Raw genomic sequence first — 105270 nt, forward strand, 5'->3', positions numbered from 1 at the left:
GGTGCAGTCCCCGACGGCGATCGTGCTCTACGTCATCGCCGCGATCGCCGTCCTGCTGCCGCTCTACCTGCGGCTGCGCGGCAAGGACAAGGTCCTGAGCGCGCTGGCCGCCGACGAGGACTGACGGGCCGGCAGGCGCCGGCCGCCGAACCGAAGGCCCGTCCCGAAAGGGGCGGGCCTTTCGCGCTTCACCCGCCCGGCGCGAGGTGGCGGTCGAGGGCGGCGGGGTCGGCGAGCAGCGCGGCGGAGGGGCCGGCATGGGCGATGCGGCCGCGCTGCATCAGGATGGCGTCGTCGGTCAGGCCCAGCGCCACGGCGGCGTGCTGCTCGACGAGGACCACCGCCATCTCGTCCTCGCCGATCATCCGCCGGAGCGCCGCCCCGACCTCCGCCGCGACGATCGGCGCGAGGCCCTCCAGCGGCTCGTCGAGGAGGAGCACCGTCGGGTTCGTCGCGAGCGTCCGGGCGATCGCCAGCATCTGCTGCTCGCCCCCCGACAGCTGGTCGCCCATGTTCCGCCGCCGCTCGCGCAGCCGCGGGAACAGCCCGTAGAGCGCCGCGAGATCCCAGCGCCCCGGCCGGGCCAGCACGGTCAGGTTCTCCTCCACGCTCAGCGAGCGGAAGATCTCGCGCTCCTGCGGCGCCCAGCCGAGCCCGAGCCGGGCCCGCGCCTGCGGCGGCAGCCGCGAGACGTCGCGGCCGGCGAGGCGGATCGCCCCCCGGGCGAGCGGCACGAAGCCCATGATGGCGAGGAGCAGCGTGGTCTTGCCGACGCCGTTGCGCCCGAGCACGGCGAGGCTCCCCCGCCGCGGCAGCGCCAGCGACACCCCGTCGAGCACCACCGCCTCGCCATACCCGGCGCGCACGTCGGCGAGCTCGAGGACCGGCCCCTCAGCCACGGCCGGCCTCGCGCGCGGGGCAGCCCACCGGAACGGAGGCGCGGCGGGAGGCGCCGCCAACGCCGCCGGCAGCGCCCGGGGGCCCCTCAGCCATGGCCGGCCTCGCCGAGATAGACCTCGCGCACCCGGGGGTCGTCGCGCACGGCCGCCGGGTCGGCCTCGAGCAGCACCGCCCCGGCGACGAGGACGGTGATCCGGGTCGCGAAGCGGAAGACGATGTCCATGTCGTGCTCGATCAGCAGCACCGCGATCTCGGCGGGCAGCGCGCCGAGGACGGCGAAGAGCGCCGCGCTCTCGTCCCGCGGCACCCCGGCGGCGGGCTCGTCGAGCAGCAGCACGCGCGGCCGCGTGGCGAGCGCCAGCGCGATCTCGAGGAGCCGCTGCTCGCCATAGGCGAGGCTGCGGGTCGGCCGCTCGGCCGCGTCGCCGAGACCGAGCCGGCCGAGGAGCCCGAAGGCCTCGTCGATCGCCGCCGCATGGGCGGAGAGCGGCCGCCAGAACTGCCCCGCCGTCCCCTCGCGCTCGCAGATCGCGAGGGTCACCGCCTCGACCGGCGCGAGGTCGGGAAAGAGCGTGTTGATCTGGAAGGTCCGCGTCAGGCCCCGGCGCACCCGCGCCGCCGCCGGCGCGCGCGTCACCTCGGCGCCCTCGACGAGGATGCGCCCGGAATCCGGGCGCAGCTGCCCGGTGATCAGGTCGATCAGCGTGGTCTTGCCCGCGCCGTTCGGCCCGATCAGCGCGTGCCGGGCCCCCCGCGGCAGCTCCAGCGTCACGTCGCGCGTCACCTCCAGCGCCCCGAAGCGCTTCCGCAGCCCCTCGGTCCGCAGCGCGGACGCCCTCATCCGCGCCGCCCGACCAGCCGCGCGAGCCCGCCGAGGATGCCTCGCGGCATGGCGAGGACGACCACCATCAGCAGGAGCCCGATCCAGAAGTACCAGTATTGCGGGTTCATCCCCGCCAGCCGGTCGCGGGCGAGCAGGAAGATCAGCGCGCCGAGGATGCCGCCATAGAGCCGCCCCGCCCCGCCGAGGATCAGCATCACCACGACGTCCGCCGAGCGCTGGAAGCTCAGCGTCTCCAGCGAGACGGTGTCGGTGGTCTGGGTGAGCAGCGCCCCCGCGGCCCCCGCCATGGCGGCGGAGATCGCATAGATGCGCCGCAGATGCCCGCGGTCGTCGGCCCCGATCGCCGGCATCCGCCGCGGGTTCTCGCGGATGCCGCGCAGCGCCAGCCCGAAGGACGACCCCACGATGCGCCGGCTCGCGAGGAACCCCGCGACCAGCGCCGCCAGCGCATAGCCGTAGGCGGTGTAGCCCCAGAGATCGAACCGGAAGACGCCGAGGAGCGGCCAGGTGTCGACGCCCCGCAGCCCGTCGGTCCCCCCGGTGAGCCAGCTCATCGCATTGGCGAGCTCGAAGGTCAGGAGCCCGAGCCCGAGCGTGACCATGATCAGCGCCAGACGCCGGACCCGCGCCACGAGGAAGCTCGCGATCCACCCGACCAGCCCGGCGAGCGCCGCGGCGAGGACGAGCCCGCTCAGCGGCTCCCCCCAGCCCGCCCGCGACAGGAGCCCGGCGGCATAGGCGCCGATGCCGAAGAACATCGCATGGCCGAGCGTGACGATCCCGGCATAGCCGAGCACCAGGTCGAGCGAGAGCGCGAAGAGCGCGGCGATGGCGATCTGGCTCGCGAGCGTCAGGTAGGTCGGGAACAGCAGGAACGGCAGCAGCGTCGCCGCCCAGAACGCCGCCTCCCACGGCGACCAGCGGTCGCGGCGGCGGATCCACGCCTCGCCGCGCCCGGTCATCTCAGCTGCCTCCCGGGACGGAAGGCGCGCCATCCGGACCGCCCTCCCGCGGGTCGCGACCGCCGCTCATCGCTTGCCCAGCAGGCCCTGCGGCCGGACGAGGAGGATGCCGACGAGCAGCAGGTAGATCAGGAAAGCGCCCAGCTCGGGAGCGAAGTACTTGCCGGCGACGTCGCCGATGCCGAGGACGGCGGCCGCGGCGAAGGAGCCGGTGATCGAGCCGAGGCCGCCGACCGCCACCACGATCAGCACGTAGACGAGGTAATGAAACCCGAACGACGGATCGAGCCCGACGATCTCGATGGCGAGCGCACCCCCGAGCCCGGCCAGCCCGCTGCCGATGGCGAAGGTCAGCGCGAACACCCGCTCGACGTCGAGCCCGAGGCCGCGGGCCACCCGCTGGTTGTCGACGGCGGCGCGGACGCGGGCGCCGAAACGGGTGCGCTCCAGCCCGAAATAGAGGAGCGCGGTGACGGCGAGCGCCACGCCGATCAGGAACAGCCGGTAGGCCCCGAGCCGCAGCCCGCCCACCTCGACGCCGCCGCGCAGGAACCCCGGCAGCGCCACCGGCTGCTGGCCGGTGCCGAAGAGGAAGGCCGCCACCGCGGAGACGACGAAGACGAGGCCGATGGTGAAGAGCACCTGGTTGAGCTCGCCCGCCCCGTAGAGGCGGCGGAAGAACAGCCGCTCGCAGACGACGGACAGCGCCGCCGCGGCGAGGAACGCCGCGGGCAGCGCCAGCAGGAAGGGCAGGCCGGCGCTGCGGATCGCCACCACCGCGACATAGCCGCCGGTCATCGCGAAGGCGCCGTGCGCCAGGTTGACGAAGTTCATCAGCCCGAGCGTGACCGTCAGCCCGACCGCGAGCAGGAACAGCAGCATCCCGAAGGCGAAGCCGTCGAAGAGCACGATGGCCAGCGAGCTCAGCATGGCCCGGACGCTGCCACCTCGGCACGCCCCGGGCAAGCCCGCCAAGGCGCCGCGGCGCGCCGGCCGGCGGCACGGACGGGACCGGTTGGCGAGGCCTCCCGGATCATGCGCGGGGCGCCGGCCGCGGCGGCGAGGCGAGGCGAGGCGAGGCGAGGCCGCCGGGCCTCAGCTCCCGCCGTGCAGCGGGTCCTTCGCCTCCGGGATCTCGTGGATGACGACGTTCTGCAGCTTGCCGTCCACCTCCTGCACCTCGCGGATATAGACGGTCTGCACCACGTCGCGGGTCTGCGGGTCGATCGACATCGGGCCGCGCGGGCTCTGCCAGGCCATGCCCTTCGCCGCGGCGAGGAGCGCCTCGGCCGAGGCGTCGCCGCCGGTCTTCTCCAGCGCGGCGTAGATCAGCTGCATCCCGTCATAGCCGCCGATCGAGAACAGGTCGGGACTGCGGCCGCCGTTCGCCTCGCGGTAGGCCGCGACGAAGGCGTTGTTGATCGGGTCGTCGCGCTCCAGCACGTAGTGATAGGTGGTGATGATGCCGCGCGCCGTCTCGCCCATGCTCTCCAGCGCCTCGGGATGGGTGAGCTCGCCCTGCGCGAGGACCTTGACCGCGGGCGGCGTCAGGCCGCGCTCGGCCAGCGCCTTGCCGATCGCCGCCGGCTGGCCGCCGCCGGGCACGAAGATGTAGACCGCCTCGGGGTTCGCGTCCTTCACCCGCTGCACGAACGCCGCGAAGTCCGGGTTCTGCACCGGGGTGCGGTCGGCCCCGACGATCTTGCCGCCCGCCTCGGTGAAGCCCTTGGCGAAGGCCGCCTCGGCGTCGTGGCCAGGCCCGTAGTCGGCGACGAGCGTGTAGGCCTGCCTCACGCCGCCCTCGTCGAAGGCCCACTTGCCGAACGGATAGTTCAGCTGCGGGATGGTGACCGAGGTGCGCACGATCCAGGGCGACTGGTCGACGACGATCGAGGTGGCGGCGTTCATCACCACCATGAACTTGCCCGCCTCCTTCGAGACGTCCGCCGCGCCCAGCGCCTCCGGCGTCAGCGCGAAGCCGGCGAGGATGTCGACCCCGTCGCGCACCACGAGCTCCTGCGCCAGCCGCTTGGCCACGTCCGGGTTCGGGCCGCCGGTGTCCTTGCGGATGATCTCGATCGTCTTGCCCGCGACCTCGTCGCCGTGCTCCGCGACCCAGAGCTTCACCCCGGCGTCGAGCTGGTTGGCGGCGTCGGCGAAGGGCCCCGAATAGGGCAGGATCAGCCCGATCTTCACCACCCCCTCGGCGGCGGCGGCCCCGCCCCAGGCGAGCCCGGCCGCGAGGACGGCGGCGGCGGTGATTCGTGCGGTCATGCGTACATTCCTCCCATCTCGCGCCCGCCGTTCCCGCGCCGGGCGGCGCTTTTCTGCCGCGAGCGTACACAAGAGCGGCCTCTCCCGCCAAGGGAATCGGCGCGCCCGCGGTCCAAGGGACGGGGCACAAGGCCCCACGCCCCCGCGAGTTGAACTGCGCGACCAAGCCCTTGTCGGTCGCGTTCGTGGCGCACAAGGCCCCACGCCCCCGCGAGTTGAACTCCCCGGCCGTTCGGGGCTAGTATGGGCCGAGCCACGCAGATGACTGCGGTAGCCAACGTCCGGGCCCGGATGAAAGCGTGGAGGCGACCCTGAAACCGCAGGATGAACCGGCGCGGCTGCTCGCGCCCCTTGGCGCTGTCGCGCACACGGCCGCGCGCAAGATCGACGCCCACCCGCTGGCGGCGCGCTGGCTGCTCGCGGGCCCCGTCGCCATCCTCGCCGCCTTCGCCACCATGGCGGCCATGCCGGTCTGGCTGCCCGCCGGCGCGGCGGGCGTCGACCACCTCGCCTTCCCGATCGTGCTGGCGCCGCTGATCTGGGCGGTCCCGTTCTTCTACGCCTGCCTCGAGGAGAACCTGCCGCGCTGCGCCGCCGTCCTCGCCGGCGCCACCCTCGTCCAGGCCGCCGCGGCCTTCCTCTCGGCAGGAGGCTGAGGCCCATGCTCGACCTGTCCCAGGCCCGGCTCAAGCGCCTCACCGCCATCCACGGCTGGTCGGCCGTCGTCCTCGGGCTGCTGCTCTACGCGGTGATCGCCACCGGGGCCGTCGCGGTCTTCGGCGGCGAGATCGGCCGCTGGTCCGCCGGCGGCGTCCGCGTCGCCGAGCCGCTCGAGGGGCCGGTCGACGCCCGCGTCCGCAAGCTCGCCCGCGAGGTCGATCCCGAATACCTCCACGACATCTCGTTCTGGGGCGGCGAGGGCGACGACCTCCACGTCTTCTACCACACCCACGCCATCAACCCCGACACCGGCGAGGAGGACGACCTCGGCACGATGTTCCGCGTCACCGCCGACGGGACGGTGCTCGAGCGCCACGACGGCTTCATCTGGTGGCAGCCCGAATCCTGGGAGGCGAGCGCGCTGCGCAACTTCCTGATCGACCTGCACGTCCAGCTCTACCTGCCCGATCCCTGGGGCCTGATCCTCACCGGCATCCTCGGGCTGATGATGATGGCGGCCGTCGTCTCCGGCGTGCTGATGCACCGCCACCTGATCCGCGACCTCTTCGTCGCCGAGCGCCCCGGCGGGCGGCTCTCCTCGGTGCGCGACCGCCACGTGCTCTCCGGGAGCTGGAGCATCCCCTTCGGCTTCCTCCTCGCCTTCACCGGCTCGTTCTTCAGCTTCGCCGGCACGGTCTCCTTCCCCCTCGTCGCCGCCGTCGCCTTCCACGGCGACGAGAAGGCGATGTCCGAGACGCTGTTCGAGCGCCCGGCCCCCGAGGATCCCACGCCCGCGCCGCTGGCGAGCCTCGACTACATCATCGCCGATTCCATCGCGCGGGCCGGCTCCCCGGCCACCTCGGTCGGCATCGAGAACTACGGCCGCGCCGACGCCCGGGTGAACGTCTGGCACAACCCCCGCGACGGGGGCATGCTCTACGTCAACAACGTCTACGACGGCCCGACCCGCCGCCACCTCGGCGAGAACGCCCCGATCGGGACCGAGCGCTCGGCCGGCGGCGTGCTCTACGGGCTGATGGCGCCGCTGCATTTCGGCCATTTCGCCGGGATGCTCTCCAAGGCGGTCTGGGGCGCGCTCGGCGTCGCCATGTGCTTCGTCATCCTCTCGGGCTTCCGCCTCTGGGTGCGCCGCCGCGCCGACCAGCCGCAATGGCGGCGGTTCGGCCATGTCGTGCAGGTCTTCGGCTACGGCCTGCCGATCGGCATGCTCGCCTCCGGGGTCGCCTTCTTCGTCGCGCGCCCGCTGGCGGATCCGTTCCTGTGGACGCCCCTCGGCTTCCTCGCCGGCGCGGTCCTCGCGGTCGCCATCGGCTGGCGCGAGCCGGACGAGGACCGGCTCGGGCGCAGCTACCAGCGGCTGATCGGGGCGATCTGCCTGCTGCTGCCGGTGCTGCGCATCGCCATGGGCGGCATGGACTGGGCCGAGGCGATGCTCCACGGCCAGCGCGACGTGCTGACGGTCGACATGCTGCTGCTGATCGCCGGGGCGTATCTCTTGCTCCACGCCCGCGGCCGCGCGCCGGCCCGGGCGCGGCGGCTGCGGCCGGAGCCCGCGGAATGAGCGCGCTCGCCACGATGATCGCCACGGGGGTGAGCCTCGTCGCCATCGGCCGCCTCGCCGCCGCCGACCCCAAGCGCCGCCGCGCCTTCCGCCTGCCGCCGGCCGGGCGCCGCCGGCCCGGCCTCGCCTGGACCGCGGCGCTCCTCCCCGGCGTGCTGCTGCCGTTCTGGAGCGGCGCCGGCGGGTTCTTCGTCTGGCTCGGCGCGGTGACCGTCGCCGGCTGGGTGGTGGCCGCGGTCTCGCCGGACCGCCGCCTCGCGCTGCGGGCGCAGGCCGGCGCGCTCCTCGACCGCCTCGCCGCCGCCCTCGCCCCGGCGCGCGCCGCCCTGCGCCGCGCCGCCGGCCGGCTCCGCCGCGCGACCTCCGGCGCGGCCGCCGGCTTCGCCCGGCCGTCGACCCCCGGCTACGCCGAGCTGGAGCGCCGCCTGCGCGAGCTCGAGGCCGAGGTCGCCGCCCTCCGCGCCGCCGCCGGCGCCGGCGCCCCGCCCCCCGGGGCCACGGTGATCGAGCTCGCCGGCCGCCGGTAGGGGGGTGCCCGGCCGAAATCCAGCTTTCCCGGCGGCGCCGTTCCTCCCGCGACAGCGCCCGCCGGGTGACATGCGCATGTCATCCGGCTCGATGCGGAGCGGTTCGGGCGGAGACGGCGGAACCTCGAAGTGAGTCACACGGCGCCGCGAAATGCGGCGCTGATGACGATGCAATGATTTTCACCGTTCATATTCAAAATATTTCGAAATGTACTTGCGCACAAACAAGAATTACTACCGCACCCGGCCCGCGATCCCCTCGGAGCGAATCCACGCCCTCACCCAAGCAGCGGATGCCGCGACAGCAACCGGAACCGCCCGTCCGCCCCCTCGCCGAACAGGCACAGATCCTCCACCGGCAACGGCGCCTCCAGCAGCGGCCCCACGACCGCCGCCAGCGCCCGCGTCGTCGCCTCCCGCTCCGCCTCCGGCAGCGCCCCGGTCAGCGTCAGGTGAAAGCGGAAATCCTCCAGCACGAACGGATAGCCCCACGCCGCCAGCCGTCGCCGCTGCCGCGGCGTCAGCCGCCCCGGCGCGCGCCGCGCGATCTCCTCCGCCGTCAGCGCCGCGCGAAACCCGTCGAGCCGCCGCACGCAGAGGCTCGCCGCCCGGTCGAGCGCCGGGCTCCGCCGCAGCGGCACGATCGCCGCCGCCCCGCCGAGCCCGCCCAGCCGCACCGGGACCGCAAACGCGGCGATCCCGCCCGCAAGCGCCGCCAGCGCGGCGTCGAGCCCCGCCGCCGTCGCCCGCTCCCCCAGCCGGAACGGCGCCTTCAGCGTGGCGTGGAAGCCGTAGCGCGCCGGCGCGGCGACCAGCGCCTCCCGCGGCGCCGGCAGGCCGGGAACCGCGAGCCCCGCCGTCGCCTCGCCCCGCTCCGCATCCCAGCCGAGCCATGCGGCCCCGAAACGGGCTATCGCGCTTTCCGCCCGGGGCGCGTAGTAGACCGCGAACCGCCGCCATCCTTCCATGCAGGCCCTCCCGACCGCAGCGCCCATGCCACGCCCCGACCCCCACGCGCAACCCGGCGAGACCGTGCTCGCCAACGCCCGGCTCGTCCTGCCCGACGCCGTGGTCGCCGGCCGCCTCGTCCTCCGCGACGGCCTGATCGCCGCCGTCGAGCCCGGCGCGGCCGCCGCCCGCCTGGGCGAGATCGACCTCGACGGCGACCTCCTCGCCCCCGGCCTCGTCGAGCTGCACACCGACAACCTCGAGCGCCACCTCCAGCCGCGCCCCGGCGTGCCCTGGCCGATGCGCCCCGCCATCCTCGCCCACGACGCCGAGCTCGCCGGCTGCGGGATCACCACCGTCTTCGACGCGCTCCGCGTCGGCTCGCTCGAGGCGGGCGGCAAGGCCGGCTATGCCCGCTACGCCCGCCCGGTGGCGCTCGCCATCCTAGAGCTGGCCCGCGAAGGCGCGCTCCGGCTCCGCCACCGCCTGCACCTGCGCGCCGAGATCTGCTCCGAGACGCTGGTCGACGAGCTGGCGGAGTTCGGCCCCGACGACGCCGTGGGCGTCCTCAGCCTGATGGACCACACCCCGGGCCAGCGCCAGTTCACCGACCTCGGGGCGCTCCGCGCCTACAACACCGGCCGCCTCGGCATGGACGAGGCCGAGTTCCAGGCCCACCTCGCCCGGATGCGCGACCTCCAGGACCGGAACGGCGTCCGCCACGAGGCCGCCGCCGTCGCCGCCTCCCGCCGCCTCGGCGCGACGCTCGCCAGCCACGACGACACCACCGAGGCGCAGGTGGCGACCTCGGCCCGCCACGGCGCCCGCATCGCCGAGTTCCCCACCACCGCCGCGGCCGCCCGCGCCTCCCGCGCCGCCGGGATCGCGGTGATGGCCGGCGCGCCCAACCTGCTCCGCGGCGGCTCGCATTCCGGCAACGTCGCCGCCGCCGACCTCGCCGCCGGCGGCGACCTCGACATCCTCTCCTCCGACTACGCCCCCGCGAGCCTCCTCCTCGGCGCCGTCGCCCTCGGCCGCGCCACGGGCGACCTCGCCCGCGGCCTCGCCACGGTCACCGCCGCCCCCGCCGCCGCCGCCGGCCTCGCCGACCGCGGCCGCCTCGCCCCCGGCCTCAAGGCCGACCTCATCCGCATCCGCCTCGCGCCCTCCCCCGACGCCCTCCCCCTCCTCCGCGGCGTCTGGGTCGGCGGCGCCCGCGTGGCGTGACACGAGCTTCGGCTGCCGGGTCCCGACCTGCCCTCCCGGCGTCGCCGTCCCTCCCGAGCGGCGAGGTCCGTCCCGCGACGCCGCCCGCCGGGTGACATGCGCATGTCACCCGGCTCGACGCGGAGCGGTCAGGGGCGGGGACGGCGGAACTGCAAAGTGAGTCGAACGGCGCCGCGAAGTGCGGCGCTGATAACGATGCGATGAATTTCACCGTTCATATTCAAAATATTTCGAAATATATTCGCGCACAATTTCCAGACACAGGAAGCCAAGCCCGCAATTTTCTTTACTCCGTCATTCTCCACCCGATCGACGTCGACACGCCCGGACCTGTCGATCCCGCCGGCCAAGCGGATGGTACGGGAATCGCCTGATACGTTCCCGCGCTTGTCAGCCGGATGGACGCGGCACGCTGGCAGATGTCTCCGCGCGATTTGGCGAGTGACAAATCGCGCCGCGCCTGCCCGCCCGGGGCAGGCGCGATTCCGCGCCAGCCGGGCAGGCGCGCCGCGATTGCGCGCGACGGGGAAATCGGCGCCCCTCTCGGGCCTCGCTTCGGCGAGGCCCGACGGACCGCGCGGGTCTCCACTGGAGACCCGGCAAGATGCGGTCCGGGGAGATATCGTCGAGCTTCCTGGAAGGGATCAACCGAAGGGCGTCTGAAAAGTCGCTTGGCCCCCGCGCAACCGCCAACGCGGGAGCTCGGGGCAGGACGGCCATCCGAAGCGACGGCCCGCCCCCCATGCGTCGCCCCGGGCCCCATCCCCAGTGCGGCCTCAGCCGAGCAACAGAATTACCAACTTCTTGTTCCTGAACAAAACCAACAGCTTGACCCCCGTCCCACTATGGGACATATCCCGGCCCCCTCAATGCCGCAGGATCATCCGGTCCCCCTCGATCTCGATCCGCGCGAACCGGTCGAGGAACGTCATCCCCAGCAGCGACGTCTCCAGCGCCCCCGAGGTGACGCTCGCCGGCACGTTCGTCACCGCGAAATCCCCCAGCGTCACCCGCCGCACCCGCGCCGGCGCCGTCGCCACCGTGCCGTTCGCGGTGATCGCCCGCCCGGTATAGGCGAGCGCCGCCACGTCGATCCCCGCCTTCTCCGCGTCGGCCCGCGACAGCACCATGTCCGAGGCCCCGGTGTCGACGATGAACCGCACCGGCGCGCCGTTCAGCTCCAGCGTCGCGTGGAAATGCCCGTCCGCCCCCCGGCGCAGCTCCACCGCCCCGTCGGCCCGCATCACCGCGCTCGACGGAAACAGCCCCTGCCGCAGCGTGTCGCGGAACCCGTAGGCGATCACCGCCATGGCGAAGATCAGCGCCCAGACCAGCAGCTGCTGCAACGTCCGCCCCAGCCGCTGCCGGCTGCCGACCGAGAAGAACGCCAGCAGCCCGACCAGCAGCAACGCCAGGTAGAAGAGCCGCGCCAAATCGTCGGGATTGTCCGGCATCACCCCGCCCCGAAGCCGAACGCCCGCAGCCCCTCGACCACGAACTGCACCGACAGCGCCGCGAGCAGCATCCCGAGCAGCCGCGTCACCACGTTGATCCCGGTCGGCCCGAGCACCCGCTCGATCAGCGAGCCGGCGAGGAACAGCCCGTAGCAGATGGCGAGCACCGCGGTCATCGCCGCGTAAACCACCGCCTGCGCCGCATAATCCCCCGGATGCTGGCCGATCAGCAGCACCATGGTCGCGAGCGCCCCCGGCCCGGCGATCAGCGGCGTCGCCAGCGGAAACACCGTCGGATCGGGCGCCGCGTCCGCCTGGTGCGCGGTGTTCTCCCGCCGCGGCTGCCGGCGCTCGAACAGCATGTCGACCGCCGTCAGGAACAGGAGCAGCCCCCCGGCGATGCGGAACGCCGCCATGTCGATCCCCACCGCGTCGAGCAGCCGCTCCCCGGCGAGCCCGAACAGCGCCAGCAGGCAGAACGCGATGGCGAGCGCCCGCCCCCCGATCGCCCGCCGCTGCCGGCTCGCCGCCCCCCGGGTCAGCGCGAGGAACAGCGGCGCGAGGCCGATCGGGTCGATGATGACGAACAGGGTGACGAAGGCCGTCACGCCGAGATCGAAGCTCATGCCGCCCTCCGCACGCCACAGGCCGCGAGCCCCTCGCAGAGCAACCGCGCCGCCCCAACGATCGGCCCGAGCCCCCGGCTCATGCCGCCCTCCGCTCCGGCGCGCCACAGGCCGCCAGCCCCTCGCAGGGGAACCGCCCCGGCCACGACGATCAACCCCGGCCCGCGGCTCATGCCCTCCGCTCCAGCACGCCATAAGCCGCCAGCCCCTCATACAGGAACCGCCCCGCCCCAACGATCGGCGCGAACCCGAGCCCCCGGCTCATGCCGCCCCCCGCCCCGGCGCGCCACAGGCCGCCAGTCCCTCGCAGGGGAACCACCCCGGCCACGACAAACCCCGGCCCGCCGCTCATGCCCTCCGCTCCAGCACGCCATACGCCGCCAGCCCCTCGTACAGGAACCGCCCCGCCACGACGATCAGCACCAGCCCGAGCCCGCGCACCACCAGCCGCATCCCCCGCGGCCCCAGCCGCCGCCCGATCGCGTCCGCCGCCCGGAAGCTCGCCCAGGTGAGCAGGCCCACCGCCGCGAGGATCGCATAGAGCTCCGCCGTCGCCCCCGCCTGCCCGGCATGGCGCGAGACCAGCATCACCATCGCGCCCACCGCCCCCGGTCCGGCGACCAGCGGCACGGCGAGCGGCGCCCAGGTCGGGTCCCGCCGCGGCGCCGCCTCCGCCCCGACGCCGACCCCCACGCCGAACAGCATCGCCGTCCCCATCGCCACCAGCGCGCCCCCGACCACGAGATGGATCATCGGCGCATCCGCCCCGAGCCCGCGCAGCGCGGCGTGGCCGAGACGGCCCCCCAGCCCGATCAGCGCGAACCCGATGAGCGTGGCCCGGAGCGCGATCCGCCGCGTCTCCGCCGGCGGCCGCCCGGCGGTCAGCGCCGCGAAGGCCGGCGCCAGCGCGACCGGATTGACGATCGCCGCGAGCGACAGGAAGGCGAGCAGCGCCTCGCGCAGGCTCATGCCCCCGGCCCCCCGCGCGCGCTCATGACCCCGGCCGACGCTCGGCGACCAGCGCCCCGCCCGCCGGCGGCCGGCCTCCCGCGCAGGCTCATCCCGCCGGCCTCCGCCCCGATGTCATGACCCCGGCCCCTCGGCCGCCTCCAGCCGCTCCAGCGCCGCGACCCACAGCGCCTCGGCCCGGGCGAGCCCGTCCTCGACCTCGGCCCGCTTGCGGTTGAGCTGCTCCAGCTCGTCCGTGTCGCCCCGCTTGTAGAGGAGCGGATTGGCCAGCCGCCCGTCGATCGCCGACCGCATCTCCTCGAGCTTCGCCACCCGCGCCTCGCAGCGCGACACCTCCGCCCGGAGCGGCCCCAGCGCGTCGCGCGCCGTCGGCCGCTGCCGCGCCGGCGCCCGCTCCTCGCGCGGCCTCGCCGGCGCCCCGCCCCGCTCCGAGAGCAGCAGCCGGCGATAGGCCTCCATGTCGTCCTCGAAGGGCCGCACCGTGCCGCCCTTCACCAGCCAGAGCCGGTCGGCGACCAGCTCGACCAGATGCGCGTCGTGGCTGACGAGGATCACCGCCCCCTCGTAGGCGGTCAGCGCCTCGACCAGCGCCTCGCGGCTCTCGATGTCGAGATGGTTGGTCGGCTCGTCGAGGATGACCAGATGCGGCGCGTCGATGGTGGCGATCAGCAGCGACAGCCGCGCCTTCTGCCCGCCGGAGAGCCGCCCGACCTCGTTCCCCGCGATGTCCGCCCCGATCCCCCCGGCCGCCAGCCGCGCCCGGATCTTCGCCGGCGCCTCCTCGGGGCGCAGCCGCTGCACGTGCTGGATCGGCGTCTCGTCGAGGTCGAGCTCGTCCACCTGATGCTGGGCGAAATACCCCACCCGCAGCTTCGACGAGGCGATCTTGCGCCCGGCGATCGGCTTCAGCCGGTCGGCGAGAAGCTTCGACAGCGTCGACTTGCCCTGGCCGTTCTGGCCGAGGAGCGCGATGCGGTCGTCCTGATCGATCCGCAGGTCGAGCCCGCGCAGCACCGGGCGGCCGTCATAGCCGACGGTCACGTCCTCCAGCCGGATGATCGGCGGCGACAGCTCCTCCGGCGAGGGGAAGTCGAAGGCGGCGACGCTGTCCTCGACCACCGCCGCGATCGGTTTCATCCGCTCCAGCGCCTTCAGGCGGCTCTGCGCCTGCCGGGCCTTCGAGGCCTTCGCCCGGAAGCGGTCGACGAAGGACTGCATGTGCGCCCGCGCCGCGTCCTGCTTCTTCTTCTCCGCCGCCTGCTGCTCCAGCCGGGCGCGGCGGGTCTCGTCGAAGGTGTCGTAGCCGCCGGTGTAGAGGGTGAGCTTGCGCCGGTCGAGGTGGAGGATCGCCCCCACCGAGCGGTTCAGCAGGTCGCGGTCGTGGCTGATCACCAGCACGGTGTGCGGATAGCGCGCGAGGAAGGTCTCGAGCCAGATCGCCCCCTCGAGGTCGAGATAGTTGGTCGGCTCGTCGAGCAGCAGCACGTCCGGCCGCGAGAACAGCACCGCGGCCAGCGCCACCCGCATCCGCCAGCCGCCGGAGAAATCCGCGCAGGCCCGCGCCTGCGCCGCCGCGTCGAAGCCGAGCCCGTCGAGGATCGACGCGGCCCGGGCCTCGGCCGAATGCGCGTCGATGTCGATCAGCCGGGTCTGGATCTCGGCGATGCGGCCGCCATCCGTCGCGACCTCCGCCTCGGCGAGCAGCGCGGCCCGCTCCAGGTCGGCGGCGAGCACCGTGTCGATCAGGCTGTCGCGGGTGGCCGGGGCCTCCTGCGCCACCCCGCCGATGCGGGCGCGGCGCGGAACCTCGATCTCGCCGCCGTCGAGCGGCAGCTCGCCGCGGATCAGCTTGAAGAGCGTGGTCTTGCCCGCGCCGTTGCGGCCGACGAAGCCGACCTTGTGGCCGGTCGGGATCAGCGCCGAGGCGTCGTCGAGGAGCTTCCGGCCCTCGATGGAGAAAGTGAGGTTCTTGAGCGCGAGCATCCGCGGCACATGGCAAGCCGGCCAGACGCTGTCAACGAGGTCGCTGTCAACACGGCGGGTGATCGTGCAATTTCGTGCAGAATCGTGCAGGTTCATGCAGGCTGCGACGACAAATCAATGGGTTACACCCTGTTCACGCGTGGACGCTCGGGAGCCTTCAGTGCGGCGCGGCGCTGGAGAGCAGGTTGATGACCACGACGCCCGCGACGATCAGGCCGACGCCCGCCATCGCCCAGAAATCCAGCCGCTGCCCGAAGGCGACCGCGTTCAGCGTGACGATCAGCGCCACGCCGAGGCCGCTCCAGATCGCATAGACGATGCCGACCGGGATCGACCGCACCACCTGCGCGAGGAAGAAGAAGGCGACGCCGTAGCAGGCGAGCGCCGCCAGCGTCGGCCAGAGCCGGGTGAAGCCGCGGGTGAACGGCAGCATCGAGGTGCCGACCACCTCGAAGACGATCGCGGCGGCGAGCGCGCCGTAGGCGACGGCAGGGCTCATGACGGGCTCATGACGGCGGGGCCTTCCCTTCCGGCGACGGCGCGCTTGCGGCCCGGGCGGGGTTCCGCGACGATGCTCTGGCACGGGATGGCCCGGCGGCCGGGCCGCTGTCAATCGAGGGGGCGCGCGATGCGGACCGGGATGCGGCTCGGACTGATCCTCGGGCTCCTGCTCGCCGCCGCCCCCGCCGGCGCGCAGGGCTGGACCGAGCCGCCGCGCGGCTCCCCCGAGCGCCGGGCGCTCATGGACGCGCTCCGCCCCTTCGCCGTCTCGCTCTTCGGGGCGCCGGTCGAGTTCGTGGTCCGCAGCCTCCGCGTCTCCGGCGACGTCGCCTTCGCCTCGGTGGTCGCCCAGCGCCCCGGCGGCGGCCCGATCGCGGTGCAGGCGACCCCGGGCTGGGCGGCCGGCTACTTCCTCCCCGACGCCGACTGGACCTCCGGGCAGGCGCTCTACCGGCGCGCCGGCGGCGGCTGGGTCGCGGTCGAGGCCCTGTTCGGCGCCACGGACGTCTGGTGGTCGGATTCGGCGCATTGCGCCGCCTTCCGCCCGGTGATCGCCGACGTCTGCCCCTGACGGGCTTTCCTGCCCGCGGCCCCCGTGCTAACGGGCTCGGCGGCGAGGGCGGGCATGGGCCGCGCCCGAAAGGGAGTAGATTGCATGGCCGTCCAGCGCACGTTCTCGATCATCAAGCCCGACGCGACGCGGCGGAACCTGACCGGCGCGATCAACGCCAAGCTCGAGGCGGCGGGCCTGCGGATCGTGGCGCAGAAGCGCATCCGGCTGTCCCTCGCCCAGGCCCAGGCCTTCTACGCCGTCCACAAGGAGCGGCCGTTCTTCGGCGAGCTGACCGAGTTCATGTCCTCCGCCCCCATCGTCGCGCAGGTGCTCGAGGGCGAGGACGCCATCGCCAAGAACCGCGAGGTCATGGGCGCGACCAACCCCGCCGAGGCGGCCGCCGGCACCATCCGCAAGGAATTCGCCCTCTCGATCGGCGAGAACTCCATCCACGGCTCGGACGGCGCCGAGACCGCGGCCCAGGAGATCGCCTACTTCTTCTCGGGCCTCGAGATCGTCGGCTGACCGACCCCCAGCCGGTCGAGCTCCGCCTCCAGCCGCGCCCGGGTCCCGGCCTCGGGCGCGACGATCCGGGCCTTGACCGCATCGAAGCGGGCGCGCAGCAGCGCCTTCTCCTCCGCGCCGAGCGTGGCCCAGGGCCGATCCTGGATCGCGAAGGCGATCGCCCAGAAGAACGCGAAATGCGGCCGCGCCCCCGTCGCGGCCAGGATGCGGGCATAGGCCTCGTCCGCCCCCAGCGCGACCAGCTCCTCCGCGGTCCGGATCCCCGCCTTGGCGAACGCCGCGTCGGAGGCCGGCCCGAGGTTGCGCAGCGCCGACGGCGGCCGGCTCATTCCGGCGCCGCCGGCGCGTGGCAGACGAAGCAGAGCTTGTTGCCGTCGGGATCGCGGACGTAAGCCCCGTAATAATCCGCGTGGTAGCGCGGCCGCAGCCCCGGCGCGCCTTCGTCCGTCCCGCCAAGGGCGAGCGCGACGGCATGGGCCCGGTCCACCTCCGCCCGGCTCCGCGCCTCCAGCGCGACCATCTGCCCGTTGCCGGGCCGCGCCGTCGCGCCGTCGAAGGGCCGCCCGACCAGCAGGAACGGCCGCCCGCCATCCCGCGCCGACCATCCGGCCCATCCGGCGGCCGCGTCGTGGAACCGCGGCGGGAACCCGAGCGCCGCCATCACCGGGTCATAGAACGCGCAGGCGCGGTCGAGGTCGGCCGTGCCGAGATGGACATGGGAGATCACGGGAAGAGCGCGACCGGCGTGCGGTCGCCCGCGGCGAAGCGGCGCAGCACCGCGGGATAGAGCCGATGCTCCATCGGCAGCACCCGCGCGGCCAGCGTCTCCGGCGTGTCCTCCGGCAGGACCGGCACGACCGCCTGCCCGAGGATCGGCCCGGCGTCGACCTCCGGCACGACCTCGTGGACCGTGCAGCCATGCACCGCCATCCCGGCGGCGAGCGCCCGGGCATGGGTGTCGAGCCCGGGAAACAGCGGCAGGATCGAGGGATGGATGTTGAGCATCCGCCCCCGCCACCGCGCGACGAAGCCCGCCGTCAGCACCCGCATGAAGCCCGCGAGGACCACGACCTCCACCCCGGCCGCGCGCAGCCGCGCGTCGAGCGCCGCCTCGAAGCCGGCCCGGTCGGGAAAGGCCCGGTGGTCGAGCGCCTCGGCGGCGAGCCCCAGCGCGGCGGCGCGCGCCAGCCCCGCCGCCCCCGGCCGGTTGGACAGCACGAGCCGCGCCTCCGCCGGATGGTCCGGCGCCGCCATGTCGCGGGCGAGGGCGAGCATGTTCGACCCGCCGCCGGAGATCAGGATGGCGACGGGAACCCGGCTCACCAGCGGCCGACGTAGGCGACGCCCTCGCCGGGCACGACATTGCCGATCCGGAGCGCCGGGACCCCGTCCTCGCCGAGGAACTCCGCCAGCTCGTCGGCCCGGCTCGGCGCGACGACGGCGATCAGGCCGATCCCGCAGTTGAACGCGCGCAGCATCTCGGCGTCCGCGACCCCGCCCTGGCGCTGGAGCCAGCCGAAGACCGCCGGGCGCTCCCAGGCGGAAAGGTCGATCTCCGCCCCCAGCCCCTCGGGCAGCACCCGGGGCAGGTTGCCGGTGATTCCCCCGCCGGTGATGTGGGCGAATGCATGCACGCCGCCCGCGCGCAGCGCCTCGAGCGCGGGCTGGACATAGATGCGCGTCGGCTCCAGCAACCCCGCCCCGAGCGGGCCGTCGCCGAAGGGCGCGGGATCGTCCCAGCCGAGGCCCGCGTCGGCGACGATGCGGCGGACGAGGCTGAAGCCGTTCGAGTGGACGCCCGAGGAGGGCACGCCGAGCAGCACGTCGCCCTCGGCCACGCCCGCGGGCAGGCCGCCGCCGCGCTCCATCGCGCCGACCGCGAAGCCGGCGAGGTCGAAGTCGCCCCGGGCGTAGAGCCCCGGCATCTCCGCCGTCTCGCCGCCCACGAGCGCCGCGCCGGCGAGGACGCAGCCCTCGGCGATCCCGGCGACCACCTCGGCCGCCGCGGCGACGTCGAGCTTGCCGGTGGCGAAATAATCGAGGAAGAACAGCGGCTCCGCCCCTTGGCACACCAGGTCGTTCACGCACATCGCCACGAGGTCGATGCCGACGGTGGCGAAGAGCCCGGTGTCGATGGCGAGCTTGAGCTTGGTGCCGACGCCGTCGGTGGCGGCGACGAGGATCGGGTCGGCGTAGCCCGCGGCGGCTGGATCGAACAGCGCGCCGAACCCGCCGAGGCCGGACACGACCCCCGGCCGCATCGTCCGCGCCGCGGCCGGGCCGATCGCCGCGACGAGCGCGTCGCCCGCCTCGATGTCGACCCCGGCGTCGGCGTAGCTCAGGCCGTTCCGCTGATTCTCCGTCATCCGCCCGCCTCCGCCCGCGCCGGGCCCCTTTAGCGCAAGCGTTTGTGGATGGGAACTCGCGGCGACCGCGCAAAGGCCACACCGACTATCCAATATGGCGAATTTTGTATGTTGGTATACACGTCATGGTTGACTCGCGGACCATGCGCCGGCAGAGAATCCAATCGCGGTCGCCTCAGCGTCCGGACGTAGTGCCTTGAACCCATTCCAACCGGAGGTTGAGTTGACCTGGCTTGTCGATGTTGAGTTCCGTACCAGCCCCATCCACGGCACGGGCATCTTTGCGCGCAAAACGATCAAGGCCGGAAACGTTATCTGGCGCTACGATCCCAGCATGCACGCCTGCGACCGCAAGGAGATGGTGGCGCTCTCCGCCCGCACGCTGTCCTTCGCGCTGCACGGCGGCTACCTGCACAAGCCCTCGGGCAAGTTCCTCTGGTACAAGGACGGCATGCAGTACATGAACCACGGCGAGGGCGACATCGCCAACGTGGGCCTCGCCTACTGGCCGACGCTGCAGGAGGACCACACCGTGGCGCTCCGCGACATCGCGCCCGGCGAGGAGCTGCGCGAGGATTACGGCTTCTGGGCGGACGGCGGGCTCGCCTCGGACCACTGGCTGAACCCGCTCTACCGGCGGCACTGCCCGCACCACCTCAGCTTCCTGCAGAGCCTCGCCGCCCCGGCGACCACCTTCGCAGCAGCCTGACCACCCCATTTCCCGAGCGCAGCTCCGGAGCGGACGGGCAGGCGCCCGCCCCTCCGGGTCGCACGACGGCCTGACGCCAGCCCCGCCCGCGTGCGCCGGGCCGCGTCCGCTCCCGCCGGCCCGGCCGCCCCCCAGGCGATCCGTCACGTCGTCGCTAGCCTTCCGGCAGCGACATCAGCCGGCGGACGGTCCGCATCAGCTCCTCGATCATGATCGGCTTCGAGATGACGTCGGAGAAGCCCGCCGCGAGGCAGGCGTCCCGGACCTTCTCGGCGACGCTCGCCGTCACCGCGACGATCGGCGGCGCGGCAGGATCGCTGGCGAGGATCTCCGACACCGCCGAGAACCCGTCGAGCCGCGGCATCTGCAGGTCCATCAGCACGAGGAGCGGGCGATGGGTCCGCGTCATCTCCACGCCCTCGCGGCCGTCGGTGGCGACGAGGCTCGAATAGCCGTGCTTGCCGAGCATCGAGCGCAGGATGAGCGCGTTGGTCTGGTTGTCCTCGACGATGAGGATCGGGGCGCCGAGGCGTGCGGCGAGGACCGAATCATGCAGCATCGCGGTTCTCTCCTGTCTCGCTGGCGAGGGCGAACTCCGCGGCGAAGACGAAGCTCGACCCGATGCCCTGGGCGCTCGACACGGTGATGTCTCCCTCCATCATCCGGGCGAGCCGGCGGCTGATGGCGAGGCCGAGCCCGGTCCCCTCGGTGGTGCGCGACAGCGAGTTGTCGACACGGTAGAACCGCTCGAAGATCCGCGGCAGCGCCTCGGGCGGTATGCCGGGGCCGGTGTCGGTGACCCGGATCTCCACGCGCATCCGGTCGTTCGCGGCCTCGCGCACCTGCGCCTCGAGGCGCACCCGGCCGCGGCTGGTGAACTTGACCGCGTTGCCGAGGAGGTTGGTCGCGATCTGGCGCATCGCGCGCTCGTCGCCCTCGAGCGTCACGCCGGCGAGCGCGCGCGCGTCCACCTCGAAGCCGATGCCCTTCCGCTCCGCGGCGAGGCGCATCATCTCGGTGACGTCGCGGATCGTCGCGGCCGGACGGAACGACTCGACCACGAGCTGCCGCGCGCCACCCTCGATCTGGCTGAGCTCCAGCAGGTCGGTGATGAGCGACAGCTGCGTCTGCGCCGAGGAGAACAGCACGCCGACGAGCTCGCGCTGCTCGTCGTCGAGGTCGGTCATGCGCAGGAGCTGCGCCGCGCCGAGGATGCCGTTCATCGGCGTGCGGATCTCGTGGCTGACGTTCGAGAGGAACTCGCTCTTGCTGCGGTCGGCCGCGGTGGCGTCCTCGAGCGCCTGCTCGAGGCGGCGCGCCCAGCCGACCGCCAGCCAGGAGCTGACGGCGCTGATCGCCACCACGACGTGGAAGGCGAGCGCGAGCGGCGCGGCGACGCTGCGCAGGATGCTCGCGCCGGGCCGCGGGGCGGCCCAGACGATCTCGCCGAGGAGCGCGCCGCCGCCGTCGTAGAGCGGCACCGAGGCCTGGCCGGGGCCGGGCTCGTCGGCGAGCGCGAGGTCGTCGATCAGCAGGCTGGAGCCGATCTGCGCCAGCCGGTCGCCCGACAGGCGGATGCCGTGGATCTGGATCGGCGCCGCCGCCCTGTCGATCACCTGGTCGACAGGGCTCAGCCGCGACACCGCGAAGATCCAGGGCTCGCCGTTCACGCGCTCGATCAGCGTGCGGGTCGCCGGGGTGGAGACCTCGGGCTGGGCCTCCAGCAGGTCGACGAGCGCGTCGACGATCGCCGGCGACAGCAGGTCGGTCTCCCCCTCGCGCGGCGAGCCGCTGACCCAGCCGTAGGGCGCACGCCCGCCCGCGCCCGCCACCAGCAGCATGTCGATGGTGCCGATCTCGGCGGCGGCGGTGCCGATGTTGCTGTAGAGCCAGTGCCGGTCGCCCTCGATCACCGCGTCATAGGCCTCGTCCCAGATCGAGTAGTCCTTGACGAGGGTGAAGGTCCGGGTGCGCAGCTCCGACACCCCGGTCGAGACCATCCGCACCGACGACGCCTCGGCGAGCTTGTTGTGCTCGGCCGAGATCCAGAGGGTCGTGGAGAGCACCACGCCGATCAGCAGCACCACCCCGCAGGCGTGGAGCGCGACGAGGCGCCGCGAAAGCCGCAGGGCGCCGCGGCCGTCGCGCGGGTCAAGGTCCGGCTGGTCCGTGACAATCCGGGCGGTAATGGCGAGGATCCTCCCTGGTCGCAGTCCAAGGGCAACGCATGGTCCGCCTGAACCTTACGCAGGGTATGCCCTCGCGGCCGGAATGTCGAGAGAAAATCGCCACCGGGGGTTGAGTAGATCGGCGGATAAGCGCCTGAGGCGTGTGCTCCGCCCAACGTCGGCAGGGCTTGGCCGGGCTGCGCTTGACCGCGGGGGCGCCGGGGAATACCTCGGGCGGGCGTGGGCCTGTAGCTCAACGGTTAGAGCAGAGCGCTCATAACGCTTTGGCTGCAGGTTCGAATCCTGCCGGGCCTACCACGTCCTTCCCTGCCTCCGATCCCGGTTCCGGGCGGTCTTCGCCCGGAGAGAGGCGCGCGGATGGCCTGTAAGCCGGATTCTGTGCCCGCCCCTCGCGGGGCGGCGACGACCATTCCTCTAGGCCCGGCCTTGCGGACGGGCTCGAGCAGCCTACCCGGATCGCATGGGCGGGAGAAACCTGGACCCGGAGGTCCGCGCGATCCCTATTCGGCCTTGCTCCTGGCGGGGCTTGCCGTGCCGCCGGCGTCGCCGCCGGCGCGGTGGGCTCTTACCCCACCGTTTCACCCTTGCCGCCCCGGAGGGCGGCGGTCTGATCTCTGTGGCGCTTTCCCTCGGGTCTCCCCGGGCGGGCGTTACCCGCCGCCATCTCTCCCTGGAGTCCGGACTTTCCTCGCGGGCCTTGCGGCCCCCGCGGCCGTCCGGCCATCCGCGCCGGGCTGACTTAGGCCATGCCGGCTTCCAACGCAAGAAACGGCTCGCGGCGGACGGCGGGGCGGGGCATGGTCGCGGCCGGACCGGGGGGAGACCACGCATGCCGCCTGCCGCGATCGGGCCGATGAGCGGGAAGGACTGGGGGGCGCTCGTCGCGCTCTCGGTGCTCTGGGGCGGGTCGTTCTTCTTCAACGCCGTCGCGGTCGGCGCGCTGCCGGTGCTGACGATCGTGGCGGCGCGGGTGAGCATCGCGGCGGCGATCCTGCTCGTCGTGGCGGGGGCGACGGGGGCGGCGCTGCCCCGGGGGCGGACGGCGTGGAGCGCCTGCCTCGTCATGGCGATGCTGAGCAACGTCATCCCCTTCAGCCTGATCGTGTGGAGCCAGCAGTTCCTCGCCTCCGGGGTCGCGGCGGTGCTGAACGCGACCACGCCCCTCTTCACCGTGGTCCTCGCCCACTGGCTGACCCGGGACGAGCGGCTGACCGGGGGGCGGATCGCCGGGGCGCTGGTCGGGCTCGCGGGGGTCGCCGTGCTGATGGGGCCGGCGGCGCTGTCCGGGCTCGGGGGCGCGCTGCCGGCGCAGCTGGCGGGGCTGGCGGCGGCGACGTCCTATGCGCTCGCGGCGATCTACGGGCGGCGGTTCCGCACGCTCGGGGTGACGCCGCTCGCCGCGGCGACGGGGCAGCTGATGATGGCGAGCCTCGTCCTCGTCCCGCTCGCCGCGGCGGTCGATGCGCCGTGGCGGCTCGGCTATCCGGGGCCGGCGGCCCTGGGGGCGATCCTCGGGCTGGCCGCGCTGTCGACGGCGCTCGCCTACCTGATCTATTTCCGGCTGCTCGCCTCGGCCGGGGCGACCAACGCGGCGCTGGTGACCCTGCTGGTGCCCGTCAGCGCCATCCTGCTCGGCGTCGTCGCGCTCGGCGAGCGGCTGACCCTGCAGGAGGTCGGCGGCATGGCGCTGATCGCGCTGGGGCTGTCGGCGATCGACGGGAGGCTGTGGCGAGCCCTGAAACGTCCCACAGTACGACGCAGGTCAACGGACTGATTTCATTTATCTTTCAAGTTATCCATAGGCTTATCCACAAGACCGCGGAGGGTCGAGACGTCCTCTGCCGCGAGGGGCCCGGAGGCCCAGGGCCGGAAGCGCAGGCGGAAGGCGGCGAGGGCGATCTCCCAGTCGCCGCCGGGCGCGTGGTAGCCGGCGGCCGTCGCGGCGGCGCGGAAGGCGGCCGGGTCGGCGGGCGAGGGCGGCGCGGCGGCCGGCCAGACGGCGAGGCCGGCCCGCGCGAGCCGGCGCCAGTCGAACTTCGGCCCGGGGTCGGCCTTGCGGCCCGGGGCCATGTCGGAATGAGCGATCACGCCGGCGGGCGGAATGCGCCAGCGCGCGAGGATGCCGGCGAGGAGCCGCTCCAGCGCCGCCATCTGCGGCTCGGGGAACGGCGGGAAGCCGGCGAGCGGGCCGGGATTGGCGAGCTCGATGCCGATCGAGCGGGAGTTGACGTCGGTCACCGCCCCCCAGGCGCCGGCGCCGGCGTGCCAGGCACGCATCTCCTCGTCGACCAGCCGCCAGGTGCGGCCGTCCTCGGCGACCAGCCAGTGGGCGGAGACCTCCGCCGCCGGGTCGCGCAGGCGGTCGAGCGCGGCCTCGGCGGTGGCCATCGCCGTGTGGTGGAGGACGACGAGGTCGGGGACCGCCCCGCCGCGGCGCGGGCCGAAGTTCGGGCTGGGGGCCTCGATGGGGGTCACGCGCGGCGGTCCCGCCGGAGGGACCGGCCTCGGCGGGACAGGAGGCGCAACCACCGCCGGGGCAAGGGATCTCGCCCGCCCCGCGAGGCCGTCAGAGCTTCAGCTGGCGATAGGGCTCGGGGTCGAACGAGCAGGCGAAGCCGTCGCCGTCGGGGTCGAGGCCGCGCGGGTCGGCGTTCGGGCCGCCGGCGGCGAGGAAGGCGCGCTGCGCCGCATCGGCGCTCGGGTAGCCGCCGCAGCCGCCGCCGATGCCTGGCCGGCGCTGATACATCCGCTGCCCGACCTGGTTGGTCGACTGCTGGGCGTAGAGCGTGACGTTGACGCTGGAATCCGCATGGGGGACCGAGCTCTGCGTCGGCTGGACCACCACCAGCTGCGAGCGCGCCTCGGCCAGCTCGCGCTCGGCGATGCGGGCGTCGATCTTCTGCTGCTCGATCGTGTAGAGCGTCAGGTTCAGGTTGTCGTCGTCGAGGGGCGTGCCGTGCTCGGGCAGCGGCGCCGCGCCCGGCGTCGCCGGATCGGCCAGCGCCGTCTCGATCGTCGAGGTGAAGTCGCCGCCCCCGCCGGAGGAGGAGGCGCTGGTCGTCGGGACCTGGGTGATGACCGGATCGGTCGGCACCGTGATGTCGCCGCTCGTGCAGGCGGCGAGGCCCCCGGCGAGGCCGCCGAACAGCAGGATCGCATTCAGACGCATTGCGCGCACACCTCTCTGGGGTCCGACCGGGTCGTTCCCGCCACTCGTCACCACCATTGTCCGGGTTTCGCCGCGAATCCGCAAGCGCGCTCGATCGCGAAGGCCGCGTCGAGCATCCCCTTCTCGTCCCAGGGCCGGCCGATCAGCTGCAGGCCGAGCGGCAGGCCGGCCGCGTCGAGGCCGGCGGGGACCGCGACGCCGGGTAGGCCGGCGAGGTTCACCGTCACCGTGAACACGTCGTTGAGATACATCTGCACCGGGTCGGCGTCGGCCATGTCGCCGATGCCGAAGGCCGCCGAGGGGGTGGCCGGCGTCAGGATGGCGTCGACGCCGGCGGCGAAGGCGGTCTCGAAGTCGCGGCGGATCAGCGTGCGGACCTTCTGCGCGCGCAGGTAGTAGGCGTCGTAGAAGCCGGCCGAGAGGACGTAGGTCCCGATCATGATCCGGCGCTGCACCTCGCGGCCGAAGCCCTCGGCGCGGGTGCGCTCGTAGAGCTCGGTCACGCCCTCCTGCGCGCCGATGCGGGCGCGGCGGCCGTAGCGTACGCCGTCGTAGCGGGCGAGGTTGGACGAGGCCTCGGCCGGGGCGATCACGTAATAGGCGGGGAGCGCGTATTTCGTGTGGGGGAGCGAGATCTCGACGATCTCGGCCCCGGCGTCGCGGAGCATCTCGGCGCCCTTGCCCCAGAGCGCCTCGATCTCGGCGGGCATCCCCTCGACGCGGTATTCCTTCGGCACGCCGATGCGCCTGCCGCGGAGGTCGCCCTTGAGGCCGGAGGCGAAGTCCTCGTCGGGGCGGTTGGCCGAGGTCGAGTCCTTCGGGTCGTGGCCGGCCATGGCGGAGAGCAGGATGGCGGCGTCGGTGACCGACTTCGCCATCGGCCCGGCCTGGTCGAGCGAGGAGGCGAAGGCGACGATGCCCCAGCGCGAGCAGCGGCCGTAGGTGGGCTTGACCCCGACGATGCCGGCGAAGGCCGCCGGCTGGCGGATCGAGCCGCCGGTGTCGGTGCCGGTCGCGCCGAGGCAGAGGTCGGCGGCGACCGCCGCGGCCGAGCCGCCGGAGGAGCCGCCGGGAGTGAGCGGCGTGTCGTCGCCCCGCCGGCGCCAGGGGCTGATCGCCGGGCCGAAGGCGGAGCTCTCGGTCGACGAGCCCATGGCGAACTCGTCCATGTTGAGCTTGCCGAGGGTGACCGCGCCGCGCGCGCGCAGGCGCGCGGTGACGGTGCTCTCGTAGGGCGGGCGGAAGCCTTCGAGGATGCGCGAGGCGGCCTGCGCCGGCGCGCCCTCGACGCAGAAGAGGTCCTTGATCCCGAGCGGCACGCCGCAGAGGTCCGGCGCGTCGCCCAGCGCGAGGCGGGCGTCGGCGGCGGCGGCCTGCGCGCGGGCGAGGTCGGGGGTGAGCGGCGTGAAGGCGTTGAGCGCGGCGGCGGCCTCGGCGCTGGCGAGGCAGTCCTCGGTCAGCTCGGCGGCGGTGAAGTCGCCGGCGCGCAGGCGGTCGCGCGCCTCGGCCAGGGTCAGACGCGAGAGCTCGCCCACTATTCCACCACCTTCGGCACGGCGAAGAAGCCCCGGCGCGGGTCGGGGGCGTTGGCGAGGATGCGCTCCGGCTCGGAGCCGGCGGTGACGCGGTCCTCGCGGAGCGGCAGCGCCATGGGGGTGACCGAGGTCATCGGCTCGACGCCCTCGACGTCGACCTCGCGGAGCTGCTCCATGAAGCCGAGGATGCCGGAAAGCTCGGCGGCGACGCGGTCGAGGTCGGCGTCGCTGACCTCGATCCGGGCGAGATGGGCCACGCGGCGCGCGGTTTCCTTGTCGATCGACATGGCGGTCCTCGGGACGATGGCGCCGTTTAGCCGCGCGGGGCGGGCTTCGCAAGGTCGCGGTCGTGGCGGACGAGGACGGCGATCATCCAGCCGAGCATCGCGCCGTTGAGGAGGTGCCAGAGGAAATGCGTGCCGATGGGCAGCGCCGGGCAGACGGCGGCGTCGATGGTGCGGAAGGCCAGCGAGGCGGCGAGGAGGCCGGCGCCGATGGCGAGGCCGCGCGCCGTGGCGGGGGCGCGCCCGCGGAGCGCGAGGGCGAAGCCGGCGATCAGGATCGGCACGGGCAGGTAGGAGACCGAGCCGTTGAGCGGGCCGGTCACCGCCGCGATGGCGCGGGCGCCGAGGATGTCGGCCGGGACGAAGGCCGCGACGGCGGCGAGGCCGGCCCACCCCGGCAGGCGGAAGAAGCGGGTGGTGGCGAGGTGGAGATAGACGAGGATGAAGACCTGGATCGGGATGACGTCCGCCGCGAGCGCCCAGCGCTCGGCATGGGTGTGGAACAGGAACGAGCCGACGCCGATGGCGGCGAGGATCGCGACGAGCAGCCGGGCGCCCGGGTCGCGGCGTTCGCCGAGCATCCGCCAGCAGGCGAGGGCGGCGAGGAGGAAGGCGGCGTTCGAGACGGCGTTGAGCGGCTCGGACCAGTAGGACGGGTCGGTGCGCTCGCAGTAGTTGTCGAGGGGGGCAAACCAGTCCATCACTCCTCCCCGGGGCCGTCGGGGGCCGGGATAGCATGATCGGGAGGGGTGCGGAATGAAGCTGACATGGCTCGGGCATTCGGGGTTCCGGATGGAGATCGCGGACCAGGTGCTGCTGCTCGACCCGTGGCTGGAGGGGAACCCGGCCTTCGACAGCGCCCGCAAGGCCGAGGCGATCGCCGGCGCGACGCATATCCTGATCAGCCACGGGCATTTCGACCATGCGAGCGAGGTGCCGCAGATAGCAGTCGAGCTCGGCATCCCGATCGTCGGCATCTTCGACCTGACGAGCCACTGGGAGAAGAAGCACGGGGTGAAGGCCATCGGCTTCAACCGGGGCGGCACGGTGGCGCTGGGGGGCGTGAAGGTGACGATGGTGAACGCCACGCATTCCTCGTCCTGGGGCGGCTCGGAGGGGCCGGTCTATGGCGGGTCGGAGTCGGGGTTCATGATCGCGGGCGAGGGCCGGACGGTCTATTTCTCCGGCGACACCGACGTGATGGCCGACATGGGCGTCTTCGAGGCGCTGCACCACCCGGAGATCGGCATCCTCTGCGCCGGCGGCCACTTCACCATGGACATGGCCCGGGCGGCCTATGCGGCGCGGACGTTCTTCAACTTCCGCACGGTGATCCCCTGCCACTACAAGACCTTTCCGCTGCTGGAGCAGTCGGCGGAGAAGCTGCGCGAGGGCCTGCCGGGGGTCGACGTGATCGAGCCCGAGGTGATGGTCCCGATCGACCTCTGAGCCCGGCCCGCGCACACCACACGACAGTGGAGCCGAAGCCCGGCCGGAACCAGGTCGCGACGGCGCCGCCAGACGGATTTGACCCGTGGCAAATCCGTCCGCGATCGCCCCTCGGGGGGCGAGCGCGATTCCGCGCTCGCCGGGGCGCTCACGGACGGATTGCGCGCTCCCGCAGAAATCTTCACCCCTGACGACCTCCGCGCCAACGCGCTCCGGTCGTCGGCGCGGCGAAAGCCTTGCTTTCGCTTGTCGCGCCGTGGCCTCGCGGGCAAAGCCCGCTTCGGTCGGGCCCGGCCCGGCATAGGGCGGCGACGGGTCCGTGTCGTGCAGGTGTGTGTCGCACAGTGCGATGCAGGTCAAATATCTGATCTCACTCTGATATTTAGTTATCCGTAGGTTTATCCACAGGCCTTCGGGGCTGCCTCTGGCGGGCCGCGCTCGTCCGACCGGACGGGTCGTCGGCGGCGCCCGGGTCCGTCCGGAAAGCGGGGCCCGCCGGGGCGGGACGGGTGAGGACGACGCGCCGGCGCTTGCGCGCTCCGGGGGCGACGGTAGAAGGGAGGCCCCGTCAGAGCCGAGGCCCCCCGTGACCGCCGAGATGCTGCTTCCCGACGCCGAGGCGACCGCGCGGCTGGCGCGCGCCGTGGGCGCGCGGCTGCGGGCCGGGGACGTGGTGGCGCTGTCGGGGGGGCTCGGGGCGGGCAAGAGCCACTTCGCCCGCAGCCTGATCGCCGACCGGCTCGCCGCGCTGGGGCGGCGGGAGGACATCCCCTCGCCGAGCTACACGCTGGCGCAGACCTACGACCTCGGGGGCGAGGAGCTCTGGCACGTCGACCTCTACCGGCTCGGCTCGGCCGACGAGGCGGCGGAGCTCGGGCTCGAGGAGGCCTTCGCGGCGGCGATCTGCCTCGTCGAATGGCCCGACCGCCTCGGCGCCGGCCTGCCGGCCCGGCGGCTCGACGTCGGGCTCGACTTCGGCGCGGCGGCGGACGCGCGGATCGCCCGGATCGCGCCGCGGGGCGGCGGCTGGGACTGGCTGGACGCGGCGCTGGCGGAAGCCCGGGCGGGCGGCGCATGAGCGGGCGGCGCATGAGCGGGCGGGGGGCGGCGACCTTCCTTGCGGCGGCCGGACGGGCGGCGGCGCCGCGCGGCGGGCGCGCCCCGGCGCGGCCCGGCATGGGGCCGCCGCTTCCGCCCGGCTTCGGGCTCGGCCCCGGCGCGGCGGAGGGGCGCGGCCGGGACCGGCCGGACGCCGCGCGGCGGGTCTCATGCAGGCCAGTCGCTGGCGAGCGACGCGGGCCGTCGCGGCGGGCCGCCGGAAGCGGAAGCTTCGCATCCCCCGGCGCGACGCCTGCAGAGGCGGGGGGCGCCCGATGAGCGGGCGCGCGGAGGCGATCGACGGGTTCCTCGCGGCGGCCGGGTGGACCGGGGCGGCGCGGACGCCGCTCGCCGGGGACGCCTCGGCGCGGTCCTATGTGCGGCTGGCGCGGGGGGCGGACCGGGCGATGCTGATGGACGTGCCGCCGGAGAGCGGGCTCGTCGTCGCGCCGTTCCTCGCGGTGACCGACTGGCTGCGCGGGCTCGGGCTGAGCGCCCCGGAGGTGTGGGCGGCCGACCGGGCGGCGGGGCTCGTGCTGCTCGAGGACCTCGGCGACGACCTCTTCCTGCGGCTCGCCGCCCGGCCGGGGCGGGAGGAAGGGCTCTATGCCGCCGCGGTGGACCTGCTCGCCGACCTGCAGGCCGCGCCCCTGCCCGCGGCGACCGCCGACTGGGCCCCGCCGCCCTACGACCGGGCGGTGCTGATGCGCGAGATGCGGCTCGTCCCTGAATGGTATCTGCCGGCCGCGACCGGGCGGGCGGTCCCGCCCGACCTGGCGGCGGAGTACGACGCGGCGGTGGAGACGATCGTGGCGATCGCCCTGGCGGAGCCGCCGACGGCGGTGCTGCGCGACTACCATGCCGAGAACCTGCTCTGGTTGCCGGAGCGCGTCGGGCACGCGCGGGTGGGGCTGCTCGACTATCAGGACCTGCTGGTCGGCGCGCCGGCCTACGACCTCGTGTCGCTGCTCGGCGACGCGCGGCGGGACGTCCCGCCCGGGCTCGCCGCGGCGATGACGGCGCGCTATCTGGCGCGGACGCGGCGGAAGGCGGAGGGCTTCGCGCGGAGCGCCGCGGCGCTCGGGGCGCAGCGGAACCTGAAGATCCTCGGGCTCTTCGTGCGGCTGGCGGAGCGGGACGGCAAGCGGGGGTATCTGCGCCACCTGCCGCGGGTGTGGTTGCATCTGATGCGGGACCTGGGGCACCCGGACCTCGCCGGGGTGGCGGGGTTTGTCGCGGCGCATGTGCCGCCCCCGGCGGGGATTGCGTGATGGCGGGGCCTGCTTCCGCGATGATCCTCGCCGCGGGGCCCGGCGCCCGGGCGGGAGCGCGCGGCCGACGGGTCGTCGGGCTCCCGGTGCGGCGGGCGGAGCGGGACGGCAAGCGGGGGTGTCCGCGGCGCCTGCCGTGGGCGAGGGGGCATCTGATCCGCCCTTCGGTTGATCCCTTCTCCGCAATCTCGACGATATCTCCCCGGACCGCATCTTGCCGGGTCTCCAGTGGAGACCCGCGCGGTCCGTCGGGCCTCGCCGAAGCGAGGCCCGAGAGGGGCGCCGATTTCCCCGTCGCGCGCAATCGCGGCGCGCCTCCCGGCTGGCGCGGAATCGCGCCTGCCCCGGGCGGGCAGGCGCGGCGCGATTTGTCACTCGCCAAATCGCGCGGAGACATCTGCCAGCGTGTCGCGTCGATCCGGCTGAAAAGCGCGGGAACGTATCAGGCGATTCCCGTATGATGCAGGACCTGCGGCTTCCGGACCTCGCCCGGGTGGCGGCCATCGTCGCGGCGACGCCCGCGGGGGGGCGGTGATGGCGGGACCGGCTTCCGCGATGATCTTCGCCGCCGGGCTCGGGACCCGGATGGGGGCGCTGACCCGCGACCGGCCGAAGCCGCTGATCCGGGTCGGCGAGGCGACGCTGCTCGACCATGCGCTCGCGATCCTGCGCGGGGCCGGGATCGGGCGGATCGTGGTCAACGCCCATGCCCATGCCGGGCAGGTGGAGGCGCATCTGGCGGAGGTCGCGCCCGAGGCGGCGGTGTCGTTCGAGTCGGTGCTGCTGGAGACCGGCGGCGGGCTGAAGGCGGCCTTGCCGCTGCTCGCGCCGGGGCCGGTCCTGACGCTCAACGCCGACATGGTCTGGCGGGGGCCGAACCCGGCCGCGGCGCTGGCGGCGGCGTGGGACGGAGCGCGGATGGGGGCGCTGCTGGCGCTCGTGCCGCGCGCGGCGGCCCTGGGGCACGCGGGCGCGGGCGACTTCCGGCTCGGACCGGACGGGCGGCTGGCGCGGCGCGGCGGCGCGGCGACGGCGCCCTTCGTCTATGCGGGGGCGCAGGTGATCGACCCGGCGGCGCTGGAGGATTTCGAGCCGGGGGCGTTCTCGCTCAACCGGGTCTGGGACGCGCTTCTCGCCGAGGGGCGGCTCTACGGGCTGGTCTGGCCCGGCCGCTGGGTGGACGTGGGCCGCCCGGAGGGGATCGCGCTCGCCGAGGCGGAGCTGGCGCGATGAGGGCCGGGGGACCCGGTGATCGCCCTGGACAGGCGCCGCCGGAGGCGCTGGCGCGGGGGGAGATCCGGACGAGCGCCCGGCGGGCGCCGAGGGCCGCCCCTACCGACGGGCCGGCAGGATGATGAGGCTGTTTTCCCCCTCCGACGGGCCGCGGGTGTTCGGCCTGCCCCCCGGGGCGGATGTGTGCCGGGCGCTGGTGGCCGGGATCGACGCGCGGCTCGGCGAGGCGCCGCCGGAGGCGCTGGCGCGGGTGGAGATCTGGACGAACACCCGGCGGGCGCGGCGGGCGCTGATGGCGGCCTATGCCGGGGGGCCGGCGCGGCTGCTGCCGCGGATCCGGGTGGTGGCGGAGCTGGCCAACGACCCCGGCGCGCCGGCGGGCTTGCCGGGGGCGGCGTCGGCGCTGGCGCGGCGGCTCGATCTGGCGCGGCTGGTGCGGGCGCTGCTCGCCGCCGAGCCGGGGCTCGCGCCGGCGAGCGCGGCCTTCGACCTCGCCGACGGGCTCGCCGATCTCGTCGACGAGATGGAGGGCGAGGGCGTGCCGGTCGCGGCGCTGCGCGGCCTCGACGCCGGCGATCATGCGCTGCACTGGCAGCGGAGCCTCGGGTTCCTCGCGATCCTCGACGACTACGTCGCGGCCGACCCGGCGGCGGAGGCGCAGGGGCGGATGCGGGCGGCGGCGGACGCGCTGGCGGCGCGCTGGGCGGAGGACCCGCCGCGGCATCCGGTGATCGTCGCGGGCTCGACCGGGTCGCGGGGACCGACGCGGGCCTTCATGGCGGCGGTGGCGCGGCTGCCGCAGGGGGCGCTGGTGCTGCCGGGCTTCGACGCGACGACGCCGGCCTCGGTCTGGGCGCGGCTCGGGGCCGGCGACGCCGGCGCGGCGGACCACCCGCAGGCGGGGTTCCGCCGGCTCGCGGACGCGCTCGGCTTCGCGCCGGGGGACGTAGCGCCCTGGGACGCCGCGCCGCCGCCCGCGCCGGCGCGGAACCGGCTGGTGGCGCTGGCGCTCCGGCCGGCGCCGGTGACGGGGCAGTGGCGGGAAGAGGGGACGGCGCTGGTCCCGGAGCTCGGCGCGGCGCTGGCCGGGGTGGACTGGATCGAGGCGCCGGACCCGCGGGCCGAGGCGCGGACGCTGGCGCTGCTGCTGCGCGGCGCGGCGGAGCAGGGGGAGCGCGCGGCGCTGGTGACCCCGGACCGGGCGCTGGCGCGGCGGGTCGGGGCGGAGCTGGGGCGCTGGGGCCTCCGGCCCGACGACAGCGCCGGGCGGCCGCTGGCGCTGACCCCGCCCGGGGTGCTGCTGCGCCAGCTCGCGGCGCTGGCGGGGGCGCCGCCGACCCCGGCGGCGCTGCTGGCGCTGCTGACGCATCCGCTGACCGCGAGCGGCGCGGGGGACCGGGCGACCCATCGCCGGCTGACGGCGCGGCTGGAGCTGAAGGCGCTGCGCGGCGGCGCGCCGGTCGTCGACTGGGCCGCCCTCGCCGACTGGGCGGCCGAGGCGGGGCCGGAGGCGGCGGAGTGGATCGGCTGGGTCGAGGCGGCGCTCGCGCCGGTGACGCAGGACGGCGGCGGGACGACGCTGGCGGAGCGGACGGCGCGGCTCCGGGCCGCCGCGGAGGCGCTGGCGGCCGGTCCGGGCGGCCTCGCGGCAGGCCGGGGCGACGGCGGGACGGCGGCTGACGGCGCAACGGGGGCCCGGACGGGCGACGCCCGGGGAGCGGGTCCGGAGGGTGGCTCCCCTGCGCTCCGGGACGGCGCGGCAGGCCCTGACGGCGCCGCAGCGCCCCGACCGGACGGCACGCCGAAGCCGGGAGGCGGCGCGCAGGCGCTGTGGGACAAGGCGGCGGGGATCGAGGCGCGGGCGATGCTCGACGGGCTGGCGGCCGCGGCGGGCGGGTTCGGGCCGATAGGGGCGGAGGACTTCCGCGCGCTGCTCGCCACGCTGGCGAACGGGCGGGACGTGCCGGAGGAGGCCGTCGTCACCCACCCGGGCGTCGCCATCTGGGGCACGCTGGAGGCGCGGGTGCAGAGCGCCGACCTGACGCTGCTTGCCGGCCTCAACGAGGGCGTCTGGCCGCGGCTCCCCGGCGCGGACGCCTGGCTGAGCCGGCCGATGCGCCGGGCGCTGGGGCTGCCGAGCCCCGAGCGGGTGGTCGGCCTCGCGGCACACGACTTCCAGCAGGCCGCCGCCGCCGGGCGGGTGGTGCTGTCGCGGTCGGCGCGCGACGCCGAGGGGCCGACGGTGCCCTCGCGCTGGCTGCTGCGGCTCGAGAACCTGCTCGGCGGGCTCGGGCCGGAGGGCGCCGGGGCGCTCGCCGCGGCGAAGGCGCGGGGGGCGGCCGCCGTGGCCATGGCGGCGCTCCTCGACCGGCCCGAGGCGGCGGTCGCGCCGGCGGGGCGGCCCTGCCCGCGGCCGCCGGCGGCGGCGCGGCCGGCCTCGCTCAGCGTGACCGACCTCGACCAGCTGGTGCGCGACCCCTACGCCGTCTATGCCCGCCGGGTGCTGCGGCTGCGGCCGCTCGACCCGCTCGGGCGCGCCCCGGACGCGCTGGAGCGCGGCTCGGCGATCCACGGCGCGCTGGAGGCCTTCCTCGCCGCGACCGAGGCCGGGCTGCCGGAGGACCCGCGCCCGGCCTGGGACGCCGCCTGCGCCGCGGCGCTCGCCGCGGCCGCCCCGTGGCCGGCGGTGCGGGCGGCCTGGGCGGCGCGGCTCGGCCGGGCGGCGGACTGGTTCCTCGCCGGCGAGGCGGAGCGGCGGGCGCGCGCGGCGCCGCTGGCGCGCGAGATCCGGGGCGCGCGCGCCCTGGAGGGGACGCCGCTCCCCTGTGCGGTGGTGGCCAAGGCGGACCGGATCGACCGCGACGACAGCGGCGGCTACGCGATCTACGACTACAAGTCCGGCGGCCTGCCGGGCGGCGCGGAGGCGGCCTATCACCTCCAGCTCCACATCGAGGCGGCGATCGCCGCGGCGGGCGGCTTTCCCGACCTGCCGCCGGGGCCGGCGGCGCATCTGGAGCTGCTCGGGCTCGGGTCGCGGCGGGCGCGGGAGATCGCCGCCGACCCGGAGGCGTTCTGGCCGCGGCTCGCCGCGCTGGTCGGGCGCCACCAGGACGAGGCCTCGGGCTTCGTCGCGCGGCTGCGGCCGGGGCTGATCGGCTTTCCCGGCGACTACGACCACCTCGCGCGCCGCGGCGAATGGGCCGACGGCGACGACCCCGCCGTCGAGGACGTCGGATGACCGGGGCGGCACGGATCGCGGCGGCGTGGTCGGGTCGGATCGGCTTTCCGGGCGACTGCGACCTCGCGCGGCGCGTCGCGCGGGCGCGCGGCGCCGGCCCGGCGGTCGAGGACGCCCGATGACCGAGGCGGCGCGGGCGCAGATCGCGGCGGCGCGGCCGGGGGCGTCGAGCTGGGTCTCGGCCAACGCCGGCTCCGGCAAGACCCGGGTGCTGACCGACCGGGTGGCCCGGCTCCTGCTCGCCGGCGCCGAGCCCGGGCGCATCCTCTGCCTCACCTACACCAAGGCCGCCGCGGCGGAGATGCAGACGCGACTCTTCCGCACGCTCGGCGCCTGGGCGATGCTGCCCGACGCGGAGCTGCGCGACGCGCTCACGCTGGTCGGCGAGCCGGGCGACAGCCTCCCCGCCGACAGGCTGGAGCACGCCCGCACCCTCTTCGCGCGGGCGCTGGAGACCCCGGGCGGGCTCAAAATCCAGACGATCCACGCCTTCTGCGACGGCCTCCTGCGGCGCTTTCCGCTCGAGGCCGGCGTGCCGCCGCGCTTCGTGGTGCTGGAGGAACGGCAGGCGAAGGCGCTCCGCGCCGAGACGCTCGACGCGCTGGCCGCCGCCGGCGCGCCCGAGTTCGCCGCGCTCGCGCCCTGGCTCAGCCGCGACGACCTCGACCCGCTCCTCGCCGAGATCGGCCAGCGCCGCGCCGCCTTCGCCGCCCCCTTCGACCCTGCGGCCCTCGCCCGCGCCTTCGGCGTCGACCCCGACCGCCCCGTCCCGCCGCTGGCGCTCGACGAGGCCGAAATCTCCGCCCTGCGCGCCGTCGCCGCCGCGGCGGCGGGAAGCGGACCGGCCGACCGCAAGGTCGCCGAGGCGCTGGCCGAGGCGCTGCACGCCGCCGACCCGGCGACGCGGCAGGAGCTGCTTGAGGTCGCCCTCCTCAACCAGACCGGAGCCGAGGCCTTCCAGCCGCGGGGGAAGTTCCCGACGAAGGGCCTGCGCGCCGCGCATCCCGCGCTCTTCGCCGACGCCGACGCCATCGCCCGGCGGGTCGCGGACGAGCGCGTCGGCCGGCTCGCCTGGGCGGGGTTCGAGAAATCCGTGGCGCTCAACCGCTTCGCCCGCGTCTGGCTCGCCGCGCTCGGCGCGCGCAAGGCGGCGCGCGGGCTCCTCGACTTCGACGACCTCGTGGACCGCGCCGGCGCGCTCCTCGGCCGGGCGGACGTGGCCGCCTGGGTGCTGTGGCGGCTCGACGGCGGGCTCGACCACATCCTCGTCGACGAGGCGCAGGACACCAGCCCGGCGCAGTGGCGGGTGATCGAGGCGATCTCCGGCGAGTTCTTCGCGGGCCTCGGCGCGCGCGGCGACGCGCGCCGGACCCTCTTCGTCGTCGGCGACGAGAAGCAGTCGATCTACAGCTTCCAGGGCGCCGACCCGGCCGCCTTCGGCACGATGCGCGAGCGCTTCGCCCGGATGCTCGACGACATGGGCGAGGCGCTGGCGCAGTGCGACCTGCTCTGGTCGTTCCGCTCGGCCCCGCCGATCCTCGCGGTCGTCGACGCGACCTTCGCCGGGCCGGCCGGCGCCGGCCTCGCCCGGGCGCGCCACGAGCCGATCGCCGCGGACGCGCCCGGCCGGGTCGAGCTCTGGCCCTTCGCCCCCAAGCCCGACCGCGTCGACGAGGGACCCTGGGACGACCCCGCCCTCCCCGCCGCGGCAGACGATCCCGTCGAGGCGCTGGCCCGGCGCATCGCCACGACCATCCGCGGCTGGCTCGACGCCCGCCGCGCGCTGCCGGGGACCGGGCGCGCCATCGCGGCCGGCGACGTCGCCATCCTGGTGCAGCGGCGCGGGCCGATCTTCGACGCGACGATCCGGGCGCTGAAGCGCGCCGGCGTGCCGGTCGCCGGGGCGGACCTGCTGCGCGTCGGCGCCGAGCTCGCCGTGCGCGACCTCCTCGCCGCGCTGCGGGTGGTCGCGACCGAGGCCGACGACCTGTCGCTCGCCGCCCTGCTGCGGAGCCCGCTCGGCGGGGTGACGGAGGCGGGGCTCTACCGGCTGGCGCAGCCGCGGGAAGGCTCGCTCTGGCGGGCGCTCATGGCCGCGCCGGACGCCCCGGCGATCCGCGCGACGCTCGTCGACCTGCGGGCGCAGGCGGATTTCCTGCGGCCCTTCGAGCTCCTGCAACGGCTCCTCGTGCGCCACGACGGCCGGCGGCTGCTGGTCGCCCGGCTGGGCGCCGAGGCCGAGGACGGCGTCGACGCGCTCCTCGACCAGGCCCTCGCCTACGAGCAGGTCGAGCCGCCGAGCCTCGTCGGCTTCCTCGCCTTCATGGACCGCGAGGCCGTGACGGTGAAGCGGCGGCTCGACGAGGCGGCCGACCAGGTGCGGGTGATGACCGTCCACGGCGCCAAGGGGCTGGAGAGCGAGATCGTCATCCTGCCCGACACCGCCGCCCGCCAGGAGGGCGGGCTCCTGCCGCAGGTGCTGCCGCTCGGCGACGGGCTGGCCGGCTGGCGGGTCAACAAGGACGAGGCCCCCGTGGCGATCGCGGCCGCCGAGGCGCGGCGCAAGGCCGCGGCGGCCGAGGAGAACAACCGCCTCCTCTACGTGGCGCTGACCCGGGCGCGGCGCTGGCTGATCGTCGCCGGGGCGGGCGCCGACGGGCCGGACAGCTGGCACCGGCTGGTCGAGGCCGGGCTGCGCCGCGCCGGCGCCATCGACGAGCCCGGGCCGGCGGGGCCGGTCCTCGCCCTCGCCGCCGGCTGGCGCTCCGGGGCGGCCGACGCCGTCGCGGCCCGCGGCGCGGCGGCGACGCTGCCCGACTGGGCCGGGCGGCGGCCGCCGGCCCCCGCCGCCGGGCCGCCGCCGGTCTCGCCCTCGGGGCTCGGCGGCGCCCACGCGCTGCCCGGCGAAGGTCTCGACGAGGCCGCTGCCCTCGCCCGCGGCGCAGCGCTGCACCGGATGCTGGAGGCGCTGCCCGGGCGGCCGCAGGCGGAGTGGCCGGCGCTCGCCGCGCGGCTCGCGCCGCTCGCCGCGCCGGACGTGCTGGCCGAGGCGGCGGCGCTGCTCCTCGACCCGGCGCTCGCGTTCCTGTGGGAGCCCGGCGTGCTGGCCGAGGTCGACGTCACCGCGCCGCTCGCCGCGCTCGGAGGGGCGCGGATGCTCGGGCGGATCGACCGGCTGGCGGTCGGGCCGGAGCGGGTGCTGGCGGTGGACTTCAAGTCGAACCGCGTGGCGCCCTCGACCGCGGAGGCGACCCCCGAGGCGATCCTGCGGCAGATGGGGGCCTACGCCGCGGCGCTGGCGCTGGTCTGGCCCGGGCGGCGGGTGGAGACGGCGGTGCTCTGGACCCGCCCGCGCCGGCTCATGCCCCTGCCCCCGGGGCTCGTCGCGGCGGCGCTGACGCGCGCGGGGCCCCTCCTTGACCCGGGCGGAGGGGCTCCATAGGTTCCTTGCCAACCTGTCATGAGGAGGCCATTCGAATGGCGACGATCAAGGTCACGGACAAGACCTTCCAGGACGACGTCCTCGGGTCCGACGTGCCGGTTCTGGTGGATTTCTGGGCGGAGTGGTGCGGCCCCTGCAAGATGATCGGCCCCGCCCTCGAGGAGCTGGCCGTGGAATACGACGGCCGCATCAAGATCGCCAAGGTGAACGTGGACGAGAACCCCGCCCTGCCGGCGCAGTTCGGCATCCGCGGCATCCCGGCGCTCTTCATGTTCAAGGGCGGCGAGGTGGTCTCGAACCGCACCGGCGCCGCGCCCAAGGCGAACCTGAAGAGCTGGATCGAGGAGACCGTCTGAAGCGGTCCCCCGGAGGCCGGCCCCGGCCGGCCTCCGGGCGGCGGGCGAGCGGGAGCCCTTGCGGCTCCCCGAGCCCGGCGCTGCCCCCGCCGCTCAGGCCGGAGCGTCGAGGCCGGCGACCAGCGCGCGCAAGGTCGGAAGGCCGAGCCCCGTCTCCGCCGAGGTCACGACGATCTCCGGGAAGGCCGCCGGGTGCTTCGCCAGCGCCGCCGCCACCTCGTCGCAGACCCGGGCGAGGTCGCGGCCGGCCGGCTTGTCCGCCTTGGTCAGCACCACCTGGAAGCTGACCGCCGAACGGTCGAGCAGGCCGAGGATCTCCGAATCCACCGCCTTGATCCCGTGCCGCGCATCGACCAGCACGAACGCCCGCCGCAGCGTGACCCGCCCGGCGAGATAGGCGCGCAGCAGCGCCTGCCAGCGGTCGACCACCGCCTTCGGGGCCTCGGCGAAGCCGTATCCCGGCAGGTCGACGAGATAGCGCTCCGCGCCCAGCGCGAAATAGTTGATCTCCTGCGTCCGCCCCGGCGTGTTCGAGGCGCGCGCCAGCGCCTTCCGCCCCGTCAGCGCGTTGATCAGCGACGACTTCCCCACATTGGACCGCCCGGCGAAGCACACCTCCACCCGGTCGGCCGGCGGCAGGCCGTCCATCGCCACCACGCCCTTCAGGAACTCGACCGGCCCGGCGAAGAGCTTGCGGCCGCGCTCTGCCGCCTCCGGATCCGGCTCGGGCGCGAGGGTGAAGACCTGCCTCACAGGAAAGCCGGGTCGCCCACCGCGACGCGGCCGCCCTCGACCACCTCGGCGTAGACCCCGAAATCCTTGTGCCCCCAGCCGGCCTGCAATTCCGCCAGCGTGTCGGCGTCGCTGATCCCGGTGGCCGGATCGATCGTCGTCGCCACGCAGCGGGTGATCCGCTCGCGCACCGCCAGCACGGCCCCGCCGACCCGGATCTCGCGCCCGACCAGGTCGAACTCCCCGAAGGCCTCAAGCCCGTCCAGCCAGACGTTGCCGCGGAACCGCTCGCGCTCCAGCCGCCGCCCGAACCGCGCGCCGAGCGCCGCGAGGCTCGCCTCGTTGAGGAGCGCCACCGAGGGAAAGTCGCTGTCGGTCATCCCCCGCCCCGCCCGCACCACGAAGGCGGGCTGCACCCGCCGCGGGTCGTGCAGCGGCGCGAGCCAGGCGACCAGCGCCGCGGCGTCGTCGGGATCGTCGGGGTCGACGACGATCCCCGGCCGGTCGGGGTGCGACAGCGCGACCCGCCCCGCCGCCTCGTCGGTCTCGGCGCGGATCGCCATCAGGCTCGCCGTCCGCGCCCCCCGGCTGAAGTTCACGCAGGCCGCCCAGTCCGCGCTCCCCGGCGCGACCTTCGCCGCGTCGTGCGCCACCGCCCAGACCCGGTCCCAGGGCATGGTCTCGCCGGCGACGAGCCCGGTCGCGGCGACCGCCTCGTAGCCGCAGCCCTTGATCGGGTGGCGATAGAGCGCCGTGACGGCGGCCACGGCCGGCTACTCCGTCTTCCGCTTGCGCCGCAGCCCGGAGAGCACGTTCTCGAACACCTTCGGCTTCACGCCCTGGCTGCGCATGATCAGGTACTGCTGGGTGAAGGTGATCGAGTTGTTGGCCACCCAGTAGATCACCAGCCCGCTCGCGAACGAGCCGAGCATGAACATGAACACCCACGGCATCCACGCGAAGACCATCGCCTGCGTCTTGTCCGCCGGCGCCGGGTTCAGCTTCTGCTGGAGCCACATCGAGACGCCGAGCACGATCGGCCAGACCCCGATCGACAGGATCCCGAGCGCGCTCGCATGGTCGGGCGCCGCCCAGGGCAAGAGCCCGAACAGGTTCATCCAGCTCGTCGGATCCGGCGCCGACAGGTCATGAATCCACCCGAAGAACGGCGCATGGCGCAGCTCCAGCGTGACGAAGATCACCTTGTAGAGCGAGAAGAAGATCGGGATCTGCATCACGATGGGCAAACAGCCCGCGGCGGGATTGACCTTCTCCTTCTTGTAGAGGGCCATCACCTCCTGCTGCATCTTCACCCGGTCGTCGCCGGCCCGCTCCTTGATCGCCTCCATCTCCGGCTGCAAGGCCTTCATCTTCGACATCGAGACGTAGGACTTGTAGGCGAGCGGGAACAGGATCGCCTTGATGATGAAGGTGAGCGCGATGATCGCCACGCCCATGTTGCCGATGAAGCCGTGCAGCCAGTGCAGCGCCATGAAGATCGGCTTGGTCAGGAACCAGAACCAGCCCCAGTCGATCGCGTCGACGAAGCGGTCGATCTTCAGGTCGCGCTGGTAGGCGCGCAGCAGCGACCACTCCTTCGCCCCGGCGAAGAACCAGGTCGAGACCTCGGCCTTGGCGCCGGGCTCCACCGTCATCACCGGCAGGCGCATGTCGGTCTGGAAGGTGTCGTTGGCGGCGGTGTACTTCACCACCGCCGTGAAGGCCTGGCCGGGCTGCGCCACCAGCGAGGACATCCAGTAGTGGTCGGTGAAGCCGATCCAGCCGTCGGCGGCGGCCGGGACGGCGACGGCCTGCGCGCCCTCGGCCGGGTCCTCCGGCAGGTCCTCGAGCTGCTTCCAGGTGAACTGCTGGAGGATGCCGTCCGCGGCGCCGACGACGCCCTCGTGCAGGATCCAGAAGCGCTTGACGTTCATCGGCACGCCGTGGCGGGCGACGATGCCGTAGGGCTGCACGCTCACCGCCGCGCCGGTCGTGTTCTCGACCGACTGGGCGATCGTGAACATGTAGTCGTCGTCGATCGAGATCGTGCGGCGGAACACCAGCCCCGCGCCGTTGTCCCAGCGGATGGTGACCGGCGTCGTCTCGGTCAGCGTCTCGCCGCTCTCGATCTCCCAGGGCGTGTTCGGCCCCGGCACCGCGCCGGCCGCGAGCCCGCCCGCCGGCGCCCAGCCATAGAGCGCGTAATGCGACTCGGGCGCGCCCGCCGGGGTCAGCAGGGTGACGTTGGGCGAGCCCGCCGCGATGGTCTCGTGGTAGTCGAGGAGCTGGAGGTCGTCGATCCGCCCGCCGACCAGCGAGATCGAGCCGGCGACGCGGTCGGTGCGCACGGGGACGCGCGCGGTGCGGCCGAGCACCTCCACCCGGCTCGCCGCCGGCTCCGCGCTCGCCCCGGGCACCGCGCCCGGGGCCGCGGCGGCGGGCGCGGCCTCGCCCTCGGCGACGGTCTGGCCCGCCGGCGCCGTCTCGGGCGCGGTGGGCGGGAACAGCAGGAACCACACCAGGATGACGAGGAAGCTGAGCGCGGTCGCGAGGATCAGATTCCGGTTCTGGTCGTCCATCGCGCGCCTCCGGTCGGCCCTGTCGGAAAGGTGACAGGGTTCAACAGAAGCGCCCTGGAAAGGTCAAGGCTTATTCGGGTCGCCGCCGGCGCGCCGGCCCGGGAGCGTCGGGAAAGGGCGCGTCCGGAGAGGGCGCGTCGGGCGAGGGCGCGTCCGGAGAGGGCGCGTCCGGCGAGGGCCCCCCCTTCGCGCGCGCGCCGTAGGCGTCGAGCCAGGCGAAGGTGTCGGCGAGCCCCATCGGCCGGGCGATGTGGTAGCCCTGCGCCTGGTCGCAGCCGAGCGCGGCCAGCGCCGCGAGCCCCTCGGCGGTCTCCACCCCCTCGGCGAGCGTGGCGATGCCGAGCGCGCGCGCCATGGCGATCATCGAGGCGGTCAGCGTGCGGCTCTCCTCGCTCGCCTCGATGCCGTGGACGAAGCTGCGGTCGATCTTGATGCGGTGGACGTTCAGCCGCCGCAGGTTCTGGATCGAGGCGTGGCCGGTGCCGAAGTCGTCGAGCTCGATCTGGAAGCCGGCCGAGGCGAGGCCGCGGAGGTTCCTCACCATCAGGTCCTCGTCGGACTTGATCAGCACCGTCTCCAGCACCTCGATGGCGATGCGGCCGGGGTCGATGTCGTGGCGCTCGACCTCCCACTTGATCTTCTCGATCAGCCGGGGGTCGCGGAGCTGCGCCATGGCGAAGTTGATGCCGACCCGCGGCACCGCGAGCCCGGCGGCGTCCCAGGCGGTCAGCGCCGACAGCGCCTGCCCCAGCACCGCCTCGCCGATGCGCTCGGTGAGGTCGGCCGCCTCGGCGAAGTCGAGGAAGGCGCCGGGCGCGAGCAGGCCCTGGCGCGGGTGCCGCCAGCGCACCAGCGCCTCGAAGCCGGCGAAGGCCCCGGTCGCGACGTCGACCTGCGGCTGGTAGAACGGCCCGAGCTCGCCCCGCTCCAGCCCGGCGAGCAGCTCGGCGAACAGCGCCTCGCGCCGCTCGGTCTCGATGCGCAGGCTCTCGCGGAAGTAGCGGACCGCGCCCGGGGCCGCGTCCTGCGCCTCGGCCAGCGCGATGTCGGCGTTGGCGAGCACCCGGCCGGCCTCCGGCAGGTCGTCGGCGAGCATGGCGACGCCGATCGAGCAGCCGACCCGCCGCGCGCCGCCCTGCAGCGAGAACGGCCGGGCGAGCGACTGCTGCACCCGGTGGGCGATGGCCGCCGCCGCCGTGGCGTCGTCGAGCTCGCTCGCCACCAGCACGAAGTCGTCCTGCCCGAGATGCGCCGCGAAGTCGCCGGCGCGCAGCGCAAGGCGGATGCGGCGGGCGGCGATGCGCACGATCTCGTCGGCGACCCGCGGCCCCAGCGTCTCGCGGATCGCCTTGAAGCGGTCGAGGTCGAGGCGCAGCACCGCGGTGTGCTTCTCCGAGCGATCCGCCGCCGCCGCGAGCCGGGCGAGATGCGCCTGGAGGTAGGTGGCGTTCGGCAGCTGCGTCAGCGGATCGTGCAGCAGGCGGTGGCGCGCCTCGCGCTCCGCCTCGTTGCGGTCGCGCAGCCAGGCCGTGACGCGCCGCCGCGCCGGCAGGCCGATCGCGGCGGCGAGCCCGAGGAGGCCCAGGACCTGCGCCAGCACCGCGGCGCAGCGGCCGTGGCGGGCCTGATCCTGCGCCCGCGCCGCCTGCGCGGCGTAGCCCTGCGCCAGCGCGCGGGTCTGCGGCGCCAGCCGGTCGGCGACCAGCGCGGCCTGCGCCGCCGCCGCCTCGGGCGCGATCGTGGCCGCCGTGCCGGCGAGCTCGCGGATCGCCCGCGCCGAGGCGGCGAGCGCGCCGTCCTCCGGGCCAGCGAGGCCGGCCAGCCGCGTCTCGGTCGCGGCGAGGCGATCGAGGCTCCAGCCGAGGCCGCGGCGGGCCGTCTCCGCCTCGGGCCCGGGGGAAGCGGCGGCGATGCGGTCGAGGTCGTCCGATATCTCGTGGAGCAGCGCCGCCTCCGCCGCCGTGGTCGCGGCGAGCGTGGCGAGCCGCACCGGGCGCTGGCCCAGGCGGTCGGCGGCGATCCCCGCGGCGACCGACAGCGCCAGCGCGCCGGCGATGATGGCGGCCCCGGCCCGGACGAGCGTCCTTTCCGGCGCGGCGAGGGTGGGATCGGTCTCCGACATGCCCCGAGCCTATCCCGGGCGCCCCCCGGGAAGGGTTAAGACCAGCGCCGGACCAGTGGGGATTCTCCCGCGATATCGAGGTAAACACCGCCTTGCCCGCGGTCGCCGGCGCGGCACACTGCACGACGGTGAAGCCGAAGCCCGGCCGGAAGCAGGCCGCGACGCCGGAGCCAGACGGATTTGACCCGTGGCAAATCCGTCCGCGATCGCCCCTGCGGGGGGCGAGCGCGATTCCGCGCTCGCCGGGGCGATCACGGACGGATGGCGCGCTCCCGGAGAAATCGGCGCCCCTGACGGCTTCCGCGCGCAACCGCGCTCCAGCCGTCGGCGCGGCGAAAGCCGTGCTTTCGCCTGTCGCGCCGGGCCTCGCGGGCAAGCCCGCTTCGGTCGCTCGGGGCCTCCGTGGATCCGGCAATGCAGGCGTCGTGCAGCGTGCCGGCGCGGTTGTCGCAAATGTGCGCTATAATGAAATCAATAGCTTGCCGAATATTCACGCGTGAACAGCGGAAGCTCACAGCCCGCGGAAGTCGAAGAGGGTGGGGTCGAGCAGGTGGCTCGGGTTGGCCTGGGTCAGCGCCCGGAACAGGATGGCGCGGCGCCCCGGGCTGCGCGCCTCCCACTCGTCGACCATCCGCTTGATCTGCGCCCGCTGGAGCCCCTCCTGGCTGCCGCAGAGGTCGCAGGGGATGATCGGATAGCCCATCGCCCGGGCGAAGCGCCCGCAATCCGCCTCGGACACCAGCGCCAGCGGCCGGTGGACGTAGAGGTCGCCCTCGTCGTTCAGGAGCTTCGGCGGCATCGCCGCCAGCTTGCCGCCGTGGAAGAGGTTCAGGAGGAACGTCTCGATGACGTCGTCGCGGTGATGGCCCAGCACCACCGCCCGGCAGCCCTCCTCCCGCGCGATGCGGTAGAGATGCCCCCGCCGCAGCCGCGAGCACAGCGCGCAATAGGTCTTGCCGGACGGCACCTTGTCGACGACGACCGAATAGGTGTCCTGATACTCGATCCGGTGCGGCACGCCCATCCGGGTCAGGAACTCCGGCAGCACGCCGGCCGGAAAGCCGGGCTGGCCCTGGTCGAGGTTGCAGGCGAGGATCTCCACCGGCAAGAGCCCCCGCCATTGCAGCTCGGTCAGCGCGGCCAGCAGCGTGTAGCTGTCCTTGCCGCCGCTGAGGCACACCAGCCAGCGGTCGCCCCGCCGGGCCATGCCGTAGGTCTCGATCGCCTCCCGCGTCAGCCGGACGATCCGCTTGCGGAGCTTGCGGAACTCGGTCGTGTCGGGCGCGCCGTGGAACAGCGGGTGGATGTCGTCCTGGTCGAGCATCCCCGACCCTTACCCGCAGCGCCGCCCCGCGACAACGCCCAGGGCCCGCGCCCCCGGTTGCGCCCGGCGCGGCGGCCGTGCGAAGGGAGCGCCCGTGACCCTGCGCATCGCCACCTGGAACATCAACTCCGTCCGCCTGCGCGCCGAGGCCGTGTCCCGGCTGCTGCGCGAGGAGGCCCCCGACGTCCTCTGCCTGCAGGAGACGAAGTCCCCGGTCGAGAAGCTCCCCCTCGACGCCTTCGCCGCCCTCGGCTGGCGCCACGTCGTCGCCCGCGGCCAGAAGGGCTACAACGGCGTGATGATCCTCTCCCGCGTGCCGATCGAGGACGCCGGCGACCGCGGCTTCTGCGGCCGCGGCGACGCCCGCCACGTCGCGGCCCGCCTCCCCTCCGGCACGATCCTGCACAACTTCTACGTCCCGGCCGGCGGCGACCTGCCCGACCCGGTCGCCAACCCGAAGTTCCGCCACAAGCTCGACTTCCTCGACGAGATGCGCGCCTGGTTCGCCGCCGAGCAGCCCCGCGGCGCCATCCTCGTCGGCGACCTCAACATCGCCCCCCGCGAGGACGACGTCTGGAGCCACAAGCAGCTCCTGCGCGTGGTGTCGCACACGCCCGTCGAGGTGGAGGCGATGGCCGCGATGCAGGCCGCCGGCGGCTGGGTCGACGTCACCCGCGCCCACATCCCCGAGGGCCGGCTCTACTCCTGGTGGTCCTACCGCGCGCCCGACTGGCAGGCCGCCGACAAGGGCCGCCGCCTCGACCACGTCTGGGCCACCCCCGACCTCGCCGAGCGCTCCGGCGGCAGCCGCATCCTGCGCGCCGCCCGCGGCTGGGACGGCCCCTCCGACCACGTCCCCGTGCTGGCGGAGTTCGAGGCCTGAGCGCTCAGGCGAACGCCTTCCCGACCGGATCAGGATGCGCCGCGATCGTCCGGCCGTGGCCAAGTCCGGCGCATCGACCGCGCCCGCTCCCTGTCCCGGAGCGCCCCGCCGACGCCCCCGGAACTTCCGCGCGACCTGCGCCTGCATCAGCGCCAGCGCCATCCGCGTCGTCCGTATCCGCCGCGCCCGCGGGCCAGGCAGATCCGGGCGCCCCCTTGCGCGCCCGCCCCGATCCGGGCCTTGGAAGGCTAGCCCAACCGATAACGAAGGCCCGCCCGCATGATCCTGTCCGAGGTCCACGACCACGTCGCCCGCGTCACCCTCGACCGGCCCGAAGCCCACAACGCCCTGGACCAGGAGGCCATGCGCCGGCTGACCGCGCTCCTCGCCGGCTGGGCGGAGCGCCCCGACATCCGCGCGCTGGTCCTCACCGGAACCGGCCGCAGCTTCTGCGCCGGCGCGGCGCTCGGCGACGTCGCGGGGCGGGACTGGTCCGACAACCCGCTGACCGCCCTCTGCGACGCGCTGGAGGCCTTCCCCGCTCCGACCGTCGCCGCCCTGAACGGCGGGGCCTATGGCGGCGGCGTCGAGATCGCGCTCGCCTGCGACTTCCGCGTCGGCGTGACCGGAATGCGCGCCTTCGCGCCCCCGGCCCGGCTCGGCATCCACTACGACCCCGCCGGCCTCCGCCGCGCCGTCGACCGCCTCGGCTCGCAGACGGCCCGGCGCATGTTCCTCCTCGCCGAGACCTTCGACGCCGAGGCGCTGCTCGCCACGGGCTTCCTCGACTGGCTGGTCCCCCCCGAGGCGCTGGCCGCCAGGGCCGACGAGACCGCCGCCACCCTCGCCGGCCTCGCGCCGCTGGCGCTCCGCGGCATGAAGCGCACCCTCGTCGAGCTCTCCCGCGGCGCCCTCGACCAGGAGGCCGCCCGCGCCCGCATCCGCGCCTGCTTCGCCTCCGCCGACCACGCCGAGGGCCTCGCCGCCCAGCGCGAGAAGCGCGCCCCGCGGTTCGAGGGCCGCTAGCTGGCCCCGCTGCGGCAGGCACGCTGCACGACGGCGGCGGCAAGGGTCGCGGCGACGCCTCGCCTCGCGACGGCGCCCGCAGGATGACATGCGCATGTCAACCTGCTCGACGCGGAGCAGTTGGGGCAGGGAGGACGCAAGCTTCAATGAGTCGAACGGCGCATCGCGGGCGATTGGCCATGAAGATGCGCAGCCTTGGTGTCGGGTAGTGCGGCGCGGCAGGAAGCGCGAAAATCTCGCCCTACGTAAAATCAATGACTTAGCGAATATTCACGCGTGAACACCCCCGCGGATGGCTCACCGCGCCGCCTGCTGCCGCGGCCGGCGTGGGGCCGGCTCGGCGACCGCGGCGGGCAGCGTGACGCGAAAGACCGTCCCCGCCGGCCCCGTCGCCGCCAGCTCCAGGGCGCCGCCATGGCCGCGGACCAGCTCGGCGGCGATGACGAGGCCGAGGCCGGAGCCGCCCTGGCGCGCCCCGCCGCGGAACGGCTGGAACAGGTTCTCCCGCGCCTTCTCCGGCAGGCCGGGCCCGGTGTCGGCGACGGTGATCTCCACCCGGTCCCCCAGCGGCCGCGCCGCGATCCGCACCACCCCGGGCCGGCCGGAGGCCTCGATGGCCTGCACGCCGTTCCGCACCAGGTTGGTCAGCACCCGGAAGAGCTGGTCGGCGTCGGCGCGCAGCCGCAGGCCCCCCGGCGCCTCCGCCTCGACCCGCGCCAGCGACGCCCCGGCCGCCTCGCTCTCCGCCACCTCCTCGACGATCGGCCCGAGCTCGACGTCGGCGAGCGCCGGGGCCGCCTCCTCGGCCTTGCCGTAGGTCAGCGTCCGCTCGCAGAGGGTGATCGCCCGCGAGATCGCCGCGACGAGCTTCGGCGCCGTCCGCCGCACCGCGGGATCGGCGCTCGCCTCGATGCGGTCGGCGAGGAGCTGCGCCGTGGTCAGCAGGTTCCTGAGGTCGTGGCTGATCTTCGCCACCGCGCCGCCCAGCGCCGCCAGCCGCTCCTTCTGCTTCAGGGCCCCGGTCAGCCGCAGCTGCAGGTCGTGCAGCGCCGTCTCCGCCTCCCTCAGCTCGCGCACGTCGCTCGTCGGCGCGATCACCCGCCGCGCGTCCTCGGGATCGTCGCGATAGGCGCTCATGTGGTCGACCACCCGGCGCATCGGCGTCACGATGTAGTAGCGGGTGGCGAGGAACAGCAGCGCCGCAAAGGCGAGCGTCACCGCAAGAGAGACGTAGAGGATGCGCAACCCGTACGCGATCATCGCCGCGCGGAGCGGCCCCTCGCTCATGGTGATCTCGACCTTGGTCCCGCCGCCGGGCTCGGTCTCGCCGAGCACCCGGATCACCCGCGCGCCGCCGGCGAAGTAGACCCGCAGCGCGTCGCGCATCAGCGTCAGGTCGCTCGCGTCCTGCAGGTCGTAGTTGGCGCTGACCATCCCCGGCACCGCGCCCTGCAGCGCCAGCTCGCGCACGCCCTCGCGGCGCAGCGCGACGTTGTAGACGTCCGCGGTGGCGAGCAGCTCCTTCTCGAGGTCGGGCGAGACCTGCTCGTTCGGGCTCGCCAGCACCGCGAGCGCGGCGAGCTGGCCGAGCTCCAGCCGGTTCTGCAGGTTGTCGACGCGGAACCGCGACACCGCGGGCACGAAGATCAGCACCTCCGCAATCATCACGAAGACGATCATCAGGGCGAGGAAGCGGCCCGAGAGGGTGTTGAAACGCATGCCCGATCCTGATGGCGCGGCCTCGCCGAATCTATGCCTTGCGCGCCCCCGCCACAAGCGGCGGCCCCGGACGGGTGCGCCTGCCCTGGCGCCTGCCGCAGGGGAATCGCTTGAAGGTCACCAATCGGGCTGGGTGAGCGCGGCGAAGAGATCGCCGTCGTCCCCTCCGAGGGTCTTTCGCCGGACCTTCAGGCTGGCCTTGTCGGGCATCTCCTTGACGACATTGAGAGCAGCGCGGCGGATGGCCTCGGCGATCCCGGTCTGGCAGCCCATGGCGTCGATGGTGACGCGCGCCCCCTTGAGTTCAAGGCTCATCATGTCCGAGCGGGGGGTGTGCCTGCCCTGTGTCGCTGCCGGCGGGCGGGATGCTGCTCTTGGGAGCGCTCGGCGGCTTCGGGTTGACGCGCCGCTTCCGCGCGAGCGACGCCGCCGCCGCCGGGCGCCGGATCGTCGGCGGCGCGCGGCAGCCCCGCGCGGTCAGCGCAGCTTGAGGGTGGCGAGGCCGATCATGGCGAGGATCAGGGAGACGATCCAGAAGCGGATGACGATCTGTGGCTCGGCCCAGCCCTTCTTCTCGAAATGGTGGTGGATCGGGGCCATCAGGAAGACGCGCTTCTTCGTGCGCTTGTAGTAGGCGACCTGGATGATGACGGAGAGCGCCTCGACGACGAAGAGGCCGCCGACGATCGCGAGCACGATCTCGTGCTTGGTCGCCACCGCGATGGCGCCGAGGGCGCCGCCGAGGGCGAGGCTGCCGGTGTCGCCCATGAACACGGCCGCGGGCGGCGCGTTGTACCAGAGGAAGCCGAGGCCGCCGCCGATCAGGGCGGCCACGAAGACGGTGATCTCGCCGGTGCCGGGGACGAAGTGGACGTCGAGGTATTCGGTGAAGTCGGCGCGGCCGACGACGTAGGCGATCACCCCGAGCGAGGCGGCGGCGATCATCACCGGCATGATGGCGAGCCCGTCGAGCCCGTCGGTCAGGTTCACCGCGTTGGCGGCCCCGACGATGACCAGCATCCCGAAGGGCAGGAACAGCCAGCCGAGGTCGAGGAGCGCGGCCTTGAACACCGGGAAGGCGATGCGGCCGGTGAGCGGGTCGGGGTGGAGCCACATCGCCCAGAGGCTGGCGACGAGCGCGATGCCGAAGCCGGCGAGGAGGCGGACCCGGCCGGAGACGCCGGCATGGGTCTGCTTCGTCACCTTGGCGTAGTCGTCGGCGAAGCCGATCAGGCCGAAGCCGACGGTGACGAAGGTGACCATCCAGACGAAGCCGTTGTCGAGCCGCGCCCAGAGCAGGGTGGAGAAGAGGAGCGCCGAGAGGATGAGGAGGCCGCCCATGGTCGGCGTGCCGGCCTTGGTGAGGAGGTGGCTCTCCGGGCCGTCGGCGCGGATCGGCTGGCCACGGCCCTGGCGGACGCGCAGGAGGTCGATCAGCGGGCGGCCGAAGACGAAGCCGAAGACCAGCGCCGTGAAGAAGGCCCCGCCGGCGCGGAAGGTGATGTAGCGGAAGAGGTTGAAGACCGGCACGTTGTGCGACAGCTCGGCCAGGAAATAGAGCATCGCGCGGTCAGGCCTCCAGAAGCTCGGTGGCGAGATCGGGCGCGCGCGCCTCGCCCATGCGCTTGATCGCGTCGACGACGAGGCCGACGCGGCTGCCGTTCGAGCCCTTGACCAGCGCCACGTCGCCGGCGTCGAGCAGCCGGCCGGCCCGGGCCGCCATGGCGGCGGCGTCGGGGAACCATTCGCCGCGCCGGCCGCGGGGGAGCGCGTCGTGGAGGGCGCGCATCCGCGGGCCGGCGCAGTGGACGACGGCGACGTCCTTGAGCCCGGGGGCTTCGGCGAGGCCGGCGTGCAACGCGAGCTCGGTGGCGCCGAGCTCGAGCATGTCGCCGAGGAAGGCGACGCGGCGGCCGGCGCCGACGCGGCCGACGCCGTCCTCGACGGGCGTGGCCGCCAGCACCTCGAAGGCGGCGGCCATCGCGGCGGGGTTGGCGTTGTAGCTCTCGTCGATCAGGGTGACCTGGCCGTCGAGCCCGCCCGGCCCGAGCAGCACCTGCCAGCGGGCGCCGCGGCCCTCGGGGGCGCGCCAGGTGGCGAGGGCGAGCGCCGCGCGGGCGATGTCGGCGCCGAGGGCGTCGACGCAGGCGAGGACGCCGAGCGCGTTCATGGCGAGGTGCCGGCCGGGCGAGGCGAGCTTGAAGAGGAAGCGCCGGCCGTGAGCCGAGGCGGCGGCGCAGGTGCCCTCGGGCTTCACGGCGGTTTCCAGCAGGCGGAATTCCGGGCGGCCGGTGGCGCCGAAGCGGACGGGGCGGGCGCCGGCGCGTTTCGCGCTCGCGAGGAAGATCGGGTAGGTGGGGAGGTCCCGCAGCATGACGGCGCCGCCGCCCGGGACGAGGCCCGAATAGATCGAGGCCTTCTCGCGGGCGATGCCGCGGAGGTCGCGGAAGGCGGCGAGGTGGACGGGCGCGACGGTGGTGACGATCGCGACGTGCGGGCGGGCCATGGCGGCGAGCGGGGCAATCTCGCCGGGGGCGTTCATGCCGATCTCGATCGCGGCCCAGTCGGCGGCGGGGTCCATGCGCGCGAGCGTCAGCGGCACGCCCCAGTGGTTGTTGAAGCTCTTCTCGGCGGCGTGGACGCGGCCCTGGGCGCCGAGGGCGGCGCGCAGCATCTCCTTGGTCCCGGTCTTGCCGGCCGAGCCGGTGACGGCGACGAGCTTGCCGCGGAAGCGGGCGCGCCCTGCCCGGCCGAGGGCCTCGAGGCCCCGTTGCACGTCCGGGACGACGAGGAGGGGCGCGTCGGCGGGAACGCCGTCGGGGATGCGGGAGACCAGCGCCGCGGCGGCGCCGCGGGCGAGCGCCTCGGCGACGAAGTCGTGGCCGTCGCGGGCGGCGGTCAGCGCGACGAAGAGATCGCCGGGCGCGAGGCTGCGGGTGTCGATGGAGACGCCGGCGGCGGCCCAGTCGCCCTGGGCGCGGCCACCGGTGGCCACGGCGGCCTCGGCTGCGGTCCAGAGCGCCGTCATGCGCCGGGCCTTTCGAGCCGGCCGACGGCCGCGGCGGAGGTCCGGGGCGGGGTCATGCGCCGAGTCCCGTCGAGCGCCGGGCGGCGGTCCGGGCGTCCGGGGTCACGACCGCGGCGGCAGTGCGGAGGGCCGTCATGCGCCGAGCCCGTCGAGGGCGGCGGCGGCGACGCTCGCCTGCTCGGCGTCGTCGAAGGGCAGCACGTCGTCGCCGACGACCTGGCCGGTCTCGTGGCCCTTGCCGGCGATCAGCAGGGCGTCGCCGGGCTGGAGCGCGTCGACGGCGGCGAGGATCGCCTCGGCGCGGTCGCCGATCTCGGTCGCCTCCGGGCAGCCGGCGAGGATCTCGGCACGGATCGCCGCGGGGTCCTCGGAGCGCGGATTGTCGTCGGTGACGAAGACGACGTCGGCGCCCGCGGCGGCGGCCTTGCCCATCAGCGGGCGCTTGCCGCGGTCGCGGTCGCCGCCGGCGCCGAAGGCGATGACGAGGCGTCCGAGGACGTGGGGACGCAGCGCGGCGAGCGCCGTGGCGATGGCGTCGGGGGTGTGGGCGTAGTCGACGAACACGGTCGCGCCGTTGCGCCGGGTGGCCGCGCGCTGCATCCGGCCGCGGACGGTGCGGAGCCGCGTCAGGGCGTCGAAGACGCGCTCCGGGGCGGAGCCGGAGCCGATGGCGAGGCCGGCGGCGACGAGGGCGTTCATCGCCTGGAAGCCGCCGACGAGGTCGAGGCGCGCCGTGAAGGCGCGGCCCCGCCATTCGAAGCGGGCCTCCTGGCCCGTGGCGTCGAAGCGCTGGGCGAGGAGGCGAAGGTCGGCGCCGGCGGCGCGGCCGACGGAGAGGAGGCGCTGGTCGCGGGCGCGGGCGGCGGCGACGAAGCGGGCGCCGACGGGGTCGTCGATGTTGACGACGGCCGTGCCGCCACGGGGCAGGACGCGGGTGAGGAGCGCGAGCTTGGCCTCGACATAGGCCTCGAAGTCCCGGTGGTAGTCGAGATGGTCGCGGGTGGCGTTGGTGAAGCCGGCCGCGGCGAGGCGGACGCCGTCGAGGCGGTGCTGGTCGAGGCCGTGGCTCGACGCCTCCATGGCGGCGTGGGTGACGCCCATGCCGGCGAGGTCGGCGAGGAGCGCGTGGAGCTGGATCGGCTCGGGCGTGGTGTGGGTGAGCGCCGCCGAGACGGCGCCCTCGACGCCGACCGTGCCGAAGTTGACGGCGCGCTCGCCGAGGGCTTCCCAGATCTGGCGGGTGAAGCTCGCAACCGAGGTCTTGCCGTTGGTGCCGGTGACGGCGACGACGACCTCCGGCTGGTCGCCGGACCAGCGGGCGGCGGCGAGCGCCAGCGTGCGGCGGGGGTTCTCGACGAGGAGGACCGGGATGGCGAGGGGGCCGGCGGCCTCGGCGAGGCGCAGGCCCTCGGCGTCGGTGAGGACGGCGACGGCGCCCATGCGCAGCGCGAAGGGGACGAACTCGCCGCCGTGGACGACGCTGCCGGGCAGCGCGGCGAAGAGGTGGCCGGGCTTGGTGCGGCGGCTGTCGACGGAGAGGCCGGTGATCTCGGGGAGCGTTCCGGACCAGTCGCCCGCGCGCTTCGCGCCGGCGAGGAGGCCGAGCGCCTCGAAGCCCATCAGCTTGCCCGCGCGGCTGTCCGAGCCCCTGGCCGTCATCGCCCCTCCGTCCTTTCGCGGCACGGGGCTATTCGTTCACGGCGAGGGTGTAAAGCAGGTCGACGTCGTCCTCGGGCCGGGCGTCGGGGCGGAGGCCCATGATCGGCGCGATCCGGCGCAGCGCGTTGGCGAAGACCGGGGCGGCGGTCCAGCCGGCGGTGCGGAGCGAGGCGCCGTTGATCTTGTTGGACGGCTCGTCCAGGGCGATCACCATCACGTAGCGCGGATCGGAGGCCGGGAAGACGCCGGCGAAGGTGCCGATGGTCTTGTCGCGGGCGTAGCCGCCGTGCGGCATCGGCTTGTCGGCGGTGCCGGTCTTGCCGCCGACCTCGTAGCCGGGGACGTCGGCCTTGCGGGCGGTGCCGCGGGTGACGACGTCGCGCATCATCGAGCGGACCTTCTCGGAGGTATCCTCGGAGACCACCCGGTCCGCCTCGGTGGGCTTCCTGTCGGAGGCGATGATCGTCGGCGTGATCTTGAGGCCGCCGTTCGCCACGGAGGCGTAGGCGGTGGCGAGGTGGAGCGGCGAGACGGCGAGGCCGTGGCCGTAGGCGACGGTCATGGTGGTGAGCTCGGACCAGCGCTTGGGGTAGAGCGGCGGGGCCTTGGCGACCTCGCTGATCTCGAGGGGGAGCGCGTCCATCAGGCCGAGGCGGCGCAGGAACTTCTGCTGGGCCTCGCCGCCCATGGTCAGCGCGATGCGGGCGGCGCCGATGTTGGAGGACTGCACGATGACGTCCTGGACGGTCAGGCGCGGCCCGTAGTCGTGGAAGTCGCGGATGGTGAAGCGGCCCCAGCGCATCGGGCCGGAGGTGTCGATCAGGGTCCTGGGCGTGACCTTGCCCATGTCGAGCGCCTCGGCCACGGCGAAGATCTTGAAGGTCGAGCCGAGCTCGTAGCGGCCCTGCGCGGCGCGGTTGTAGAGCGGGCTGTCGGCGGGGTCGCCCTCGGTGGGGAGCGGCGGGCGGAGGTTGGGGTCGAAGTCCGGCAGGCTCGCCAGCGCGCGGATCTGGCCGGTGTCGGCCTCCATCAGGATGCCGACCGCGCCCTTGGCGCCCATCTCCTTCATGCCGGCGGCGAGCACGTCCTCCATGGCGATCTGCGCGGGCAGGTCGATCGAGAGGCGCAGCGGCTCGGCGACGCGGGCGGGGTCGCGCAGGCGGGCGTCCTCGAACCGCTCGACGCCGGCGACGCCGATCACTTCCGCCGCGTGGACGCCCTCGCGGCCGAAGCTCGCGCCGCCGAGCACGTGGGCGAGGACGGCGCCGTTGGGGTAGAGCCGGGTCTCGCGCGGGCCGAAGAGCAGGCCCGGCTCCCCGAGGTCGTGGACTAGCTGGCGCTGCTCGGGGGAGATGGTGCGCTTGATCCAGACAAACTTGCGGCCGTCGGTGAAGCGGTGGAGCAGCGCCCCGGCGTCGAGGTCGGGGAAAATCTCGGAGAGCGCGGTGGCGGCGCGGGCCGGGTCGATCATCTCGAGCGGCTGGGCGTAGAGCGAGGCGGTGACGATGTTGGTGGCGAGGATGGCGCCGTTGCGGTCGACGATGTCGGCGCGCTGGGCGACGATCGGCTCGCCCCCTGCCCCGGCGCGCGGCTCGACCGGCGTGCCGGCGGACATCAGCGCCATCCGCCCGGCGACGGTGGTGAAGCCGAGGATGAAGACGATGCCGAGGAGGAGGAGGCGGGTCTCGGCCCGCGCCCGCTCGGCGCGGTGCAGCGCGCGCAGGCGGGCGGCGCGCTCCTCGGCCTCGATCAGGTTCGGGTCCTTGCCCTCGGCCCGGGCGGAGAGGACGCGGGCGAGCGGGCGGAGCGGACGGCGGATCATTCGGTCTCTCCAGGCTTCTCGGCAGGGGCGGCGGCCTCGCCCTCGGGCGGGGCGCCTTCGGCCGGGACCGGCTCGGGCGGCAGCGGGAAGGCGACCATCGCCGTCTCGCCGAAGCTCCCGGGGCCGAGGGGCGCGAGGCCGAGCCCGGCGCCCGGGCCGGCGACGAGGGCGGCAAGGCGGTCGGGGCGGTTGAGGTAGGCCCATTCCGCGCTGAGCACGGCGAGGGCCTCGCGCTCGGCGGCGATGTCGGCGCGCAGGTCGGCGACGCGGTTCGCCGCCTCCTGGGTGGCATAGTTCACCCGGTAGGCCCAGGTCGCGCAGACGACGACGAGGATCGCCGCGGAGAGGTAGAGGCCCCACCTCATCGCGCGAGCCCCGCCAGCGCAAGCCGCGGCAGGCCGAGCTCGGCCGGGTCGACGCGGGCGGCCGGCGTGTCGAGCCGGCGGGCCAGCCGGAGCTTCGCCGAGCGGGCGCGCGGGTTGGCCGCGATCTCGGCGGCGTCGGCGGCGACCGCCTTGCCGGCGAGCGCGAAGCCCGGCGGGGGGCCGGCGGTCTCGGGGGCGTGCCGGCTGGCGCGCGGGGCCGCGCCGGAGCGCAGCGCGAGGTATCGCTTCACCACCCGGTCCTCCAGCGAATGGAACGTCACCACGGCGAGCCAGCCCCCGGGCGCGAGCGCCCGCTCGGCGGCGGCGAGGCCGCGGGCAAGCTCGCCGAGCTCGTCGTTCACCGCGATGCGCAGCGCCTGGAAGCTGCGGGTCGCGGCGTGGGGCTGGCCCGGCTTCGGCCGCGGCAGGCAGCGCTCGATGGCCGCCGCGAGCGCCGTCGTGGTATCGAAGGGGCGCGCCGCGACGATGGCTCGGGCGATGCGCCGGGCGGCGCGCTCCTCGCCGTACTGGTGGAGGATGTCGGCGAGGAGCGCCTCGGGCGCGGCGTTGACGAGGTCGGCGGCGCTCGGGCCATCGGCGCCCATGCGCATGTCGAGCGGCCCCTCGCGCAGGAAGGAGAAGCCGCGGTCGGCCTCGTCGAGCTGCATCGAGGAGACGCCGATGTCGAGGGTGACGCCGTCGAGGGGCGCGTCGGCGATCTCGTCGAGCCGGCCGAAGGCGCCGGCGCGGAGGTCGAGGCGGCCGGCGTAGGCGCCGGCCCAGGCGGCGGCGCGGGCGAGCGCGGTCGGGTCGCGGTCGACGCCGATGACCCGCGCCGCGCCGGCGTCGAGGAGCGCGCGGGCGTAGCCGCCGGCGCCGAGGGTGCCGTCGAGCCAGACGCCGCGGACCGGCGCCACGGCGGCGAGGATCGGCCCGAGCAGCACCGGGACGTGGGGCGGGCGATCCATCATCATGCTCCGCCTCCGGCCCGCTCGCGCCGCGCCTTCTCGAGGAGCTGCGCCACGCCCGCGCCGCCGCGGGCGTGGCGTCGCGCGGCCATCTCGGCGGCGTGGGCGGCGTAGGCGCCGCTCTCCCAGATGTCGAAGCGGTCGCCCATGCCGGAGAAGGTCGCCTCGTCGCCGAGGCCGGCGGCGTCGCGCAGCTTCTGGCTCAGCACGATGCGGCCGGTGTCGTCGAGGCTGACATAGGCCGCCTGGCTGTTCAGCACGTAGGCGAGGTCGTCGGTGTCGTCGTCGAAGGCGTTCATCGACGAGACGAGGTCGTCGAGCTGCTCCATGGCGCGGATGGTGAAGCATTCGAGGCGTCTGGCCTCGGTGCGGCCGTGAATGACGACGAGGCTCGGCGCGGCGCCGGCGACCCAGTCGGGATCGCCTTCCTCGAGGACGCGGCGAAACTGGGCGGGGATCGACACGCGACCCTTCGCATCCACCTTGTGGACCGATTCGCCCTTGAACCGCCGCGACACCCGGGCCCGCTCCTGTCCTCTCACCGCCCCGGGAGACAAAAAGACGGGCCGTGCCACCTGCAGCACGACCCGCCCTGGTCCCTCTGGGGCCCTCGGCCCGACTGCGCCTGCCTGCTCGTTCTGTCCGCGCCGGGTCTCTCGTTTCGTCTGGGAAAGCGGCGGGCCTGTATGAAACCTGCCGTGTTTCGCGCCGTGGGTCTTGCCGCCCTCGAACCTGTGACCGCCGCCTTCCCGTGGGTCCAGTATGTATCATGGGAGATCGTGGGAAACAACGGTATTTTCCACCACCAGATGGGATTGCGCCCATTTTCCAGCTGCTTCGGCGCCACAGGTCAAGCCAAATCGGCACCGCCGCGGAACTTGTTGTGTGCCCTGTGGCGGAGGCATACCACATATTGTGCAACCGGGAGTTGTAAGAACAATACATAAAAATCGCCACGGTCATGGGCCGGGGCGGCGGCCGGGCTTTCGCGGGCGCGCTGCGGGATCGAATCGGGGGAAAGCCATGGCGTCCCGGCGAGTTGGCGCCGCTCGTTCACGCGCGCGCTTGAGGGCGGGCGCGGGCGCAAGTAGCATCCGCGCGCCCACAGAGACCCCAGCCAGCGAAAGAGCCCCGTCGTGAGAACCGGTTCCGTCACCCGCCGCGAGGCGCTCGCCGCAGCGCTCGCGTCAGGCGCCTTCTTCCTCTTGCCCGCGCTCGCCCGCGCGGCCGACGACCAGGTCGCGACCGGGCCGGCCGAGCCCTTCTCGTTCGACGGGCTGAAGGCGATGGCGCGGGACCTGGCGCAGCGGCCCTTCGAGCCGGCGCCGGTCCCGAACGCGGCGATCCTCGAGAGCATCGACTACGACCTGCACAACCAGATCACCTACCGGGCCGACCACACGCTCTGGGCCGACGATCCGGAGGCGGCGAAGGTCCGGTTCTTCCACCCCGGCCGCTACTTCAAGGAGCCGGTGCGCATCTTCGACGTCGAGAACGGCATGGCGCGCGAGATCCCCTATGCGGCGGCGCTCTTCGACATGCCGGAGGGCCATCCGGCGCGGGCGCTCGGGCCGGACACCGGGCTCGCCGGGTTCCGGGTGATGGATCCGGAGCAGAAGAACGACTGGATGGCGTTCCTCGGGGCCTCCTACTGGCGGACCGCCGGCTATTCCGGGCAGTTCGGCATGTCGGTGCGGGGCCTCGCCATCGACACCGCCGCCGGGACGCCGGAGGAGTTCCCGCGCTTCACCCGGTTCTGGCTGGAGCGGGCGCCGGGGGGCGGGCTGGTCGTCTACGCGCTGATGGAGAGCCCGCGGACCACCGGGGCCTACCGCATCGCCTCGACGCGGGGGACCGAGGGGATCGTGCAGGACGTCGACGCCGAGATCTTCGTGCGCGGCGACATCGGGCTCCTCGGGCTTGCGCCGCTGACCTCGATGTTCTGGTTCGGCAAGAGCAACCGCTTCGTCTCGCCGGACTGGCGGCCGGAGGTGCATGACAGCGACGGGCTGGAGATCCTGACCGGCGCCGGCGAGCGGATCTGGCGGCCGCTCAACAACCCGCCGCGGGCGATGACCAACGCCTTCGTGGACGAGAACCCGCGCGGGTTCGGGCTGGCGCAGCGGGAGCGGAGCTTTGCGGAGTACCAGGACGACGGGGTGTTCTACGAGCGCCGAGCGACCGTGTGGGTGGAGCCCGTCGGCGACTGGGGGCGGGGCGCGGTGACGCTGGTGGAGCTGTCGACCAACGACGAGATCCACGACAACCTGGTGGCCTTCTGGCGGCCGGAGGCGCCGGCGACGGCGGGGGCGTCGTTCGCGACCGCCTACCGGCTGCACTGGGTGGAGACGAGCCCGGAGGCGGCGGTGGCGCGGTTCACCGCGACGCGGATCGGCGCGGGCGGCGTGCCGGGGCAGCCGCGGCCGGAGAACGTGGTGAAGTTCGTGGTCGACCTCGACGGCCGCGGCTTCGAGGGGCTCGACCGGACGTCCGGCGTCGAGGCGGTGGTGGAGGCGAGCCGGGGCGAGCTGGGGCTGACGGTGGCCTATCCGATCGCCGAGGCGACGGGGTGGCGGGTGATGTTCGACCTCGACATCGGCCCCGCGGACGGGACGGACGAGCCGATCAACCTGCGCATGTACGTCTCCCACGACGGGCAGGCGAAGAGCGAGACCTGGATCGCCCAGGCTTTCCCGTCGCAGCTGCACGCGCTGCTCGACTCGCACGCCTGATCAGGAGGGCGCGGCGAGGCTGCCCGACCGCGGCGAGGCTGCCCGACCGCGGCGCGGGCGCGCGGCTGGGGGCGTCGGGCGGCTGGGCGCGCGGTATCCGGGCGCCCGGCCGGCAGGTTCCGACTCGGTCCGTCCGATCTTGCCGAGGCGAAGGCCGGGGCCATCGCGGCGCCTGCCTTGGTGTTCTGCGCCGGATGATTGGCTTGAGGCTGACCGCGGTAGCGGGCGGGGCGCGCGTGGGGAGAGCGGACGGACGGTTCCGAGGGTCGCGGCGGTGAGCGGCACGGGGGCGTGCGCGGCGGGGGCCGACGGGCGGGGCCCTCGGGCGTTGGGGGCCGGGCGCGGGGGGCTTGCGCGGCGGGGGCAGACCCTGGATTAGTGCGGGAAAACACCGGGGAGGACTACATGAAGACCATCAAGGGCCCCGCCCTGTTCCTGGCGCAGTTCGCCGGGGATGCGGCGCCGTTCAACTCGTGGGACGCCATCACGAAATGGGCGGGCGAGATCGGCTACAAGGGGGTGCAGCTGCCGTCGTGGGACGGGCGGCTCTTCGACGTCGCGAAGGCGGCGGAGTCGAAGGATTACTGCGACGAGGTCAAGGGCGTCGCGGCGGCGAACGGGGTGGAGGTGACGGAGCTCTCCACGCATCTGCAGGGGCAGCTCGTCGCGGTGCATCCGGCCTATGACGCGCCGTTCGACGGGTTCGCGGCGCCGGAGGTGCGCGGGAACCCCAAGGCGCGGCAGGAATGGGCCGTGGACCAGGTGAGGAAGGCGCTGAGCGCGTCGCGGAACCTCGGGCTGACGGCGCAGGCGACGTTCTCGGGCGCGCTGGCCTGGCCCTTCGTCTATCCTTGGCCGCAGCGGCCGGCGGGGCTGATCGAGACGGCGTTCGACGAGCTGGCGCGACGGTGGAAGCCGATCCTCGATCATGCCGAGGAATGCGGGGTGGATGTCTGCTTCGAGATCCACCCGGGCGAGGACCTCTTCGACGGGACCACCTACGAGATGTTCCTCGAGCGGACCGGGAACCATGCGCGGGCCTGCATGCTCTACGACCCGTCGCACTACGTGCTGCAATGCCTCGACTATCTCGACAACATCGACGTCTACCGCGAGCGGATCCGCATGTTCCACGTCAAGGACGCCGAGTTCAACCCGACCGGGCGGCAGGGGGTCTATTCCGGCTTCGCGCCCTGGGTGGACCGGGCGGGCCGGTTCCGGTCGCTCGGCGACGGGCAGGTGGATTTCGGGGCGGTGTTCTCGAAGATGGCGGCGAACGGCTTCGACGGCTGGGCCGTGGTGGAGTGGGAATGCTGCCTGAAGCATCCCGAGGACGGGGCCCGCGAGGGGGCGGAGTTCGTCAAGGCGCACATCATCCGGGTGACGGAGAAGGCCTTCGACGATTTCGCGGCCGGCGGGACCGACGAGGCGGCGAACCGGCGGCTGCTGGGGATCGGGTGATGCGGATCGGCTTCAACCTGCTGCTCTGGACCGGATTCGTCACCGAGGAGCACGGGCACGCGCTCGAGACGATCAAGGCGGCCGGCTATGACGGGGTGGAGATCCCGCTCTTCGACGGCGATCCGGCGCAGTACGAGGTGCTGGGCCGGCGGATCGCCGATCTGGGGCTGGGGGTGACGGCGGTCGGGCTGGTGCCCGACGCGGAGCGGAGCCCGATCTCGGCGGACGCGCGGGCGCGGGAGGGGGCTGCTGCGCATCTGCGCTGGCTCGTCGACTGCACCAAGGCGCTGCGGGCGGACGTGCTGTGCGGGCCGTTCCACCAGCCGCTGGGCGTGTTCTCCGGGGCGGGGCCCACGGAGGAGGAGCTGGCGAGGCTCGTGGAGGCGCATCGGGCGATGGCGGACTATGCCGGCGACCTGACGCTCGCCATCGAGCCGCTGAACCGGTTCGAGTGCTACGTGCTCAACACCGCGGCGCAGGCGGCGGCGCATGTGCGGGCGGTGCGGCGGCCGAACTTCGGGTATCTCTACGACACGTTCCACGCCAACATCGAGGAGAAGGACCCGGTCGGGGTCATCGCCGAGACGGCGACGCAGATCACCCACGTCCATATCTCGGAGAACGACCGCGGCACGCCCGGCAAGGGGCATGTGCCGCTCGCGGAGACGCTCGCGGCGCTGAAGGCGGTCGGCTACGACGGCTGGCTGACCATCGAGGCCTTCGGGCTGGCGCTGCCGGCGCTGGCCGCCGCGACGCGGGTGTGGCGGAAGTTCTACGTCGACGAGACCGAGGTGGTGCGGGACGGGATCAAGGCCATCCGCGCCGGGCTGGCGGCCTGAGCCTCGGGGCTCCCCGGCACGCGCTAACACGCGTGATAGGGGGGTTATGTAGTTGATTTTATTAGAATAAGACAAAGTGCGCCCTTGCGGCGCCGGGGAGGGAGGACAGGATGGCGATCGAGGGAACCGCGGCCGGGGGCGCGCCGCGCAGGATCCGGCTCGGGATGGTCGGGGGCGGCAAGGACGCCTTCATCGGGGGCGTGCATCGCATCGCGGCGCGCATCGACGGCGAGTTCGAGCTGGTGGCGGGGGCGCTGAGCTCGACGCCGGAGAGGTCGCGGGCAAGCGGCGCGGCGCTCGGCCTCGCGCCGGACCGGGTCTATGACGACTTCGAGGCGATGGCGAAGCGCGAGGCGCGGCTGAAGGACGGGATCGAGGCGGTGGCGATCGTCACGCCGAACCACATGCACGCCCCGGCGGCGCGGGCGTTCCTGAAGCGCGGCATCCACGTGATCTGCGACAAGCCGATGACCGCGACGCTCGCCGAGGCGCGGCGGCTGGCGAAGGCCGCGGGGGAGTCGGATGCGCTCTTCGTGCTGACGCACAACTACACCGGCTATCCGATGATCCGGCAGGCGCGGGCGATGGTGGCCGAGGGGCTGCTCGGCAAGATCCGGGTGGTGCAGGCGGAGTATGCGCAGGACTGGCTGGCGACGCCGATCGAGCAGAGCGGGCAGAAGCAGGCGGACTGGCGCACGGATCCGGCGCGGACCGGGGCGGGCGGGTCGACGGGCGACATTGGAACCCATGCCTATAATCTCGCCTGCTTCGTGACGGGGTTGAGGCTGGAGAGCTTGGCGGCCGACCTGCAGGCTTTCGTGCCGGGGCGGCGGGTGGACGACAACGGGCATGTGCTGCTGCGCTTCGAGGGGGGCGCGCGCGGGATGCTGTGGTGCAGCCAGGTGGCGCCCGGCTGCGAGAACGCGCTGCGGCTGCGCGTCTTCGGCGAGAAGGGCGGGCTGGAATGGGCGCAGGAGGACCCGAACTACCTGTGGTTCACGCCGCTGGGCGAGCCGCGGCGGCTGATCACCCGGGGCGGGGCGGGCTCGGGGCCGGAGGCGGCGCGGGTGACGCGCACGCCGCCGGGGCATCCGGAGGGCTATCTGGAGGGCTTCGCCAACATCTACGCCGAGGCGGCGCGGGCGATCCGGGCGCGGCAGGAGGGGAAGGCGGTCCCGGCGGACGTGGTGTTCCCCTCGCTGGAGGAGGGCGTGGCGGGCGTCGCCTTCGTCGACGCCTGCGTGCGGTCGTCCGCCCGCAACGGGGCCTGGGTCACGCCGTGAGCAGCGCCCGGGCCGTCTCGCTGCCGCGGAGCACGAGGCGGCCGGGGGTGGGGCCGACCGGCGGGGCGCGGCGCGGCCCGAAGCCGGGCAGGATGGCGAGCAGGTGGCGGCCGAGCGCGCAGCCGACGGCGTCGAGGTCGGTCTCGAAGCTCGACAGCGTGGGCGCGACGGCGCCGGGGGCGAGCGCGGGCAGCGCGCAGATCATCGAGGAGCTGCGGCCGACGGGGCGGCCGAGGGCGGCGAGCTCGCGGTAGAGCCCGGCGGCGATGGTCTCGTTGCCGGCGAGGAAGGCGGTCGGCGCGCGGCCCGGGTCGGCGAGGGCGGCGCGGGAGTCGTCGGTGAGGCGGTAGGCGCGGGTGGCTAGGATCTGCGCCTCGACGCCGAGGCGCTCGGCCTCGGCGCGGAAGACCCGGCGCAGGATGTCGTTGTAGTTGAGGTCGAACTCGTTGGTGACGAGGGCGAGGCGGCGCTGGCCGGCGGCGGCGAAGGCGCGCGCGGCCTCGGCGGCGGCGGTCTCGAAGTCGAAGTCGACCCAAGGGTGGCTGCCCGGATCGGCGCTGCGGCCGAAGCAGACGAACCGGGTCCCCGTGGCCTCGAGGCAGGCGATTCGCGGGTCGTGGCGGCGGGTCTGGGTGAGGATGATCGCGTCGGCGATGCGGCGGGAGACGACGCGCTGGAGGTTGGCGAGGGGGTCCTCCTCGGGGCCGCGGAACAGCACCATGAGGTCGACGTCCTCGCGGTGCAGGGTGCGGCGGACGCCCTCGAAGACCCGGCCGAAGATCGAATCGACCTGCGGGCCGATCACCGAGGTGGGGACGAGGGCGGCGACCATGCCGGTGCAGCCCTTGCGCAGGCTGCGGCCGGACTGGTTGGGCTCGTAGCCCGCGGCCGCGGCGGCGGCCTTGACCCGGGCCCGCGTCGACTCGTTGACGTCGGGGCGGCCGTTGAGCGCCCTCGAAACCGTGCCGATGGAGAGATCCAGTTCGCGCGCCAACGTGCGGATGCCCATACTCGCCTCCCGCATGCAATGATGGTCTTTGCACCGACATTTGCGCCGCGGCCTCGGAAAGGCAAGGCTGTTCCGCCGGGGGTTGCACGCGTCCTTGCCGGCGTATCCCATCGCATGACGATTGTTCCGGATAGGACCAGTTTCGGTCCAGCGGGGGCAGTTCGCGCGGCGCGTGGGTAGGCGATCCTTCCACGATGGTTGCGCGAAGCCCGCCGGACTGGTAACTTGTCGCAATTGAACCGGCAGGCGCAGCCAACTTCAGAACTAGAATGTGTCACGGCGCAGGATAACAACCTGTGGTTTAGCGGCGCTCACCTAGAACGGGTCGCTTGAGAACGCGTGCGCGGCGGATTTGTTCTGCCGCGGCGCGAGTATCCGGCGAGCCGTGGACAGTCCAACGAGAGGGGAAGACATCATGGCGGTGATCAATGGCGGGCCTGGCCCGGATCCGCTGAACGGAACGGCGGCCGCCGACACGCTGAACGGGCTCGGCGGCAACGACACGCTCGACGGCGGCGCGGGCATCGACACGCTGAACGGCGGCGACGACGACGACCTGCTCCGGATGCGCCTCGGCGACATCGGCAACGGCGGGGCCGGCGACGACATCCTGTCGATCGTCGAGAGCCTGCCGGCGCAGCTGAACGGCAACGCCGGCTACGACATCATCCGCTTCGAGAACGGCTTCGACATCTCCGGCGCGACGGTCACCGGGGTCGAGCAGGTCAATCTCTACGGCAACGTGCAGATGACGGCGGCGCAGCTCGGCCTGTTCCAGCTCGTCTCCGGCTACGCGGCCGGCTACACCAGCGGCCAGATCACCCTGACGGCGGGCGGGACGGCAAACGTCTTCCTCGATTCGACGCTGACCTCGGGCTTCACGCTCTACGGCTCGGCACAGAACGACAACATCACCTTCGACCCGCTGCGCACGGTCAACGTGACGTTCTGGGGCGGCGTCGGCAACGACACGGTGAACGCCGGCGCCGGCAACGACAACCTGAACGGCCAGGACGGCAACGACACGCTGAACGGCGGCGGCGGCGCCGACACGCTCGACGGCGGGACCGGCGTCGACACGCTGAACGGCGGCGGCGGCGACGACCTGCTGCGCGTGCGCGCCGGCACCACCGCGAACGGCGCGGCCGGCAACGACATCCTGTCGGTGAACGCCTCGCTGCCGGCGGTGCTGAACGGCGGCGCCGACTACGACATCCTGCGCTTCGAGAGCAGCTACGACATCACCGGCGCGACGCTGGTCGGGATCGAGCAGCTGAACGTCTACGGCGACGTGCGGATGACGGCGGCGCAGTTCAACCAGTTCTCCGAGGTCGCGGGCTACGCCAGCAACTACACGACCGGGCAGGTGACGCTGACGGCGGGCGGCACGGCGAGCGTGGCGCTGAACCCGACGATGAGCGCCTATTTCTACCTGTACGGCTCGGCGCAGAACGATATCATCACCTTCGATCCGACCCGCGCGACGACGATCAACGCCTTCATGCGCGACGGCAACGACACGGTGAACGGCGGCGCCGGCAACGACAACCTCAACGGCGAGAACGGCGACGACACGCTGAACGGCCTCGGCGGCAACGACCTGCTCGACGGCGGCGCGGGCGTCAACGCGATGAACGGCGGCGCCGGCGACGACACGATCCGCGTCCGGGCCGGCGACACCGCGATCGGCGGGGCGGGGCTCGACCTCTTCTCGATCAACGGCTCGCTGCCCGCGGTGATCAACGGCGGCGGGGACCGCGACACCATCCGCTTCGAGAGCAGCTACGACATCAGCAGCGCCACGGTGACGGGCGTCGAGCAGGTCAACGTCTACGGCAACGCGCAGATGACCGCGGCGCAGCTCAACTCGTTCCAGCTCGTCTCCGGCTATGCGTCGAACTACACGACCGGGCAGATCGAGCTGACCGCCGGCGGCGTGGTGAGCAACCTGCGGCTCGACACCACGCTGACGGCGTACTTCTACCTCTACGGCTCGGCGCAGAACGACAACATCACCTTCGATCCGGCGCGGACCACCCCGATCTTCGCCATCATGCGCGACGGCAACGACCGGGTGAACGGCGGCGCCGGCAACGACAGCCTCGACGGCGGCAACGGCGCCGACACCCTGAACGGCGGCGGCGGCGACGACCTGATCGACGGCGGCGCGGACATCGACACGCTGAACGGCGGCGGCGGCAACGACGTCGTCCGGGTTCGCGCCGGCGACACCGGCGCGGGCGGCTCTGGCGCGGACATCATGGACGTGTGGGAGAGCGGCCCGGCGACGATCGACGGCGGGTCGGACCGCGACATCCTGCGGTTCAACTCGAGCTACGACGTCTCGGGCTCGACGATCATCGGGATCGAGCAGCTCAACGCCTACGGCAACGTGCAGATGACCGCGGCGCAGCTCGACCAGTTCCAGCTCGTCTCGGGCTATGCGTCGAACTACACGAGCGCACAGGTGTCGCTGACGGCGGCCGGAACGGCGGACATCTTCCTCGATTCGACGCTGACAGCCGGGTTCCGGCTCTACGGCTCGGCCGGGAACGACATCATCACCTACGACCCGACCCGGACGATCAACACCACGACCACCGCCGGCGAGGGCAACGACACCATCAACGGCGGCGGCGGCATCGACTACATCGCCGGCGAGGGCGGCAACGACCGGCTGTTCGGCTTCGGCGGCAATGACAACCTGCAGGGCGGTCTCGGCACGGACACGCTGCGCGGCGGCGGCGGCGACGACCTCATCGTCGGCTACTCGGGCAGCGCGTTCGGCGATTCGAACGACTCGGCGTCGGACCAGCTCTTCGGCGAGGACGGCAACGACACGCTGGCGATGAGCGCGCTCGACGTCGGCGACGGCGGGGCGGGCGACGACCGGCTGATCGCCTCCGGGGCGGCGACGATGTCGGGCGGCGACGGCAACGACTACGTGATCGGCTCGTTCGGCAACGACATCATGAGCGGCAACGCCGGCACGGACACGGTGAGCTACGAGCAGACCGGCAGCCCGGTCACCGTCGACCTCCAGATCACGGCGGCGCAGAACACCGGCGCCGGCAGCGGGTTCGACACGCTGACGAGCTTCGAGAACCTGACGGGGGGCTTCGGCTCCGACACGCTGCTCGGCACCGCGGGGGCCAACGTGCTCCGCGGCCTCGGCGGCAACGACACCCTCAACGGCCGCGGCGGCGCCGACACGGCGAGCTATGTCGGGACCGCGGCGGTGACGGTGGACCTGCGCATCGCCGGGCAGCAGAACACGCTGGGCGCCGGGCTCGACACCCTGATCGCGATCGAGAACCTCATCGGGTCGTCGGGCGACGACACGCTGATCGGCAGCACCGGGGCCAACGTGCTCGAGGGCGGCGACGGCAACGACACGATCAGCGGCCTCGGCGGCGTCGACACGGCGAGCTACGCCTCGGCGACGATCGGGGTGAGCGTGAACCTGTCGCTGACCGCCGCGCAGAACACCATCGGCGCCGGCATCGACACGATCACCGGCGTGGAGAACCTGCTCGGCTCGTCGCTCAACGACACGCTGACCGGCAACGCGGGCGCGAACCTGCTGCAGGGCGGCGTCGGCAACGACACGCTGCGCGGCCTCGACGGGGTGGACGACCTGCGCGGCAACGACGGCAACGACACGCTGGACGGAGGCGCCGGCGCCGACGTGATGGCGGGCGGGACCGGCAACGACACCTATGTGGTGAGCGAGGCGGGCGACACGCTCTCAGAGGACGTCGCGGCCAGCGGCGGCAACGACCTGGTGCAGTCGGCGGTCGACTGGACGCTGGCCGACGGGTTCGAGCGGCTGACGCTGACGGGGACGGTGGCGCTGGTCGGTAACGGCAACGCGGCGAACAACACCATCGGCGGCAACTCGCTGGCGAACACGCTGCGCGGTCTCGCGGGCAACGACACGCTGAACGGCGGCGGCGGCGACGACGTGCTGATTGGCGGGGCCGGGGTCGACACGCTGAACGGCGGGGCGAACAACGACACGTTCGTGTTCCAGTCGGTCAGCGACTCGCCCTTCGCGACGCCGGACGTGATCACCGCCTTCGACGTGGCCGGGCCGAACCCGGGGGACCGGATCGACGTCTCCGGGATCGACGCCAACGGAGCGGGGGCCGGCGACGGGGCCTTCACCTTCGGCTCGACGGCGGCGGGGGGCCTATGGACGGTGAACGTCGGGCAGGACACCTTCGTCTACGCCAACCTCGACGCCGACGTGGATCCCGAGTTCGCCATCCGCATCACCGACGGGGCGACCAGCGCGGGCTCGTACACGCTGGCGGACTTCATCCTCTGACACAAAAGCCGCGCCGGCCCTTTGGGCCGACGCGGCCGAAGTATCGGCCTGCGAGTACTGCGGAATTCACGCCCATTGCGAGGCCGAGCCGGCGTTGTTACCCTGCGCCACGGGTGACAACGCGCCGGATTTCTCGCGGCGTCTGGGGTGAGGAGACCGGCAATGGCCGTCATCAACGGCGACGACAATCCCAATACGCTGAACGGCGGGGCCGAGAACGACACGCTGAACGGGTTCGGGGGCGACGACACCCTCGACGGGCGCACGGGCATCGACACGCTGAACGGCGGCGAGGGGAACGACAGGCTGATCATCCGCGAGGACGACAGCGGCTTCGGCGGCGCCGGCGACGACGTGCTGGAGGTGAGCGACGACGAGCCCCTCGTGCTGAGCGGCGGGGCCGGCTACGACATCCTGCACATCACCGGCGGCTGGAACATCACCGGCGCGACGCTCTCCGGGATCGAGCAGTTGAACCTGCGCGGTCGAGTCTTTCCGTCGGCCGAAATGACCACAGCGCAGCTCGCGCAGTTCTCCCTCGTCTCCGGCTCCACCGCGACCGACGACGACGCCGAGCTGACGCTGACGACGGGCGGCGCGGCGAGCGTGAACCTGAGCGCCACCCTGAGCGAGGGCTTCCAGCTCAACGGCTCGGAGCAGGACGACCGCATCACCTTCAACGCGGGCTATCTCGGCAAGATCTGGTTCTTCGGCGACGAGGGGAACGACGTCGTCAACGCCGGCGCGGGCGCGGATGAGCTCGATGGCGAGGACGGGAACGACACGCTGAACGGCCTCGGCGGGAGCGACATTCTCGACGGCGGCGACGGGATCGACACGCTGAACGGCGGGGCGGGCGACGACCTCCTGATCGCGCGCGAGGGCGACACCGCCAATGGCGGCGCGGGCGACGACATGCTCGAGGTAAGCGACGACGCGCCCCTCATGCTGAACGGCGGGGCGGGCTACGACATCCTGCACATCACCGGGAGCTACGACGTCACCGGCTCGACGATCGTCGGGGTGGAGCAGCTGAACCTTCGAGGGCGCGTCTTCCCCGTCGCGGAGATGACCACGGCGCAGCTGGCGCAGTTCGCCGTGGTCTCGGGCGTCGAGGCGACCGACGACGACGCGGAGCTGGACCTGACCGCCGGCGGCACGGCGAGCGTGACGCTGAGCGCCACCCTGACCGAGGGCTTTCAGCTCAACGGCTCTGTGCAGAACGACGTCATCACCTTCAATGCAGGCTATCTCGGCAAGATCTGGTTCTTCGGCGGCAACGGCGACGACACGGTGAACGCCGCCGCCGGGGCGGACGAGCTCAACGGCGATGCGGGCAACGACACGCTGAACGCATTCGGCGGGAACGATGTGCTCCTTGGCGGCCTCGGCGCGGACGTCCTGCGGGGCGGCGCCGGCGACGACTTCCTCGCCGGCCGGTCGGGCACGGCGATCGACCAGAACGACAGCGCCGCCGACCAGCTGTTCGGCGAGGCAGGGAACGACACGCTGCTGGTCAATGTCGGCGACACGGCCGACGGCGGCGCGGGGAACGACGTCATCGTCTCCGTCGGGGCGTCGACGCTGATCGGCGGGGACGGCAACGACCGGATCGTCGCCTCGAACGGGAACGACACGATCTCCGGCGGCGCCGGGACCGACGAGTTGAGCTACGAGCGGACCGCCCAGGTGGTGAATGTCGACCTCGCGATCACCGCGCCGCAGGCCACCGGGGGCGGCGGGACCGACACGATCTCGGGGTTCGAGAACCTGACCGGCGGGACCAACTCCGACACCTTGCGCGGCACGACGGGCGCGAACGTGATCCGCGGGCTGGCCGGGAACGACATCATCGACGGCCGCGGCGGTAGCGATACGGCCAGCTATGTGGGCGCGGGGGCGGTGACGGTCGACCTGCGCATCGCCGGGCAGCAGAACACGCTCGGCGCCGGGCTCGACACGCTGACCTCGATCGAGAACCTGATCGGGTCGTCCAACAACGACACGCTGACCGGCACGGCAGGGGCGAACGTCATCGAGGGCGGCACCGGGACGGATATCCTGAACGGGCTCGGCGGCGTGGACACGGCGAGCTACGCCTCGGCGGGGAACCTCGTCGTGGTGAACCTGTCGGTCGCCGTGGCGCAGAACACGGTCGGCGCGGGGGTGGACACGCTGAGCGGATTCGAGAACCTGCTCGGCTCGGCCTTCGGCGACACGCTGACCGGCACGGCGGGCGCGAATCTGCTCCAGGGCGGTCTCGGCAACGACACGCTGCGCGGGCTCGACGGGGTGGACGACCTGCGCGGCAACGACGGCAACGACACGCTGGACGGCGGTCTCGGGGCCGACGTGATGACCGGCGGGAACGGCAACGACACCTATGTGCTGAGCGAGGCCGGCGATGTGATGGTGGAGAGCCTGGCCACGTCCGGGGGCAACGACCTGGTGCAGGCGCCGTTCGACTTCACGCTGGCGGACGGGTTCGAGCGGCTGACGCTCACCGGGGTGGTGGCGCTGGTCGGAAACGGCAACGCCGCCAACAACACCATCGGCGGGAACGGGCTCGGAAACACGCTGCGCGGGCTCGCCGGGAACGACACGCTGAATGGCGGCGGCGGGAACGACGTGCTGATCGGCGGGGCCGGAGTCGACACGCTGAACGGCGGGGCGAGCAACGACACGTTCGTGTTCCAGTCGGTGGGCGACTCGGCCTTCGGGACGCCGGACGTGATCGTCGCCTTCGACGGGGCCGGGGGGAGCCCGGGCGACCGGATCGACGTGTCCGGGATCGACGCGAACGGGTCGGGGGCGGGCAACGGCGCCTTCACCTTCGGCTCGACGGCGGCGGGGGGGCTGTGGACGGTGGACGTCGGGCAGGACACCTTCGTCTACGCCAACCTCGACGCCGACGTGGATCCCGAGTTCGCCATCCGCATCACCGACGGGGCGACCGGCGCGGGCTCGTACACGCTGGCGGATTTCGTCCTCTGACGCGGGCGGCGCGCCGGCCCCCCGGGCCGGCGCGGGCCTATGCCGGCTTCACGCTGGCGGTGACGTAGTTGACCGAGAGGTCGCGGTCGGAGATGCGCCAGGACCAGCCGAGCGGGTCGAAGACGAAGCCCTTGCGGTCGACCGGGTCGAGGCCGGCGCCGCGGAGGAGGCCGAAGAGCTCGTCGGGGGTGAGGAACTTGCGCCAGTCGTGGGTGCCTTTGGGCAGCCAGCGCATGACGTGCTCGGCCCCCACGATCGCCATCAGGAAGGACTTCGGGTTGCGGTTGAGGGTCGAGCAGATCATCAGCCCGCCGGGCCGCAGCAGCGCCGCGCAGGAGGCGAGGTAGGCGGCCGGGTCGGCGACGTGCTCGACCACCTCCATGTTGAGCACGACGTCGAAGCTCTCGCCCGCCTCGGCGAGCGCCTCGGCGGTGGTGTGGCGGTAGTCGATGGCGAGGCCGGACTGCCCGGCGTGGAGGCGCGCGACGGGGATGTTGCGGGCGGCGGCGTCGGCGCCGACGACCTCGGCCCCGAGCCGCGCCATCGGCTCGCAGAGGAGGCCGCCGCCGCAGCCGATGTCGAGCAGGCGCAGGCCCGCGAAGGGGCGGTCGGCCTTCGGGTCGCGGGCGAACTCGGCGGCGATCTGGGCGATCACGTAGTCGAGCCGGCAGGGCTGCAGCATGTGCAGCGGCTTGAACTTGCCGTTCGGGTCCCACCATTCCGCGGCCATCGCCTCGAACTTGGCGACCTCGGCGGGGTCGACGCTGCCTGTTTGCGTTGCGCTCATTTTGCCAACCTGCGATGCTCTGCCCCATGACTTACCCGGCGCGCAGATGAAGGAAAACCTCGGGCAGGGCGGGACCGGCCCGCGGAGCGCGCTCTATCCCCCGATCGAGCCGTTCCGGCAGCAGCTGCTCGACATGCCGGGCGGACACCGGGTCTATGTCGAGCAATGCGGCCGGCCCGACGGGGAGCCGGTGGTGGTGCTGCATGGCGGGCCGGGAGGCGGCTGCTCGCCGGGGATGCGGCGGTTCTTCGATCCGAAGCGCTATCGGGCGGTGCTGTTCGACCAGCGCGGCTGCGGGCGGTCGAGCCCGCATGCGAGCGTGGAGAACAACACGACCTGGGACCTCGTCGCCGACATCGAGCGGATTCGCGTCGATCTCGGGATCGAGCGGTGGACGGTGTTCGGGGGCTCGTGGGGGGCCTGCCTCGCGCTGCTCTATGCGCAGGCGCATCCCGAGCGGGTCGAGGCGCTGGCGTTGCGCGGGGTCTTCACGATGACCCGGGCCGAGCTCGACTGGTTCTATGGCGGCGGCGCGGGGCGGTTCTGGCCGGCGCAGTGGCGGGTCTTCGAGGGGATGGTTCCGGAGGCGGAGCGGGGCGACCTGATCGGGGCCTATCACCGCCGGCTGTTCGGGGAGGACGCCGAGGCGCAGGGCCGCTTCGCGCGGGCCTGGGCGGGCTGGGAGAGCGCGCTCGCGGTGCTCGATCCGGGCGAGGGGCGGGGGTATCCGTCGTCGTCCTATTCGCTGGCGTTCGCGCGGCTGGAGAACCACTATTTCATCAACGGCGGCTTCCTGGAGGAGGACGGCCAGGTGATGCGCGACATGGGCCGGATCGCGCATATCCCCGGGCGGATCGTGCAGGGCCGCTACGACATGATCTGCCCGCCGCATACTGCGCTGGCGCTGCACGAGGCCTGGCCGGGGTCACGGCTGGAGATGGTGGCGACGGCGGGACATGCGCTGTCGGAGCCGGGGATCAGCGCCGCGCTGGTGGCGGTGATGGACGAGCTGGGGCGGTAGGCGCCGGGGCGTCCCACAGTGGGACAGCGATCAACTAGTTGATGTAGCTTATCAATCCGGAAGAAGGTCGCGCATGGGGCCGGCGAGGCGCCAGGCGGCGGCGATGCGGCGGAGCTTGCCGAGGACGCTGTGGTTGCCGGCGCTGTGCCATTGCGACTGGCGCAGCGCCCAGTAGAGGCGGCGGGCGGCGGGCATTCCGGTCATGTCGCGCATGGCGACCTGGAAGGAGCGGTCGGCGACGAACTCGTAGGGGTGGAGGTAGACCATCGGCCGGAGGCCGGCGGCGGCGGCCATGTCCAGGGCGCGGAGCGTCACGGCGCCGGGGAAGAGCTTGAGGTAGCTGCCGCCGGACTTGACCGGGGGGAGGAGCGCGGAGGCCTTCTCGCGGGCGACGGGGAAGAGGGCGAGGCGCTCGAGGCCGAGGGCGCGGCGCATGGCGTCCGCCTCGGCCGCGGAGGCGGCGTTGAGCGAGCTGTCGTAGGCGAGGCGGTTTTCGAGGGCGCGGAAATGCGCGGTGTCCGAGGCGCTTAGCGAGAAGCGGGGGGCGCGGAAGCCGAGGACGCGCTGGCCGGAGGCGGCCTCCAGGGCGTCGATGGCGCGGGCGAGGTTGGCGTCGAAGACCTCCGGCGGGTCGAGGCGGCAGGGGTCGTGGAAGTGGTAGTGGCAGGCGATCTCGTGGCCGTCGCCGGCGATCTCGGCGACGATCTCGGGGCATTTCGCCGCGACGATCCCGGTGGTGAAGAAGGTGAGGCGGACGCCGGCAAGCTCGGCCTGGAGGAAGGTCTCGATGGCCTCGTAGGCGGCGAAGAGGGCGTCTCGCCGGACCGGACCGTCGGGGTCGATGCCGTGCTCGCGGCGGAAGTCGTGGGCGATGTCCTCGAAGTCGATCGAGAGCCAGGCGTCGCGGGTCATGCGGCGCGTTCCGGGGCGACGGCGGCGAAGCGGCGGGAAAGGCTGGGGAAACCGGTGCTGGAAGGGGGCTGGAATCCGGCTGGAATCCGGCTTGCCATTTTTTCACGTCTCGTTGACGCGGCGCTCACGCCCGCGCCTCCGCGGCCTCGCGCCAGGGGCGGTCGGCGAGGAAGCCGCCGAGGGCGAGGAGGTCGATGTCGGAGCGGAGGTAGGTGCGGATCGCCTCCTCGGGGGTGTTCACGATCGGCTCCTGGATGTTGAAGGAGGTGTTGAGGAGGACCGGGACGCCGGTGCGGGCGCCGAAGGCGGTGATCAGGCGGTGGTAAAGGGGGTTCGCCTCGGCCGTCACGGTGTGGACGCGGGCGGTGCCGTCGACATGGGTGACGGCGGGGATGACCGACCGCTTCGCGGGGCGGACGTTGGCGAGGATGTTCATGTAGGGGCTTTCCTGCGCCAGCTCGAAGTAGTCGCCGGCGGCCTCGGCGGTGGTCGAGGGGGCGAAGGGGCGGAAGAGCTCGCGTTTCTTGATCTTGGCGTTCAGCGTCTCGCGGATGGCGTCGTCGCGCGGGTCGGCGAGGATCGAGCGCGCGCCGAGCGCGCGCGGGCCGAACTCGGTACGGCCCTGGTGCCAGGCGACGACGCCGCCCGAGGCCAGCGTCTCCACCGCGGCGGCGACGCGGGCCGCCTCGTCGGCGCGGCGGGGGAGCGGCAGGCCGAGGTCGCGGAAGGCGCGCGCGATCTCGTCGTCGGTGAAGGAGGGGCCGAGATAGGGGCTGGTCACGTCGGGGGCGGGCAGGCCCCGGGCCGCGAGGTGGGCGAGCGCGGCGCCGATGGCGCAGCCGGCGTCGTGCGGCGCGGGGGGCGCGACGATCTCCTCGAAGAGCCCCGATTGCAGGACGCGGCCGTTGGCGGTGACGTTGAGGGCGCAGCCGCCCGAGAGGGCGAGGCGGGTGGCGTCGGGGTGCGCCGCGCGGGCCCAGGCGAGCAGGCGGCGCTGGGCGGTCTCGAAGGCGGCCTGCACGGAGGCGGCGAGGACGAGATGGCCCTCGGTCGGCTCCTCGTCCGGGCGGCGGGGCGGGCCGACGAGGGCGGCGAGCGCCGGGGGGAAGTCGCCGCGGAGCGCCCGGTGGTAGTCGCAGAGCGCCGGGTCGATGGCGTAGGCGCCGTCGGGGCCGACGCGGAGGACGCGCTCGAGCAGCAGGTCGCGCAGTCGCGGCTCGCCGTAGGGGGCGAGGCCCATCATCTTGTACTCGCCCTCGAGCATCCGGAAGCCGAGGTAGCCGGTGAAGGTCGAGTAGAAATGCCCGAGCGAGTTCGGCCAGCGCACCCGGCGCAGGTCGCGGCGGCGGCCGTTCTCGACCAGCGTCAGCACGGTCGAGTCGCTCTCGCCGCCGCCGTCGTAGGAGAGCGACAGGCAGGTCGGCCAGCCGCGCAGCGCCTCGGCGTAGAGCTGGTGGGTGAGGTGGTGGTCGTAATGCGCGACCTCGGCGCGGCACTGGCCGAAGGCGGCGGCGAGGATGCGGCGGATGCGGAAGAGGTCGGCCCAGCTGCCGCCCTCCTCGGGGCGCGCGTCGCGGTCGCGGCCGCCGAGGAGCGAGGCGCGGGTGCGCGTCGCCATCGAGGCGAAGGCGGCGGGCGAGCCCAGGGCGCGGCCGAGCGTGCCGCGGATGCGGGTCCCGACCGCCCAGGGCCGCCAGTAGACGGCGACGGCGTCGACCTCGGCCATGGCGGCGCCCGCGATCCGCAGGCATTCGGCGATGGCCCGCAGCGGGAAGGCGCCGTCGTTCTTGATGCGGCTGAGGCGTTCCTCCTCGATGGCGGCGACGAGCACGCCGTCCCGCACGAGACAGGCGGCGGACGTTCCCATCGTGGCGAGGCCGAGGACGATCATGCGCGGGCGGGTCAGTCCCAGTCGGTCTGGGCGAAGGCGGCGAGGGGCACGCCGTCGCCGTCGAGGAGGTTGAGGTCGGCGCCGTCGCGGGAGAAGGAGGCGGCGGCGGCGAGGGCGCGGAAGAGCGCGGCCTCGGCGGACATGGCAGGCTCGGGGCAGGCCATGCGGGTGGCGGCCACGGGGCCAATCGTGAGGGTGTCGCCGTCGATCGTGTAGGTCCCGGAGAAGCGGTTGCAGCCGCCGCTGCCGGTCAGGGCGCCGTCGGCCCCGAAGCGGACGAAGGCCTCGCCGCCGGCGGGGAACGGCGTCCCGGCGAGGTCGAGCGGTCGCCATTCGCTGCCGGCGAGGCCGGGATCGGCGGCGGCCGCGGTCGGCAGCATCAGGGCTAGGGCGAGGAGGAGACGCATGCCAAGGCTCCCGTGTGGCGGCGGCGCCGGTATGGCACGGCGCGCGGGGGAGCGGAAGGCGGGGGGCGGACGGGCGGGCGTGCCGGGGAACGAGCGCGCGGACCGGGAGGATGGCCGGCCCGCGTGGGAACACGAAAGCGCCGGCGCGGGGCGCCGGCGCTCGATGCGGGCGCGTCAGAACGGATAGGCGACGCCGTAGTAGTCGTAGACGGAGCGGCCATAGGCGCGGTCGCCCCACGGATCCTCGTCGCGCTCGTAGCGCGGGGCCTTCTCGAGCTGCGAACGGTCGAGGTCGACGACGTAGCCGCCCTGGCCGGTGTCGTAGGTCAGGCTCTGCCACGGCAGCGGGTGGTAGCTGTCGCCGATGCCGAGGAAGCCGCCGAAGCTCATGACGGCGTAGGCGACCTTGCCGCTCTGCTTGTCGACCATGAAGTTGTGGACGCTGCCGAGCCGCTCGCCCTCGCGGTTGTAGACGGCGGTGCCCTCTACCTTGTCGGAGGCGATCAGGTTGCCGCTCTCGCGGGTCTCGATGTCGTTGTCGGCATAGGTGTCGCTGTAGGCCATGGTGTCCTCCAATGTCGGCATGGGAAGGCAACGTCCGCGCGAGGGGGTGGTTCCTCGGGATGCGCTCACGCTCGCGGGGAATTTAAGTGTTCCGTCACGCCCGTGACGGATTCCTTTCCGGACCCGTCGGGCGTAGTCTGCGCGGGCGGGAAAGGGGAACGCGCCATGTCGACCGAAGCCGCGGAGATCCGGCGTCTGGCCAGCGAGGTGATCGCCGAGCAGTTCGAGGGCGTCGATATCGTATCCGTGACGATGGAGGAGACCGAGGACGAGGCCGGCGACGGCATCCTCGCGTTCCGCATCGTCTTCGACTCGCGGACCGACAAGCTGGACCCGAAGCGGGTGGCTGGCCTGATCCGGCATCTGCGCTCGCGGCTGCACGACGTCGCGGAGGAGCGTTTCCCGGTCGTCGCGTTCGTCTCGAAGGCGGAAGCCGCCGCTGAAGCCGCTTGACCTCATCGCCACGGCCCGCCGGCTGGCGCGGCTGAGCGGCAAGCCGCGGCAGTCCGACCTGCGGCGCGCCGTGAGCACCAACTACTACGCGCTGTTCCACGCCGTCTGCCGAAACTGCGCCGACTGCTTCATCGGCGGCAGCAGCGCGGACCGGAGCCGGAAGGCGTGGCTTCAGGCCTACCGGGCGATCGAGCACGGCAACGCCTCGGACCGCTGCAAGGACCAGTCGGTCATGCGGAGGTTTCCGAAGGCGATCGAGGATTTCGGCAACCTCTTCGTGCTGGCGCAGCGGAAGCGGCATCTGGCGGACTACGACCCCGAGGCGCGCTTCACGCGCTCGGAGGTGCTGACCGACATCGAGGCGGCCGATGTGGCGCTGCGCGCCTTCGGGAAGGCGCCGATGAAGGACCGGCGCGCCTTCGCGGCGTGGGTGATGATCAAGGGCCGGCGCGGTTAGGCCGGCTCAGGCGGGGCGGTTCACGGCCTGGACGGTGTCGGCGAAGCGCTGGATCAGGGCGAGGCCGGCGGTGGGGTCGACGCCGGCGCCCTCGAAGCCGAGGACGGTCAGCACGGTCATGCGGCCGTCGACGGCGAGGAAGGCGCGCCAGAAGCGGGGCTCGATGCCGGCGATCGGCTGCGGGCCGCGGTCCTCGACGAGGACGTAGAGCACCTCGCCGCGGGTGCGGGTGGCCAGCACCTTGATGCGCTCGGGGCGCCCCGAGCGGCCCAGCGCGGCGCGGCCGGCGGGAGTGGCGACGAAGCGCTCGATGTCGGGGAGCGTGCCGGACGCCGGGAGCTGGGCGGCGGAGACGCTGGCGGTCAGCACCGCGTCGAGCGGGTCGGCGTCGCCCTCGCCGAGCACGCCCTCGGAGCCGAGGAGCGCGCAGTCCGAGGCAAGGACGAAGGCTCCGGAGGCGGAGACGTTGGTCGCGGCCGGGTCGACGCAGAAGCCGCGGGGGGCGGCGATGGTGACGTCGCGGCCGGCGACGGTGATGGTGGCGCGGTCGGGGCCGGCGCCGGTCGTCGGCACGCAGGCGGCGAGCGCGGCGGCGGCCGCGGCGAGGAGGGCGGCGCGGCGCATGTCAGAGGTCCGCGTAGACGTGGGCCTCGGCCTTGGCCCCGGGGTGGGTGACCGCGCCCTGCCAGGTCGGGCCGACCTGCTCGGCGTATTTCCAGAGCGCCCCGGAGGTGTAGATGGTCTTGCGCGGGCCCTTCCACCGGGCGCGGCGCGCCTCGAGCTCGGCGTCGGTCAGGGCGACGGCGATCGTGCCGTTGACCGCGTCGATGGTGATCATGTCGCCGTCGGCGACGAGGCCGATGGGGCCGCCGAGCGCGGCCTCGGGGCCGACATGGCCGACGCAGAAGCCGCGGGTGGCGCCGGAGAAGCGGCCGTCGGTGATCAGCGCGACCTTCTTGCCCATGCCCTGGCCGGAGAGCGCCGCGGTGGTGGCGAGCATCTCGCGCATCCCCGGGCCGCCCTTCGGGCCTTCGTTGCGGATGACGAGGACCTCGCCGATCTCGTAGGTGCGGTTCTGCACGGCGGCGAAGGCGTCCTCCTCGCATTCGAAGACGCGGGCCGGGCCGGTGAAGACCTGGTCCTCCGGCGCGATGCCGGCGACCTTCACGATGGCGCCCTCGGGGGCGAGGTTGCCCTTGAGGCCGACGACGCCGCCGGTGCGGGTGATCGGCGTGTCGATCGGGTGGATGACGCGGCCGTCGGCCTCGCCGCGGATATCGTCGAGCTCCTCGCCGAGGGTGCGGCCGGAGGCGGTCATGCACTCGCCATGGATCAGGCCGGCGCGCATCAGCTCCTTCATCACGACGGGCACGCCGCCGGCCTCGTAGAGGTCCTTGGCGACGTATTTGCCGCCGGGCTTCAGGTCGACGAAGTAGGGGGTGTCCTTGAAGATGTCGCAGACGTCCTGAAGCGTGAAGTCGATGCCGGCCTCGTGGGCGATCGCCGGCAGGTGCAGGCCGCCGTTGGTCGAGCCGCCGGTGCAGGCGACGACGCGGGCGGCGTTCTCGAGGCTCTTGCGGGTCACGACGTCGCGGGAGCGGATGCCCTTGGCGAGGAGGTTCATCACCGCCATGCCGCTGGCCGTCGAGTACTGGTCGCGGCTCTCGTAGGGCGCCGGCGCGCCGGAGGAGTTGAGGAGCGCGAGCCCGATCGCCTCGGAGACGCAGGCCATGGTGTTGGCGGTGAACTGGCCGCCGCAGGCGCCGGCGGAGGGACAGGCGACGCGCTCGAGGATGTCGAGCGCGGCGTTGCCGAGCGTGCCGGCCTGGTGGCGGCCGACCGCCTCGAAGAGGTCCTGCACGGTCAGGTCGCGGTTGGCGAAGTCCTCCGGCACCGCGGCGCCGGCGGGCGCGCGGCCGGGCAAGATCGAGCCGCCGTAGATGAAGACGGAGGGCACGTTGAGCCGGACCATGGCCATCATCATGCCGGGCAGCGACTTGTCGCAGCCGGCGAGGCCGACCAGCGCGTCGTAGCAATGGCCGCGCATGGTCAGCTCGACGGTGTCGGCGATGGCCTCGCGGGAGGCGAGCGACGAGCGCATCCCCTCGTGGCCCATGGCGATGCCGTCGGTGACGGTGATCGTGGTGAACTCGCGCGGGGTGCCGAGGGCCTGCTTGACGCCGAGCTTCACCGACTGCGCCTGGCGGTTCAGCGCGATGTTGCAGGGGGCGGCCTCGTTCCAGCAGGTGGCGACGCCGACGAGGGGCTGGTGGATCTCGGCGTCGGAGAGGCCCATGGCGTAGAGATAGGACCGGTGCGGCGCGCGCTCCGGCCCCTCGGTCACGTGGCGGCTGGGCAGCTTCGACTTGTCGAACTTCGGCGCGTCCACGGGCTTCTCCCCTTCGGCTCTTGATCTTGGCTCCGCCCCGCATAGGGGAGCGGCGGGGGATTCTCAAGCGGAGGCGCGGGTGGCGGGCTTCGGGTGGACGGGCGCGGCGGGGCCGCGTAGGGACGGGCGATGACGGGAGCCGCGAGCCGCCTCAAAGCCTGGGTCGCGCCGGCGCGGGCGCGGGCGGAGACGTGGCGCACCGCGGCGGGGTTCGGGCTCGCCTTCGCGGCGTGGCTGGCGACGGCGATCGGGCTAGCGGTGACGCTCGACCCGGCGGGACCGATGGCGGCGGCGCTGCTCTATCTCCTGTCCTTCGCGGGCATGATCGGCGGGCTGGCGCTGGCGCTCCGGCGGCTGCATCGGCGCGACCTCGCGAGCGTCGTCGGGCCGGCGGGGCTGACGACGCGGCCGCTCGTCCTCGGCGCGGCGGTGGCCGGCGGGGTCGGCATCGCCACCACGGTTCCCATCGCGCTGACCGGCGGGGCGGAGCTGCGCGGCGGGCTGATGTGGCTCGCCGGCGCGGCGGCGGCGCTGCCGGCGGTGGCGTTGCAGGCGACGGCGGAGGAGCTCCTGTTCCGCGGCTATCTCCAGCAGCAGCTCGCGGCGCGGTTCCGCTCGCGGCTGGTGTGGATGCTGGTTCCGGCGGCGGGATTCGGCGCGCTGCATTTCGACCCGGGGCTCGGAGCGAACGCCTGGCTGCTCGTCGCGGCGGCGGCGCTGATCGGGCTCGCCTATGGCGACGTGACGGCGCGCGAGGGCGACCTCTCGGCGGCGATCGGGCTCCATGTCGCCAACAACGCCGCGGCGATCCTGCTGCTGCCGCCGGCCGGCCCGCTCGACGCCTTCGGCCTCTGGGCCGCCCCGCCGGGGGCGGCCGACATTGCCGAGGTGCGGGCCGGGATCCTCGGCAGCATGGCGGTGACGGCGGTGGTGTGGGGGGTCTATCGCCTTCTGCGGCGGGGATAGGCCTGCGCCGCGGGGCGCGGTATCACGCGTGAAATTCCGATCAGTGCGCTGAAATATCTGGATAAAATCTGGCGCGGCAACGCTTTGTTCATGAAGGTTGACGCCCCGCGGGCGGGTCAGGCGTCCGGGTCGTCGATTGCGGCGCGGGCGGCCTTGACCGCGCCGCGGTGCGCCTTGCCGTCGAGACGGCGGCGGATCGAGCCCTTGGTCGGCCGGGTCGCCACCCGCGGGCGCGGGCGCTCCAGCGCGGCGAGGATCAGCGCGCGCAGCTTCTCGCGGGCGTCCTCACGGTTCAGGGCCTGGGTGCGGTGGCGGTCGGAGGTGACGATCAGGGCGCCTTCGGTCGTCCAGCGGCGCCCCGCGAGCCGGCGCAGCCGCGCCTTGGCGGCGGGATCGAGGCTCGGCGAGCGCGCCGCCTCGAAGCGCAGCTCGACCGCGGTGGCGACCTTGTTGACGTTCTGGCCGCCCGGACCGGACGCGCGGACGAAGCTCTCCGCGAGCTCCCAGTCGGCGATGGCGACGGCGTCGTTGATGCGCAGCACGGCAGGCGGTCCCCGGAAACGGCGAGGGGGGCCGCGGATCGCGGCCCCCCCTTTCTTCGTGAGCTTGGAGGCTGGCCGGTCAGGCCTCGCCCGGCTTGCGCGCCCTCAGGCGGCCGCCCCGCGAATGTGCCCGACCTTTAGCTCCAAGGTCCCGTCAGACATTGGATCACCTCCTTTCGCTGGTTTCGCTGAGTCCGATCGTGCCATCTCGGCGGCGAAACGCAAGCGTCTTGTCGCGGCGAAATGGATGCAATTCGCCCGGCCGCTTGCCGCGCCGCCCCGCTGCCGCGAAACCTCGCGCCATGGCTGCCCCCGACGCCGGGAGCGACCCGCGAAACGAGACCCCGCGGGTCTCGGGTCGACGGCGTCCTCGGGCCGAAGGCCGAGGCCGTGGTCTCGGTCCACGATTCGGGCTTCATGGTGGGCGACGGGGTTTGGGAGCGCCTGCGCCTCTACGGCCGCCGCCGGGCCTTCCTCGACGAGCGGGTGCGCGCCGGCTCTGCGCGGCGCTCGGGTTGCCGTGGGATGCTGGCCGGGCCGGCCGGGGGCGGGCCTCGGACGGGGTCCGGGCGGCGCAGTGGCGCGGCTCGGTCGAGGCCTCGACCGGCTTCGCGCCGCCGGCGCGCGACAGGGCGCTCGCCGCGCTGGCGGAGGCGGCGCGGCCCGCGTATGAGCGGCTGAGGCCGTTCGCGCTCTGACCCTGCCCGGAGGAGAGATGCCCGAGATCGAGGCGCGCCGCGCGCTGGCGCTGGCGGTGGCGAGCGAGGCCGGCGCGGTGGCGCTCGACTTCTGGCGGCGGCGGGCGGGGCTCGCCATCGAGGAAAAGGCGGGCGCGCAGGACATCGTCTCCGAGGCCGACCGCGCGGTGGAGCGGCTTATCCGCGCCCGGGTGGCGGCGGCCTTCCCCGAGGACGGCTTCCTCGGCGAGGAATACGGGCCGGAGCCCGGGGCGTCGGGGTTCACCTGGGTGATCGACCCAATCGACGGCACCTCGCCCTACCTGCACGGGATGCCGACCTGGTGCGTGGCGCTCGCCGTGGCGCGCGGGTCCGAGGCGGTGGTCGGCGTGGTCGAGGTCCCGACCCATGGCGAGACCTTCGCCGCGGCGCTCGGGCGGGGCGCGACGCTGAACGACGCGGCCTTGCGGATTCCCGAGGGGGTGAACGTGACGAACGCCGCGACGGCGGTGGGGGCGAGCCATCGCACCGATCCGGCGTGGATCGGGCGGGTGGCCGAGGCGCTGGGGCGGCAGGGGGGCGTATTCTTCCGCAACGGCTCGGGGGCCCTGATGCTCGCCCATGTCGCGGCGGGGCGGCTCGCGGGATATGTCGAGCCGCACATGCATTCCTGGGACGCGCTCGGGGCGCTCCTGATCATCCGCGAGGCGGGCGGCGTGACCGGGCCGTTCCCGGAGGCCGGCGACCTCGGGCGGGGCGGGGCGGCGGTGGCGGCGTCGCCGGCGGCCTGGGAGGCGGTCTCGGCGCTGGCGGCGCCGGTCGCGGCCGGGGCGGGCGACCGGACGGCGCCGATCCTGCCGTCGCGCGACCTCGACGCGGCGGCGGCCTTCTGGGCGCGGCTCGGCTTCGCGGTGCGCTACCTCGACCCGGCGCAGTACCTGATCGTCGCCCGCGGCGGGGCGGAGCTGCATTTCTGGCGCAAGGCCGACCTCGAGCCCGGGCGCAACGACGCCGGGGCCTACCTGCGCAGCGGCGACCTCGACGGGCTGGCGGCCGCCTGCGCCGCCGCCGGGCTGCCGGCGCGCGGCGTGCCGCGCTACGTGCCGCCGGAGGTCAAGCCCTGGGGGATGCGCGAGCTGGCGCTGGTCGACGCGGACGGCAACCTGCTGCGCGCCGGCACGGACGCCTGAGAGGGGGAGGGGAAGGTGGCCAAGCATTTCATCAACGCGCGCGAGACGATCGTCACCGAGGCGCTGGACGGGCTCGTCGCCGGCTCGGGCGGGCGGCTCGTGCGGCTCGACGGCTATCCCGAGATCAAGGTCGTGCTGCGCGCGGACCGCGATCCCGGCAAGGTGGCGGTCGTGTCGGGCGGCGGCGCCGGGCACGAGCCCGCCCATGCCGGCTTCGTGGGGCGGGGGATGCTGACGGCGGCGGTCTCGGGGGAGATCTTCGCCTCGCCCTCGGTGGCGGCGGCGCTCGCGGGCATCCGCGCGGCGACCGGGCCGGCCGGGTGCCTCCTGATCGTGAAGAACTACACCGGCGACCGCCTGAACTTCGGCCTCGCCGCCGAGCGGGCGCGCGCCGAGGGGCTGGCGGTCGAGATGGTGATCGTCGCCGACGACATCGCGCTCCCCGACCTGCCGCAGCCGCGCGGCGTGGCGGGGACGCTCTTCGTCCACAAGATCGCCGGGCATCTCGCCGAGGCGGGCGCGCCCCTCGCCGAGGTGGCGGCGGCGGCGCGGGCGGCGGCGGCCGACATCCGCTCGCTCGGCGTGTCGCTCTCGGCCTGCGCCATCCCCGGCCAGCCCTTCGAGGCGCGCATGGGCGAGGACGAGGCCGAGCTCGGCCTCGGCATCCACGGCGAGCCCGGGGTGGAGCGCATCGCGCTCCGCGAGATCGACGCGATCGTCGGGGTGATGGCCGAGCGGCTGGCGGCGCGGCTGCCGGCGGGGGCGGCGGACCATGCGCTGATCGTCAACAACCTCGGCGCGGTGCCGCCGGTCGAGATGGGGGTGATCGCCCACGACGTGCTGCGGTCGGCGATCGGGCCGCGGGTCGGGCTGCTGCTGGGGCCGGGACACTACATGACCGCGCTCAACATGAACGGCTTCTCGCTGTCGCTGATGCGGCTCGACGCGGCGCGGGCGGAGGCGCTGGCGAGCCCGGTCGAGCCCGCCGCCTGGACGGGGGTGCGGGCGCCCGGGGCGGTGGCGACGCTGCCCGTGGCCGGCGGCGTCCGCGACGCCGCGCCGGCGAGCGGCCATGCCGGCCTCGAGGCGATGCTGGCGGCGGTCTGCAAGCGGCTCGTCGCGATGGAGGCCGAGCTGAACCGGCTCGACGCGCGGGCGGGCGACGGCGACACCGGCTCCACGGTGGCGGCGGGGGCGCGGAGCGTGCTCGCCGCCCTGCCGACCCTGCCGCTCGCCGACCCGGCGGCGGCCTGCGCGCGCATCGGCGAGATCCTGTCCTCCAGCATGGGCGGGTCGAGCGGGGTGCTGCTCTCGATCTTCTTCACCGCGACCGGCCAGCGGCTCGGCGCCGGCGACGCCGCGCCGGCGGCCCTGGCCGAGGGGTTGGCGCGGGTGCGGCTCTACGGCGGCGCCGGCCAGGGCGACCGCACCGCGGTCGACGCGCTCGCCCCGGCGCTCGAGGCGCTGGCGACCGGTGGGACCGAGGCGGCCGCCCGCGCGGCCCGCGCCGGCGCCGAGGCGACGGCCGGGATGACCCGCGCCCGCGCCGGCCGCGCCGCCTACATCTTGGCCGGCGACCTCGCCGGCGTCCCCGACCCCGGCGCGATGGCGGTGGCCGCGGCCTTCGAGGCGGTGGCCGCGCAGGGCTGACGTCCCGGCCGGGTCACTCCCCGCCGGCGAGGGGGATCATCGTCCCGAGCATCGTCGCGACGTGGCGGCGCGGCGCGGCGGCGTCCTCGGCCCAGATCTCGGCCCAGATCTCGGCGGCGACGACGATCAGCCGGCGACCGGCGCGCAGCACCCTGCCCTCGGCGACGAGCCGCGCGCCGCGCGCCGGCGCGAGCAGGTGGATCTTCATCTCCGAGGTCAGCACCTCCTCGCCCGCCCCGGTCAGGCTCAGCGCCGAATAGCCCGCAGCGCTGTCGCCGATCGTCCAGGCGAGGCCGGCATGGGCGTAGCCGTGCTGCTGCGAGGTCTCCGGCCGCACCGGCGCGGCGATGGCCACGCGCCCCGCCTCGACGGCGACGAGCTCGGCCCCGAGGAGCCGCATCATCCCCTGCCGGGCGAAGCTCGCCCGCACCCGCGCGGCGAAGTCCGGGTCGCGCGGCTCAGCCACGGCCGTCGCCCGCGCAGGGCGCGCGCGCGGCCGCGAGCGGCATCGGCACGGCGACGCAGGGCTCGCCGGTCAGGATCGCCCGCGCTGGCGGCTCGAAGAGCGCGACCAGCGCCGGGTGGTCGGCGCGCAGGCCGCCCGTATAGGCGCCGAACGCCGGCAGGATCAGCCGCCGCGCGTCGTGCAGGAAGCAGGCGCGCACGATCGCCCGCCCCCGCGCCGACAGGCGGAACTTCGGGTGGAAATGCCCGGAGACCTCGCCGCCCTCGGCCTCGGCCAGCGCGGCGTGGCGAAAGACCAGCCCGCCGCGGCGCAGCTCGGCGAGATGCGCCCCCGGCAGCGCCAGCGGCCCGGGGTCGTGGTTGCCGGCGATCCATGCCCAGTCGCGCCCGGCCGCCAGCGCGGCGATCCGCTCCGCGTCGCGCGGCGCGAGCGCGCCGGCGCAGGCGAGGTCGTCGAAGCTGTCGCCGAGGCAGACCACCGTCGCCGGCGCCAGCCGCCGGATCTCCGCCGCCAGCCGGTCGAGCGTCTCCGCCGTCTCGTAGGGCGGCAGCAGCGCGCCGCCGCGCCGCGCCAGCCGCTCCGACTTGCCGAGGTGCAGGTCGGCGACGCAAAGCAGCCGCTCCGCCTCCCACCACAGCGCCCCCGAGGCGCGCGCCGCGAGCCGCGCGCCGGCGAGCGTCAGGTCCTGCGAGGCGCCGGTCATGTTCCCGGTTTGCCCCGGCGCGTCGCGCCGCGCAAGGGCCAACCGCACGCCGCGCCGCGCAGGGGCCGATCCGCAGGCCGCGCCGCGCAGGGGCGAGCCCTCGCCACCCGCCCGGGGGCCGCGGGCCCCCGCCCCGTCGTCGCCTGCGGTCAGGCGGACCGGCGCCGGGCGGCGGCGCCGAGGCTGGCGAGCCCGCCGATCATCAGCAGGCCCGCGGCCGGCAGCGGCACCGGCGCCGGGCTGGCGGTGCCGACCAGCGTCGCGGCGTGCATTTCGGTCAGCTTCTTGCCGTTCTTGCCGAGGAGGTCGAGGTTCGACCAGGCGCCGGAGGCCGACGAGGTGTCGAGCAGGTACGCGACCGTCTCCCGGCAGCCCTCGAGGATCAGCGCATAGGCGGCGCCCTTGGCGAACTTCAGCCCCGGCGCGAGCGACCACGACCCGGCCGTGCCGCCCTTCTCGCTGGTCAGCGCGAGGGCGCCGTCGGCGAAGGCGCCGTCGGCCGCCCCGGTCTCGACCCGGCCGAGATCGGTCCAGCCGGTGACGCCAAAGGCGCCCACGCCCTTCTTGAAGGCGTTCATCTCGGCCGCCCCGGCGCCCGTGCCAAGCTTGCCCTGGCAGGCGGTGGAGGCGCTCAGGCTCGCCGTGCTGCAGGTGGCCGCCTGGCTCGGCGCGGCCGCGAACGCGGCGCCTGCGACGAGCGCCGCGACCGCAAATCTGGAAATCACTGACATGTACGCTACCCTCTGTTGAGCAACCGGGCCCGACCGCCCCGGGCGTGACCCACGCCTGACCATGGGCCCGCCCGCAGGGCTCCTCAACTGGAATTAATACAACTGCCGCGTGCGACTCCGAGCGGCCGCGCGCGTCCGCATGCCGACGCCGAAGTCGCTCCACCGTACCTGCCGGACTACTACTTGGTTAATGCCCCATGAATTCGGGCAGGAAACTGCAAGACGAAAGCGCACTTCAACCGATTACCCGGCCAGGACGCTCCCGGGACCGCTTTCGTCATTAGTTAACGACGGCGCTCAGAACGACAGGGTGGCCGCCCCTTCCTTGATCCTGGCGTGCATGGCGCTCGCCCCGACGATGACGACGCCGTCGAGGAGGTCCTCCTGGGCGTAGCCGCGGGACTGCACGCAAGGCGGGCAGGCCCAGATCACGCCGCCGCGCGCCTGAAAGTCGCGGATCATCTCGCCGAGCGGCTGGAGCGGCGGCACATGGGTCATCGCCTGGCCGCCCTTGCGGACGAGGTCGATCGCCGTCGAGGTCAGGAACATCGCGACCTCGAGCCCGGCGGTAATGCCGCCGAGGGCGATGGTGAATGCGACGGAGGAGAGCTCCGAATCGATGCCGCGGGTCACGAGGATGACGAGCTTGTCGGCCATGGGATTGCCCTTTCGCGTTGTGGGACGATGCGGGAGCGGTATAGCCTCGGCCAGGACCCGTGGTCTTTGGCCGGGGGGCGGAGAGTGTTGATCGAAAGTCCGGGCGGGCCGGGGTCGGACGTGCTCTCGGGCGTGCTCCGCATGGTGCGCCTGTCCGCGGCGCTGCAGTTCTGCTTCGCGCCGCGCGGCGACTGGCGGACGGCCGGGCGGCGCGGGCTCGCCGACCTCGTCAGCCGCGCCGACGAGGCGATCCCATTCCATGTCGTGGTCGAGGGCACATGCTGGCTCGACGTGGCCGGCCGGCGGGAGACGCTGGCCGCCGGCGACGTCGTTGCCTTTCCGACCCGCGCGCCCCACGATCTCGGGGCTGGCGCGGGACGGCGGCCGATCGACCCGGTGAGCGACCTGCCGGAGCGGCCGTGGCGCGAGGCCCCGCTCCTCGACTACGCGGGCGAAGGCGTGCGGGCGCGGATCCTGTGCGGGGTGCTGGTCTGCGACGTGACGAGCTTTCCGCCGCTGCGCGCGGCGCTGCCGGAGATGATGCTGGCGCGGGCCGGGGAGGCAGGCCCCTGGCTCGCGGCGGCGGTGGCGCAGATGGCCGCCGAGGTCGATACGCCGCGGGCCGGCGGGATCTCGATGCTGGAGCGGCTGAGCGAGGTGGTGTTCATCGAGCTCTTGCGCCGCGAGATCGGGGGGGCGCGGGCCGGCGGCGTCGGCTGGCTGGCGGCGCTCGCCGACCCGCGGCTGGCGCGCTGCATCGCCGCCATTCACGCCGACCCGGCGCGGGACTGGTCGGTCGAGGCGCTCGCCGGCCTGGCGGGATTGTCCCGCAGCGCGCTGTGCGCCCGCTTCGCCGCCGTCCTCGGCGCGACGCCGATGCGCTACGTCCGCAGCTGGCGGCTGTTCCTGGCGCGGGACGCGCTGCAGAGCGGCGCGCGCCCGATCGCCGAGGTCGCCTGGGAGGCGGGCTACGGCGCTGAGGCCGCGTTCAACCGCGCCTTCAGCCGCGCCTTCGGCATGCCGCCGGCGGCGTGGCGCGACGCCGCGCGGGCCGGAGCGTAAGGCTCACTCCTGCAGGAATCCGTAGACCCCGTCCCAGGCGCGCACGCTGGCGCGGGCGGCCTCGGCGACGCGGGCGATCGGCCAGCCGGGCTGGAACAGCGAGCCGCCGAGGCCGAAGCCGTCGGCGCCGGCGTCCCGCCAGGTCACGAAGTCGCCCGGGCCGACGCCGCCGACGGCGAAGACCCGGGTGGCCGCCGGCAGGACGGCGCGGACCGCCTTGAGGCCGGCCGGCCCCATCAGGCTGGCGGGGAAGATCTTCAGCGCGTCGGCCCCCGCCTCGAGCGCGGCGAAGCATTCGCTGGGGGTGAGGACGCCGGGATAGGCGCCGAGGCCGAGCGCCTTCGCCCGGCCGATGACGCGGGGATCGCAGTTCGGCGAGACCACGAAGGTGGCCCCGGTGGCGGCGACGGCGTCCACCTCGGCCGGCGTCAGCACCGTGCCGGCGCCGATGCGGGCGCGGGCGCCGAGGGCGGATTGCAGGGCGGCGACGCTCGCGAGGGGCTCGGGGGAGTTGAGCGGGACCTCGATCCAGTCGATGCCGGCCTCGACCAGCGCCTCGCCGGTCTCGACGGCGCGGGCGGGCTCGACGCCCCGGAGGATCGCGATCAGGCGGCGGCTCATGCGGGGCTCCTCTGCGCGGTCAGGCGGGCATGGGCGGCGGCGAGGCCGGCGCGGGTCATCGCCGCGGCGTCGGCCTCGCTTGCGGCGACGCCGACGAGCGCCAGCGCGGCGCGGTAGGCGGCCGCGAGCGCGGGGGCGCCGACCAGCACGACCTCGCGGCCGAGCCAGTAGGGCCGGGCGGCGGCGAGCTCGGCGCCGATCAGCAGGCCGGAGAGCCGCGCCCGGGCGCGCTCCGGCGCGAGGCCGGCGAGCAGGCCCTCGGCGCGGATGCCGAAGAGCCGGCCGGCGAGGCGCTCGGGCCGGCCCAGCGTCTCCTCGACCGCCTCGGCGAAGTCGGCCTCCGACCAGCCCTCGGAGCCCACCGAATGCCGCAGCACCGAGGCGGACGCGAGGAGCGCGAAGAGCTCGCCGGTCATGAAGGAGGCGAAGGACACGACCTCGCCGGCCGAGACATGCGCCCATTTGGTGTGGGTGCCGGGCAGGCAGGCGACGCCGTCGAAGCCCGGCGCGCCGGCGACCAGCCCGGCGATCTGGGTCTCCTCGCCGCGCATGACGTCCCAGGCCCCGTCCTGACGCAGCCCCGGCAGGATGCGCACCGCGATCCGCGGATCAGTGGCCGGCGCCGCGACCGGCGGTCCGACCGGGGCGCAGGGCACGGTGACGTAGGGCGCCTCGATCCAGCCCTGCCGGGCGCCCACCATGCCGCAGGCGAGGAGCTGGGTCCGCCGCCCCGGGGCGAGCCAGGGCCCGATCAGGTCGAGGAGCGCCGGCTCGAACCCGTCGCGGGCGAGCCCGCCCATCCCGGCGGCGGAGCCCGCCTCGGCGCGCGGCCGGCCGGCCGCGTCCATCGCCCAGGCGCGCAGGTTCGAGGTGCCCCAGTCGACGGCGATCCACTCGACCTCCATCCGGTCGGCCGCGCCCGGCTCGGGCGCCTCGGCGGCGTGGGCTTGGCGCATCGACGTCCTCGGCGCGGGCGGGGAGGCCAGTATAGAAGCCGGGGGCCCCGGATCGCCAGAGCCGCCGTGTTCACGCGTGAAAATTCGCTAAGGTATTGATTTTACTTATGGGGATATTTCGTGCTTCCTGCCTCCGTCCTGCAGCGTGGCCCCGCATCCCCCGTCACGCCGCCAGCGCCGCCCGCCCGGCGAGGCCGCCCGGCGCGACGATCAGGCTGCGCGGCCCGCGGAAGCACAGCGTGCGCAGCCAGTCGAGCTCCTGCCCCGGCGCCAGCGCCATCGCCGGGAAGCGCCGCGCCAGCACCTCGAGGATCAGCCGCAGCTGCAGCCGCGCCAGCGGCGCGCCGATGCAGACATGGATGCCGTAGCCGAAGGAGGTGTGGTGCCGCGCGTTCGGCCGCCCGACGTCGAGCCGGTCGGCCTCCGTGAACTCCGCCGCGTCGCGGTTGGCCGAGGCGAGCGACAGCAGCACATGCCCCCCGGCCGGGATCCGCACGCCGCCGATCTCGACGTCCTCCTTCGCGATCCGCCGCCAGCTCACCACCGAGGAGGCGAAGCGCAGCCCCTCCTCCACCGCGTTGGGCACGAGGCCCGGGTCGGCGACGACGCGCGCCCATTCCTCAGGGTGCGACAGCAGCGCATGGATCAGGTTGGTCGAGGCGTTGGTCGTGGTCTCGTGCCCGGCGAGCAGGATGCCGAAGACGAGCCCGGTGATCTCGTTCAGCGTCAGCACGGCGTCGTCGCCGCCGCGGATCGCCAGCATCGCCGAGGCGTAGTCGGCGCCCGGCCGCCGCATGCGGTCCTCGACCAGCTCGCGGCAATAGTGCCAGTAGGCGAGCATGTCGCGGGCGGCGTCCATCTGCTCCGCCGGCGTCAGGTCGCCGAAGGTGAAGAGAAGCCGCTTGTCGGCCCAGCGCTTGATCTGCGGCGCGTCCTCCGCCGGGATGCCGAGCAGCAGCAGGATCGCCCGGATCGGCAGCTCGTAGGTCATCTCCGCGACGAGATCGACGGTCTCCGCCCCCTCCAGCCGGTCGGCGTAGTCCTCGACCAGCGCGCGCACCTCCGCCTCCATGCCGAGGAAGCGGCGCATGTTGAGGAACTGCGCCGCCGCCGCCCGCACCCGCGTATGCACGGGCTGGTCGGCGTTGGCCTGGATCTGCTGATGGGTGAAGCGGCCCTCGCGCAGGAAGCTGCACACCTCCGCCGGCAGGGGCCGCATCGGGTTGAGCGCGATCGAGGCGGAGAAGCGCGCGTGGTCGCGGAACACCGCCAGCACGTCGGCCCGCCGGGTGACCACATAGTAGCCGATGTCCGGCGCGAAGAACACCGGCTCCTCGGCGCGGGCGCGGCGCAGGATCTCGTGCATCCCCGCCTGCTCGAACGACCGGAACGCCCGCCCGATCCCGGAGACCGCGGCCCCCTCGGTCACAGGCTCCTCCAGCGCGACGAATCGCGTCATGGCCCACCCCACTCGGTACTCTACAAAACTCCACCCCCTCCCCGGACCGGAACGCCGGGTCCGGGAAGTTCGCCTCAACTTTTGCGAGTATCGAGCCGCCAAGTCAAAGCCGCCGACGACGCTTGGTTAAGCCCCGCCGCCGCCCCCCTTCTTCTCTCTCCTACCCTATCGGGCAGGTTCCCCCCGCCCTTGGGGGCGGGGGGGAAGGGGGGGTGGGGAGAACGCGCGCAACGGCGCGCAGGGGCCCCGCCCGCGCTTGCGCGGGTGGGGAGAGCGACTCCGGAGCGCAAAGGCGCTCCGTCGATTCCCGAAGGGTCCGAGCCGTCAGGCGATCGCCCTGCCCCGCCTCAGCGGACCCGCTCGTCCCGCGGCCGGACGATCGAGATGGCGATGGCGCCCGCGCCGACCAGCGTCAGGGCGAGCATCACGAACCAGCCGACGAAGGGCAGGAGCGAGAGCAGCGTCGCCACCACCGCGCCGACCACCCCGGCCAGCGCGTATTCCGGGAAGGTGTCGGGCACGAGGCCGCCCGCCCGGGTCAGCATCCAGGTCCCGAGCAGGTAGACCGCGACGATGTAGCCGAGCGTGCCGAGGATCCCGGCCGCCACCAGCGCCACCGGCGCGACCACGATGCCGATCAGCGTCAGCGCCAGCAGCACCGCCGAGCCGAGCAGCGCGGAGAGCGCGAGGAAGCCGGCGCCGAGCGTGCGGAACGGCGCCTCGCCGGCGATCAGCCGCAGCCGCTCGGTGCGGTGCGGCGCGATCGTCGGCGCCAGCATGGCGAGGACGGCGAGGACCACGACGCCGAGGAGCAGCCCCGCGATGATGGCGAACCAGCCCGGCCCCGCCATCCCGATCATGCCGTGGCCGGTGGCGACCTGCCGCGCGATGCGCTCCGGCGGCGCCACCGAGGCGGGCACCTCGACCTCGCGGCCGGCCTCCTGCACCAGCGTCAGCGTGCCGTCGACCCGGGCGCCCTCGCCGAACACGATGTCGTCGGAGGTGATCCGCGCGTCGCCGGCGACCGGCGCGGCGAGGTCGACCCGCCCGCCGGTCAGGAGCGCGCCGCCGCCGACCGGGGCCTTGACCTCGACATGGGCGCCGGCGGCGCGCAGGTTGCCGCCGACCGCGCCCTCGACGGCGACGTCGTAGCCGGCGACCGCCGCCGCGCCGGCGACCGGGGCGGCGAGGCGAACGTCGGCGCCGAAGGCGTAGAGGTCGCCGCCGATCGCGCCGGTGACCTCGATGCGCCGGCCGGCGAGATGGGCCGAGCCGGTGATCGGCCCCGAGAGCTCGACGCGCTCGCCGGCGAGGAAGGCGTCGTGCGCCTCCGGCCCGGCGAAGACCGCGGAGCCGCCGGCGCGGAAGACGTCGCCGGCGAAGTCGAAGGCGTCCTCCTTCTCCTGCGCGGCCGCGGGCGCGAGCGCGGCGCAGGCGACCAGCGCGGCCGCGACGAGATTGCGAATCATGGCCGTTCTCCCCTGAGCGGCCTCGCGGCCGGCCGCCCATGGGAGCCGCGCCCGCGGCCGCGGTCAAGCCCGTCGCGGGCCGCCCCGGCGGCGCGCGCGTCGGGCCCGGCGGGCCGCCCCGGCGGCACGCCGCGTGGGGCCTGTCGGGCCGCCCCGTCGGCGCGCGCGTCAGGTCCGTCCGGGCGCCCCACGCGGCGCGCCGCGTGGGGCCTGTTGGAAACGCCCCGGCGACATGCGCGCCGTGCCCGTCGGACCGCCGTGGCGGCAGGCGCATCGGGCCAGGCGGGACGCCGCGGCGGCCCGCGCGCAGGCCGGTCGTTCCGGCCCGGCGGCACGCGCGCCCGGCCGCGCCGGCAGCGCGCACGTCAAGCCGGTCCGGGGGCCGCGGCGGCGCGCTCCCGAGGTCGGCCCGGCCCCCGCGTCGCCTGCCTCACGCCCGGCGGGGCCGTGGCGGCCGGCGGGCGCGGCTCTCGCGCAGCCAGATGACGAGGCCCGAGGCGGTGATCAGCGCCGCGCCGGCGAGGACGGCGCGCTCCGGAACCTCGGCGAACACCAGCCAGCCGAAGAGGATCGCCCAGAGCAGCAGCGTGTATTGCAGCGGCGCGATGGTGGCGGCGTCGGCGAGCTTCAGCGAGCGGGCGATCAGCAGGTGCGCCACCATGGCGACGACCCCGAGGAGCGCGAGCAGGCCCGCGTCCCGCGGCGTCGGCGGCGCCCAGCCGTCCCAGGCGGTGACGAGCCCGGCCACGAGCGCGCCGACGATCTGCCAGAACACCAGCGCCCCGTCCGGCGTGGCCCGCAGCATCCGCGCGCCGAGCACCATGAAGGCGAACATCGCCGAGCCGAAGAGCGAGACGAGGACCGGCAGGTCGAGGCTCTGCGCCCCCGGCCGCAGCGCCACGACCACGCCGGCGAAGCCGACGAGGATCGCCGCCCAGCGCCACGGCCCGACCCGCTCGCCGAGGACGAGCGGCGCGGCGGCGGCGACGTAGATCGGCCCGGCGAGCCAGTAGGTCATCACGTCGGCGAGCGGCAGCGAGGCGACCGCGTAGTAGAAGCACCAGACCTCCAGCGTCGAGGCGGCGACGCGGAAGAACTGCACCTTCGGCCGCTCCAGCGGCCAGAGGCGGACGCCGCGGGTCCAGAGCACCGGGGCGAGGACGAGGAGCGCCGCGACGCTCCGCAAGAGCACGACCTGCCCGACGGAATAGGTGGCGACCAGCCACTTGCCCATCACGTCGTTGAGCGCGAAGAGCAGCATCCCGAGGAGCGCGACGGCGACCCCGAGGCGACGGGCGCCCGGCGGCGCGGTCATGGCCGGGGCCCGCGGCGCGAGCCTGTGGATAACGGCGTCGTCAACACTTTTATCCCTTCAGATCCTGTAGTTGACCCATGTCCCGCTGTGGGGCGTCCCGGGTCAGCCGAGCTGCGAGCCCGGGTTCATCCGGCCCTCGGGGTCGAGCATCCGCTTCAGGCCGAGGAGGAGCGCGCGCTTCTCCGGGTCGAGCCGGGCCTCGAAGTCGGCGCGCTTGAGGCGGCCGACGCCATGCTCGGCGCTGATCGAGCCGGCGAAGGCGTCGACCTCGGCGTTGAGGATCGCCTTGGCCCGCGCCTCCACGGGCTTCCAGGCGGCCGGGTCCATCGGCGTGCGCGGCAGCACGTTGAGATGGACGTTGCCGTCGCCGAAATGGCCGTAGGCGACCGCGAACACCTCCGGCATCGCCGCCTCGATCGCCGCGCAGGCGCGGCCGACGAAGGCGGGGAGCGCCGAGAGCGGCACCGAGACGTCGGAGCGCAGGAACACCCCGCGGCGCGCCTGCCCCTCGTTCACCGCCTCGCGCAGCGCCCAGATCCGGTCGGCCTGCGCCCCGCTCGCGGCGAGGATTCCGTCGGCGACCACCCCCTCGGCCATCGCCGCCTCGAGGAAGCCCTCGAGCAGCGCGTCGAGATCGACCGGCCCCGGCGCGGCGAGCTCGACCAGCACGTAGGCCCCGCAATCCCCGGCCAGCGCCGGCGGGTTGACCGAGGCCTCCCGCGCGATCGCCATGGCCACGGGCGTCAGGAACTCGAAGGCGGAGAGCAGGTCCGAGCAGAGCCGCCGCGCCAGGTGGAAGGCCCGCGCCACCGCCGGCAGGTCGGGCAGCCCGACCAGCGCCGCCGCCCGCGCCGTCGGCCGCGGCACGAGGCGCAGCGCCGCCGCGGTGATGACGCCGAAGCCGCCCTCGGCCCCGACGAAGAGCTGCTTCAGGTCGGGCCCCATGTTGTTCTTGCGCAGCGTGTTGAGCCCGTTCCACAGCGTGCCGTCGGCGAGCACCACCTCGAGCCCCAGCACCTGCTCGCGCATCATCCCGTAGCGCAGCACGTTGATGCCCCCGGCGTTCGTCGAGATCACCCCGCCGATCTGCGCCGTGCCCTGCGCCCCGAGCGACAGCGGCAGGAACAGGTCGCGCTCCGCCACGGCGTCCTTGACCGCCTGCAACACGCAGCCCGCCTCGGCGACGCAGGAATAGTCGTCCGGATCGAGCCGGCGGATGCGGTTGAGCCGCCCGAGGCTCAGCACGACCTGGCGCTCCGCGTCGTCCGGCAGCGCGCCGCCGACCAGCCCGGTCGCGCCGCCCTGCGGCACCACCCCGAGCCCCAGCCGCCCGCAGGCGCGGACCATCGCCTGCACCTCCGCGACGTCGCGCGGCCGCAGCACCGCCAGCGCCGCCCCGCGCGCCAGCCCGAACCAGTCGACGAGATGCGGGGCCATCGCCTCCGCCTCGACGACCACGCCGCCGGGAAACTCCCCGGCCAGCGCCTCCCGCGCCGCGCCGCTCACCGCCATCCCTCCCCTGCCCGCACCCGCGCGGCCGTGCCGCTCGCATCGCGGCCCGCCCGCGCTGCGCCGCTCGCCGCCGCGCCTCCCCTGCCCGGACCCGCGACGCGGACGCTCCGCCGGCCCGCCCGCGCCGCCGCCGCTAACCAGACCGCGCGAGCGTCGCGCGAACGTGCGCCTCCGGGGCTTGCGCGGCGACGGCGAGCGCGGCACGAGTGCGAGGTCATGTCGAGTCCTCTTGTAGATCGCGCCCCGGCGCGCCCGCGCCGACGCCCGGCGCTGCTCGTCCTCGGGGCAATTCTCCTCACGCTTGTCGTCGTTCTCGCGCTCGCCGTCGAGACCCGCCCGCGCGCGCCGCTCGCCGCCCCGGACGCCGCCGGCGCCCGCGCCGCGCTGACCGCCGGCCAGACCCTGCAGGCCTTCGTCGAGAGCGGCGGCGCCGACGGCCGCCTGTCGCTCGCCGCGGCCGAGGTCGACGCCCTCCTCGCCGCCGCCGGCCGCCTGCTGCCCGGCGCCGCGGCGGCGGCCCGGCTCGACGGCGGCGAGGACGTCGGGCTCACCCTGTCGCTCGGGCCGCCGAACCTGCCGGCGCCCTTCTGGGCCAACCTCCGCCTCGACCTCGCCGCCGGCCCGCAGGGGCTCAGCGTCACCCGCGCCCGCCTCGGCCGCCTGCCGCTGCCGCCGGCGCTGGTCGAGCGGGCGCTGGCCGAGGCGGCCGACCGGACGCTCGGCCTGCACGGCATCGGGCGCGAGGCGATGGCGGGGATCGTCGGCCTCACCGCTGCGGACGGCCGCGTCGACGTCGCCTTCGGCCTCGACCCGGCGACCCGCAGCGCGCTGGTCGACCGGCTGCGCGCCCGCCTCGACTTCGGCAGCGGAGAGAACGGCCCGGTGTTCGCCCAGCTCTGGTGGCTCGACAAGGGCGGCGACGAGGGCGCCCTGCCGCGCCACGGCTCGGTGCTCCCCTACGTCGAGGCGGTGGTCACCCGCGCCGAGGCGATGCGCCGGCGCTGGGCCGACGTCCCCGACCGCGACCGCCTCTCCGCCGGCTTCCTCGCGCTCGCCATCTACTGCGGCGAGCCGGCGATCGGGACCGCCGTCGGCGTGACCCTCCGCCCGCAGATGCGCGGCGAGGGCAACCATTGCGAGGGCACCACCCTCGCCCGCCGCACCGACCTGCGCCGGCATTTCCTCGTCTCGGCGGGGCTCTACGCCGAGGGCGGCGGCGCGGCGGCCTTCGGCGTCGGCGAGGTCAAGGAGATCCTCGACAGCGGCGCCGGCGGCACCGGCTTCAGCTTCGACGACATGGCGGCCAACCTCGCCGGGGCCCGCCTCGCCGCCGCCTTCCTCGCCGCGCCGGCGGACGAATGGCCGGCGATGCTGGCGCTGATCTCGGACGAGAGCGACGTGATGCCCGACGTCTCCGACCTGCCGCGCGGCCTGTCCGAGGCCGAGTTCCGCGCCCGCTTCGGCGAGGTCGACAGCCCGGCCTACCGCGACATGCTCGCCGAGATCGCCCGCCGCGTCGACGCCACTCCCTTCCAGCGCGCCGTCGCCGCCGCGAGCCCGGCCGCGCGGTAGGGGCCCCGGACAGCTCGCGTCTCCGGCCCCTGCCCCGGCGCCTGTCCCGGCGACATTCTCAGGGGAGCATCGGGCGGAAAGCGGGTTTCCGGGCGAGGCGAAGACAAGGAGAGCTGATCAGCCCGCGTCGCGCCCAGCGAGATCCCCGGGCAGTTCCCCGAGCCCCGAGGCGGACCGAATCGTCACCTCGACACGGGGCCGTGGGCGGCGAGCCAGGCCTCCAGAACGGCGATCTCCGCCTCCTGCGCCGTGACGACGTCCTGCGCGATCGCCCGGATCTCCGGATCGTCGCCGTACTCGAGCGCCACCCGCGCCATGTCGAGCGCCCCCTGATGATGCGGGATCATCGCGGTGGCGAAGTCGACGTCGGCGTCGCCGGCATAGTCGATCTCCATCGCCGCATGCATCCGCACGTTGGCCGCGCGATAGGCGGCGACCGCCGGCCCCTCGTCGGCGGCCGGCGCGCCGTGGCCGGCATGGGCCGGCGCCATGGCCATGTGCCCGGCGACATGGGTGGCGAGCGCCGGCGCGGCGAGCACGGCGGCGAGGGCGGCGAGGGCGAGGGCGGTGCGCATCGGGTCACTCCTGCTTGGCGTCTCGCCCGGAGATGGGGCTTCCAGCCGCTGGAAGGTCAAGCGCCCCGTCGCGAGACCGCCGACGCCCGGGGAAACCCCCGCCTCCGAAACGCCCCCATGTGAAGAAACGTTTGCACAGGTCGCTTGCCAAGCCCCGGCCGGCGGCTCCATACCAAGGTCAAAAGTCCAGCCCCGGGGAAGGAACCGCCGCCATGACCGACACGCCCGCCCGTCCGCTCCGTTCGCGCGCGTGGTTCGACAACCCCGGCAACCCGGACATGACGGCGCTCTACCTGGAGCGCTACCTCAACTACGGCATCAGCCGCGAGGAGCTGCAATCGGGCAAGCCGATCATCGGCATCGCCCAGACCGGCTCCGACCTCTCGCCCTGCAACCGCCACCACCTCGACCTCGCCAAGCGCGTGCGCGACGGCATCCGCGACGCCGGCGGCCTCGTGATGGAATTCCCCGTCCACCCGATCCAGGAGACCGGCAAGCGCCCGACGGCGGGGCTCGACCGCAACCTCGCCTATCTCGGCCTCGTCGAGCTGCTCTACGGCTACCCGATCGACGGCGTCGTGCTGACGGTCGGCTGCGACAAGACCACGCCGGCGCTCTTGATGGCCGCCGCCACGGTGAACCTGCCGGCGATCGCGCTCTCGGTCGGGCCGATGCTCAACGGCTGGTTCCGCGGCGAGCGCACCGGCTCGGGCACCATCGTCTGGAAGGCCCGCGAGATGATGGCCCGCGGCGAGATCGACTACGCGGGCTTCCTCGACCTCGTGGCCTCCTCGGCCCCCTCGACCGGCTACTGCAACACCATGGGCACGGCGACGACGATGAACTCGCTCGCCGAGGCGCTGGGGATGGAGCTGCCCGGCGGCGCGGCGATCCCCGCGCCCTACCGCGACCGGCAGGAGATGGCGTGGCGGACGGGGTTGCGCATCGTCGACATGGTGCGCGAGGACCTGAAGCCCTCCGACATCATGACCCGCGGCGCCTTCCTCAACGCGATCAAGGTCAACTCGGCGATCGGCGGCTCGACCAACGCGCCGATCCACCTCAACGCCATCGCGCGCCACCTCGGGGTCGAGCTCTCCATCGAGGACTGGGAGGAGCACGGCGAGCGTATCCCGCTCCTCGTCAACCTCCAGCCGGCGGGCGAATATCTCGGCGAGGACTACTACCACGCCGGCGGCGTGCCGGCGGTCTTCGGCCAGCTGATCGCGGCGGGCGAGATCGACGAGAGCGCGATGACGGCGAGCGGCAGGACCGTGGGCGAGTGCTACCGCGGCGCGGTGATCGTCGACGAGAACGTCATCCGCCCTTACGACCGGCCGCTGCGCGAGCGGGCCGGATTCAAGGTGCTGACGGGCAACGTATTCCACTCCGCCGTGATGAAGATGAGCGTGATCTCGAAGGAGTTCCGCGACCGCTACCTGTCGAACCCGGCGAGCCCCAACCGCTTCGAGGGCCGCGCGGTGGTGTTCGACGGGCCGGAGGACTATCACCACCGCATCGACGACCCCGCGCTCGGGATCGACGAGGACACCATGCTCTTCATGCGCGGCGCCGGGCCCAAGGGCTATCCCGGCGCGGCCGAGGTGGTGAACATGCGCGCGCCGGAATACCTGCTGAAGCGCGGGGTGGCGAGCCTCGTCTGCGTCGGCGACGGGCGGCAGTCGGGGACCTCCGGCTCGCCCTCGATCCTCAACGCCTCGCCCGAGGCGGCGTCGATGGGCGGGCTCGCGCTGATCGAGACCGGCGACCGGGTGGTGCTCGACCTCAACGAGGGCCGGCTCGACCTCCTCGTCCCCGAGGCGGAGCTCGCCGCCCGCCGCGAGCGGCTGGAGGCGGCCGGCGGCTACCGCTACCCGGACAACCAGACGCCGTGGCAGGAGATCCAGCGCGCCCTCGTCGGCGAGCTCGAGACCGGCGCGGTGCTGGAGCCGGCCGTGAAGTATCGCCGCATCGCCCAGACCATGGGCATCCCCCGCGACAACCACTGACGAACGCGGGACCCTGCGCCGCAGCCGCCTCCGGAACGGGAGCGTTGCGGCGGCGCGTTCCGCCATGGTAGCCTTCCGCCACGCAAGCCGCGGGGGGTGCGCATGCGCTCGATCCTCCTGTCCGTCTTTCTGGCGTTCGGCGTCGTCTCCGCAGCGCCGCCGGCCGGCGCGCAGGCGGAGGAACGCATCGTCCACGGCCGATCTCTCGAGATCGTCGGTCCCCGGATAGCCAAGAGCGGCCTCGGCCGCGTGGCCGAGGTGACCCCCTCCTCGGTGACGATGACCGAGCGTTCCGCCTACATCCCGGCAGGCACCCGGATGCTGCTGTTCAAGTCCGGCGCCCGGGATTCGCGCGGGCGGAACTGGGGGCTCGTCCTGACCGAGGACGGCCTCCTCCTGTTCGTGCGCACCGACGGCACCCACTACTACGACGAGAGCGTGATCAACGCCTACTTCAGCGACGAGGGCGAAATCCGGCGGAGCGCCGCCCGGGGCGAGACTCCGTCCATCGCCATCGCTCAGACCGGGTTGGACCTGAATGTCCCCGTCTACGGTCCGACCTCGATCTCGCCGTCGGAGGTGTTCTATTTCGAGCCCATGCAGGGCGACGACATCCGGCTGATCGTCGGCAGGGACAAGGTCGGCGCCGCCCGCTACGTAAAGGACGAAACGGTCGCGGTCCCTGCCGAAAGCTTTGCGGTGGTCGACATGGGCCAGATGACCAGCGCCTCCTTCCGGGACGCCTTCGAGGAGTACTCGATCGCGAGCAGGCTCGATGATGTCGTGTCCGCCATCAAGAGTGACGAAAGCATCACGGACGAGGCCGTCCGCGACAAGGTGTTCGAGGCGATCAAATTCAGGCTGATCACCACCAAGGATTGCAATGAGGAGATCAAGTTCTCGGCCGGTATGGACGGGACAGTGCAGGCGAAGTTCGACGTGTTCTTCTCTCCGATCAAGGCCGACCTTGCCCTTAGCGGCAGCTACAACTCTACGACGACGCTGCCGAGGGGCGTAAGTTTCAAGATCAACAGATACAAGTACGGTGATAGTATAACGGAGATAAAGGATCAGTCAGCCTACAAGGATGATGACTGCGATCAGGCTCCCAGCTACCGGAGCGTCTCGGCATACGAATCGAACGGCAAATCCGGCGAGATAAATCCCGATTTTCTGAAGAGCATCGTGCAGTTCAACGCCGTAGGGCGGCCCGTCTATACGTGCCGGGACGAATACCTCGGCATCCTCGACTCCCTGATCAAGGACCAGTCGTTGAGCCGCGCCACGGCGGCGTTCCTGATCGCGAACTATGCGCGCTACGAGGGCGGCAGCGACGCCGCAGCCTGCGCCGCGCGCGTGGTGGACGCGCCGGCCGGAGCCGAGGCCGCGGGCGCGGACGGCTGATCGCCCGGGCCCGGACGACGCGGGCGCCGCCGGTCAAGGAAGCGCAAGCCGGCTTCCGCGCGCCTTCAACCCGCGTCGCCCCGCGTTAGCGTCCGGTTAAAAAGGGGCAAGCCGCATTCCAGCCGGATTCCAGCCCCATTCCAGCCCGGGTTTTTCCTGCCGTCCCAAGGGGGTGGCAGGCCCCGAGCGGGAAGCCGGTCATCCCGCCTTGCGCGTCACGCAGCGGAAGCCGAGATGGCTCATCCCGGTATCGACCATCTGCGGATGCCGCGCCGCCGGCCGGTAGCGGCGGCAATAGGACGGCGCGCACAGAAAGGACCCGCCTTTCAGCACCTTGCGCGGAATCCGCACCGCCGGCTGCCCCGGATCGTAGCTCCCCGCCACCCCCGGCCCCCGCGGGTTCTCGACATGGCAGCACCCGCCCTCGCCCTCGTGACCGGCCGCATACCAGTCCGTCGTCCACTCCCAGACGTTCCCGCATACCTCGTGAAGCCCATACCCGTTCGCCGGAAACGCCCGCACCGGACAGGTCCGCGCAAACCCGTCCTCGAGCAGGTTCTGCCAGGGAAAGGCCCCCTGCCAGGTGTTGGCGACATGCACGCCCCCGGGCGCAAGCTCGTCGCCCCAGGCGAACTCCGCCCCGTCGAGCCCGCCCCGCGCGGCATATTCCCATTCCGCTTCCGTAGGCAACGCCCGGCCCGCCCAGCCGGCGTAGGCCTCGGCGTCCTCGAAGGCGACATGCACCACCGGGTGCTCCTCGCGCCCGTCGAGCCCGGATCCCGGCCCCTCCGGCCGGCGCCAGCAGGCCCCCGGCGTCCAGAACCACCAGTTGCGGAAGTCCCGCGTGTCGACCGGCCCCGCGGTCATCCGGAAAACGAGGCTTCCCGGGACCAGCGTCGCCGGGTCGGCGCCCGGATAGAGCCGCGGATCGAGCTGCCGCTCCGCCACCGTGCGATAGCGCGTCGCCGCCACGAAGGCGGCGAACTGGCGGTTGGTGACCGTGGTCTCCTCGATCGAGAAGGCGTCGAGGCGCACCCGATGCGCCGGCGCCTCCTCGGAATAGTGCCGGTCCGAGCCCATCAGGAACTCGCCCGCCGGGATGCGCCGCAGCGGCGTCAGCCCCTGCCGCGGCGCCGCGGCGCGGCCTCCCCGGTCCATCCTGCCCATGCCGCCCTCCCGCGCCCGTCGCCGCCCGCCAGATCGGCCATCCATGCCCGCCGCCCGCCCCGGACGCAAGCGACCCGGGCGGCGCGTCGGCGCCCGGCGCGGCGTGGCCGATCGGCGCCGGACCTGCTCATCCTGAACCTTGTCGAGCCGCCCCTCCGCTCGGAGGCGAGGGCTGCGGGCATGGCCACGCCGCGCCGCCCGACCTGGCCCCCGGGAACACGGCGCCCGCAAGAGCCTGTTCCCCGGAGCCACCGTCGCGTTGATGCCGGAAAGGGGTGCGGCGGCGTGAGTCGTCAAGGATTTACCGGCGCTGGCGCCGGCGCCGCAGGCGTCCTTGACGACTCATGCCGCCGTGCCCCCGGCATCAATCAACGCGGCGGTGGCTCCGGGGAGCAGGCTCGGGCCATGTTCCCTGGTGAACCCGAGCCACCTTCAGCGCGCGCCTTCGCGCGCCGGGCCGAGGGGGGCTCGATGCCCCCCTCGGCCCGACCCCCCCCGTCAGTGCAGCCTGGTCAGCAGCTCGTCGAGCGACTTCTTGGCGTCGCCGTAGAACATCCGCGCGTTCTCCTTGTAGAACAGCGGATTCTCGATGCCCGAGTAGCCCGTGCCCTGCCCGCGCTTCAGCACCAGCACGTTCTTCGCCTTCCACACCTCGAGCACCGGCATCCCGGCGATCGGCGAGTTCGGGTCCTCCTGCGCCGCCGGGTTCACGATGTCGTTCGAGCCGATGACTATGGCGACGTCGGTGGAGGGGAAGTCGTCGTTGATCTCGTCCATCTCCATGACGATGTCGTAGGGCACCTTCGCCTCGGCGAGCAGCACGTTCATGTGGCCCGGCAGGCGCCCCGCGACCGGGTGGATGCCGAAGCGGACCTCCTTCTTCTTCGCCCGCAGCCGGCGCACCAGCTCGGAGACCGATTGCTGCGCCTGCGCCACCGCCATGCCGTAGCCGGGCACGATGATGACGCTCTCGGCGTCGTCGAGCATCGCGGCGACGCCGTCGACGTCGATCGCCACCATCTCGCCCTCGATCTCCTGCGCCGGGCCGCTCGCGCCGCCGAAGCCGCCGAGGATGACGCTGATGAAGTTCCGGTTCATCGCCCGGCACATGATGTAGGAGAGGATGGCGCCCGAGGAGCCGACCAGCGCGCCGGTGACGATCAGCAGGTTGTTCGACAGCGTGAAGCCGATCGCCGCCGCCGCCCAGCCCGAGTAGCTGTTCAGCATCGAGATCACCACCGGCATGTCGGCGCCGCCGATCGCCATGATCAGGTGCCAGCCGATCGCCCCGGCGATGATCGCGACGAGGATCATCGTCCAGACCCCGGCGCCGCTGAAGTAGAGGATGCCGAGCAGCAGGCAGACGAGCCCGGCGCCGATGTTGATCGCGTGCCGGCCGGGCAGGGTCAGCGCCTTCGACTGCACCTTCCCGGCCAGCTTGCCGTAGGCGACGATCGAGCCGGTGAAGGTGATCGCGCCGATCAGGATGCCGAGGAACACCTCGACCCGCATGATCGAGAGCTCGACCGGGGCCTTGTGCGCCAGCGTGGCGGCGAAGCCGTGCAGCTGGTCGACCGTGCCGTCGGCGACCGCGCGGGCGGCGCGGGCCGCCTCGAAGTCGGCGTTGAGCCCGATGAACACCGCCGCGAGGCCGACGAGGCTGTGGAAGCCCGCCACCAGCTCCGGCATCTGCGTCATCTGCACCCGCTGCGCGACGACCGCGCCGACGGCGCCGCCGATCGCGATCATGACGAGCATGATCCAGACGCCGCCCGAGCCCCCGCCGAGGATGGTGGCGATGACCGCCAGCGCCATGCCGACGATGCCGAACCAGATGGCGCGCTTGGCCTTCTCCTGGTTGGAGAGCCCGCCGAGCGCGAGGATGAAGAGGACCGCCGCCGCGATGTAGGCGGCCGTGACCAGACCGTGATGCATGT

Annotated in this window: 94 protein-coding genes, 1 tRNA gene, 1 other RNA gene and 1 pseudogene; 38 read left to right on the forward strand and 59 right to left on the reverse strand. The window is 73.9% G+C overall.

The annotated features are described in order from the left end of the window. Positions 1-188: 188 nt before the first annotated feature. The 5 genes from KBB57_RS07460 to KBB57_RS07480 all read right to left on the reverse strand — a co-directional run bounded on the left by KBB57_RS07460 (position 189) and on the right by KBB57_RS07480 (position 4980). Positions 189-899, reverse strand: coding sequence for an ABC transporter ATP-binding protein (locus KBB57_RS07460; protein WP_290748230.1), 711 nt, complete (start codon positions 897-899; stop codon positions 189-191). A gap of 86 nt (positions 900-985) precedes the next feature. After that, positions 986-1741, reverse strand: coding sequence for an ABC transporter ATP-binding protein (locus tag KBB57_RS07465; RefSeq protein ID WP_290748233.1), 756 nt, complete (start codon positions 1739-1741; stop codon positions 986-988). After that, positions 1738-2706, reverse strand: a complete 969-nt coding sequence (locus KBB57_RS07470; RefSeq protein ID WP_290748234.1) for a branched-chain amino acid ABC transporter permease — start codon at positions 2704-2706, stop codon at positions 1738-1740. Before KBB57_RS07470 ends, KBB57_RS07465 begins: the two co-directional genes overlap by 4 nt. Positions 2707-2772: 66 nt before the next feature. Next, positions 2773-3636 carry a branched-chain amino acid ABC transporter permease gene (locus tag KBB57_RS07475; RefSeq protein WP_290748236.1) on the reverse strand — a complete coding sequence of 288 codons (864 nt, stop codon included), beginning with the start codon at positions 3634-3636 and terminating at the stop codon, positions 2773-2775. Positions 3637-3801: 165 nt separating this feature from the next. Continuing rightward, positions 3802-4980 carry an ABC transporter substrate-binding protein gene (locus KBB57_RS07480; RefSeq protein ID WP_290748239.1) on the reverse strand — a complete coding sequence of 393 codons (1179 nt, stop codon included), beginning with the start codon at positions 4978-4980 and terminating at the stop codon, positions 3802-3804. Between the two features lie 299 nt (positions 4981-5279). Here KBB57_RS07480 and KBB57_RS07485 point away from each other — a divergent pair, with 299 nt between their 5' ends. Genes KBB57_RS07485 through KBB57_RS07495 form a run of 3 tightly spaced genes read left to right on the forward strand, consistent with a single transcriptional unit; the run spans position 5280 to position 7749 of the window. After that, positions 5280-5636 carry a hypothetical protein gene (locus KBB57_RS07485; protein ID WP_290748241.1) on the forward strand — a complete coding sequence of 119 codons (357 nt, stop codon included), beginning with the start codon at positions 5280-5282 and terminating at the stop codon, positions 5634-5636. 5 nt (positions 5637-5641) lie between these two features. Next, complete coding sequence (locus KBB57_RS07490) at positions 5642-7222, forward strand: PepSY domain-containing protein (RefSeq protein ID WP_290748244.1); 1581 nt, start codon at positions 5642-5644, stop codon at positions 7220-7222. Then, the gene (locus tag KBB57_RS07495) at positions 7219-7749 is read left to right on the forward strand and encodes a hypothetical protein (protein WP_290748246.1); all 531 of its coding nucleotides are present in this window, start codon (positions 7219-7221) and stop codon (positions 7747-7749) included. The genes KBB57_RS07490 and KBB57_RS07495 overlap by 4 nt, the downstream gene beginning before the upstream one ends. A 278-nt stretch (positions 7750-8027) precedes the next feature. Here KBB57_RS07495 and KBB57_RS07500 read toward each other — a convergent pair whose 3' ends face one another. Further along, the gene (locus KBB57_RS07500; RefSeq protein WP_290748248.1) at positions 8028-8717 is read right to left on the reverse strand and encodes a DUF1045 domain-containing protein; all 690 of its coding nucleotides are present in this window, start codon (positions 8715-8717) and stop codon (positions 8028-8030) included. A gap of 25 nt (positions 8718-8742) precedes the next feature. Here KBB57_RS07500 and KBB57_RS07505 point away from each other — a divergent pair, with 25 nt between their 5' ends. Then, complete coding sequence (locus KBB57_RS07505) at positions 8743-9924, forward strand: alpha-D-ribose 1-methylphosphonate 5-triphosphate diphosphatase (protein WP_290748250.1); 1182 nt, start codon at positions 8743-8745, stop codon at positions 9922-9924. A 200-nt stretch (positions 9925-10124) separates the two neighbouring features. Then, a complete protein-coding gene (locus KBB57_RS07510; protein ID WP_290748252.1) occupies positions 10125-10298 on the forward strand; it encodes a hypothetical protein in 174 nt (57 codons plus the stop codon). A gap of 492 nt (positions 10299-10790) precedes the next feature. Here the strand turns inward: KBB57_RS07510 and KBB57_RS07515 are convergent, their stop codons facing one another. From KBB57_RS07515 to KBB57_RS07535, 5 genes are all read right to left on the reverse strand, one after another. Further along, a complete protein-coding gene (locus KBB57_RS07515) occupies positions 10791-11378 on the reverse strand; it encodes a TIGR02281 family clan AA aspartic protease (protein ID WP_290748255.1) in 588 nt (195 codons plus the stop codon). Continuing rightward, on the reverse strand, positions 11378-12004 hold the full coding sequence (locus KBB57_RS07520; protein ID WP_290748257.1) for a MarC family protein: 627 nt from the start codon (positions 12002-12004) through the stop codon (positions 11378-11380). The genes KBB57_RS07515 and KBB57_RS07520 overlap by 1 nt, the downstream gene beginning before the upstream one ends. A gap of 348 nt (positions 12005-12352) precedes the next feature. Continuing rightward, positions 12353-12973 (reverse strand): MarC family protein, encoded by a 621-nt coding sequence (locus KBB57_RS07525; protein ID WP_290748260.1) that lies wholly within the window; start codon positions 12971-12973, stop codon positions 12353-12355. Positions 12974-13087: 114 nt separating this feature from the next. Beyond that, the gene (locus KBB57_RS07530; protein ID WP_290748418.1) at positions 13088-14956 is read right to left on the reverse strand and encodes an ABC-F family ATP-binding cassette domain-containing protein; all 1869 of its coding nucleotides are present in this window, start codon (positions 14954-14956) and stop codon (positions 13088-13090) included. A gap of 157 nt (positions 14957-15113) precedes the next feature. Continuing rightward, positions 15114-15455 carry an SMR family transporter gene (locus KBB57_RS07535; protein WP_290748262.1) on the reverse strand — a complete coding sequence of 114 codons (342 nt, stop codon included), beginning with the start codon at positions 15453-15455 and terminating at the stop codon, positions 15114-15116. Positions 15456-15584: 129 nt separating this feature from the next. Here KBB57_RS07535 and KBB57_RS07540 point away from each other — a divergent pair, with 129 nt between their 5' ends. Together KBB57_RS07540 and ndk are read left to right on the forward strand one after the other, a co-directional pair. Next, complete coding sequence (locus tag KBB57_RS07540) at positions 15585-16028, forward strand: hypothetical protein (RefSeq protein ID WP_290748263.1); 444 nt, start codon at positions 15585-15587, stop codon at positions 16026-16028. Between the two features lie 84 nt (positions 16029-16112). Beyond that, complete coding sequence (ndk, locus tag KBB57_RS07545) at positions 16113-16535, forward strand: nucleoside-diphosphate kinase (protein WP_290748265.1); 423 nt, start codon at positions 16113-16115, stop codon at positions 16533-16535. On the opposite strand, the gene KBB57_RS07550 is transcribed toward ndk, so the two are convergent. From KBB57_RS07550 to purM, 4 genes are read right to left on the reverse strand one after another with little or no spacing between them, the layout of a single operon-like run. Continuing rightward, positions 16502-16864, reverse strand: coding sequence for a TfoX/Sxy family DNA transformation protein (locus KBB57_RS07550; RefSeq protein WP_290748267.1), 363 nt, complete (start codon positions 16862-16864; stop codon positions 16502-16504). The genes ndk and KBB57_RS07550 overlap by 34 nt on opposite strands. After that, positions 16861-17262, reverse strand: coding sequence for a VOC family protein (locus KBB57_RS07555; RefSeq protein WP_290748270.1), 402 nt, complete (start codon positions 17260-17262; stop codon positions 16861-16863). The genes KBB57_RS07550 and KBB57_RS07555 overlap by 4 nt, the downstream gene beginning before the upstream one ends. After that, positions 17259-17858: a phosphoribosylglycinamide formyltransferase gene (purN, locus tag KBB57_RS07560; protein WP_290748272.1), complete on the reverse strand. Its 600-nt coding sequence runs from the start codon at positions 17856-17858 to the stop codon at positions 17259-17261. The genes KBB57_RS07555 and purN overlap by 4 nt, the downstream gene beginning before the upstream one ends. Then, positions 17855-18901, reverse strand: a complete 1047-nt coding sequence (gene purM / locus KBB57_RS07565; RefSeq protein WP_290748273.1) for a phosphoribosylformylglycinamidine cyclo-ligase — start codon at positions 18899-18901, stop codon at positions 17855-17857. Before purM ends, purN begins: the two co-directional genes overlap by 4 nt. A 223-nt stretch (positions 18902-19124) precedes the next feature. Between purM and KBB57_RS07570 the strand changes: the two genes are divergently transcribed. Next, positions 19125-19610, forward strand: a complete 486-nt coding sequence (locus KBB57_RS07570; protein WP_367272663.1) for an SET domain-containing protein-lysine N-methyltransferase — start codon at positions 19125-19127, stop codon at positions 19608-19610. Between the two features lie 154 nt (positions 19611-19764). Here KBB57_RS07570 and KBB57_RS07575 read toward each other — a convergent pair whose 3' ends face one another. Both KBB57_RS07575 and KBB57_RS07580 read right to left on the reverse strand, forming a co-directional pair. After that, entirely contained in the window at positions 19765-20169 is a 405-nt protein-coding gene (locus KBB57_RS07575) for a response regulator (RefSeq protein ID WP_290748277.1), read from the reverse strand. Beyond that, the gene (locus KBB57_RS07580; protein ID WP_290748280.1) at positions 20159-21694 is read right to left on the reverse strand and encodes an ATP-binding protein; all 1536 of its coding nucleotides are present in this window, start codon (positions 21692-21694) and stop codon (positions 20159-20161) included. Before KBB57_RS07580 ends, KBB57_RS07575 begins: the two co-directional genes overlap by 11 nt. 326 nt (positions 21695-22020) lie before the next feature. On the opposite strand from KBB57_RS07580, the gene KBB57_RS07585 reads away from it, so the two are divergent. Continuing rightward, positions 22021-22096 (forward strand) — tRNA-Ile (locus KBB57_RS07585). Positions 22097-22148: 52 nt separating this feature from the next. On the opposite strand, the gene rnpB is transcribed toward KBB57_RS07585, so the two are convergent. After that, positions 22149-22527, reverse strand: an RNA gene (gene rnpB / locus KBB57_RS07590) — RNase P RNA component class A. Positions 22528-22628: 101 nt separating this feature from the next. On the opposite strand from rnpB, the gene KBB57_RS07595 reads away from it, so the two are divergent. Beyond that, the gene (locus KBB57_RS07595) at positions 22629-23573 is read left to right on the forward strand and encodes a DMT family transporter (RefSeq protein ID WP_290748282.1); all 945 of its coding nucleotides are present in this window, start codon (positions 22629-22631) and stop codon (positions 23571-23573) included. Positions 23574-23575: 2 nt separating this feature from the next. Here KBB57_RS07595 and KBB57_RS07600 read toward each other — a convergent pair whose 3' ends face one another. From KBB57_RS07600 to KBB57_RS07620, 5 genes are all read right to left on the reverse strand, one after another. Beyond that, positions 23576-24274: an N-acetylmuramoyl-L-alanine amidase gene (locus tag KBB57_RS07600; RefSeq protein ID WP_290748285.1), complete on the reverse strand. Its 699-nt coding sequence runs from the start codon at positions 24272-24274 to the stop codon at positions 23576-23578. A gap of 91 nt (positions 24275-24365) precedes the next feature. After that, complete coding sequence (locus tag KBB57_RS07605) at positions 24366-24968, reverse strand: hypothetical protein (RefSeq protein WP_290748288.1); 603 nt, start codon at positions 24966-24968, stop codon at positions 24366-24368. A gap of 47 nt (positions 24969-25015) precedes the next feature. Then, positions 25016-26503, reverse strand: a complete 1488-nt coding sequence (gatA, locus tag KBB57_RS07610) for an Asp-tRNA(Asn)/Glu-tRNA(Gln) amidotransferase subunit GatA (RefSeq protein WP_290748291.1) — start codon at positions 26501-26503, stop codon at positions 25016-25018. Continuing rightward, positions 26503-26790 (reverse strand): Asp-tRNA(Asn)/Glu-tRNA(Gln) amidotransferase subunit GatC, encoded by a 288-nt coding sequence (gene gatC / locus KBB57_RS07615; protein WP_290748294.1) that lies wholly within the window; start codon positions 26788-26790, stop codon positions 26503-26505. Before gatC ends, gatA begins: the two co-directional genes overlap by 1 nt. A 26-nt stretch (positions 26791-26816) precedes the next feature. Then, positions 26817-27488 carry a ceramidase domain-containing protein gene (locus KBB57_RS07620; protein WP_290748297.1) on the reverse strand — a complete coding sequence of 224 codons (672 nt, stop codon included), beginning with the start codon at positions 27486-27488 and terminating at the stop codon, positions 26817-26819. 55 nt (positions 27489-27543) lie between these two features. Here KBB57_RS07620 and KBB57_RS07625 point away from each other — a divergent pair, with 55 nt between their 5' ends. The 8 genes from KBB57_RS07625 (at position 27544) to trxA (ending at position 38874) form a co-directional block, all read left to right on the forward strand. Further along, the gene (locus tag KBB57_RS07625; protein WP_290748299.1) at positions 27544-28236 is read left to right on the forward strand and encodes a metal-dependent hydrolase; all 693 of its coding nucleotides are present in this window, start codon (positions 27544-27546) and stop codon (positions 28234-28236) included. A gap of 598 nt (positions 28237-28834) precedes the next feature. Beyond that, the gene (gene tsaE, locus KBB57_RS07630; RefSeq protein ID WP_290748422.1) at positions 28835-29314 is read left to right on the forward strand and encodes a tRNA (adenosine(37)-N6)-threonylcarbamoyltransferase complex ATPase subunit type 1 TsaE; all 480 of its coding nucleotides are present in this window, start codon (positions 28835-28837) and stop codon (positions 29312-29314) included. A gap of 295 nt (positions 29315-29609) precedes the next feature. Next, positions 29610-30605 carry a phosphotransferase gene (locus KBB57_RS07635; RefSeq protein WP_290748301.1) on the forward strand — a complete coding sequence of 332 codons (996 nt, stop codon included), beginning with the start codon at positions 29610-29612 and terminating at the stop codon, positions 30603-30605. A gap of 534 nt (positions 30606-31139) precedes the next feature. Then, entirely contained in the window at positions 31140-31838 is a 699-nt protein-coding gene (locus tag KBB57_RS07640) for a nucleotidyltransferase family protein (RefSeq protein ID WP_290748303.1), read from the forward strand. Between the two features lie 121 nt (positions 31839-31959). Further along, positions 31960-35076, forward strand: a complete 3117-nt coding sequence (locus KBB57_RS07645) for a PD-(D/E)XK nuclease family protein (protein ID WP_290748305.1) — start codon at positions 31960-31962, stop codon at positions 35074-35076. Continuing rightward, complete coding sequence (locus KBB57_RS07650) at positions 35073-35198, forward strand: hypothetical protein (protein ID WP_290748308.1); 126 nt, start codon at positions 35073-35075, stop codon at positions 35196-35198. Before KBB57_RS07645 ends, KBB57_RS07650 begins: the two co-directional genes overlap by 4 nt. After that, positions 35195-38518 (forward strand): double-strand break repair helicase AddA, encoded by a 3324-nt coding sequence (gene addA / locus KBB57_RS07655; protein WP_290748310.1) that lies wholly within the window; start codon positions 35195-35197, stop codon positions 38516-38518. The genes KBB57_RS07650 and addA overlap by 4 nt, the downstream gene beginning before the upstream one ends. 35 nt (positions 38519-38553) lie before the next feature. After that, positions 38554-38874 (forward strand): thioredoxin, encoded by a 321-nt coding sequence (trxA, locus tag KBB57_RS07660; protein WP_290748312.1) that lies wholly within the window; start codon positions 38554-38556, stop codon positions 38872-38874. 93 nt (positions 38875-38967) lie between these two features. Here trxA and yihA read toward each other — a convergent pair whose 3' ends face one another. The 5 genes from yihA to ttcA all read right to left on the reverse strand — a co-directional run bounded on the left by yihA (position 38968) and on the right by ttcA (position 45631). Beyond that, positions 38968-39627, reverse strand: coding sequence for a ribosome biogenesis GTP-binding protein YihA/YsxC (yihA, locus tag KBB57_RS07665; RefSeq protein WP_290748315.1), 660 nt, complete (start codon positions 39625-39627; stop codon positions 38968-38970). Further along, positions 39624-40373, reverse strand: a complete 750-nt coding sequence (locus KBB57_RS07670; protein WP_290748317.1) for an MOSC domain-containing protein — start codon at positions 40371-40373, stop codon at positions 39624-39626. The genes yihA and KBB57_RS07670 overlap by 4 nt, the downstream gene beginning before the upstream one ends. A gap of 6 nt (positions 40374-40379) precedes the next feature. Then, positions 40380-42185: a membrane protein insertase YidC gene (yidC, locus tag KBB57_RS07675; protein WP_290748319.1), complete on the reverse strand. Its 1806-nt coding sequence runs from the start codon at positions 42183-42185 to the stop codon at positions 40380-40382. Positions 42186-42255: 70 nt separating this feature from the next. Beyond that, positions 42256-44307 carry a bifunctional diguanylate cyclase/phosphodiesterase gene (locus KBB57_RS07680; protein ID WP_290748321.1) on the reverse strand — a complete coding sequence of 684 codons (2052 nt, stop codon included), beginning with the start codon at positions 44305-44307 and terminating at the stop codon, positions 42256-42258. 511 nt (positions 44308-44818) lie between these two features. Then, positions 44819-45631, reverse strand: coding sequence for a tRNA 2-thiocytidine(32) synthetase TtcA (gene ttcA / locus KBB57_RS07685; RefSeq protein ID WP_290748323.1), 813 nt, complete (start codon positions 45629-45631; stop codon positions 44819-44821). A gap of 94 nt (positions 45632-45725) precedes the next feature. Here ttcA and KBB57_RS07690 point away from each other — a divergent pair, with 94 nt between their 5' ends. Together KBB57_RS07690 and KBB57_RS07695 are read left to right on the forward strand one after the other, a co-directional pair. Further along, positions 45726-46514: an exodeoxyribonuclease III gene (locus KBB57_RS07690; RefSeq protein ID WP_290748325.1), complete on the forward strand. Its 789-nt coding sequence runs from the start codon at positions 45726-45728 to the stop codon at positions 46512-46514. Between the two features lie 279 nt (positions 46515-46793). Further along, positions 46794-47540 carry an enoyl-CoA hydratase/isomerase family protein gene (locus KBB57_RS07695; RefSeq protein ID WP_290748327.1) on the forward strand — a complete coding sequence of 249 codons (747 nt, stop codon included), beginning with the start codon at positions 46794-46796 and terminating at the stop codon, positions 47538-47540. A 297-nt stretch (positions 47541-47837) separates the two neighbouring features. Here the strand turns inward: KBB57_RS07695 and KBB57_RS07700 are convergent, their stop codons facing one another. The 9 genes from KBB57_RS07700 to KBB57_RS07740 all read right to left on the reverse strand — a co-directional run bounded on the left by KBB57_RS07700 (position 47838) and on the right by KBB57_RS07740 (position 57619). Further along, positions 47838-49259 (reverse strand): sensor histidine kinase, encoded by a 1422-nt coding sequence (locus KBB57_RS07700; RefSeq protein ID WP_290748329.1) that lies wholly within the window; start codon positions 49257-49259, stop codon positions 47838-47840. A 117-nt stretch (positions 49260-49376) separates the two neighbouring features. Further along, positions 49377-49574, reverse strand: a complete 198-nt coding sequence (locus tag KBB57_RS07705) for a hypothetical protein (RefSeq protein WP_290748331.1) — start codon at positions 49572-49574, stop codon at positions 49377-49379. A gap of 162 nt (positions 49575-49736) precedes the next feature. Further along, positions 49737-50822: a phospho-N-acetylmuramoyl-pentapeptide-transferase gene (gene mraY, locus KBB57_RS07710; protein WP_290748333.1), complete on the reverse strand. Its 1086-nt coding sequence runs from the start codon at positions 50820-50822 to the stop codon at positions 49737-49739. A gap of 7 nt (positions 50823-50829) precedes the next feature. Beyond that, on the reverse strand, positions 50830-52287 hold the full coding sequence (gene murF, locus KBB57_RS07715) for a UDP-N-acetylmuramoyl-tripeptide--D-alanyl-D-alanine ligase (RefSeq protein ID WP_290748335.1): 1458 nt from the start codon (positions 52285-52287) through the stop codon (positions 50830-50832). 132 nt (positions 52288-52419) lie between these two features. Further along, positions 52420-53946: a UDP-N-acetylmuramoyl-L-alanyl-D-glutamate--2,6-diaminopimelate ligase gene (locus KBB57_RS07720; protein ID WP_290748337.1), complete on the reverse strand. Its 1527-nt coding sequence runs from the start codon at positions 53944-53946 to the stop codon at positions 52420-52422. Positions 53947-53974: 28 nt separating this feature from the next. After that, entirely contained in the window at positions 53975-55768 is a 1794-nt protein-coding gene (locus KBB57_RS07725) for a penicillin-binding protein 2 (RefSeq protein ID WP_290748339.1), read from the reverse strand. Beyond that, a complete protein-coding gene (locus tag KBB57_RS07730) occupies positions 55765-56133 on the reverse strand; it encodes a cell division protein FtsL (RefSeq protein WP_290748342.1) in 369 nt (122 codons plus the stop codon). Before KBB57_RS07730 ends, KBB57_RS07725 begins: the two co-directional genes overlap by 4 nt. Continuing rightward, entirely contained in the window at positions 56130-57101 is a 972-nt protein-coding gene (gene rsmH, locus KBB57_RS07735; RefSeq protein WP_290748425.1) for a 16S rRNA (cytosine(1402)-N(4))-methyltransferase RsmH, read from the reverse strand. The genes KBB57_RS07730 and rsmH overlap by 4 nt, the downstream gene beginning before the upstream one ends. Positions 57102-57103: 2 nt before the next feature. After that, entirely contained in the window at positions 57104-57619 is a 516-nt protein-coding gene (locus KBB57_RS07740) for a cell division/cell wall cluster transcriptional repressor MraZ (RefSeq protein WP_290748344.1), read from the reverse strand. Between the two features lie 618 nt (positions 57620-58237). Here KBB57_RS07740 and KBB57_RS07745 point away from each other — a divergent pair. From KBB57_RS07745 to KBB57_RS07760, 4 genes are all read left to right on the forward strand, one after another. After that, complete coding sequence (locus KBB57_RS07745; RefSeq protein ID WP_290748346.1) at positions 58238-59833, forward strand: glucan biosynthesis protein; 1596 nt, start codon at positions 58238-58240, stop codon at positions 59831-59833. 405 nt (positions 59834-60238) lie between these two features. Next, on the forward strand, positions 60239-61294 hold the full coding sequence (locus KBB57_RS07750; RefSeq protein WP_290748348.1) for a sugar phosphate isomerase/epimerase: 1056 nt from the start codon (positions 60239-60241) through the stop codon (positions 61292-61294). Next, entirely contained in the window at positions 61294-62133 is an 840-nt protein-coding gene (locus KBB57_RS07755; RefSeq protein ID WP_290748350.1) for a sugar phosphate isomerase/epimerase, read from the forward strand. Before KBB57_RS07750 ends, KBB57_RS07755 begins: the two co-directional genes overlap by 1 nt. A 110-nt stretch (positions 62134-62243) precedes the next feature. After that, the gene (locus KBB57_RS07760) at positions 62244-63416 is read left to right on the forward strand and encodes a Gfo/Idh/MocA family oxidoreductase (protein WP_290748352.1); all 1173 of its coding nucleotides are present in this window, start codon (positions 62244-62246) and stop codon (positions 63414-63416) included. Here the strand turns inward: KBB57_RS07760 and KBB57_RS07765 are convergent. Next, positions 63406-64425 carry a LacI family DNA-binding transcriptional regulator gene (locus tag KBB57_RS07765; RefSeq protein ID WP_290748354.1) on the reverse strand — a complete coding sequence of 340 codons (1020 nt, stop codon included), beginning with the start codon at positions 64423-64425 and terminating at the stop codon, positions 63406-63408. The two genes, KBB57_RS07760 and KBB57_RS07765, sit on opposite strands and share 11 nt — an antisense overlap. Positions 64426-64840: 415 nt before the next feature. On the opposite strand from KBB57_RS07765, the gene KBB57_RS07770 reads away from it, so the two are divergent. Both KBB57_RS07770 and KBB57_RS07775 read left to right on the forward strand, forming a co-directional pair. Further along, positions 64841-68755, forward strand: coding sequence for a hypothetical protein (locus tag KBB57_RS07770; RefSeq protein WP_290748355.1), 3915 nt, complete (start codon positions 64841-64843; stop codon positions 68753-68755). 162 nt (positions 68756-68917) lie between these two features. Further along, positions 68918-71749: a calcium-binding protein gene (locus KBB57_RS07775; protein ID WP_290748357.1), complete on the forward strand. Its 2832-nt coding sequence runs from the start codon at positions 68918-68920 to the stop codon at positions 71747-71749. A gap of 37 nt (positions 71750-71786) precedes the next feature. On the opposite strand, the gene ubiG is transcribed toward KBB57_RS07775, so the two are convergent. Further along, positions 71787-72536, reverse strand: a complete 750-nt coding sequence (gene ubiG, locus KBB57_RS07780) for a bifunctional 2-polyprenyl-6-hydroxyphenol methylase/3-demethylubiquinol 3-O-methyltransferase UbiG (protein WP_290748358.1) — start codon at positions 72534-72536, stop codon at positions 71787-71789. Positions 72537-72582: 46 nt separating this feature from the next. On the opposite strand from ubiG, the gene pip reads away from it, so the two are divergent. Beyond that, positions 72583-73557, forward strand: a complete 975-nt coding sequence (gene pip / locus KBB57_RS07785) for a prolyl aminopeptidase (RefSeq protein WP_290748359.1) — start codon at positions 72583-72585, stop codon at positions 73555-73557. Positions 73558-73608: 51 nt separating this feature from the next. Here the strand turns inward: pip and KBB57_RS07790 are convergent, their stop codons facing one another. The 4 genes from KBB57_RS07790 to KBB57_RS07805 all read right to left on the reverse strand — a co-directional run bounded on the left by KBB57_RS07790 (position 73609) and on the right by KBB57_RS07805 (position 77331). Continuing rightward, on the reverse strand, positions 73609-74469 hold the full coding sequence (locus KBB57_RS07790; protein WP_290748360.1) for a polysaccharide deacetylase family protein: 861 nt from the start codon (positions 74467-74469) through the stop codon (positions 73609-73611). 124 nt (positions 74470-74593) lie between these two features. Then, complete coding sequence (locus tag KBB57_RS07795; protein ID WP_290748362.1) at positions 74594-76360, reverse strand: carbamoyltransferase C-terminal domain-containing protein; 1767 nt, start codon at positions 76358-76360, stop codon at positions 74594-74596. A gap of 11 nt (positions 76361-76371) precedes the next feature. Beyond that, entirely contained in the window at positions 76372-76767 is a 396-nt protein-coding gene (locus KBB57_RS07800) for an META domain-containing protein (RefSeq protein WP_290748364.1), read from the reverse strand. Positions 76768-76941: 174 nt separating this feature from the next. Then, the gene (locus KBB57_RS07805) at positions 76942-77331 is read right to left on the reverse strand and encodes a PRC-barrel domain-containing protein (protein WP_290748367.1); all 390 of its coding nucleotides are present in this window, start codon (positions 77329-77331) and stop codon (positions 76942-76944) included. A gap of 165 nt (positions 77332-77496) precedes the next feature. Between KBB57_RS07805 and KBB57_RS07810 the strand changes: the two genes are divergently transcribed. Together KBB57_RS07810 and KBB57_RS07815 are read left to right on the forward strand one after the other, a co-directional pair. Beyond that, entirely contained in the window at positions 77497-77784 is a 288-nt protein-coding gene (locus tag KBB57_RS07810; protein ID WP_290748370.1) for a hypothetical protein, read from the forward strand. A 70-nt stretch (positions 77785-77854) separates the two neighbouring features. Next, positions 77855-78241, forward strand: a complete 387-nt coding sequence (locus KBB57_RS07815; RefSeq protein ID WP_290748371.1) for a hypothetical protein — start codon at positions 77855-77857, stop codon at positions 78239-78241. A 6-nt stretch (positions 78242-78247) separates the two neighbouring features. Here KBB57_RS07815 and KBB57_RS07820 read toward each other — a convergent pair whose 3' ends face one another. Both KBB57_RS07820 and ilvD read right to left on the reverse strand, forming a co-directional pair. Beyond that, positions 78248-78865, reverse strand: a complete 618-nt coding sequence (locus KBB57_RS07820) for a hypothetical protein (protein WP_290748372.1) — start codon at positions 78863-78865, stop codon at positions 78248-78250. A 1-nt stretch (position 78866) separates the two neighbouring features. Then, entirely contained in the window at positions 78867-80630 is a 1764-nt protein-coding gene (gene ilvD / locus KBB57_RS07825) for a dihydroxy-acid dehydratase (protein WP_290748374.1), read from the reverse strand. Between the two features lie 129 nt (positions 80631-80759). On the opposite strand from ilvD, the gene KBB57_RS07830 reads away from it, so the two are divergent. Further along, entirely contained in the window at positions 80760-81596 is an 837-nt protein-coding gene (locus KBB57_RS07830) for a CPBP family intramembrane glutamic endopeptidase (RefSeq protein ID WP_290748376.1), read from the forward strand. A gap of 116 nt (positions 81597-81712) precedes the next feature. Here KBB57_RS07830 and arfB read toward each other — a convergent pair whose 3' ends face one another. Continuing rightward, positions 81713-82138, reverse strand: a complete 426-nt coding sequence (gene arfB, locus KBB57_RS07835) for an alternative ribosome rescue aminoacyl-tRNA hydrolase ArfB (RefSeq protein ID WP_290748377.1) — start codon at positions 82136-82138, stop codon at positions 81713-81715. A gap of 302 nt (positions 82139-82440) precedes the next feature. On the opposite strand from arfB, the pseudogene KBB57_RS07840 reads away from it, so the two are divergent. From KBB57_RS07840 to KBB57_RS07855, 4 genes and pseudogenes are all read left to right on the forward strand, one after another. Next, positions 82441-82621 (forward strand): annotated as a pseudogene (locus tag KBB57_RS07840) (aminotransferase class IV); the annotation flags it as partial. A gap of 32 nt (positions 82622-82653) precedes the next feature. After that, entirely contained in the window at positions 82654-82836 is a 183-nt protein-coding gene (locus tag KBB57_RS07845) for a hypothetical protein (RefSeq protein WP_290748380.1), read from the forward strand. A gap of 17 nt (positions 82837-82853) precedes the next feature. Further along, complete coding sequence (locus KBB57_RS07850; RefSeq protein WP_290748381.1) at positions 82854-84005, forward strand: inositol monophosphatase family protein; 1152 nt, start codon at positions 82854-82856, stop codon at positions 84003-84005. Between the two features lie 15 nt (positions 84006-84020). Further along, a complete protein-coding gene (locus KBB57_RS07855) occupies positions 84021-85655 on the forward strand; it encodes a dihydroxyacetone kinase subunit DhaK (protein ID WP_290748382.1) in 1635 nt (544 codons plus the stop codon). Between the two features lie 13 nt (positions 85656-85668). Here KBB57_RS07855 and KBB57_RS07860 read toward each other — a convergent pair whose 3' ends face one another. The 4 genes from KBB57_RS07860 to KBB57_RS07875 form a co-directional block, all read right to left on the reverse strand. Further along, positions 85669-86058, reverse strand: a complete 390-nt coding sequence (locus KBB57_RS07860; RefSeq protein WP_290748428.1) for a PaaI family thioesterase — start codon at positions 86056-86058, stop codon at positions 85669-85671. 55 nt (positions 86059-86113) lie between these two features. Then, positions 86114-86824 (reverse strand): ligase-associated DNA damage response endonuclease PdeM, encoded by a 711-nt coding sequence (gene pdeM, locus KBB57_RS07865; protein ID WP_290748383.1) that lies wholly within the window; start codon positions 86822-86824, stop codon positions 86114-86116. Between the two features lie 149 nt (positions 86825-86973). After that, positions 86974-87555 (reverse strand): VPLPA-CTERM sorting domain-containing protein, encoded by a 582-nt coding sequence (locus tag KBB57_RS07870; protein ID WP_290748385.1) that lies wholly within the window; start codon positions 87553-87555, stop codon positions 86974-86976. 297 nt (positions 87556-87852) lie between these two features. Continuing rightward, positions 87853-88212 carry a DsrE family protein gene (locus tag KBB57_RS07875; RefSeq protein ID WP_290748386.1) on the reverse strand — a complete coding sequence of 120 codons (360 nt, stop codon included), beginning with the start codon at positions 88210-88212 and terminating at the stop codon, positions 87853-87855. Between the two features lie 87 nt (positions 88213-88299). On the opposite strand from KBB57_RS07875, the gene KBB57_RS07880 reads away from it, so the two are divergent. After that, entirely contained in the window at positions 88300-89274 is a 975-nt protein-coding gene (locus KBB57_RS07880; RefSeq protein ID WP_290748389.1) for an AraC family transcriptional regulator, read from the forward strand. A 3-nt stretch (positions 89275-89277) separates the two neighbouring features. Here the strand turns inward: KBB57_RS07880 and KBB57_RS07885 are convergent, their stop codons facing one another. The 6 genes from KBB57_RS07885 to KBB57_RS07910 all read right to left on the reverse strand — a co-directional run bounded on the left by KBB57_RS07885 (position 89278) and on the right by KBB57_RS07910 (position 96606). After that, a complete protein-coding gene (locus KBB57_RS07885; RefSeq protein ID WP_290748392.1) occupies positions 89278-89895 on the reverse strand; it encodes a 2-dehydro-3-deoxy-6-phosphogalactonate aldolase in 618 nt (205 codons plus the stop codon). Beyond that, complete coding sequence (locus KBB57_RS07890) at positions 89892-90800, reverse strand: 2-dehydro-3-deoxygalactonokinase (RefSeq protein WP_290748431.1); 909 nt, start codon at positions 90798-90800, stop codon at positions 89892-89894. The genes KBB57_RS07885 and KBB57_RS07890 overlap by 4 nt, the downstream gene beginning before the upstream one ends. A 214-nt stretch (positions 90801-91014) precedes the next feature. Beyond that, a complete protein-coding gene (locus KBB57_RS07895) occupies positions 91015-92310 on the reverse strand; it encodes a cytochrome P450 (protein ID WP_290748395.1) in 1296 nt (431 codons plus the stop codon). Positions 92311-92657: 347 nt separating this feature from the next. Continuing rightward, positions 92658-93779 (reverse strand): hypothetical protein, encoded by a 1122-nt coding sequence (locus KBB57_RS07900; protein WP_290748397.1) that lies wholly within the window; start codon positions 93777-93779, stop codon positions 92658-92660. 430 nt (positions 93780-94209) lie between these two features. Beyond that, positions 94210-95094 carry a DMT family transporter gene (locus KBB57_RS07905; RefSeq protein ID WP_290748400.1) on the reverse strand — a complete coding sequence of 295 codons (885 nt, stop codon included), beginning with the start codon at positions 95092-95094 and terminating at the stop codon, positions 94210-94212. Between the two features lie 102 nt (positions 95095-95196). Continuing rightward, a complete protein-coding gene (locus KBB57_RS07910) occupies positions 95197-96606 on the reverse strand; it encodes an FAD-binding oxidoreductase (RefSeq protein ID WP_290748402.1) in 1410 nt (469 codons plus the stop codon). Between the two features lie 216 nt (positions 96607-96822). On the opposite strand from KBB57_RS07910, the gene KBB57_RS07915 reads away from it, so the two are divergent. Beyond that, the gene (locus tag KBB57_RS07915; protein WP_290748403.1) at positions 96823-98178 is read left to right on the forward strand and encodes a hypothetical protein; all 1356 of its coding nucleotides are present in this window, start codon (positions 96823-96825) and stop codon (positions 98176-98178) included. Positions 98179-98360: 182 nt separating this feature from the next. On the opposite strand, the gene KBB57_RS07920 is transcribed toward KBB57_RS07915, so the two are convergent. Further along, positions 98361-98753, reverse strand: a complete 393-nt coding sequence (locus tag KBB57_RS07920; protein ID WP_290748405.1) for a DUF305 domain-containing protein — start codon at positions 98751-98753, stop codon at positions 98361-98363. Positions 98754-98965: 212 nt separating this feature from the next. Here KBB57_RS07920 and KBB57_RS07925 point away from each other — a divergent pair, with 212 nt between their 5' ends. Beyond that, positions 98966-100762 carry an IlvD/Edd family dehydratase gene (locus KBB57_RS07925; RefSeq protein WP_290748408.1) on the forward strand — a complete coding sequence of 599 codons (1797 nt, stop codon included), beginning with the start codon at positions 98966-98968 and terminating at the stop codon, positions 100760-100762. A gap of 102 nt (positions 100763-100864) precedes the next feature. Further along, positions 100865-102166: a hypothetical protein gene (locus KBB57_RS07930; RefSeq protein ID WP_290748411.1), complete on the forward strand. Its 1302-nt coding sequence runs from the start codon at positions 100865-100867 to the stop codon at positions 102164-102166. Positions 102167-102364: 198 nt separating this feature from the next. On the opposite strand, the gene KBB57_RS07935 is transcribed toward KBB57_RS07930, so the two are convergent. Then, a complete protein-coding gene (locus KBB57_RS07935) occupies positions 102365-103333 on the reverse strand; it encodes a formylglycine-generating enzyme family protein (protein ID WP_290748414.1) in 969 nt (322 codons plus the stop codon). 498 nt (positions 103334-103831) lie between these two features. Beyond that, the gene (locus tag KBB57_RS07940; RefSeq protein ID WP_290748416.1) at positions 103832-105268 is read right to left on the reverse strand and encodes an NAD(P)(+) transhydrogenase (Re/Si-specific) subunit beta; all 1437 of its coding nucleotides are present in this window, start codon (positions 105266-105268) and stop codon (positions 103832-103834) included. Positions 105269-105270 lie beyond the last annotated feature (2 nt).

Source organism: Amaricoccus sp., from assembly GCF_017993425.1.
Classification (GTDB): Bacteria; Pseudomonadota; Alphaproteobacteria; order Rhodobacterales; family Rhodobacteraceae; genus Amaricoccus.

Excerpts from the sequence above, each read along its gene's own strand:
- KBB57_RS07465 (WP_290748233.1), bottom strand. The coding sequence starts at position 1,741 with ATGAGGGCGTCCGCGCTGCGGACCGAGGGGCTGCGGAAGCGCTTCGGG.
- KBB57_RS07470 (WP_290748234.1), bottom strand. The coding sequence starts at position 2,706 with ATGACCGGGCGCGGCGAGGCGTGGATCCGCCGCCGCGACCGCTGGTCG.
- KBB57_RS07475 (WP_290748236.1), bottom strand. The coding sequence starts at position 3,636 with ATGCTGAGCTCGCTGGCCATCGTGCTCTTCGACGGCTTCGCCTTCGGG.
- KBB57_RS07480 (WP_290748239.1), bottom strand. The coding sequence starts at position 4,980 with ATGACCGCACGAATCACCGCCGCCGCCGTCCTCGCGGCCGGGCTCGCC.
- KBB57_RS07490 (WP_290748244.1), top strand. The coding sequence starts at position 5,642 with ATGCTCGACCTGTCCCAGGCCCGGCTCAAGCGCCTCACCGCCATCCAC.
- KBB57_RS07495 (WP_290748246.1), top strand. The coding sequence starts at position 7,219 with ATGAGCGCGCTCGCCACGATGATCGCCACGGGGGTGAGCCTCGTCGCC.
- KBB57_RS07500 (WP_290748248.1), bottom strand. The coding sequence starts at position 8,717 with ATGGAAGGATGGCGGCGGTTCGCGGTCTACTACGCGCCCCGGGCGGAA.
- KBB57_RS07505 (WP_290748250.1), top strand. The coding sequence starts at position 8,743 with ATGCCACGCCCCGACCCCCACGCGCAACCCGGCGAGACCGTGCTCGCC.
- KBB57_RS07510 (WP_290748252.1), top strand. The coding sequence starts at position 10,125 with ATGAATTTCACCGTTCATATTCAAAATATTTCGAAATATATTCGCGCA.
- KBB57_RS07515 (WP_290748255.1), bottom strand. The coding sequence starts at position 11,378 with ATGCCGGACAATCCCGACGATTTGGCGCGGCTCTTCTACCTGGCGTTG.
- KBB57_RS07520 (WP_290748257.1), bottom strand. The coding sequence starts at position 12,004 with ATGAGCTTCGATCTCGGCGTGACGGCCTTCGTCACCCTGTTCGTCATC.
- KBB57_RS07525 (WP_290748260.1), bottom strand. The coding sequence starts at position 12,973 with ATGAGCCTGCGCGAGGCGCTGCTCGCCTTCCTGTCGCTCGCGGCGATC.
- KBB57_RS07530 (WP_290748418.1), bottom strand. The coding sequence starts at position 14,956 with ATGCTCGCGCTCAAGAACCTCACTTTCTCCATCGAGGGCCGGAAGCTC.
- KBB57_RS07535 (WP_290748262.1), bottom strand. The coding sequence starts at position 15,455 with ATGAGCCCTGCCGTCGCCTACGGCGCGCTCGCCGCCGCGATCGTCTTC.
- KBB57_RS07540 (WP_290748263.1), top strand. The coding sequence starts at position 15,585 with ATGCGGACCGGGATGCGGCTCGGACTGATCCTCGGGCTCCTGCTCGCC.
- ndk (WP_290748265.1), top strand. The coding sequence starts at position 16,113 with ATGGCCGTCCAGCGCACGTTCTCGATCATCAAGCCCGACGCGACGCGG.
- KBB57_RS07550 (WP_290748267.1), bottom strand. The coding sequence starts at position 16,864 with ATGAGCCGGCCGCCGTCGGCGCTGCGCAACCTCGGGCCGGCCTCCGAC.
- purM (WP_290748273.1), bottom strand. The coding sequence starts at position 18,901 with ATGACGGAGAATCAGCGGAACGGCCTGAGCTACGCCGACGCCGGGGTC.
- KBB57_RS07575 (WP_290748277.1), bottom strand. The coding sequence starts at position 20,169 with ATGCTGCATGATTCGGTCCTCGCCGCACGCCTCGGCGCCCCGATCCTC.
- KBB57_RS07595 (WP_290748282.1), top strand. The coding sequence starts at position 22,629 with ATGCCGCCTGCCGCGATCGGGCCGATGAGCGGGAAGGACTGGGGGGCG.
- KBB57_RS07605 (WP_290748288.1), bottom strand. The coding sequence starts at position 24,968 with ATGCGTCTGAATGCGATCCTGCTGTTCGGCGGCCTCGCCGGGGGCCTC.
- gatC (WP_290748294.1), bottom strand. The coding sequence starts at position 26,790 with ATGTCGATCGACAAGGAAACCGCGCGCCGCGTGGCCCATCTCGCCCGG.
- KBB57_RS07620 (WP_290748297.1), bottom strand. The coding sequence starts at position 27,488 with ATGGACTGGTTTGCCCCCCTCGACAACTACTGCGAGCGCACCGACCCG.
- KBB57_RS07625 (WP_290748299.1), top strand. The coding sequence starts at position 27,544 with ATGAAGCTGACATGGCTCGGGCATTCGGGGTTCCGGATGGAGATCGCG.
- tsaE (WP_290748422.1), top strand. The coding sequence starts at position 28,835 with ATGCTGCTTCCCGACGCCGAGGCGACCGCGCGGCTGGCGCGCGCCGTG.
- KBB57_RS07635 (WP_290748301.1), top strand. The coding sequence starts at position 29,610 with ATGAGCGGGCGCGCGGAGGCGATCGACGGGTTCCTCGCGGCGGCCGGG.
- KBB57_RS07640 (WP_290748303.1), top strand. The coding sequence starts at position 31,140 with ATGGCGGGACCGGCTTCCGCGATGATCTTCGCCGCCGGGCTCGGGACC.
- KBB57_RS07645 (WP_290748305.1), top strand. The coding sequence starts at position 31,960 with ATGAGGCTGTTTTCCCCCTCCGACGGGCCGCGGGTGTTCGGCCTGCCC.
- KBB57_RS07650 (WP_290748308.1), top strand. The coding sequence starts at position 35,073 with ATGACCGGGGCGGCACGGATCGCGGCGGCGTGGTCGGGTCGGATCGGC.
- addA (WP_290748310.1), top strand. The coding sequence starts at position 35,195 with ATGACCGAGGCGGCGCGGGCGCAGATCGCGGCGGCGCGGCCGGGGGCG.
- trxA (WP_290748312.1), top strand. The coding sequence starts at position 38,554 with ATGGCGACGATCAAGGTCACGGACAAGACCTTCCAGGACGACGTCCTC.
- yidC (WP_290748319.1), bottom strand. The coding sequence starts at position 42,185 with ATGGACGACCAGAACCGGAATCTGATCCTCGCGACCGCGCTCAGCTTC.
- KBB57_RS07680 (WP_290748321.1), bottom strand. The coding sequence starts at position 44,307 with ATGTCGGAGACCGATCCCACCCTCGCCGCGCCGGAAAGGACGCTCGTC.
- ttcA (WP_290748323.1), bottom strand. The coding sequence starts at position 45,631 with ATGCTCGACCAGGACGACATCCACCCGCTGTTCCACGGCGCGCCCGAC.
- KBB57_RS07695 (WP_290748327.1), top strand. The coding sequence starts at position 46,794 with ATGATCCTGTCCGAGGTCCACGACCACGTCGCCCGCGTCACCCTCGAC.
- KBB57_RS07700 (WP_290748329.1), bottom strand. The coding sequence starts at position 49,259 with ATGCGTTTCAACACCCTCTCGGGCCGCTTCCTCGCCCTGATGATCGTC.
- KBB57_RS07705 (WP_290748331.1), bottom strand. The coding sequence starts at position 49,574 with ATGAGCCTTGAACTCAAGGGGGCGCGCGTCACCATCGACGCCATGGGC.
- mraY (WP_290748333.1), bottom strand. The coding sequence starts at position 50,822 with ATGCTCTATTTCCTGGCCGAGCTGTCGCACAACGTGCCGGTCTTCAAC.
- murF (WP_290748335.1), bottom strand. The coding sequence starts at position 52,287 with ATGACGGCGCTCTGGACCGCAGCCGAGGCCGCCGTGGCCACCGGTGGC.
- KBB57_RS07720 (WP_290748337.1), bottom strand. The coding sequence starts at position 53,946 with ATGACGGCCAGGGGCTCGGACAGCCGCGCGGGCAAGCTGATGGGCTTC.
- KBB57_RS07725 (WP_290748339.1), bottom strand. The coding sequence starts at position 55,768 with ATGATCCGCCGTCCGCTCCGCCCGCTCGCCCGCGTCCTCTCCGCCCGG.
- KBB57_RS07730 (WP_290748342.1), bottom strand. The coding sequence starts at position 56,133 with ATGAGGTGGGGCCTCTACCTCTCCGCGGCGATCCTCGTCGTCGTCTGC.
- rsmH (WP_290748425.1), bottom strand. The coding sequence starts at position 57,101 with ATGGATCGCCCGCCCCACGTCCCGGTGCTGCTCGGGCCGATCCTCGCC.
- KBB57_RS07750 (WP_290748348.1), top strand. The coding sequence starts at position 60,239 with ATGAAGACCATCAAGGGCCCCGCCCTGTTCCTGGCGCAGTTCGCCGGG.
- KBB57_RS07755 (WP_290748350.1), top strand. The coding sequence starts at position 61,294 with ATGCGGATCGGCTTCAACCTGCTGCTCTGGACCGGATTCGTCACCGAG.
- KBB57_RS07760 (WP_290748352.1), top strand. The coding sequence starts at position 62,244 with ATGGCGATCGAGGGAACCGCGGCCGGGGGCGCGCCGCGCAGGATCCGG.
- KBB57_RS07765 (WP_290748354.1), bottom strand. The coding sequence starts at position 64,425 with ATGGGCATCCGCACGTTGGCGCGCGAACTGGATCTCTCCATCGGCACG.
- KBB57_RS07770 (WP_290748355.1), top strand. The coding sequence starts at position 64,841 with ATGGCGGTGATCAATGGCGGGCCTGGCCCGGATCCGCTGAACGGAACG.
- KBB57_RS07775 (WP_290748357.1), top strand. The coding sequence starts at position 68,918 with ATGGCCGTCATCAACGGCGACGACAATCCCAATACGCTGAACGGCGGG.
- ubiG (WP_290748358.1), bottom strand. The coding sequence starts at position 72,536 with ATGAGCGCAACGCAAACAGGCAGCGTCGACCCCGCCGAGGTCGCCAAG.
- pip (WP_290748359.1), top strand. The coding sequence starts at position 72,583 with ATGAAGGAAAACCTCGGGCAGGGCGGGACCGGCCCGCGGAGCGCGCTC.
- KBB57_RS07790 (WP_290748360.1), bottom strand. The coding sequence starts at position 74,469 with ATGACCCGCGACGCCTGGCTCTCGATCGACTTCGAGGACATCGCCCAC.
- KBB57_RS07795 (WP_290748362.1), bottom strand. The coding sequence starts at position 76,360 with ATGATCGTCCTCGGCCTCGCCACGATGGGAACGTCCGCCGCCTGTCTC.
- KBB57_RS07800 (WP_290748364.1), bottom strand. The coding sequence starts at position 76,767 with ATGCGTCTCCTCCTCGCCCTAGCCCTGATGCTGCCGACCGCGGCCGCC.
- KBB57_RS07805 (WP_290748367.1), bottom strand. The coding sequence starts at position 77,331 with ATGGCCTACAGCGACACCTATGCCGACAACGACATCGAGACCCGCGAG.
- KBB57_RS07810 (WP_290748370.1), top strand. The coding sequence starts at position 77,497 with ATGTCGACCGAAGCCGCGGAGATCCGGCGTCTGGCCAGCGAGGTGATC.
- KBB57_RS07820 (WP_290748372.1), bottom strand. The coding sequence starts at position 78,865 with ATGCGCCGCGCCGCCCTCCTCGCCGCGGCCGCCGCCGCGCTCGCCGCC.
- KBB57_RS07830 (WP_290748376.1), top strand. The coding sequence starts at position 80,760 with ATGACGGGAGCCGCGAGCCGCCTCAAAGCCTGGGTCGCGCCGGCGCGG.
- KBB57_RS07850 (WP_290748381.1), top strand. The coding sequence starts at position 82,854 with ATGCCCGAGATCGAGGCGCGCCGCGCGCTGGCGCTGGCGGTGGCGAGC.
- KBB57_RS07860 (WP_290748428.1), bottom strand. The coding sequence starts at position 86,058 with ATGATGCGGCTCCTCGGGGCCGAGCTCGTCGCCGTCGAGGCGGGGCGC.
- pdeM (WP_290748383.1), bottom strand. The coding sequence starts at position 86,824 with ATGACCGGCGCCTCGCAGGACCTGACGCTCGCCGGCGCGCGGCTCGCG.
- KBB57_RS07870 (WP_290748385.1), bottom strand. The coding sequence starts at position 87,555 with ATGTCAGTGATTTCCAGATTTGCGGTCGCGGCGCTCGTCGCAGGCGCC.
- KBB57_RS07875 (WP_290748386.1), bottom strand. The coding sequence starts at position 88,212 with ATGGCCGACAAGCTCGTCATCCTCGTGACCCGCGGCATCGATTCGGAG.
- KBB57_RS07885 (WP_290748392.1), bottom strand. The coding sequence starts at position 89,895 with ATGAGCCGCCGCCTGATCGCGATCCTCCGGGGCGTCGAGCCCGCCCGC.
- KBB57_RS07890 (WP_290748431.1), bottom strand. The coding sequence starts at position 90,800 with ATGGAGGTCGAGTGGATCGCCGTCGACTGGGGCACCTCGAACCTGCGC.
- KBB57_RS07895 (WP_290748395.1), bottom strand. The coding sequence starts at position 92,310 with ATGACGCGATTCGTCGCGCTGGAGGAGCCTGTGACCGAGGGGGCCGCG.
- KBB57_RS07900 (WP_290748397.1), bottom strand. The coding sequence starts at position 93,779 with ATGATTCGCAATCTCGTCGCGGCCGCGCTGGTCGCCTGCGCCGCGCTC.
- KBB57_RS07905 (WP_290748400.1), bottom strand. The coding sequence starts at position 95,094 with ATGACCGCGCCGCCGGGCGCCCGTCGCCTCGGGGTCGCCGTCGCGCTC.
- KBB57_RS07910 (WP_290748402.1), bottom strand. The coding sequence starts at position 96,606 with ATGGCGGTGAGCGGCGCGGCGCGGGAGGCGCTGGCCGGGGAGTTTCCC.
- KBB57_RS07915 (WP_290748403.1), top strand. The coding sequence starts at position 96,823 with ATGTCGAGTCCTCTTGTAGATCGCGCCCCGGCGCGCCCGCGCCGACGC.
- KBB57_RS07920 (WP_290748405.1), bottom strand. The coding sequence starts at position 98,753 with ATGCGCACCGCCCTCGCCCTCGCCGCCCTCGCCGCCGTGCTCGCCGCG.
- KBB57_RS07925 (WP_290748408.1), top strand. The coding sequence starts at position 98,966 with ATGACCGACACGCCCGCCCGTCCGCTCCGTTCGCGCGCGTGGTTCGAC.
- KBB57_RS07930 (WP_290748411.1), top strand. The coding sequence starts at position 100,865 with ATGCGCTCGATCCTCCTGTCCGTCTTTCTGGCGTTCGGCGTCGTCTCC.
- KBB57_RS07935 (WP_290748414.1), bottom strand. The coding sequence starts at position 103,333 with ATGGGCAGGATGGACCGGGGAGGCCGCGCCGCGGCGCCGCGGCAGGGG.
- KBB57_RS07940 (WP_290748416.1), bottom strand. The coding sequence starts at position 105,268 with ATGCATCACGGTCTGGTCACGGCCGCCTACATCGCGGCGGCGGTCCTC.